The following is a 115,343-nucleotide window of genomic DNA, read 5'->3' on the forward strand; positions in this document are numbered from 1 at the left end:
AGATGATAGCACGATGAGAAATCGATTTATCACCCGGAACGGAGAGTGTGCCCTTTAATCCCTTAGAGGCAGGGTGTAATTTTACGTGTGTCATTTAAAAGTGCCTCCTACTGTTCAGTCATTACTTCATAGCCTCTGCTGGCTAAAAGATCATAACTCGTCTTTTGTTCCTGGCTGGTCGTAAAGCTGATTCGTAACACACCAGTGATTCCCTCGCGAATCTCCAGGATTTCGATGTTTTTAATACTAATATCAGCTTCAGCCAACTGCTGAATCACTTTATAAATCGCACCAGGCTGATCATGAATGTCTACGTATAAATCATAGAAAGCAGGGATGGCTCCTTTTTCTTTAACAGGCAGCCCGTCACGGTATTGCTTTGCTTGCTGCAAATAGTCGTAAGTAGTTTGTGCCTCCTGCTCATGAAGTAAAGTTTGAAGCTCATGCATTTCTTCGATCCAGTCACCAAGCATTTGAATAAGCAGGGTCCGGTTTTGAAAAAAGATATCCTGCCATAATGCAGGATTACTGGAAGCAATTCTAGTTATGTCTCTAAAACCACCCGCAGCCAGGTGTTCCAAATAAGGATGTGTCTTCTGCCACTCTTTCGCCTGGTGAACGAGAGACGATGCAATTAAGTGCGGAAAATGCGAAATCACAGCTGTCATTTCATCGTGCTCTTTCGTCGTCAGCGTTAAGAATCTGGCATTCGTTTCTGAAAACAATTCCTCGAGCCGCCTTGCCTGTTGCCCATTTGATTTTTTACTTGGCGTTAATACGTAGATCGCATTTTCAAATAAATGGGGTTTGGCTGCGGAATACCCTTGCTTATGGGAGCCTGCCATGGGATGTCCGCCTACAAATGTAACTTTATCATTTGACAGCTTATTCGCAGCCTCTAGTACATTATTTTTAACAGAAGAGACGTCGGTAACAAGAAGCGGCTTTTGTAACGTACATTCATTTAATTGGTTTAAATAATCAATTGTAACAGAGATAGGAGTGGCTAAGATCAAGATATCCGCTTGAAGGCAGCCAGCAGTAAAATCTTCAGCCTCTTCATAGATGACTCCTTGTATTTTTGCCATATCAATTGTTTTTGGATCAGGGTCAAGTGCAATAACTTTATAGTCTTCTTTCTTGGCTACATTCATCGCGAGTGAGCCTCCGATGAGACCCAGACCTACGATAAAAACGGTCTGCTTCATTTAGAAATCCCTATTAGTCTCTCTTTTATTTCTGATTGCACCTCAGCCATATCTTCCTGGCTCCCTATCGTTAAACGTATTGAATTGGGCAGACCTAGTGCTTCACCTGAACGGACGATATAACCTTTGCTGAGCAAGTGTTCAAACATCTCATCTCCACTTACAGGTAAATGAACTAAGACGAAATTTGCTTCAGATGGAAAATAACCCAGCCCTTCTTGATCAAGAAACTCCATGAGTTTTCTTTTATTTACAGCATTTTCTTTCACTGTCTCAGAGATAAATTGCTGATCATCCAGAGCTAGAATTGCTGCAGCCTGAGCGATGGTGGACGTATTAAATGGTTCTCTTGCAGGTTCTAACGTTGAAATAATTTCTGAGCTCCCTACACCGTAACCAATTCGCAATCCAGCTAAGCCATAGGCTTTAGAAAACGTACGTAATACCATTAGATTATCAAACTGACTTAGAGCGGCAACTGAATCTAAAGCATCCTCTGCTTCCATATATTCATAGTAGGCTTCATCCAGTACTACCAGTACAGAAGGAGGGCAATCGTTTAATACCTTCTTAATCTCTTCAGCAGACAGATGAACACCAGTCGGGTTGTTGGGGGTACACAGCCATAGCACCCTGGTATTTTCATCTACCTGGTCAAGCATGGTCTTAAGATCATGCCGGCCGTCAACAAGGGGCACTTCTCTCACTTCGGCGCCTTCAATTAACGCATTATGCTTATACTGTGGAAAGGTGGGCGCTGCCATAATTGTGTTGGCTCCGGGTTCTAAGAAAGTGCGGCAGATAATTTGCACCACTTCATCAGATCCATTGCCAAAAATTAACTGCTCCTCATTCACCTTTAAAAAAGCGGCAACTTTTTTACGAAGGGCGGCAGCGTAACCATCTGGATACTTCTCCAATTGTTCTATTAACTTGGGCAGCTGTTTCTTTACCTGTGGTGAGAAACCAAATGGGTTTTCATTTGAGGCTAATTTTACAATCTTATCCAGCCCGTATTCTTTTTTCACCTCTTCAATTTGTTTACCGGGCTTATAAGGACTCATTCCTTTAAGTATTTCTTTAGCTTTCATGATGATCACTCCTTACTTGCTCTAAGTCAGGCCGAAGCGCTTTAGCACCGTAATGGTAGACATGCTGTATATTTTTTTGGGAGGCAGCAGAATTCACCGTCATCATTACCCGAACACACTTTTCCAGACTGTCAGGGACCGGAATTTCCTGCATACACATTACAGGGACATAAGTCCATCCGCTTAGATGCCTGAGCGATCTAGCAGGAAATGCTGCATTTAAGTCCTCTGTGACACTAAATAAAACGGACGCCACATCTTCAGCTTCTATCTTGTTTTTATTTACCATCTCTAGTACAAGTTCATAAGAACGAGCGACGATTTCGTCTGCATCATTGCTCTGGACAGTTGTAGCTCCTCTAATTCCTCTCATCAATGCCGCTCACCTCTTTTATAAAATCGCTTAAATACTCTTTTATAAGCCCTTCTTCAATCTTTTGTACAACAGGGTTTCCAACAGCTTCTAAAAGAACATAATGAATCTGACTGTCTACGGTCTTTTTATCCCATTTCATCCGCTCTATTATTCGATCGGGATCTATAGTTTCTGCTAGATTTATCGGGTAGTGATTCATCTGCAGCCATTTAATATAGTTACCCACCGGTAAAGAAGCTTCAAGATATTGTTCACTCACCCTCATGGCAAACCAAATCCCGATAGCAACGGCTTCCCCGTGGGTTATGCGGCCATACCCTAGTTCGGCTTCAAGAGCATGAGCAAGAGTATGACCCAGGTTGAGATGTTTCCTAATACCCTGTTCTTTCTCATCTTCCTCTACAATTTGAGCCTTTACTTTAATCCCTTTTGCTAAATATTCATTAAGTTGTTCGGAAGATAGATGTAAGATATTCGTTTTTAAAATTTCCTCACACCATGCAGAATCACTTAAAAGTGCATGCTTTACCACTTCTCCGAAACCTGAACGTATTTCTGCAGATGGAAGGCTCGATAGAGTTTCCGTGTCATAAATAACTTGAATCGGATTATAAAAACATCCGATTAAGTTTTTACCCTGCGTGTGGTTGATCGCAACTTTACCACCCACGCTGCTGTCATGGGCTAAAATCGTCGTAGGCATTTGTAGAAAATCAATACCTCTTAAATATGTTGCCGCCGCAAACCCTGCTAAATCACCTACCATGCCCCCGCCTAATCCAACAATTAACGACTTGCGGTCAAGCTGCCTGGCAATGCACGTATCCATTAAACGGCTGTACTGTTCCATGCTCTTTGAAGCTTCACCTGCAGGCACTATATGTTCAGTTATTTCTACATGAGATGGAAACGACTGCTTAACATCTTCTAAATATAAAGGAGCAACTTCACTGTCAGTAATGACTAAAATATTTTTATAACTGCCCTCAATAATGCTTTCTAGTTGAAACCGAAGGGAAGCTCCGATTTCAACCTTATATGAATGGGTGGATGCAGCAATTTGAATCTGCTCCATTAAAAATCACGCACTTCTGCCCGGTAATCGTCTACGGCTTTCTTTAAACGAGGGAAATAGTCAGAAGGAAATTCTTCAGTAATGGCTTTAGCTAATTCAAAAGCGACAATATGTTCCATTACAACTGAAGCTGCTGGGACCGCACAAGAATCAGAACGTTCTATACTTGCTTGAAACGGCTCCTTCGTCTCAATATCTATGCTTTGCAATGGCTTGTAAAGGGTAGGGATCGGTTTCATTACCCCTTTTACAACAATTGGCATACCTGAAGTCATTCCCCCTTCAAAACCTCCAAGGTTATTAGTTCTTCGGTAATAGCCTTTTTCTGCATTCCATAAAATTTCATCATGAACCTGGCTGCCATTTCTGCGGGCCGCTTCAAAGCCGATACCAAATTCCACCCCTTTAAAGGCATTGATGCTCATTACAGCACCTGCAAGCTTGGCATCTAATTTGCGGTCGTATTGGACATATGATCCAAGTCCGGCAGGCATGCCTTCAACATAAACTTCACACACCCCGCCTATTGAATCGCCTTCTTTCTTAGCAAGGTCTATTGCTTCCATCATTTTTTGAGCAGCCTCTTCATCGAAGGTGCGGACAGGCGACTCTTCTGAAATACGAGCTCTTTCGTGAACATCCAAAGTCTCGTCAACTTTACTGACGATCCCGGCAATTTCCCTAACGTAGCCCGCTACCTCTATTCCAAGTTCTTTTAATAAAACTTTAGCAACGGCACCTGCTCCTACACGTGCAGCTGTTTCTCTCGCAGAAGAACGTTCGAGCACGTTTCTCATATCCCTGTGTCCATACTTCATACCGCCATTTAAATCAGCATGACCTGGACGCGGCCGTGAGATTGTCCGTTTTACTTCTGTATCTTCTGGTAAGGGATCTTCTCCCATAATGTTGACCCAGTGTTTAAAATCATCATTATGCACGACTAAGGAAATAGGTGAACCTAATGTATACCCATGCCGTACACCGCTGGTAATTTCGACCAAGTCTTTCTCTATCTGCATGCGACGTCCTCTGCCATACCCGCCCTGCCTTCTTATTAATGATTCATTTATTTGTTCTGGAACTAAAGGCAAGTGTGATGGAACGCCTTCAATAATTGTGGTTAACTGTTTTCCATGAGACTCACCTGCTGTTAAATAACGCATGAGTAACGGCCCCCTAGTTTTAAAAATTTATGTACTACTATATCATAAGCTTAAAGCTTTGTGTTCTTTAAATATTCAATCTATTAAAAAAACAGAGTTTGTTCGACTTTTTACGCGTTTTTCTCATAAAAGAAAGTGTCAAATAGCTTCAGGTTATATTCACCTGGAGTAAAAACCTGTTCAGTGCTCCCTACAAAAAATATTCCATTCTCCGTTAGAGATTGGCTGAACTTATGATAAATCTGCTGTTTGGCTTGTTCTGTAAAATATATAAGCACGTTTCGACAGACAATTAGGTCATAATTCTGTTCGAAGCGATCGGACAACAGGTTGTGCTTCTTAAAAATAATGTCTTTCTTCAGCTCATCACTGACCTGATAATGAAGGCCTTGTTTCTTAAAATACTTGTGGACCATTTCTTTAGGCGCTTCTCTTAAAGACCGTTCAGGGTAAACACCCATTTCTGCACGTCGCAACGCATTTTCATCGATATCTGTAGCCGTAATCTCAAACTTATTCGATGATATGTGCTTATTAAGGATCATAGCCAGCGTATAAGGCTCTTCCCCTGTTGAACATGCAGCACTCCAGACTTTGATCCTGTTTCTTGTTTTCTTTAAATGGGGGATTACTTTTTCTTCTAATACATCCCAGCGTTTTTTATTCCGATAAAATTCAGACACGTTGATGGTTAAGCGATCTAATAATTCATGAAAAAGCTCTGCATCTTTTTGCACATCGGTAAAATAACTGGAAAAATCATGATAGCCCCTTTTATCGCGTAAAGAGGTTAATCTCCTCTTCATCTGTGCTTCTTTGTAAAAAAAAAGATCAATCCCTGATTTTTTTTTAAAATTACTGACAAATGTTTCGTAATCGTTTTTCATCCTAAAAATCTCCTCACCAAACTCCCTCTTTTACAGAGTAAAGCATTAAATTGTTGATGTAAAGTTCCATTTTATAAAAAATTTAAAGGTAAAGATTCCTGCCTTTCGTTTCCAATCCACTATTACAGCTTAACCTTTTTGGCTGTGTCTGGAGAGAAATGATAGAATCCTTATCGGGAAAATAAAAAGCTATCTCGAGCGTGAACCGATTACAGTTCAACGCTGAGATAGCTGTGCCTTAATACACCCAGGATAAATTATCCTTATTGTAATCAATCATCTCATTTTTTTGGAAAAAAAGACCGATTTCCCTTTCAGCACTCTGCTGAGAATCTGATCCATGGATCACATTTTTACCTACGGTTAAACCATAATCCCCCCGGACAGTACCTGGAGACGCTTCTTGAGGATTAGTTGCCCCCATCATTTGGCGGGCTGTTGAAATGACATTTTCACCTTCCCATACCATGGCAAATACTGGACCGGAAGTTATAAAATTAACTAATTCCTCAAAAAAAGGCTTGCCTTTATGCTCTCCATAATGCTCCTCTGCAAGGGCACGGTCTATGGTCATTAACTTAGCGCCAGCCAGTTTAAAACCTTTATTTTCGAACTTTGTGGTTACTTCTCCTATTAAATTACGCTGAACTCCATCTGGTTTAATCATTAAAAATGTTTTTTCCATGGTTAAGCACCTCAGTTTTTTATGTAGTGTGGAACCGCTTTAACAGCGCCACAAAAAGATTTTACCAGACTTTATACAAGCTGGCAAACCTTTTATGCCCTTCTTTTTCCAATGTATTTCGCAATTCCTTTAAGCGTCTGCTTGGCACGGCTGTTCGGTAGATGTTCCAGGGCTTGATGCGCTTTCTTTAAGTAACGGTCACTTAACTCTAAAGACTTTTCAATGGAACCGTTATCTCTAATTTCACTGATGACTTCAGCGAAATCTTCAGACGAAGGATCTTCCTTTAGAAAAATACTTACAAGATCCGACTTAAGTTCCTCATTCTTTAAAGAGTATAGAACAGGCAAGGTAATATTGCCCTGAATTAAATCACTTCCTGCTGGTTTTCCCAGTTCTTTCTCCGAAGCAGTAAAATCTAAGACATCATCTATTATTTGATAAGACATTCCAACATAATAACCATACCGATGTAAAGCCTTTTCCTCCGCTTTCGTCACATTAGCAGCAATAGCACCCATCCGGCAGCTTGCAGCAATTAAAATAGCTGTCTTCCTTTTTATTCTTCTCAAATACTGTCGGACATTTTGTTCCAGGTTATATTTATCTTTAATTTGTTCGATCTCACCTAAACAAAGCTCGACCATAGTTTCAGCCAATACTTGATGGGCTAATGGATTTTCAATTTTTGTGAGATTTTCCAATGAACGAGCGAATATGTAATCACCAGTATACATGGCAATACGGTTATCCCATTTTGACTTGATCGTGGGCTCTCCTCTTCTTAATTCAGCTTCATCAATTACATCGTCATGAACAAGAGAAGCAGTATGAATGAGTTCAAGAGAAACTGCAACAGCCTTCATCCGGTCCAGTTGGTAGTCTCCAAATTTACCTGCCAGAAGTACAAACACGGGTCGAATTCTTTTGCCGCCTGCGTTCAATAGTTGACTTGAAGCTTCTCGCAGGACGGGATTATCAGATTTAATCGTTTCGTTGACCTCTTCTTCAATTGCTGCTAAATCTTGTTTTAGAAAGGAATAAATCATTGCCAGTTTCATTGTCTTCATCCTCAATTACGATGGTTTCTCGCCCATGTGCATAGCTGCTGCACCGCCTGTGTAAGATTTTACTTGTATGTTAACCAGTCCTGCTTGCTTAAAGAGATCAGTTAGTTCACCTTTTCCGGGAAAGTCTTTAGCCGATTCATGAAGCCAGCTGTACTCGTTATAACTACGAGCAAAAAGTTTACCAAATACAGGCATTACATATTTGAAATAAAAATAATAAAGCCGTTTGAATACCGGGTTTGTAGGCTGAGAGGTCTCTAAGCAGACTACTTTCCCGCCTGGTTTAACAACCCGTTGCATTTCTTCTAATACTTGTAGATAATCAGGTACGTTTCTTAATCCAAATCCAATCGTCACATAATCGAATTCGTTGTCTTCAAAAGGGAGACTCATTGCGTTCCCTTGCTGAAATTCGACATGCTTTAAACCTGAACCCAGCTTCTTTTTTATAGCAACAGACAACATGTTCACGCTAAAATCAATTCCGATCACCCTGCCTGTGGCCCCTGTCTGATTCGCTAATGACATTGTCCAGTCTCCGGTCCCGCAGCATACATCCAGGGTGGAGGAGCCTTTTTTTACCTCCATACGTTTCATAACGTCATTTCTCCACAGCCTGTGCTGCTGGAAAGATATAATTGAATTCATTGTGTCGTAACGATTGTAAATCTTCTCAAATACATGATGTACACGTTCCTCTTTAGACTGTTGCTGCATTTCTTACCCTTCCTCTGCCAGATGTGTTTTGTAAAACCGCTGATAAATGGCTGTATCGATATAATTCTTTAACCAGTTGAAATGGATTGGCAGATGAGAAGCTGTAACTTCTAATTTAGTAATCTGCTTATGGATTAACTGTTCTATACTGTTTAGAAGCTGTCCACTCGCATCGAAAAATTCAGGCTGGCGGATTAAAGACTCTATGACCGGTGAGAAACGCCCTTCTTCGTAACTGGCTTTCTCCTCCAGCAGCCTTTTAGCAAACAACCATTCTCCAGCCATGTCATTAATCGCAGGCTTCTGAACGTGCTGTGCGACACGCTGTATAAGCAGTGACTCAATTTTCTTTAACGAAGTGAAAAACTCGTGAAAAGATTCTACATCCTTATAATACAAATCCATCTTTAGTTCATTGATTTCTTTTATAGCTCCAGCCAGTACTCTCACCATAGGAATGTCATTTAACTGAGCCAACACAAAATAGTACAAACCGCTGTAGTAGTCACCAGCAAGCACTGTCAGCTGTCTTGTCCGCACCGTTTCGTGCTCATCATCTTCATCTGATAAAGTAACGAGATCATGCGTGTCAAGGGCGATTTGCACCAGCATAGTCGTAACTATATACTTTTCTTTTTTGAATGCAGGAAGAGCAGTGTGATCCATTAAAGATATCAATATAGCCAGCTTGTCTTCATCGATAACAGGCTCTGCTATATATTTAGCCAAAAAAGGATGGCGAACCTTAGCAGCTATTGTAGCTTTTATTTGATCAATATGCATATCTGATGGATTCACCTTTCATCACCTAATCCCTTTCCTCCGCACATCTAAAATACAATTATTATAGCATAAAGCCTGGCATTATGCTGCTTATGTAATCGGCAGAGATGCTTACTCTGCTTCATTCTTCATTTCACCATGACTCGTTTGAATCACAGCTTTACCTCTTACTTTAACAGCAGAGGTATGTTCAGTAAACTGGGCAATCATCACTTCATTTCGGTCCAGCTTTTCTGAATGATGAAAACGGGTATCGGTACCGCGTGTAAGCCCGATTACATTTACTCCGTCTTCAAGAGCCTTAATCACAAAAAAATCATTATCTGAAGCAGCCATTTACAGAACTCCTTTCCATTACCTTTACTATCTCTTATACATTTTATTATGTCAAAAATTCTAATTATTTACCATTGAAAAAGGGGTGCTTTTAAAAGCACCCCTTTTTAGCCCTATGTAGCTATTATTTAACAGCATCTTTAAGGGCTTTACCAGGTTTGAAAGCAGGAACTTTGCTCGCAGAGATTTCGATCTCTTCACCTGTTTGTGGGTTACGGCCTTTACGTGCCGCACGTTCACGTACTTCAAAGTTACCGAATCCAATCAATTGTACTTTTTCACCATCTTTTAGTGAATCCATGATAGATTCGAATACAGAATCAACCGCTTGTGTTGCGTCTTTTTTAGAAAGCTCAGCTTTCTCAGAAACTGCATTGATCAGGTCTGTCTTGTTCATGACATTCACCTCCTTCCGAGAAGGTTGGTCTTTTAAGTGATGCTTCATTCACTTAAAGTGCCTCATATAAGCCATCAACATGTGATGACAAGCCTTATATTAAACGACTTTGATACTAAATTCAATAGAGAATACTTATAGAATGCCTATTTCTAGCCATTCTTCCCCGTTTTCGGAAGTTATAACCTCATTTTAGCAGAAAATTTTCATATTAGATTAAAAGCGCCAAAACCTTGATATATCAACGTTTTGGCGCTTTTAATAAATATTTTCTTCATTTTACTTGTTTACATAAATATATGAGAAAAAAATTTCTAGTATTTTTTATAAAAAAAATTAAAACGGCCCGATTAGGAGCCGTTATAAAATGATTGCAATCATTCCGCCTGAACCTTCATTAATGATTCTTTCTAATGTTTCTTTTAATTTATAGCGGGCATTTTCCGGCATAAGTGACAGTTTGGCCTGAATACCTTCTCTTACGATGGAACTAAGTGAACGGCCAAATATGTCTGAGTTCCAAATAGACAGCGGGTCTTCTTCAAAATCCTGCATTAAATAACGCACTAATTCCTCACTTTGTTTTTCGGTCCCTATAATAGGTGAAAATTCCGACTGAACATCCACTTTTACCATGTGGATTGAAGGTGCTACAGCCTTTAACCTTACTCCAAACCTGGAGCCCTGGCGGATAATCTCAGGTTCATCAAGCGCCATATCTTCAAGCGATGGTGCAGCAATCCCATAACCTGTTTGTTTCACCATCTGTAAAGCATCCGCTACCTGGTCATACTCTCTTTTCGCATGTGAAAAATCCTGCATTATTTCCAGAAGATGATCCTTCCCTCTGATTTCTTCCCCTACGATCTCTTTTAATACGTGGTCATATAAATAATCCGGAGCCTGTAAATCAATCTCCGCAATTCCTTCCCCTAAATCCATTCCTGAAATGTGTGCTCCATTGATATGTTCATACTGATCAAAGTTTCCGATTACCTGGTCTACATCACGTAAACGTTTAATATCCTGAACTGTTTCTTCTATGGCTGTTTGTAAGTGTTTTCGCAGCCAGTGCCGTGAATCCAGAACCATAACCCAGCTAGGGAGGTTCACATTAACTTCAAGTACAGGAAACTCAAACAATGCTTCTCTCAAAACATTGTGAACGTCCTGCTCCCTCATACTTTCTACAGATAACGCAAGGACAGGTATATCGTATTTTTCCTGAAGCTGCGATCTTAAATTTTCAGTTCGATCACTATGAGGCTGAGCCGAATTCACTACCATTATAAACGGCTTTCCAACTTCTCTCAGCTCTTCAACAACTTTTTCTTCTGCTTCAACATAATCTTCACGTGATATTTCACCAATGGTTCCATCAGTCGTTACTACAATGCCAATTGTAGAATGTTCCTGTATAACCTTTTGTGTGCCGATTTCAGCAGCTTCATGAAAAGGAATAGCCTCTTCATACCATGGTGTATGAATCATCCTCGGACCGCTTTCATCCTCATATCCTACAGCGCCGTTCACAGCATATCCTACACAATCGACCATCCGCACACGTACATCTAAATGTTCATCAAATTGAATTGTGGCCGCCTGGTTTGGTACAAACTTTGGTTCCGTGGTCATAATGGTTTTGCCAGCCGCACTTTGAGGCAGCTCATCCATAGCTCTTTCTCTTTCGGAATCATCCTCCATATTTGGAATAACAACTAATTCCATGAACTTTTTTATAAATGTAGATTTTCCAGTCCGAACCGCACCCACGACTCCCAGATAAATATCTCCGTTCGTTCTCTTGGAGATATCACTGAAAATATCAACCTTTTCCAAAAGATCCCCTCCCAGATAAAATTCACAAATTACAAGCTTGGACACTCTCATTCTATGTCATCACCCCTTACAAATATGCTTGAATTCATCAAGTTCTAAAAACTTCGCAGGGAGCGGACAAGAAAAATCCCTTTATCCAGTTAAGGATAAAGGGAGATAACATTTAAGATTCTGCTTCCATAAAAACAGGTTCTCCGTCTTCTATTGTGTAAGCAGGAGAGTATGCGGGAGCAAAAGGTGTATAGTCAGTCAGGAGGTAGCGGATATCATCCCCTTCTTCATAGGAGTGTTCCTCCTCCTCCAATAATCTGTAGAGTTCTTTACGATAATCCACAAGCAGCTCTCCCCGTTCGTTAATATACACAGGGAGCTGTTGTTCTGAATAAGGGCTGTCTATGGTAGGAGCACTTTCCAGCCCCATTTCTTCATACTTTAAATCGTACACCCCTTTTGCTACTTTATTATTTAAGGGCGGGTATTCATTTTCATTCTCATAAAAGTCTACTTTCAACTGCAGGGAACGCAAAGCTTCCGTAGTCCTCAAATCGACTACTTTCACTTCTGCTTCCTCATCAGGATTAATAATTATATATTGATAATGGCCCCCATTTTCAAAGGAGTTTCCCGGTGCTTCTCCCATCAGACCACTTTCCCTAAGTTTTGAGAAATCCAGAGGGTACTTCAGGAATGGAGGAGTGTCTTCGTCTTTTGTTTTAATGGGGAGTAAACCCGATTCCTGTTCCTGATATTGGGAGACAGAAGCTTGTACTGATTTTAACTGTTCTTGATTTGTTGGGTTGTTTTTCTTCATTTCTGACTGGGGATAAAGACAGCCGCTTAATATAAACAGGAGTATTGGCACACTTAACAATTTTAATATTCTCATGCTGATCCTCCTTCTAACCTGTTGGCCCGCTAAATACGATATACAATATAATCAGGCCCCCAAAGATCATAAATAAATACGCAAATACCGCAGTGATAATAGATAGCAAACCTGATAGCTTAAAACGGCTCAGGTAGATTAACCCTGTGGCGAGAAATAAAGAAATAATACCTGCAAAGGATATGTACATTTTTAACATCGCTACTGACATAAAAAACTTCCTCTCTCCTATGATCCCATTCAACACGTTGGTATTATACCACAGGTGATTAGTCTTAAGAAGCCAAAAAAAATCCGGAGCCATTATGCTCCGGTCGACTAAATAATTCCCGTTCACAGCTCATACGTATTAATTGCTACGGATTATAGTATGCGCAATTTTGGAGGACTGTCTCCTTAAAACGCCTACATATGCTTAACCTTTAAAGTATTTACTTAACGTATTCATATCCATAGGTAAATTTTGGTTTACGATTGCCTCAACAATTTTATCCTCTTTTTGCTTGGAAACCGGCTTGTTAGCCACACGAGCTAATTGTCTTACTAAACGTCTTACCACTTTTTCATCGCTGAAATCGGCATTTTTCACTGAGTCAGCTACTTTATACACGTCATCGGGATTAATATTTGCTTTATTCTGCAAATGATCAAAAATATTTTTTTGAAAATTACTCACTGCTATTGACCTCCTCGTGCAATTTGTTCTTGGTAGTATATGCACGAGAAGATTAATGTGTTAGTTGTTCATTTGATCATCCAGTATATTTGTTAAGTCTTCCATTTCATGACGCCGGATACGGGTCATTAGCTGAGTGACTACGTCTCTTGGATCTGCATCTTCAAATAAAATACGGTAAATTCCTGAGGTAATCGGCATGTCCACTTGCTGCTTTTTAGACAATTGATAAGCGGCCTTAGTTGTTCTTACTCCTTCTACAACCATTCCCATTTCTTCGAGCACCTGATTTAAATCGGCTCCTTTGCCGAGTTTATTACCGGCTCTCCAATTACGGCTGTGAGGACTGGTACACGTAACAATCAAGTCCCCAATTCCTGTTAAACCTGAAAAAGTCAGCGGGTTTGCTCCCATGGAAGTGCCAAGTCTGGCGATTTCAGCCAAGCCTCTTGTAATCAAAGCGGCTTTTGCATTATCCCCAAAACCCAAACCATCTGATATTCCCGCACCGAGTGCTATAATATTTTTCAGTGCTCCTCCCAGCTCCACTCCTACTAAGTCAGGTGACGTATATACCCGGAATTTCTCGTTAATAAAAAGATCCTGTACAGTAGCAGCGACATTGAGGTCCTTCGAGGACACAGTTACGGTCGTAGGATGCTTTAAACTGACTTCCTCAGCATGGCTAGGACCTGAAAGCACAACAATATCCTTATAGAATTTGTCCGGTATTTCTTCGGCTATAATTTCAGAAACGCGCTTATAAGTTTCTGGTTCAATCCCTTTTGCAGCATGGGTAATCGTGACTTTCTGATTTAAATAACCTACTAATTCCTTACACACTTCACGAACAGCCTTGGTAGGTACTACGAGCACAATGTGATCCGCTTCAGCTGTGACGCTTTTCATATCTGAGCTCGCGTGGATTGAAGAGGGTATTTCTATTCCTTTTAGATATCTTTCATTTGTATGGTTTTCGTTAATTTCAGCTGCATGCTGTTCACGATGAGACCATAAGTAAACATCGTTTCCATTATCAGCCAACACAATCGCCAGGGCAGTTCCCCAGCTCCCAGCACCTAAAACCGCTACTTTTCCCATGTCCAATTCTCCTCTCACTCTAACTTCGTTTTCTTGCAATAATCTTAATTGGAGTCCCTTCAAAGCCAAATGCTTCCCGTATCCGGTTCTCAAGAAAGCGTTCGTAAGTAAAATGCATAAGTTCGGGTTCATTAACAAATACCACAAAAGCCGGTGGTTTAACCGCGACTTGAGTAGCATAAAATATTTTCAGTTTCTGCCCTTTAATGGATGGGGCAGGATTCATAGCAAGCGCATCCATAATTACTTCGTTTAAAATATTAGTTTGTACTCTTCTTGCGTGATTCTCACTTGCTTCAATTACCTTTGGAAGCAGAGTATGTGTCCGCTTTTTAGTTTTTGCAGATAAGAATGCAATGGGAGCGTAGTCTAAGAAGCGGAAATTTGAGCGCACGTCATCTTCAAACTCTTTCATAGCTTTCTCACTTGATGCCACAGTATCCCATTTATTCACAACAATTATCACTGCTTTACCTGCTTCATGAGCGTAACCAGCTATTTTTTTATCTTGTTCCTGTATGCCTGTTTCAGCGTCAATTAAGCTTAATACGACATCAGAGCGCTCAATCGCTTTTAATGCTCTCATAATGCTGTATTTCTCTGTCGCTTCATAAACTTTTCCTCTTTTACGCATCCCTGCAGTATCGATAATAATAAAATCCCGGTCATCCTTGGAAAAAGGAGTATCAATCGCATCTCTTGTCGTACCGGCGATATCGCTTACAATTACTCTCTCCTGTCCCAAAATACTGTTCACAAGTGAAGATTTTCCTACGTTGGGTCTGCCTATTAAGCTGAACCGAATAATATCATCATCCACTTCCTCTACATCACGCTCAGGAAAATGCTTGACTACTTCATCAAGCAAATCCCCAAGTCCTAATCCGTGAGTTCCGGAGATCGGATGAGGTTCACCGAATCCTAATGCATAAAATTCGTAAATATCTTCTCTCATTTCAGGATTATCTACTTTATTTACAGCAAGTACAACCGGCTTATTTGACCTAAATAGAATTTTAGAAACTTCTTCGTCTGCTCCGGTAATCCCATCTCTGCCGTTTACCATAAATACAATAACGTCGGCTTCATCTATAGCCACTTGCGCCTGAGCCCGCATTTGTACTAATAGAGGTTCATCCCCAAGTTCAATACCACCTGTATCAATTAAATTAAACGTTGTATTTAACCATTCTGCTTCTGCATAAATACGATCTCTTGTTACTCCAGGTGTATCTTCAACTATGGAGATACGATCACCTACGAGCCGGTTAAATATAGTGGACTTGCCAACATTGGGCCGCCCTACTATAGCAACTATTGATTTTCGCATGAAAGGATCATCCTTCCCCTGTCTATTTACTCAGTCATCTGTCGATTTATTTTGAATATAAAAAAATACTGCTTTTCCATGGAATGGCTAGTCCAAGCATTCTTCCATAAGAACAGCAGAAATGACCTAACTTTATTATATTAGCAAATTCCTTGACATTATACAATCGGTTTTTGATGAAGTACCGCCCTACGCGAATAATCTCTTTTTCCGTTTTAATTTTAGAGAGGATTTCCTAAGGTGGGCGATACCATTTATAATTAAAATGACTATGATTCCTTTTAACATTACTTTCTGTTCGTATATATAATCAGGCATATAATCCAAGAACAAGGCCCAGCTTACAAGCTTAGCGGCAAACCCTCCGAGGACATTCATAAGAAGCCAGAGACCCAGTTGACTGTTCAGGGAGAAATTTAAATAATTAACCAATATTAAAACACCAATAATCGCGACCTGAACTCCCGGGAATAAATACCACACAGGGTTACTTAGGAGAAATAACTGAAAAACCGCCCAAAAGCATGTGAACAACACCGGCCAAATGTGCTGTAACATGGGACGGGGTTCTGCCCACAAATAAATACCGAACAAAGCTTGAATTGAGAAAGAAAGCCAAAAAAGACTATCAATCTGTAAATACGTGGTAAGTATCATTTGAATTAATACATATATAAGTAAAGCCAGCTTTTTGTTTTTTTTAGAAGATAGGAAGAATGAAACAAGAATGACAACGATCCATGCATACCAATAGTAAACAGCCATAAATAATCTCTCCTTAATCACATTATGGCTGCTTAGGGATCATTATAAACCTATGATTATCTCTTTCGCTGTTCGATCCATTCTTTAGTTTCTCCGTGCAGTGTGAAAGGACAGTGCCTTAGTTCTGATATTTCCGTGGAATTTGTCAACATCATTACCATCTTCACTTCTTTTTTCACATGCTCTATTTGTTCAATGAGGCCGTCATACCCGTCTTCTATTAAAACCTTCAGCAAGCTGCCGGCCATCCCAAAAGCTTCTGCCCCAAGAACGAGTGATTTGGCCCCGTCCACGCCATTTCGGATGCCTCCTGAACCCAATATATGAAGATCCTCATCAAGGCGCCGCCCTTCGAGTAGTGACATCGGAGTAGGGATCCCCCAATTATTAAATGAAGCAAACGGCTTCTCTCTCCTCATATTTTCAACTTTTGAGAAGTTAGTTCCTCCTCTTCCAGCTACATCAATATAGCGAATCCCTGCGCCTATCAGGACGTTCATTGTTTCTGTAGACATTCCATAGCCAACTTCTTTTACTATAACAGGAACATCCACAATTTCAGCAATTGTTCCTATATTATGTAAGCGGCTGGAAAAATCCCGGTCACCTTCAGGCATAATCAATTCCTGAAGAGTGTTTAAGTGGATTTGCAGGGCATCGGCCTCAATCATATCAATTGCTGTCTTAGCCTGATCTAATGAAGCCTCGCTTCCTACATTTGCAAATATTGTTCCTTCTCTATTTTCTTTACGCACCACCTGGTAACTGGGGCGTTCTGATGAATCTTTAATAGCAGACATTTGAGACCCAACAGCCATCCCGATACCGGTTTCTGCTGCTGCTCTAGCTAAATCCCGGTTAATTCTTAATGTCCGATCTCCTCCGCCGCCGGTCATGGCATTTACAAAAATAGGAGAACTTAATGTAAGTTCTCCTACGTTTGTACCTAAATGAAGTTGATCAAAGTTTAAGTCGGTTAAACTTTGATGGATGATATTTATATCATCAAAGTGACTATAAATATCATGCTCGTGACCTAAAGCGTGGCGGATATGATCGAGTTTACGTTTAGCCCTCGACAAATCCATCACCGCCTGTTACTTCTTATACTTGTCTAACTGGTCCCCAATCATGTCACTAAGAGAGAAACCCGCGTTATCTTCTTCTTTTTCGTATTGTTTCACTTCATCTCTAGCTTGTTCACGTTCAAGCTCTTTCATACTTAGAGAGAGTCTTTTCGCATCTTCATCCACATCCAGCACTTTTACATTAACTGTCTGTCCCTCTTCCAGCACTTCGCCAGGGGTACCGATATGACGATTAGAGATTTGTGAAATATGAACAAGCCCTTCCACTCCAGGAAAAACCTCAACGAATGCCCCAAAGCTCACAAGACGGCGGACTGTTCCTTCGACCACTTCTCCTGACTGCACGCGACCGGCAATATCATGCCAGGGGCCAGGCTGCGTAGCTTTAAGAGACAGTGAAATTCTCTCATTATCACGATCTACTGAAAGTACCTTCACTTGGATTGTTTGACCTTCTTCTACCACATCTGACGCTTTCTCAACGTGTTCGTGAGAAAGCTGAGAGATATGTACAAGACCGTCTATACCTCCAAGGTTTACAAAGGCACCAAAATCCGTCAGTCTTTGTACAGTTCCTTCAATGACTTGTCCTTCTTCAAGTGATTGCAGAACTTCCTGCTTTTTAGAAGATTCTTCAGCCTCTACCACAGCGCGGTGTGAAAGAATGACGCGGTTTTGATCACGGTCCAGCTCCACAACTTTTAAGCTGAGTTCTTTACCTTTGTAATTTTCAAAATCTTCAACATAATAAGTTTCGACTAAGGAAGCTGGAATGAAGCCACGCAGACCAATATCAACCACAAGACCGCCTTTTACAACGTCTTTTACTTCAGCAGTAAAAGTTTCACCGCTTTCAAATTTATCTTCAAGATCCTGCCAGGCTTTATCAGCATCTACTGCCCTTTTAGACAGGACAATTTCGTCATCTTCCACCTTTTTCACTTGAAGTTTTAGTTCGTCACCTTCATTAACGACGTCTGAGGCTTTTTCTACATGCAGACTGGATAATTCACTAATAGGAACAATTCCTTCTACTTTATATCCTACATCTACAAGGACTTGTTTTTCTTCAATTTTCACGACTTTACCAGTCACGATATCCCCTGCAGAAAATTCTTTCATTCCTGATACTTCATGGTTCATTTCATCCATGCCAAGCTACCTCCTTCAATTTCCGACACAACCTAATTACAGAAATGCCCTTTTGTCTAACTTCTAATATTTGAAGCGGTTTGTCAAGTATTTACCCTTTTTTGCTATGAATTTTATGCAATTGTCTGATTTCTTCCATAATAAGGTCTGTGACGACCTTTGCAGACGCTTTTTCATCGCGGTAAGGCTGCAGATCAATTGGTTTACCGTATGCTACTTTTATCGGCTTAAACTTACGGTAAGGTCCAATGATTGCACACGGGACAATAGCCGCTTCTGAACGGAGGGCAAAGAATCCGGCTCCTGCCAGACCTTCACCTATTTCTCCATTCCTTTGTCTACTACCCTCTGGGAACAATCCTAAAGCATGATTTTGCTTAAGAATATCCAATCCTTTTCGCAGAGCATTACGGTCTCTCATTCCTCTTTTGATTGGAAAAGCGTGGACTCTTTTCAAAATTCCCCCAATCAGCTTGTTTTTAAACAATTCTTCTTTTGCCAAGAAGTAAATATTTCGATTATTTGTTATACCAACCACAGGAGGATCCAGGTTTGATATATGATTGCTGCATATAATTACAGGCCCTTGCTTCGGGATATTTTCACGACCCACTACTTTAATTCTGTAAAGCGGATATAAAATAATTGCACACAGAGTCTTCCCGAGTTTATATAAATTCACGCTTTACACCCTCCCGGATTTTACATTGCTGACTACGTCTATAATCCGTTCAACTACTTCTTCAATTGTCAGAGATGTGGTATCAACTTCAATTGCATCGTCTGCTTTAACTAGAGGAGCCGTTTCTCTTTGCGAATCTATTTCATCTCTTTTTCGAATATCCTCTATTAGCTCGTTTAAATCAGACGGAAATCCATTTTCAATATTCTCTTTATGACGCCGCTCCGCTCTTTCCTTTACGGAGGCGATCATGAAGATTTTTACTTCCGCATCAGGAATCACATGAGTCCCGATATCCCGGCCGTCCATCACCACGCCTCTCTGCTCAACTAATTTTTGCTGCCTGGCAACCATTTCTTCTCTAACTTTAGGATGTTTAGCAACATAGGAAACATTGGCTGTTACCTCATTTGTGCGGATCTCTTTGGTGACATCGATTGAGTTTATTATTACATGCTGCCCGTCAGTTTCCTGTACTAATTCAATTGTTGTTTCTTTAAGCAGTTTCTCAAGTGCAGATTCGTTATTAAGATCAATATGTTCTTGCAGAGCCTTTAAAGTTAGTGCACGGTACATAGCTCCGGTATCTATATATATATAGGATAATTGATTTGCTACTTCTTTTGCTACTGTGCTTTTACCTGCTGCGGCCGGACCGTCAATAGCTATGGCAAGTTTACGTGTCATCGTTCTTCCTCCAATTTACAATGCTACATACGAAAACGCACCTGATAAGAAAGCGCGTTTTTAAGTTACACGACTGATGCTTTGTCGTCTTTATGTACACCGTTATATTATATACTCGTAAAGAATAACATAAAAGATTATTTAATATCTATATAAACGTTATAGTCTTTTTCTTTTACGCATTTGCATCTGTTGCTCAAAACAATATTGAATAATAAGCTGCCTTCGTTTTTCGTTAATATTTATAAACTCTACGGAAACTGAATGGTTTCGGCTCCCTTTGACGGGAGCAGACCTCACAACTATTCCTGTCACTTCTACATAATGATACTTACCGGTACTCATAGGCAGAACCAGCATAAGGTTTACCTGCTGCTCCGGAAAAAGATTGATGTCGGGCGGTTCATAAATGGCCAGTCCTCCTCCGCTTAGATCTCTGGTAACCGACGTAAAGTGAATTTCCTTATCCTGAACTGCCACATCAATTGCTGTATCAACTCTGACAAACTGTCTTCTCTGAATACGGATCAGTTCTTCTTCTCCTGGAAACCTAAGCATCAGCACAGGAATTTTGCTCTTCCGCCTGGCCACCACTTCGGTTTCAAACCAATAAACAGACCCATCCTCCCCAAGAAAACTCGCTTGAAACTGCGTTCCTTCTAGAAAGAAGGCTGTTTTCTGAGTGTTCAGCTTTACAGGGTAATCAATATAAATATGATCCTGTGAATGATCAATTATTTTGCATTTAAATTTTTCCGCTTCTTCTCGTTTACTTTTAGATAATTCCAATGTTATAGAAGCACCAACTTTGAACAAGGGCATCCCTACTTTCCAACTCCATTTTTTCCAACAGGATAAGTTTTATTTTATTATCTCAAAAAATAGATAGGAACAAAAGACTGCGCCTATATAACCATACACTATAATCAAATTTTCGGTGTTAAAATAGCTTACAGGTAAAGAAATCTATTAACAAATGCGGGAGAAAGTAATGGGACTGGGACATAAGTAAAGCAGTGATGTCAAAAACGAACATTCGTATAAACGCAGATCATTAGCGTAGTCAAAATATGCAGACTCCTGTGGGAATAGCGCGAGCCGAAGATCCTGCAGGAAAGCGCTTTTTGCTTTCCGGGGAAGCTTAAGGACGTGCCCACTTAAAAGCGAAGTATTTTGACGGAGCGATGGTGTGAATTCTCTTTAACATAAAATAATCCGAACTGATCCCTACAGAATCATTCGGATTATTTTATGATTTATTCAGTTTTGTCCATCCTGATACCCACTTTATTAAGATACATCAACATCATATCTTGCTTCTTTTGTTTTTAAGGTTTCTACCTTTTCTTCATGTCCATTATCCGCATTAATAAATATACGATAGGTCTCATCATCTTTTGTGGTCAGGAATTCATAGCAGAGAATTGTTTCTTGTTCCTCATCTTCAATGACAGCCAAATGATTTTCCTGTACATCGAGGTTTGGATTAATCATTTCTTTAGCTTCATCCTCACTTAAGCCCGGCTCTTCCTCAATCGTTTCGTTTGGACGGCTGTAGTATTGAAGTGCATCTAAACCGAGCATTTCACCATTGTCTAATGCTACTTTTACTTGTACAGCACCTGGATAATACCTTACACCATCTTTTTTATAGACGAATTTAAATACACCTTCATTATCGTATTGATTACTTTCTACCATTTCCATGTCTTTTAATTCCAATTTATCTACATAAGTCTTCGCTTTTTCTGAGGCTTCATTTAAGCTTATTTTTGAATCTTCAACGTCTCTGCTTACCATTATGGTCAAAGGATACCCGCCCTGTTTGGTCATGTCCATATACCCGTTTCTTTCTTCATTATGGAAAGAGGCTGTGACTGTTGGGATATCGGCACCTTTTCCCGAGTTTGTAACGGTAAACTCATCGGGCTCCACTTTTCCAAACCAGTTTTGGGCAGACTTAATGGCTTCTTTCTTGGTAATTTCGTCTCCTTTTAAATGAGAAAGATCGTTTTCATCTGGTCTTGCACTTATACCTGTTTCCGCGTTCGTCTGCTGAAAGCCATCCATCGATTTTTCAACAGTTTCAAAGCCATTTATAATTGTATTATCGCCGGTCTCCTCGTTCGTGGCCAGCGCTAGTTCTACGTCCATCCACCTTAAATTATCCCTTAATACCATATTTTGAACTTTTCTCAATTCATTTTTTACGTCGCCTGACTGTTTATACAGCTCTTCTAACCCTGCGATTTCTTGATCTGACAGAGGTTCTTTATCAAGGTCTCTAATTGCAGTATCGTAAGCAAAATCTCCTATATCATACAAGAATTCTTCCGTTTTATTAAAAGGCATCAAGGTTAATGGCAGCTGTCCTACGTCAGAGCTCGCCTCCGATGTAAGTCTCCAAATCTCAGCCATTTGAGGAGAAAGCTGTTTACGTGAATTCATCGCCAGAGTCGCACCGATCTTATCATGAAGCGTATCTACGTCTGATGTTAATTCATGAAAAGCACGCTGATAACTATTCTCTGCCTGTATTAAAATCGCATTTTTATCCTGATGTTCTTTATATCCAAAAACAGCAAGCCCTACAATCGTAACAGTTAATAGTGTAATCGTAATCCATCGAAACATAATTCCACCTCCTATTTACAAAAGATATGTTTGCCAATTTTTTTAATTTGCGGCCGGGACCATATCCAGCCGGATGTTGCCGTGTTTGGATTAAAGTAATACGTAGCATTTCCAGATGGATCCATTCCGTTCAGGGCATCTCTTACAGCTCTTTCAGCGGTATCGTTTGGCTCAAGCCAGATTTGTCCGTCCGCTACAGCTGTAAACGCTCTTGGTTCAAAAATTACACCGGAAATTGAATTAGGAAAAGTAGCACTTTCTACTCGATTTAGAATCACAGCTGCTACTGCTACCTGCCCTTCATAAGGTTCCCCTCTTGCCTCACCATACACAGCATTTGCCATTAGCTTGATATCATTTTGTGAATACCCTCCAGGTACATTGACCGCAGTAGGTTCCGAAGGTGCTGCTTGTTCTCCTCCACCGCCTTGACCCTGCTGCTGACCTCCACCCTGTCCCTGGCCGGCTTGCTGACCGCCTCCACCTTCATTTGAAGGGAGATATTGTTCATAGCCTTTTGAAGCTTTCACCAGCTTTTCTTTCATCTGCGGTCCTGCTAAACCGTCAATATCCATGCCAAACTCATATTGAAAATTCCTTACCGCCCAATAGGTACTCCAGCCAAATACTCCATCCACTTCTTTGCTGTAAAATCCCAGATGTTTTAGTCTCGCTTGAAGCTCTATTACATCCTGACCTACAGCACCTTGTTGGATAACCTGATTCGTAAAAGCGTGAACTTTCCTGCCATCATTTATTTCAGGCACAGGTATTATAAGAAGCGATAATAGTAAAGCAAACATTACAATATTCTTCCAAGCCATATGTTCTACACCCCTGACGCATCTTTTTGTTTATAGAGGTAGTTTTGTTCAAATAGATAACAATATACATAAAGATATAAAAAAAGCTGCCCTTCATAAAGGCAGCTAGCGTTCAAAATTTGAAGTTAGTAAGTCGTCGTGGTGCTTATTGGCTAATTTAATTTTACGTACACCAATCCACCACAAGATAATCATAAAAGGAATGACAAGATACAGCCATATTGAGGTCACAATAAAGTAATCATATAAACTATGTAAAATGAAAGGAATGATTAGTGCTAATGAGATGGACAGCTGCTTAGATTGAGGAGAGAACTTAGCTTTTCCCATGTAATACCCCATGATCAGCCCAAATAAAGCGTGTGAGGACACAGGAAATACAGCTCTCAGCAGGGCAATTTCAATTCCATTGGCAAATAAATAAAGGATATTTTCAACTGTTGCGAAGCCAAGACTTATGGCAACTCCATAGATAATTCCATCATAATGATGATCGAAATCAGCATGTCGATAGGCTACAAATAATAAGAAAAACCATTTAAAAAATTCTTCCAGTAATCCAGCTAAAATGGTTGACTTCATCAACGGTGACTGGAATATACCTTCACTTTCAAAAGCATATTGAATAAACATGAGAGGGAAGACTAATATAGCTCCTAATATAAACATCCTAATGATTAAAGGAAGAGGCTCAAGCTCTATCCTTTTACTTAAATATATAAAAGTCATTAGAGCAACCGCTGGTGCGACAGCGGCCGTCAAGATTGCCAATATTGATTCCCCCCTCTCTTTCTTTCCGCTAAAATTCATCGTATCATGGAAAGGGAAGAAAAGGAATATTTGAACGTACAGGAGGACAATATGAAAACGATTTTAATTATACATACCGGCGGTACAATTTCAATGAAAGAGAACAAAGAAACAGGGGAAGTTAATACCAGTGGCCAGCATCCGATGAGGGAAATCTCAACTTTCTTAACCCAAAGCACGAAAGTTGAAGAGGAAATTCTCTTTTATCTACCATCGCCACATATCCGTCCTGACCATATGCTTACGTTGGGTCAGTATATTCATGAAAAACTAGCTGTACGTCAATACGACGGCATTGTAGTTACTCACGGTACAGATACCCTTGAAGAGACAGCTTACTTCTTAGATTTATTTTTGCAAACAAGAAAACCAGTGATTGTAACAGGGGCTATGAGATCGAGCAATGAAATTGGTGCAGATGGGCTTTACAATTTAATGAGCAGTATAAAAGTAGCCAGTTGTGATGAAGCCCAGGACAAAGGCGTGCTGGTAGTAATGAATGATGAAATTCATACTGCTCGTAATGTGACGAAAACATCTACTAGTAATGTAGCTACATTCCAAAGCCCTCAGTACGGACCAGTAGGTATTACAACAAAAAGGGACGTGTTTTTTCATCATAAGACGACCAGTTTCGATTCATACCCCATTCAGCAGCTGACAAAAAAAGTAGCTCTGATTAAAGCTTATGCAGGAATGGATGGCACGATTATTGAAGCCGTGTGCGAAAGCGGAACTGATGGAATAGTGATAGAAGCTTTAGGACAAGGTAATCTTCCTCCAGAAACGATTCCCGCTTTAAAAGAAACGATTGATAAGGGGATTCCTGTTGTCCTTGTTTCAAGATGTTATCAAGGAGTGGTCCAGGATACTTATGCCTATGAGGGAGGCGGGAGAAAACTTAAAGAAATGGGGGTAATCTTTGCTAACGGCCTCACCGGCCCTAAAGCAAGAATTAAACTGATGGTTGTTCTTGAAATGACGAATAATCCGATAGAGCTGAGCCCGATGTTCAGTTATTAATTAAAAAGTATAGTACTCTGCTTCTTGAGCTTGTAGAGTAATCCGCGGTTTACTGGAAGTTTTTTAATATAAGTATTGGCAAGGTCCTTGCTCCCCTGTAGTTGCTTAGTTAATAAAAGAGTCTCCTGTACCTGGCTCACTTTGGCCAGATACAGGAGACTCTTCTTCGTTCCAGTAAACGAGCCATCAATAATGATTGAGCAACAGCCACCGAAGATGGTCTTGTATCATAAAAATTTTATTGTTTTTTGTTTTTGTTCACATTGCTGCTACTTATGTCCCTGCTTCTTCTTTTTCCTTGATAGACCGAGCGATCTGTCCTCCGTGGAATCTTCCGTTCTCTATAAATATCTCATTATTGTTATAACCAGCTGCGATAACTCCAGCGATATAAATATGCTCAATATTAGTTTCCATAGTATTGTCATCAAAAGCAGGCCGACCAGTTTTCTGGTCCATTTCCACTCCCATAGAAGTCAAAAATTGATGATTAGGCCGGTACCCCGTCATAGCAAATACAAAATCATTCTTTACGGTTCTCTGCTCACCCTGACAAGTATAAATAACTTCATTCTCCGTAATTTCCTTAATATGAGCGCAAAATTCCATAGAAACTATTTCTTTTCTTACTAACGCTTCAAATTGCGGAAGGATCCAGGGCTTAATACTCTTGGAATAGTCTTCTCCTCTGTACAGTACAGTAACGTTTGCTCCTGCTTTAACCAATTCCAGAGTCGCGTCAGCTGCTGAATTTTTACCGCCGATCACAACTACATTTTTATTAAAATAAGGATGAGCTTCCTTAAAGTAATGCATGACTTTATCTAAATTCTCACCTTTAACATTCAGAGGATTCGGCTGATCGTAATAGCCTGTTGCAGCCACTACGTACTTAGCTGAATACAAACTTTCGATCTTGCCGTTTTTTAAGGTGCGAACGATAAAACGGTCACCTTCTCTCCTGACATCAGTTACTTCCTCAAAAGAATGTATACGCAAGGTTTCTCTCTCTGCCACAGCACGGTAATAAGCTAAAGCTTCATTGCGAACCGGCTTTTGTCGTTCTGTTATAAAAGGTATCCCACCTACTTCTAGTTTCTCACTTGAACTAAAAAAAGTTTGATGGGTAGGGTAATGATAGATCGAATTAACCACGTTCCCCTTTTCTATAATTAATGCATGAATACCTAATTTCTTAAGCTCGATCGCTGCACTCATTCCGCATGGACCTGAGCCGATAATAATAACTTGTTCTTCTTGCACCTTTGTCACTCCTCTTAGTTACGACACTAACTTGTATAGACAATATAAAATCTCCTACCATTTAAATGATAGGAGATCTTATGTGGAGAATCAACCTATATCCATCCTCTAAACCTGGATGCTTCTGCCATTTTCCGTACCCCAACCATGTACGCCGCCAGCCTCATATCTACACGGCGGTTCTGTGCTGTTCTATAAACGTTATCAAAGCCTTTAACGATCACTTTGTGTAATTTTTCTTCAACTTCCTCTTCTGTCCAATAATACCCTTGATTGTTTTGCACCCATTCAAAATAGGAAACTGTAACTCCGCCAGCAGAGGCTAATACATCAGGAACGAGAAGAATTCCCCTGTCAGATAAAATTTTGGTAGCTTCTAAAGTAGTTGGTCCGTTTGCAGCTTCTACGACGATATCAGCCTTTATTTTCCCTGCATTTTCTTCAGTAATCTGGTTTTCGATAGCTGCCGGAACAAGAATGTCACAATCCAGTTCTAGAAGTTCCTGGTTAGTAATGGTGTTTTTAAACAGGTTGGTGACTGTACCAAAGCTGTCTCTGCGATCAAGCAAGTAATCGATATCGAGACCGTCAGGGTCATATAGTCCACCATGAGCATCAGAGATCCCTACTACGTTTGCCCCTTTATCATGCATGAACTTCGCCAGGAAACTCCCTGCATTACCAAATCCCTGGACTACTACCCTGGCACCTTCAATCTGAATCCCCTTCTTCTTCGCTGCTTCATCTATACATATAGTTACACCTTTGGCTGTCGCTGATTCACGACCGTGGGATCCGCCGAGCACTAAAGGTTTTCCTGTAATAAAACCAGGATTATTAAATTCGTCGATACGGCTGTACTCATCCATCATCCAAGCCATAATTTGTGAGTTTGTAAACACATCTGGAGCTGGTATATCCTTTGTTGGACCAACGATCTGGCTGATCGCTCTCACGTAGCCCCTGCTTACCCCTTCCAACTCTCTAAACGACATGTCCCTTGGGTCACAAACGATACCACCCTTGCCGCCGCCATAGGGAAGATCAACAATTCCTGCTTTTAAGCTCATCCAAATAGAAAGGGCTTTTACTTCCTTTTCAGAAACGTTAGGGTGGAAACGAACTCCGCCTTTTGTCGGTCCTACTGCATCGTTGTGCTGAGCTCTGAAACCCGTGAAAATTTTTATGGAATCATCATCCATTCTAACAGGAATTCTTACCGTCATCATTCGGACAGGTTCTTTTAACAGGTCGTATACTTCATTAGGATATCCTAATTTGTCGAGCGCCTTTTTTACCACCTTTTGAGTGGATTTTAAAACATCCAACTTACCATTTTGATCATTTGCATTGACGTCAGCTTTGTCGGCTACCATCGATTTACCTCCTATGTGAAACCATTCGCTTAGGGTGTTCTTTCAGTCAATAGTATACACGTAACGCACAGTTATGCAAAGCGAATTCACACCTTTATTTCCTATTTCATTCAAAAAATGAAAGCGATTACAATCACTTACTTTTATCTGGTAGTGATAAGGACACAAACCGCTCAACTAAATCATCATAACTCAACCCGACAACTTGTGCCGAATCCGGGAAGAGGCTCGTAGGTGTCATCCCAGGGAGTGTATTCACTTCTAATATAATAGGTATATTATTCTCATTAATAATAAAATCTACTCGAGAATAAACAGTGCAGCCTAATAATTGGTGGGCTAGAACTGCATAGCTTTGCAGCTGTTCTGTTAGTTCATCAGAGACTTTAGCAGGAACAATGTGCTCACTGCCTCCTGGCTTGTATTTTGAATCAAAATCATAATACTCACTTTTCGGAATAATCTCTATTACAGGTAAGGCTTCTTCTTCTCCCTCTTTTCCGACAACTGGAACAGTTACTTCTCTTCCCCCGACATACTCTTCTACTAATATAACAGAATCCGATGCAGAGGCGATTTCTATAGCTTTATCAATCTGCTTCTCTTCTTTAACAATCGTAAGACCCAGTGTAGAACCTTCCTGATTCGGCTTAACAACAAAAGGCGTAGAAAATTTTTCTTTCACTTTTCTTGCAATATGTGAATAATCGTTATACCTGCTTACTTCATAGGATTCACTAACAGCCGTAGGTATATTGTTCGCGGCAAAAATTTGTTTAGATTTCGCTTTATCCATAGCCAGTGCTGAAGAAAGCACCCCAGAACCGACGTAAGGAATATCAAGCATGTCTAGTAATCCTTGTATCCTGCCGTCTTCTCCAAAGCGGCCATGTAAGCCTATAAATACAAGATCCACTTTCAATCGGGTTAACTGATCAATCTTGCTAGGGTCAAAATCAATCCCGGTTACCTCATGACCTTTATTTTTAAGTGCTTGAATAATTCCTTTTCCCGTAGATAAGGATACTTCTCTCTCGCCGGAAACTCCTCCGTATAATACAGCAATTTTCAATGCAGACACTCCATTTCTCAGTCCAAAGTTTCACTTTATTTTAACACGTAATCAGGGCACCTTCTAATTTAATCAAATAAAAAGAACGAAAGCTGTTGCTTCGTTCCGGTTTTGTAAGATTATGGTGAAAAGTGCTCTTTTATCGTTTTCATAGCATTTTTCTTCATAATAGGTTGACCATATTCTATTAATCGGTGAGATGTCACCGCTGTTGCTGATGAGAATTCTGAGAGCAGTGCAATTACCTGTTCTGCATCTAAATGAAAAATGGCTTCATCATCCAGGACCATATAGTAATGCTCATTATAGAGGTAGACATCTCCTTCCTCTACATTCAAAGCATATAAGTGAAGGCCTGCCTGTATAATATCTTCAAACTCCTCGAAGGCAAAAATCATCTCTTTGCTTTCATCTAAAGTTACTTTCATTTCAATATACCCATCATCTTCATCAATTTCTTCTTTGGATTTGGTAACGACCACAAGCATTCCCTGTGCCTGTAGCAGATATACCTGGACGAGCAGCATTCCATTAAGTTCCACTCCAAGTTCAACTCCGGCGTCATACATCATATCACTAAACACACGGTGTACTCTCGGCAGATCGCTCCATAACTCTTCTTTTGTCAAGCCTCTGTCTAACAAATCATCAAAGGTTAAAAAGATTTTAAATTTCTCGTTAGACATTCTTTCGACTCGCATGTATACGCCCCCCTTTTGTATTAAGGATATCTGTTATCTATATCTTATGATGACCGCTCTAATTATGGCACTTTTTTTAGAATTATATCCACTATTCTCATTAGGGGCAATCTATTCTTAATTATTTATAAACTTTCCTTCAGCCATTGCTCCCATTCTTTTTTTGAATTTCCAACAAGATAAGGCTGCAGGCATTTTCTCTCTTCCTCTCGAAATGCTCTATAAATATCCCCACCAATTCCAATCTTAAGCTCCGGATGTTTCTCCTTTAATGATTCAACCAGACGAATACTCTTCGGAGTATTTATTTTGCTTGTACAGGATAAGAAAACAAAGGCCGGGTTAATTTCATCAATTACTCGTTCAATATCCCGCCAGGTAGTGGTTTGCCCTACATAAACGATTTCATAGCCTCGACTTTTTAAGGCGAACGCAAAGAAAAGCAGCCCTAATGTATGTTTTTCATCGGGACCGGGTAGGAGCAAAGCTTTAGACTTAAACCCTTCAACAGGCATGCTTAACAGCAACATTCCTATGCGGGATCTTAAAAAATTAACGGCAAAATGCTCATGCATACTTGTAATCTCTTTATTCTCCCGCATCGTCTCCACTTGTATAAGAAGTGGGCCAATTATGTCTATGAGTACCGTTTCTAATGTAAATAACCTTAAAGCTTCGTCAAGTTTACCCTGTGCCGTTCTCTCATCAAATGTCAGCAGGCATTGAAGGAACTTCTCCTTTGTGGTACTCAAGTGATTTCTTTTTTCTTTAGATTGTGGAGAAGAGGATACGTCTTCACTATCTTCCAGCAGGGAAACGGCCTGAGAGATTGTAAACCCTTCATTAACTTTGTCAACTAACCATTTTAGCGTTTGCAGGTGTTCGTCGGTGTACAGCCTGTGGCCCGCTTCATTGCGTGCAGGTCTGATAATTTGATACCTTCGCTCCCAAGCTCTCAGCGTACCGGCTGGAATTCCGAGCAGAGTTGATACAGCTTTAATATTGTACTTAGGTTTCGCATTTTGCATCAGATTTCCTCCACGATAAAGTGCTAGCTTAATTATAGTGTTTGATTAATTGCAGTGTAAAGTTTATATAGTCTTTGTACAAAAGGTACCTTAATTCTATTCCCATTCGAATAAGACAAACTGTTCAAACATATGGTGGAGGTATGACCATATAGAAAGGTGATGAGTATGTACACCCCTATTAAATGGTATCACCCTTATGCAAGTACAGCCGACCCATGTCCGCCTATTGAATGGAAGTATTATCAAACGCCTCCCAACCTTTATTTAGGGTTTCAGCCAACCGGCCTCCCCCAATTCCCTTTAAAAGAGGCCCTCTATAAAGGAACATTATGGCCGGTATTATTTGATCCTTATCCTGCTCCGATTCGAGGTGATGAACATTGAAGCCAAGTCAAGAGCAAATAGACCAGATGGAACAAATTCAGCAGGTGGATTTTGCAATAGTGGAACTTCAGCTTTATTTGGACACTCATCCCCAAGATTATAATGCTATCCAACAGTTTAATCAGCTGGCGGCTCAAAGTAAACAGTTAAAAGCACAATATGAACAACAGTTTGGCCCATTGACTCAATTTGGAGGCAGTTTCTCGTCTTATCCATGGAGCTGGAACGAGGCACCCTGGCCATGGCAAATGTAAATAACTTTATTAAGGAGGTGAAGCCGCATGTGGACGTATGAAAAGAAATTACAATATCCAGTAAAAGTCTCTGAATGTAATCCGAGATTGGCAAAATTTCTAATTGAACAGTACGGCGGCGCAGATGGTGAACTGTCAGCAGCTCTTAGATACCTAAATCAAAGATATTCCATTCCCGATAAAGTTATTGGTTTGTTGACGGATATAGGGACTGAAGAATTTGCTCATTTAGAAATGATTGCGGCAATGGTTTACAAGCTTACGAAAGATGCTACTCCTGAACAGCTAAAAGAAGCAGGATTAGGAGCTCACTATGCTAACCATGATAAAGCTTTGTTTTACCACAACGCTGCAGGCGCCCCATGGACGGCGACTTACATTCAGGCAAAAGGTGACCCTATTGCCGACTTATATGAAGACATCGCTGCAGAAGAAAAAGCAAGGGCGACCTATCAATGGATCATAAATATGTCAGATGACCCTTGCTTAAATGACAGTCTTAAGTTCTTAAGAGAAAGAGAAATTGTACATTCCCAGCGTTTTCGGGAGGCTGTTGAAATACTTAAACAGGAACAAAACAAAAAACAATTTTACTAAACAAATCAAGCTCCCCATAGCCGGGAGCTATTATTATATTACTTAATAGAAATTTCTTCTATGTATGAAGCCGGGTCTTCCGTTATTAAGTCATGATCCAACAGACCGCTCCAATAAGGATGAGTGAAGACCACTAATATGATGAGGATAAATAAACCAAGTAAAAAGTTAAACCAAATGAAACTTAGTTTCTGCCTGTAGGCGGCTTTCTTATTACGGTGGACTGACACTCGAGAAGGCAGGTTTAGGACATCTTTCTCTTCGGGATTCTTTTTTGTTTCCTGAGATCGGCCCTCATTCATATCTTAACCTCCTGTAACGCTTCGAAATCCAAACCCCTAATATAAAATCAATGAGAAAATGAGCAGTAATAGTTACTAATAAATTGCTTGTGATCTCAAACATATAACCGAGAAAATAACTTACAAACAGAACTGAAATGAATAAAACAATCTTTCTTAAATACCTGAAATGAATAATAGCAAATAATGTGCTTGCTGCCAAATAACCAAACGACGTTTGAATGATTCCTCTAAATAGAACTTCTTCACAAATTGCGATAAGCAGCGTTAACAAAAAAATATGAAGAATTGTCTGATGTTGAAAAACCTTTTGATTAATTCCACCGTCATCATAAAAACGCTCAGGGAGGACAGTCATTAACAAAAAATCGATGGAAAGTATAACAACAGCCGGGAAGACACCGAACCAAATGATATCAGGAGATAAACTAACTAATGAAACCCAGGTTGAAATAGTTGGATTAAACAGGAACACACTTGCTGCAACTGCTGTAACGAGTAACAATAGTTGAGTTATAATTAAGTGTTTTGTAATTTCTTTTGTTGACATTTGATTGATGAGTTCTTGCTGAGTCATTTTATCCATTTATGGACTCCTGAAGAAATACAGCGTCCAGCCTGTCTTTCCATGAGCTGAAGTTCTCTGAATCATTACAGCTGTCCTTTTGAATATCTAAGTCATCTATAGAGAAACCACAATAATCACAACATTCAACCACCGGCTTTGCAGTTCCTTTTTGAAATGGCATATATAAACGATCTCTTCTACAGCCTTTATGAAGCACCCAGTCAAGCATTTGCTTATATTTCTGATTTTTATATTTCCACCTTTTATTTAACCTTTTTACTATTTCTGGTCGAAAAGCTTCCAGCTTATCCTCCTGTCTCACTTCCCCATTTATTATTATTTGAACATGCTCCAAATGAAATTTTAAAAAATTCCACTGCGATTCCGATAAATTCATTTTTTCAAGCATTTCTTCGTCAGAAGGTAACTTTGAATTTTGACTAAGCCAGGAAAAAACGCGCCTTACGTCTTCCTCCCTGGGAACTTCTTTTTCCAACAACAATTGAGGAAGAACTTGATCATTGGGAGTATGTAATACAAGACTCGCGCACGGCTGGCAGTCACGACCGGCTCTGCCAATCTCCTGTATGAACGATTCAATTTGCGCAGGGAAGTGATAATGAATCACTCTGCGAATATTGGGTTTATCCACTCCCATACCAAATGCACTTGTACAGCAAATAATATCGAGTTCATCCTTCATAAATTGCTGTTGGACAAGCAGCCGGTCCATATTCTCCATGCCTCCATGATAAAAAGCCACGCGTTGTTCTAAAGCATTGGTCAACTCTTCAGCTAATTGTTCTGCGGCTGAGCGGCTGGAAAAATAAATCATCGTAGGCGTTCTCTTTTGATGCGCAATGGAAATGATTCTTTTTGCTTTATCTTCGGGGTATAAAAACTGCTCAACGGAAAAACTCATATTCGGCTTATCCATTTGATTAATATGAGAAGTCATGTCAGGTTTGTCTAATTGCTGTTTAATATCCTTTTGGACTTCAGGAGTAGCTGTGGCACTTAAAGCAAGCACTGGTGGATTGCCCAATTCAGCTATTTTTTGACTTAATTTTAAGTAGTCTGTTCTAAATTCATGTCCCCACTGCGAAATACAATGAGCCTCGTCGACAACAAACAACTGCACGTGTAATTTTTTTAACTCCAATGTAACCCTGGGATTTTGCAGCAATTCCGGTGAAAGGTAAATTAGTCTGTACTTATCCAGCTGCTTTAATTCTTTACTGCGTTCCTTTAGATCCATAAAGCTGTTTAATGCAATAACGGCTTTAAAACCTTTCGCTTTTAATTGTTTAACTTGATCCACCATCAAAGAAATCAAAGGGGAAATGACAATAGTCACCCCTTTGTTAAGCAGAGCAGGAAGCTGAAAGCAAAGTGACTTCCCTACCCCTGTAGGTAAGATACCAAGGACGTCCCTGCCATTCATTACATCCTGAATGATCTCCTGCTGTCCGCTTCTGAAATAGGCATGTCCAAAATATTTTCTTAATTGATTAAGAAGCTCATCAGTAGCCATGTACTTTTCTCCCTTGTTTCTTACTATTGGCACGCGCTAATACCAGTCGTAGTTCAAAATAGTTAAATTGACCGTGAAGTGCCTCATACAAGCTTTTTAACTTATTAGAATTCATTGCATTTAATGTATGAATAATCTCTGTTTGGTGTTCGAGAGATACAAACGGAATAATATCAAAAGAGGGAAGAACTAAAGCAGCTTCAACCATATGATCCTGAATTGTGCTGAGCTTTAAGCGTCTCTGTTGACATATTTGCTGCAGGCTGTAGCCTTGGATAAACAATTGATAGGTTTGTTTAGCAGATTCCGTTATTAAACTTGAAATTTCTAAACCGTCCATACATAAAGAAAGACCTTTGTATGTTTCTCCTGCAGTTGTCACAGTATGAAACAAATAATAAAACGTATGACGCAAATAAAGATCTACGTTTTCTATGGAGATCTGTTGTGAAAGAGCGAGCTGTTCCCTCGTTCTCCCCGTGAAGCTGCCACCTGTTAAACGGCCTGTAAACAGTTCAGCTTCCACCTCACTTACATTATGAAGCAGCACGAGTAAATCCTGGTGCAATGAGAGCATTAAACCTTCATTGTGATGGGATTTATATATTTTTTTTACCCAGTTCTGGATCTCTGCATCGTCTTCCACAGGAATAAAAGCCAGGTCATTCATATAACTGTGTGTTAAAGTTTGGATTAGTAGTCGCAGTCTTTTTTCAAAAGTAGCAACGTGTTTATGATAAAGGAGCCCGTTAAAGAAGTGACCGTCTCTTTCTAACGATGATGCTCTTAGCATTTCACAACCTTTAGCTGAGATAACCGGCAGCTCATCCTCTTTAATCTTTATAGCATTTTCTTTCGCTAACTGCCTGACAGCATCGTTCAATCTTTCTTTTTCCAGTTCAGGATAAATTCCGAAAAAACAGTCGATCTCATATATTTTAGCGTCCTGGAGTGTTTGGGATGAGCGCTTTCCTTGCAAAAGGTGAAAAATTCCTGACACGGATCGTTCGCCATTTAACGATTGAATACACTTCAGTAAAATAGTTCTAAACATTCACAGGCCTCTTTTCCAAATGTATTGAAATGTGATGATTACCAATTTACAATAACATTAGAGTTTTGATCCTCTCTATCAGGTTAAAAATAAAGGAGGTTCTTAAAAGTTGGCTAAGTACACGATAGTTGATCAAGATACTTGTATAGCATGCGGTGCCTGTGGTGCGGCCGCTCCTGATATATTTGATTATGACGATGAAGGCCTTGCCTATGTCGTGCTTGATGATAATAAGGGGAAGGAACAAGTTCCCGATTATCTGGAGGATGATATGGAAGACGCCTTCGAAGGTTGTCCTACGGATTCTATTAAAGTGGAGGAAACCCCCTTTGACGGAGATCCTTTAAAATTTGAATAAAATTATCCCTCTTTTAAATAAGAGGGCTTTTTTATTCTCTCTTTTAATCAACGGCTGCCCGGTTTACGACCTCAAGTGGATTCCCATCTAGCGCAGAATTTAAGACCTGGCTTTCTGAAAATAGAGCGCATACGGCAACAGCCGCAGTCCACCCTGTAACCAGCCGTCCTTTTTCTATCTGGACTAAGGTTTTCTTCGAAATACCGATCATATGCGACATTTGCTCTTGAGTAAAACCTGCTTCTACACGTACAAGCTTAAGCTTTTGCGATACTAACTTTTTTAACTCGTAGCGATTCATTCCCAACTTCTCCTTCTTAACTCCTTCCCATTCTATCAAATTAATTTGTATTATTCTATGTAATCGATCCACATCCTCTTTCATATTAACTTGGTATTTCCTTAAATTAAAGAGCTGTAGACCCAGGCTGTCGCGAAGTCCTGGTCTGAGACCATCAAGCGTGAATTTGCAGGAAGTTCGGGCGTACACCCCTGATAGCAGTTTGATGAGATGCAAGAAAGAAGCTTGCAGATAACACCAGTTGGTTATCTACAAGCTGAAACTGCTGTAGTTCTTTAATTTAATACATGTCTTTTTTGGTAACGAGTAAACAACGTGCCTAACACAGGTGAGAGTAAAAAGATAAATACGGTATTTGCTATGGCATGGTTAATATCCATTGGGAGCCCCGCTGCATAGTAGCCCCAAAAAGGCTGTCCAGCAGTATACATTGTAATAGAGATCATTAAGCCAAATAATATCCCGCTTAAGAAGCCATAGCAAGCTAAGCCCCATAAAGGGATGGAAGGCCAGTACTTACCTATTAAACCGGCAACCAGACCGATGACTGACCACGATACAATCTGCCAGATGGACCAGATCCCCATACCTAAGATTACATTTGATAAAAACGTAGTTAAAAAAGCCATAAATACTGCTGCCAAAGGGCCCAGCCAAAACCCTGTCATAATTACGATTGCAGTCACAGGCTGTATATTAGGTAAATGCCCCATTGCTATTCTACCCGTTACTGCAAGGGCCGCAAGCATAGCAATAAGGGTAAGTTTATATGTTTTCATTTATATCATTCCCAGGATTGAAAATCGAAGTTAATCTCGTCCCCTTCTTCTACCTCGTATTCATTAGCTCCTACACTTGCATCTTCACCATTAATAGTATACATCCACGCTTTTTCTTCTCCATCTTCAGCACGAATTCCTTCAATACTATTGATAAAGCCTTCCTCTTCTTCTATCTCATAATTGTCTTCCATTACATCCATTAGCACCGAACCTTCTTCTACAGAATGTTCTTCAGTGGAAATCACTTCTTCCCCTTCATTCTCTGAGATTTCAACTTCAATAGTTATTTCCTGCTCTTGATCGGCCTCCTGAGATCCTTCTTCTTCCTGGCCTCCCTCTGATTGGCAGCCTGCCAGCAAAGCGGCCGCAAGCAATGAAATGAATAAGGTGTGAATTTTTTTCTTCATCGTAATCTCCCTTCCTTTTCGTATACTTCTAAAGCCCTGCGGAAATTTCAAGGAATAAATAAAACCTGTCCTTCCTAAGGAAGAACAGGTTAAAGACAAACCAAAAGGACATGTTTATTTAAAAAAGACCACTCGGCTGCCTCAAACACTCAATCCCCGAAGCTTTGAAACGTTTAATATTGGCAGGTCTACTGACTCGTGCATCCTTCTACTAAGAAACCTTCCCATAATTAAGAATTACAGTGGTTATTTCTTTTCGTCTGCACTTACAGTTGCGAGGACAGTTCCGGCCTTACACCGGATTCCCTTTTCAGCCTTAGAATCACCAAAATTATAATCTAAATTTTATGAAGTTCTTCGTTAAGATTACACGATCGACGTAAGAATATCAATCTAAAAAAAACGTTCCTGATCAGGAATAGCAACTGTAAAGGTTGTACCTTCATCTAATTTGCTGTGTACGGAAATTCTACCTTTGTGAGCTTCAACGATATTTTTAGCAATGGCAAGCCCGAGCCCTGTTCCCTTTTGAGAAGATTCTCGTTTTCTTGACTTGTCAGCTTTATAAAACCGTTCAAATATAAACGGCAGGTCCTCTTGAGGTATACCATAACCGGAATCCGAAACCTCAATGAGTAATTCACCAGATGCCTTCACAGAAAGTGATACAACTCCTTCTTCACTCGTATGCCGGATAGCATTATCTATGAGATTAGTTAAGACTTGTTCTATTCTGTCTGCATCAATGGTCATTGCTGATTGATCGATATTAATATTCGAAGTCAGCTGTACATTTTTCTCTTCTGCTAATCCCTTAAATTTACGGAGTATTTTTTCAATCAATGGCTCGATCTCTACCTCCTCTAAATGAAGCGAAATATGACCCGCTTCCATTCGGGCAAGGTCCAGCAATTCATTAACAAGTCTGCCGATTCGTAAAGACTCATCATGTATGATTTTAGCCAATTCATTTTTATCCTCGCGGGTTTCGGCTATGTCATCGACAATAGCTTCACTATATCCCTGCAGCATCGAAATAGGAGTTCTAAGTTCATGGGATACATTCGCGATAAAGTCTTTTCTCAGCTTATCCAGTCTTCTTTCATCGGTCATATCCCGGAGAACAGCTACAGCCCCTCTAACGTACTCCTGATCATAGAGAGGTGTCATGATAATAACCCAGGATCTTCCTTGAACAGTGACCTCAGTCATCTGTTCCTGTTCACTTTCAATGACCTTGTCAAAAATCTCCTTCATAGGGGAAGGAAGCTCTTTTCGAGAGGCTCCGTTATTTTTAAGCTTTTCGTTATTTTCAAAAGTCCAGGCGTCCAGGTATTGATCAGAAGGAGGATTGGAAACTAGAATGTCGCCCTGTCTATTCATTGTCAAAACTCCATCTGCCATAGACCGTAATATTCCTGACAACTGTTCTTTTTCATGGTTTAGGGCATCGATATGGAACTTCAATTGACGTCCCATACGATTAAAAGCCATTGCCAGTTCTCCGATTTCATCGTGAGTTCGAATCGGGATTTTAGTATTAAATTCGCCTTTTGTTAACTCTAGTGCTCCTTTCCGCATTTTGATCAGCGGAGAAGTAATACGAGTAGAAAGGAAAAAAGCAAATATGGTGGTTAGTATAATGGCAATTCCCGCGCCAAGAAAAATAATTTTAGTTGTTTGTTCAGACGTCTCTTCAATAGTATCAAGTGACTGATAAACAAATACAGCCCCTTCCTCATCCTTAAGAGGCGTGCCTACTACAAGTAAACCCAGCTCAGATGTTCCTAGATCTGCGACTTTCATTACTTCTTGACGATCGCTTATTACAGAAGCCAGTTCCGGATCATTCATAAACCAGTTAAAATCTAACCCTGGTAATTCACTCCCGTCCGATTCAGAGATTAATCTATTCTCTGAATCATCCGTTACTACTATTTGACTGGAAGGGTCTTTGATTAAATCGGTCATTGAAAGAATTAAGTCTTCTTCTTCGTATTCAGATACCACATCAGCTACTTTAGCAGCGTCCTGAAGTAATTCTTTTTCTGCCTCCAGGACATGATAATTTTCGAAAAACTCCAGAAGCAATATCGTCAAAATAAATAACACAAAACAAACGAGGAGAAGAATAGTGAACCAGAGCTTGCCTACAACACTTCTCCAGAACATCAGTCTCCGCTAACCTCAAATTTGTAGCCTACACCCCACACTGTAACGATCATCCCTGCTGCTTTTGATGAAACTTTACTTAATTTTTCCCGCAAGCGTTTCACATGTGTATCAACAGTACGAAGATCGCCAAAGAACTCATACTGCCATACTTCCTTGAGAAGCTGTTCCCTGTCAAAAACTTTATCCGGTGACTGGGCCATGTAATTGAGCAGCTCATATTCTTTAGGTGTTAAAGCCACTTCAGTCCCATCAGCTGTCACTCTATGCGCATCGTTATCAATGGTCATATGTGGAAAAACGAGAACGTTTCTAGCTGCTGTATCGGTTTCAAGAAATTTGGTGGAAGATGCTCTGCGCAAAAGCGCTTTCACTCGTAATACCACTTCTCTTGGACTAAAAGGTTTTACAATATAGTCATCTGTCCCTACTTCAAAACCCTGAACTCTGTTAGCTTCTTCACCTTTTGCTGTTAACATAATAACAGGCGTAGCTTTTTTCTCCCGAAGTTCCTTGCAAACCTCAACCCCGTCTTTCCCCGGCATCATAATATCAAGTAAAATCACATCATAATCTTCATTCAGTGCTTTGTTGAGGGCTTCATGACCATCTTCTGCTTCGTCAATTACATAATTCTCTCGTTCTAAATACATCTTAATCAGCCTGCGGATACGATCTTCGTCATCCACGACTAGTATTTTGGCTTCTCTATCCATTTATTAGCCCCCTAGAATAAACTTGTTCTCACTTATTATAATAAACGGCAGGCAGGATAAACAAATCCTACCTGCCTGTATGGTCTTCAAGCATAAGAGTGTAAGCCTGAAATAATTAAATTGACTGCCAGTAAATTAAACATAATAATGGCAAATCCTCCTACAGCTAACCAGGCAGATTTCGTGCCCTGCCATCCTCTTGAAAGACGTAAATGCAGATAAGCAGCATAAAAGAAAAAAGTAATTAAAGCCCATACTTCTTTCGGATCCCATCCCCAAAAACGATCCCATGCCTGCTGAGCCCAGATCATTGCAAAGATCAGCGCTCCTAATGTAAATACAGGAAAACCGATCGCCACTGCACGATAGCCGACTTCGTCAATAATTTCAGGATTTGCTTTTTTAAGTAATGGCTGCAATGCAGAACCAATTCGCTTTCTAAAAAGCAGGCGAAGTAATCCATATAGAATGAGTCCTCCGAGAAGTGACCAAATCATTGTATTAAACTTAATAGCGGCGTCTACACCCCGCATCCATTCCGGTGCTTGAATTAAAGGACTCATTACATCTGCTGTTAACAATTCCCCATTATAAGGACCTGCAATGGCAGGCATTTCATAAGTAACTTCAGCAGTCTGGCCTTCTACAGGAGCTTCGAAATTCGCCTCATAGTTAAAAGCGCTAAATGCAGAAGATATAATGATAAAGGCCAGGGTTGTCGTTACCATATAGAGAACAAACTCCAGCCAAAACGTCTGCTTTGATTTTTTTGTTTGATCAATCTGACGAATCAAAAAGATCAGCCCTGCAACAAAACTTATTGACAGAATAGCCTGTCCCAATGCAGCAGTAGTAACATGAATGTATAACCAGTGAGATTGCAGGGAAGGCACCAATGGTGAAATCTCACGAGGAAACATGCTTGCAAATGCAATAATTAATAATGCTATTGGTAAAGCAATTAAGCCTAGAATATTCAATCTATAAATGAAATACATAACGATAAAAGCAAATACGAGCATCATGCCAAAGAAAGTAGTGAATTCAAACAAGTTACTAACCGGAGCATGTCCAGCTGCTCCCCACCTTGTGAAAAAGTAGCCCAACTGTGTTAAAAAACCAATGATGGTAATCGTAATTGCTATTTTACCTGCTATTCCTGTTTTAGTGCTGCTTTTATCGCGAATCGTTCCAGCGAAAAAAAACGTAGCTAATAAGTAAATGAAGAAAGCGGCATAAAGCAGATTGCTGCTCAATGAACTTAAATCACCCATAGTCCTTTCCTCCTTATGTGCCTTTAAAGGCTAGCCTTTTAATTCCTGTTGATCGGAGGGCGGATTCACTCCTGTATCTTCGATCACTTTATCTATTTCTCGTTTAAGCGCTACCCAGTTTTTGTTGGTATGACCGGCGATCCAAACACCATTACCTTTTGGCTTAATCCAGATTCTGCGGTGATTCCAGTACATCCCCTGGATAACCCCAATCATGAAAATAGCCCCTCCAAGAGCAATAAACGGAAGAGTATAATCTTTTCTCACTGTAAGTCCGGTTACATCACGGACGTCAAAATCAACTAAACCAACTTTATAGTCATTCTCACCGGAACCGTCCACATTGGCACCAATACCAGCAAAGCTTACTTCAGGTTCAGACTCATCTGGCGGATACACGTTAAATACAAATGCGGGGTTTTTCGGATATTTAGATTTGGAGACAGGCTTACCATCGTCCATTTCATATTCAGGAAAATAAGAATCGAGCACCACCCGGTATCCATCTTCTAATTCGTACTCTGATTGAGGATCCGTTAAATCTACCGTAAATTCACCGTATGTTGTATCTTCATCATCCATATCATGTAATTTAAAAGTCATGTCTTTAAATTCATTTTGCTGATAACTAGCCTGGTAAAGGGTGAAATTATCAAATTTAATCGGATGGTTAACTCTGGCTTCAGTCTGCTTAACTTCTTCTAATTCAGGATCCGTTCCAACTACGACATCATCTGTTCTTTCATAAATTGTAGCATTGGTCTGATATGTTTTAGGAACAGGCTGACCATTTCTTTGAATAGCTTCTTGAAAGCGTTCATCATTCTCATCATAAGTTTCCAGTAAAAATTCATCATTTTTAATGTAATATTGACCATCTGTCCCATTTATAACTTTTGTTTCTCCTTCCCGCACCCAGATAAACTCATCTACGTACAATGCAGGAACAAACCTAAGTAAAGTTCCAAGTAAGAAGATAATAAGACCAATATGATTTACGTATGGCCCCCATCTTGAAAAACGGTTTTTCTCAGCTAATATACTCCCGTCTTCCTCTCTTACTTTAAAACGGTGTTTCTTTAAATTCTTCTTAATAAGTTCCAAATCTACTTCTGCATCTTCAGTTGTTCCAAAGATTCTCTGTTTTTTTAAAAACAAGTCGTGACGTTTAGGCTTTTGAGTTTTCAATGACTTATAAAGCGGAATAAATCGGTCTAAGCTTGCAATAACAATTGATATTGCGATCATAGCAAGCAATACCATATACCACCATGAAGTAAATAAATTATGAAAACCGAGCTGATAATAAATTTGTCCTGCCAGCCCATATTGATCACGATAATGAGTTGCAGCATTAGAACCCGGCGGAATGTACATCTCCTGAGGGAAAATTGTACCTACAGCAGAAGCAATTAACGTAATAACAATTAACCAGACTCCTACTTTAACAGAGGAAAAAAAGTTCCATACTTTATCAATAACCGTCCGGTTATAAGTCTGGGAACGCCGCGCACTGCCGTCATACCTCATATTGAGTAATTTTTGCCCATCATTTCCATTAAGGTGCTGGTTATCGGCTACGGGTTTACCGCACGATTCACATAACACCGTCCCCTCAGGGTTTACATGTCCGCATTCACATGTAATGTTATTCATAGTAAAACCTCACAATTTCATACGAACTTAACTCTCCGGTGTAATTTCATTAAGATAACCTTCCAGATTATCTAACGTTAAAGGTCCGACCACCTTTTCCTCAACCTCGCCTTCAGGATTTATGAATAAAGTAGATGGCAATTGTCCTACATCATACTCATCCATTACCTGACCATCTTTGTCATGTAAAATCGGAAAACTTAAACCATAGTTATCAAGAAAGCGCTGTACAACAAGATTGGTAGAATCAAGGTTTACCGCGAGTATTTCCACTCCTTGATCTTTATATTCATCGTAGAGCTCTTCCATATAAGGCATTTCCTCTTTACAAGGCTCACAATAAGTTGCCCAGAAATTAATCATGACCCCTTGTCCTTCATAGTCACTTAAGGAAACGGTTTCCTCTGTGCCGAATTTTTTTAACTTAAAGTCAGGGGGTTCCTCTCCTTTAGCTACAACACTTTTATCCTCGTTATGGTTTGAAATCAAAGCAAAAACAACGAGGCCAACCATTCCAGCCAGCATAATTGTCCTGAAAACGAGTCGTTTCTTTTTCTTTTTTAATGTGCTTTCCTTCATAGCTTTCACTCCCAGACCATTATATCATTGTTGAGCTATGGATTTTTTGAAAATTATTTAACATTTTCTTCAGCTGATTGACGGAGCTGCTTAATTTCATGAGGTTTTAAAGGACGATAATCACCAGCATTCATTCCCTGAAGAGTAATAGAGCCGTATCGTTCTCTCTTCAGCTTATCTACAGGATACCCTAACGCATCGAACATTCTACGTACCTGCCGATTTTTCCCCTCATGAAGAATAATTTGAACTATGGCAGTATTTTTCTTTGCATCCGTTGAAACTATTTTTGAATGCACTGCTTTCATATATTCTCCTTCAACAGTAACTCCTTTCTTTAAGCTTTTTAATTCTTCAATACTCGGGATCCCCTTGGTTTTAGCAATATATACTTTGTCAATTTCGTGGCTGGGGTGCATAAGTAAATTGGCGAATTCACCATCATTTGTGAGCAAAAGCACTCCCGAAGTATCATAATCCAGACGGCCAACAGGAAATATTCTTTCTTCTACCTCAGGCAGAAAATCGGTAACTACTTTCCTTCCTTTATCGTCCTTGACACTGGAAATCACGCCTCTTGGTTTATATAGTAAATAATAGACAGGTACTTCTTTAACCAGTGGTACCCCTTCGACTTCTACTTCGTCATTAGAAGTGACTTTCGTACCGAGTTCTTTTACCACTTTACCGTTTACTTTTACTTTTCCTTGTTTAATCATCTCTTCTGCTTTTCTTCGCGACGCAACTCCTGCATGAGCAATCACTTTTTGCAGACGTTCCATTTTTACCATTGGATCGTCCTCCTATTTCAAAATATCGTAAAACATCAGGAAACCACGCTAGGCAAATCCAGCGTGGCTTAATCTCTTCACTATTATACATACTTTATCACAATTTGAACAAATTATTGTTTTTTCAGCTAAATAAAATAATAACTATAATTATCGATGCTATTATACCAACTAAATCTGCTAGAAGTCCAACCTTTAAAGCGTCTCCCATTTTTCGAATTCCTACGGCTCCAAAATAAACAGTTATAATATACAGGGTAGTATCTGTACTCCCCTGCATAACAGACGCCATTTGACCAATTAATGAATCAGGTCCAAATATGCGAATCAATTCTGTTGTCATGCTTAATGCAGCTGTACCTGAAATTGGACGAATCATAGCAAGAGGAAGAATTTGTTCTGGAATTCCAAACGCTGTCATTATAGGTTTGAAAATGGTTAAAACAGCATCCATTGCTCCAGAAGCCTGAAATATAGCGATAGAAACCATCATTCCCAGGAGAAAGGGCAAAAGGCTGACAGCTAGTTGTATGCCTTCTTTACTTCCCTCTACAAAAACTTCATAAGCAGGAACCCGTTTCAATGTAGCAGTTACTAAAACAATTAAAATGATAGCCGGAATTAACCATACACTCATCATACTCGTCCCAGCCTTTGCCGCCGATAGTAAAAGTATCGATCAATTAACAACGCAGCCACTGTTGAGACTGCAGTAGCCAAAATGGTAGCCCCTATAATACTCGTAGGGTCAGCTGATTCATATTTCATCCTGATCGCAATCACTGTAGTGGGTACTATGGTTAACGAAGAAGTATTAATAGCTAACAGAGTGATCATTGAACGGCTTGCTTCATTATTACCACTCAGCCGCTTAAGCTCTTTCATAGCTTTAAGCCCCATAGGTGTGGCAGCATTCCCTAAACCAAATATATTTGCCGTCATATTCGATAAGATATAGCCGATGGCTGGATCATTCTGAGGGATATCCGGAAAAATCTTTCTAACCAATGGTTTAAATAACTTTGCCAGCCCTCTTAACAACCCTGCTTCTTCTGCAATTTTCATTAGCCCTAACCAGAAGACAAGCACTCCGAGCAGGCTGAGGGCTATCATCACACTTTCTTCTACAGCGTCGAAAATCGCTTTGTTAACCTCGTCCATTGTCCCATTGATTCCAGCATACAGAATTCCGCTGACTGCAAGTAACACCCATATTAAGTTGACCATGGGCCCACCCCCGCCATCCGCTTTAAGAAAGATAAACTGCTTGTGAACCAGGGTTGAGAAGGTCTCTTGTCTAAGACGAAAGATTCTGCGACCCGTTCGTTATTTAAATGATAAGTTCGAACTCCTTCATAGGAAGGATCAGTTTTATTTGGTTCAAAACTTGCTGTAATATTCTTTTTTTCACTTTCTCTCAGCGGAAATATAATATCCTTTGGAAAATAATAAAGCTGTCCGTGAGCTTCTCTGTACCCCTCCTCCTGCAGTCTATAAGTCTCAAAATTATCAAATCCCCACTCATACATGCGTTCGTGATCATTCCAATCACTAGGGGCGTTTAACGTTACAGCTACTAATTCCATCCCGTCCTTTTCTGCACTTGAAACTAATGTCCTCCCCGCTCTTTTCGTAAACCCTGTTTTTCCTCCAGTAGTGTGATCATATAACATTGTCAGTAATTTATTTTTATTCTGCCAAGAATATGTACGATTCTCGGATTTGTAAGATGAACTGCCCGTTACTTCTCTAAACGTATCGTTTTTCATCGAGTAAGCCATGAGCAAAGCTAAGTCATACGCGCTTGATACGTGGTTTTCACCATCCAGCCCATGGGGGTTCTCAAAGTTGGAGGACTCCATCCCTAACCATGCAGCTTTTTCATTCATTAAATAAGTAAACCCTTCTAGGCTGCCGCCTACGTGCTCAGCAATAGCTACGGCGGAATCGTTTCCTGAACGGAGCATTAGTCCATATACTAAGTCCTTGAGTGGAATCTTTTCTCCCTCAGTTAAATAGATGGAGGATCCTTCAGTACGAATAGCTCTATCGCTAACTACTACTTTTTCATCCATTTTACCCGATTCAATTGCAATAATGGCGGTTAAAATTTTTGTCGTACTGGCAATTAATGAAGGTGTATAACTATCTTTCTCAAATAATACGCGCCCGGACTCAGCATCCATAAGGACAGCATGTTCTGCGGAGACAGATAAGGATGGTTCAGAATAAACAGGACCAGGTTTTATCCAGCATACGCCAGCTAATACGATAACGATCATATAGATCATCGTCTTCAAGAGCAATCTTCCTCCAATCTTCTTCACTTGCTTAACTTTATGCACAAAAGTACAAGCATATGAAAAGAACAGACTATTAGTCATGACGTCCTGCGGGATTTATGTGAAAAACTGGATACATTGACAATGCAGTTTACTAACCATAGAAAAAAGCTGCGGGCACTTCCGCAGCTTTAAACATCCTAGTAACCGTAAACTACTGAAAATAAACCAACGTAGAATCCAGTTCAACCCATCCTGTTTCATTTATATTCCGATAGAGCTTCTGGATTAAATCCAGATTCAATTCCTCAAAAACGAGTAATATTTCCTCCTTATTTAAAAAAATACTCGTTCTATGTTTATATTCCGGATACTTAATGATGCAGGCAAGAGAAATAATATGGACAATATTGTTTATAGGTAAAGAAAATCGGGATGCGACTTCTTTCTGACAACTTGCAGGGTACCTGATTTCAAGAGAATGTTCACTTCCTTTATCTTCATATATTACTACCGAACTGCAAACAGAAACATCACTTTCATTGCATTCTCCATAAACCTCAGTAATTTTCAATATTCCGATTCCTCCGCTCCATGTAGAGTTCAGCTTTCCTCATCAGAGAATTTTTCAAAAAACAAATCAGCTTCATCTTCTACGTTATCCTGTTCATTAAATTCTTCAATCGGCGGCAGTTCCTTGATCGAAGAAAGACCAAAATAAGTTAGAAAAGCAGTAGACGTTCCAAATAGAACCGGTTTGCCCACCGCTTCTTTTCTGCCTCTTTCTTCAATTAACCCCCGATTAACCAGAGTTTGTACAGCACGGTCACTCTTAACCCCTCGAAGATCATCGATTTCAATTCTAGTAATCGGCTGCCGGTATGCTATAATAGCAAGAACTTCCAGGGCTGCCTGCGAAAGTCGGGTGGAGCCTTTGGTACTTAGCAGGTTCTCATAATATGAAGCGTGCTCAGGCTTTGTCGTTAGATGCAGGGTTCCATTTGATTCCATAATTTTTATTCCCCGATCCTCCCGGGCATAATCATTATAGAGTTCTTCTAGAATCTCCTTTAACTCTCCATTTGTACAATCTATGAGTTGAGTCAATTTGTTTTTTGATAGTCCTTCATCTCCAGATGCGAACAACAAACCTTCTGTAAGGGCTTTTTTTTCAACCTTATTCATCATGTTCCTCCATCCATACAACATAAAACCTATATGCTGTGTAGTTACACGTCATGGTTGTCCAGTAAACGATAGACCATTAACTCTTCGAAATGGTTGGACTGAGTACAGACTATTTCATTACTTTTCATTAACTCTAATATCGCAATAAACGAAACAACTACGTGAGACCTTGTACGTTCTTCAAACAAATCATAAAACCTGGTCCCCCCTGTTGAAACCGTAATTTTGTTTAGAATATCTTCCATTCTTAATTGAATAGAAACTTCATCACGTTTTATTTTGGTTTCATTTGCGGGTTTTTGTTTATTAGATCTAAGTAATTGCTGCACGGCAGCGACCATTTCAAATACAGACGCTTCCCCGGCTTTAACTTCAGGTTCTTCCTGAGTTTCTTCATGGATCATCTGCGGGCGTGTATAAATACGGTTCTCTTCTAATTCTTTATTTTTTAAATCTTCGGCTGCTTTTTTATATTTTTTATATTCAACAAGCCTGCTGATTAACTCTTCCCTGGGGTCTTCTTCTTGTTCTTCAAATTCATCATCAAGAGAGGGAGCAGGGAGCAGCATTTGACTTTTAATTGCTACTAAGGTTGCAGCCATTACAAGATACTCACTTGCAATGTTTAATTCCAACTCCTGCATGGTGTGAATGTAATTCATGTATTGCTCTGTTATAGTAGAAACGGGAATATCATATATATCAATTTCATAGCGGTTAATTAAATGTAGCAGAAGATCCAAAGGACCTTCAAATTGTTCAAGTTTAACTTGATAACGATCTGTCATAGCATTCTTCCCTTTTTTATTTTACTAGTTTGCTTACTGCAATCATCGTACCAGAAATTAATCCACCCGTTAATATTATATTATGAAGGGAGATCTGTTAAATGTATCCTTATCCTTATATTGAGTTTCTAGCTCATTTTCATGGCACACGTGATTATTTTGAATGTCACGAAGTACTCGAAGACCACTGGAAAGAAGTAGCACCGGGTCAGAGAAACTCGGTATGGGTGCTGCTTATTCAATTGGCCGTCACTCTCTATCACCATAGAAGAGGGAACTGGAAAGGGGCAGAAATTCTTATTAATAAGACGATAGAGAAACTGCCGGCTAATCGGGAACATTTGTCCTCCCTAGGGATAAACGTAAACGATTTTCAGGAGTTGTTACTATTAGAAAAGGATACGATAGAGAAAAGGAACACTTATCAAAGCCTGTCTATTCCTATCTATGATCCAGCGTTAAAAGAGGAAGTGGTTTCATTATGTAACAAATGGGAGGTGTCCTATGGTCTTCCCAGTGATTTAAACGATGAACGATTGATTCATCGTCATCAAAGAAAATTTAGAACATAAAAAGAAGACGCCCTCCTTTAGGCGTCTTCTATTATACCTTTGAAGATGAATTTTCCACATCACATTTTTCAAAAAAAGCTTCCGTCGCTTCATCAGGTTTTACTTGATAATTCTTCTCAAATTGCTCCTGTGCAGCGATTACCATTTTCTTTCCTATTCCTAAATTGCGATGAGAAGGGTTTACGGACACGTGCTGAATATATGCCGTTCCTTCTTCCGTCCGCACTCCTACAGTCCCAAGAATGTCTTCCTCTTTCCAAAGAAAAAGGTGCCAATCCGGGTTCTGTTCATACTCTTGTATAATACCCTGAAGCTTGCGGACTTCTTTGCATTCAGGCATAAAAGAAAGAAGCCCCATTGCAATTTTTTCAAATGATTTTTTAAATCGTATTAGCATAATAACCCCTCGTATTGCTCATTAAATTTTTTGAAGCCAGAAATACGCTAGCGATTACATGACGAGTTTGAACCAATAATAGATACCCCATGATAAGCTTAATGTTAATAATAGTGTAAAAAGGATCCAGTTTTTCTTTTTCATTGTTATCTCCCATACTTCAAGTCACTTCTACGCAAAAGGATACTTTAAAACTATTTAATATTCAACCCGCCTGGCGAGTAAATTTTCAAAAATTAAATAGCCGTCTGATTTGCGCCTTCCTATCCGAAATGGGAGGAGGTTGCTGATGGCAAGATACAGGTTAAACAACAAAAACAGGTCCATCCATCCTGCCCTCTCACTATTAGTATAAATAAGCAGGGTGCACACGACAGCATTTGCTGCAGGTCCTCCCATGCTGATTAGAACTTTTTGAAATCGGGTAAAACCCGGATTCTTAATATTTGCGGAATGCCCTCCCCAGAAATATAAGCTACCTATAATTATGTGCAATTTCTGGAATTTAATACGTATTATAGAACTTCCGGCTCCTATGGTCAATACCGAATATTCCGCTCTACAAAGGGCTCCTCCGAGTATATGGCCAAGCTCATGAATCACTAGACCGATTGGGGCAATTACGAATAGCAGTAAAAGTAATAATCCAATCATATTGATTGAGCGTAATTAGTCTTCTACTCTAACACGCTGCATTACGTCTCCCGGGCGTACCCGATCGACTGTATCTACACCTTCAATCACCTTCCCAAAAACCGTATGTCTGCCATCGAGGTGAGGCTGGGGAGAGTGGCAGATAAAGAATTGGCTGCCGCCTGTATCTTTTCCGGCATGGGCCATGGATAAAGTGCCACGTTCATGCTTGTGCGGATTTCCTTCAGTTTCACATTTAATTGTGTATCCAGGTCCGCCAGTACCATTTCCATTCGGGTCTCCGCCCTGAATGACGAAATCCGGAATAACGCGGTGAAATGTTAATCCATCGTAAAATTCACTGTTCGCCAGCTTTTCGAAGTTTTCTACGGTATTCGGTGCTGCATCATTATAAAGCTCAATTTTCAATTCTTCTCCATTTTCAAATTTAATCGTTGCTTGTTTCATAGTTTAATTCCTCCTGGTTAGTATAAGATAAGTCCAGTCTTGTTATTTCTTCGAAGTTTTCTCTCCGTACTACAAGCTGGTGCTTTCCATTTTCTACAAAAACCACTGCTGCTTTACCGAAACGGTTATAATTGTTGGCCATTGAATACCCGTAGGCTCCAGTGCTGAACACAGCCATTAAGTCATGAGGCTCCACAGCAGGCAGTTTCACATCCCATAATAGCATATCTCCCGATTCGCAGCACTTACCAGCAATAGCATATTCCTTTTCAGCCGGTTCGTGCATTTTGTTTGCTAATACTGCGTTATACTTTGCTTGATACAATGCCGGCCGGATATTGTCGGTCATACCTCCATCTACGGAAGCGTAAGTTCTCACGCCGGGAATTTCTTTAATCGACCCCATGGTATATAAAGTTACGCCAGCATCGCCTACAATTGCTCTTCCAGGCTCAATCCATATTTCCGGCATAGGGTAATTTAATTTTTCAGACTGGAGCTTAACTTCATCTATTAGAGCTAATGCATATTGATCAAGATCGAGCGGATCATCATCATCAGTGTACTGTATACCGAACCCTCCCCCTAAATTTAACACCTCTGCATTAAAGGAGAAGCGTTCCCGCCATTCTTTCATCGTTTCAAATAACTTCTGTGTGGCTAATGTAAATCCACTCGTCTCAAAGATTTGTGAACCGATATGACAATGAAGACCCTTTATTTTTACATGGTCGTTGGCTTGTAAAAGTTCAAATGCCTTTTCTGCCTGCCCGCTGGATAAATCAAAACCAAATTTAGAGTCCTCCTGCCCTGTCAGTATATAATCATGAGTGTGGGCTTCAATCCCTGGGGTTACACGTAAGAGAACGTCTACAGACTTTTGTTTGTCCTCCAACACATCAGTTAGCAGAGCAATTTCGTAAAAATTATCTACGACAATGCAGCCTATATTGTTATCAACCGCCATTTCAAGTTCGGTAAAACTTTTATTATTACCGTGCATATGAATTTTCTCAGCTGGAAAACCTGCTTTCAAAGCTGTATGAAGTTCGCCTTCAGACACAACATCTAAACTTAGTCCTTCCTGGTTTGCAACTTCCAGCATAGCAATGGAAGAAAACGCTTTACTCGCATATGCTACCTGAGCCGGAATGTTATGGTTTTTAAATGTCTGTACGAACGCTCTTGCGTTATGTCGAATTCTTTCCACGTCGTACACATAAACAGGAGTTCCGTACGTTTCCGCAATTTCAGCTGCAGGAATCCCCCCGATCAGCAGTTGTCCTTGTCTATTGATATTGTGCCTCATACTGCTCCGCCTTTCTATCTAAATGTTAAGTATTCTCAAGATGCCTCAGTCGTATCCGTAATCCAAAAAGAAAATGCCCCTTTTAACCAAAGGAACATTTAAAATTATATTTAATTTATCATAAGTTGTACTAACGGGCAATCATCTTTGTCTGTGATTGTTCTGCGGGTGAACAATACTTGGTCTTATTTTCGCTAAAGGTACAGACATTCTTACTATAATCTGGGCAAATGCTTTAGCATTAAAAGGCAGGAATGGCCAGAGATAAGGTGTATTAAGTGACTTTGTGCGTGCCAGTAACAGAATATAGAGAGTGATCCCTATAACAAACCCATACAATCCAAATAAAGCGGCCGAAGCCAGTATTATTAAACGGGACATTTTGTTTGCAACAGAAAGTTCATAGCTTGGGGTAGAATAAGAGCCTATGGCACTGACAGCCACATAAAGGATGACTTCCGGTACGAACAAACCAACATCAATGGCAATCTGCCCAATAAGAACAGCCGCAATCAAACCCATCGCAGTCGAAAGAGGCGTTGGTGTATGAATAGAAGCAATCCTCAGCATCTCTATACCCAAATCAGCAATTAAAAGCTGTACGATAACTGGTATGGTGCTTTCTTCGTTGGGACCGATAAAATCCAGGGCTTCTGGTAAGAGATCCGGTTGAATAACGAACAGCATCCATAATGGCAATAGAAATACTGAAGCAAATAACCCGAAGAACCTCACCCATCTGACAAAAGATCCTACAGCCGGGGACTGTCTGTATTCTTCAGCGTGCTGCACGTGATGAAAATAGGTTGTAGGTGTAATAATCATACTTGGAGACGTATCCACCATTACAATGACATGACCTTCTAACAAATGAGCAGATGCGATATCAGGACGCTCGGTATACCTCACCAGCGGGAATGGATTGAATCCCTGTTTAACTAAAAATTCTTCAACAGCTTTATCTGCCATGGACAGGCCATCGATATTAATGCTTTCTAGCTCATCTTTAATCAGTTGAATGAGCCCCGGATCAGCTACATCTTGAATGTAGGAAATACAAATATCTGTTTTCGAGCGCTGGCCCACCTGAATAAGCTCGTTTCGCAGGCGATCATCTCTAATTCTGCGTCTCGTAAGAGCCGTGTTTTCAATAATATTTTCCGTATACCCGTCTCTTGAACCGCGCACGACTTTTTCTGTATCCGGTTCTTCAGGCGTTCTACCAGGATATGCACGAACATCCACAATAATCGCTTCTGCTTCACCTTCAACGAAAATAGCGATCAAACCTGAAAGCACCTGGGTTACACTTTTTTCAATGGTATCTTCCAGCTCTACCTGCTGGTGAGCAAGATCATTATAAATGTGCTTAAATGCCGATTTATCATCCCGGGTGCCTTCATTCAATTGAAACAATTGCCTTAATAAATTAACTATCACCGGCGATTCACATAAACCATTGACATAATAAAGGTCTACTTCATGCCCCAGAATATTCATGGTACGGCATCCAACGTCAAAAGACTTGCCTATGCCTAATTTTTCATACATAATGGAGCGGTTTTGATCTATTTTCATTACAATTGGTGTTTTCTTTTGTTCCGGCATTGAAGGCGCTCCTTTCTATTGTCTATCCTTTTGGTTTAAAAACGACAGCTACGATAAAACCAAATAGAATGGCCGAAGCGATCCCCGCAGAAGTTAATTCAAAAATTCCTATGGCAATCCCTATAAATCCATGTTCATCGGCCTGTTCCATAGCTCCATGTAAAAGAGAATGACCGAAGCTGGTAATCGGTACGGTAGCACCCGCCCCTGCAAATTCAATTAAATTGTCATAAAGATCAAAAGCATCGAGTACAGCCCCCGCAACGACAAATGATGACATGACATGAGCCGGAGTCAACTTTGCAAAATCCAATAAAAACTGACCAATCACACATATAGCCCCGCCAACCAGAAATGCCCATAAAAAACTCATTCGGATTCCTCCCCTTTGGCTAGAACGACTGCATGAGCAATCCCAGGTATGGATTCCTTCTGCTGAATCATAGTAGGACTCATAAGCGCGCCAGTAGCCACTACAAGAATTCGTTTGTATGTTCCGTCTTTAATCCCATTAATAAGTTTTCCATACGTAACTACAGCTGAACAAGCACAGCCGCTTCCACCACTGAAAACAGGCTGCTCACTATGATAAATAAGTAAGCCACAATCTTTATGCACCTCTGCAATGTGATATCCGTCGTCCTTTAACATATCTTTTAAAATAGGAGTGCCTACAGAGGAAAGATCACCTGTAACAATTAAATCGTAATCGGTTGGTACTCTTCCCATATCTTCTAAGTGAGTCTTTATCGTATCCCTCGCGGCAGGTGCCATTGCCGAACCCATGTCAAAGGCGTCAGTGATGCCGTAATCCACAACCTTGCCGATTGTAGCGGCCTCTACTTTAACTGGAGAGGGATTTGAGGATAACAAGGCTGCACCGCTTCCGGTAACTGTATAGGTTGCTGTATTCGGCTTTTGTCCACCATATTCAGTTGGATACCTGAATTGTCTTTCTGCCGTAGCATTATGGGAGCTGACCGCAGCAATCGCCTGCTTCGCATATCCGCTTTCAATTAATGCTGCGCCGGTAGCTAACGTTTCCATAGAGGTGGAACAGGCGCCAAACATTCCTATAAGCGGAATGCCAAGCTGGCGGGCCACATAGTTGCCTGTGACATTCTGATTCAGTAAGTCTCCAGCTAAAAATAAGTCAATATTACTTTTGTCTACACCAGCCTTTTGAAGACACTGATAAACAGCATCCAACATTAACCGCCGTTCAGCCAGTTCCCAGTTATCTTCATTACAATGCAGTTCGTTATATACTTTATCAAACGTATCTTTTAACGGCCCTTGACCTTCGAGTGGTCCGACAGCTGTGCCTGTTGATTGAATATAGACTGATTTATTAAAGCTCCACGTCTGTTTCCCTGTTTTAGTCACAATGTTCCCCCCTTAAAATAACGCCTGCCATGTAAACCGGATGACTCCAAGCACATAAGCAGCTACTACTCCGAATACGATCACAGAACCCGCTAGCTTAAATAAATTTGTCGCTACGCCCAGTACTAGTCCTTCACTCTTATGCTCAAGTGCGGCAGAAGTTATTGAATTTGCAAAACCGGTTACAGGTACGGCTGACCCAGCGCCTGCAAACTGTCCCAGGCGATCATAGACTCCAAACCCTGTAGCTAAGGCTGATAATAGAATTAAAGTAGCTACCGTAGGGTCACCGGCATTTTTTTCTTTAAACCCAAACCAGTGGATATACATTTCGGATATCAGCTCTCCTAATACGCAAATAAGCCCTCCCACTATAAAGGCCTTTAAAGCATTGATAAAATAAGCAGGTTTGGGCTGATACCCCTGACTTGTCTTTTTATATTCTTTAGAATTGAAATCAGACATTCCTCATTCTCCTTTATCTAACGAATAGTACCCATTGAAACAATGAACCGGCGATCTTTCCTAAAGAAAGCGCCATTAATAAGGTAAATAAATAACTTTCAATTCCAATCCTTTTAAATAATAGCGGAAATACGTTCAACACTTCAGTTAAAGCTGCCGCTAACATTCCTACAAAAATACCATGGAGCAGTCCCCAGAGCATTAACCCGATGACAGGAATATTTACGGCATAATCTCCAAACGACAAGTAAATTCCGCAAAATACTCCTAGTATTATGGCGATCTCATAATAGATGATTTTAGATTCCGAGTGGCTTAGCTGCATCAGTCTCGGGACAATTCCAAGAACGGTTATAAAAGCTACGAAACCCGTCCCTACCGCTATCCCTGAAGCCAGTCCTATGATTGCTTCAATGATCCTCATCCTGCTGCTCCACCTTATTTTCATGAATGGCTACGTAATGATCCAAGTCTTCCTGGTATTTAAATACTTCCACTTCCATTGGGTTCGGTTCTTCATTGAACTTCTTAGAAAACCAGTGATTAAAGAACAAGATCATTCCAATTCCCAATCCCAACGAGTACGGAATTTGGATCCATAATGGATGTTCCACTTCTTTTCCAGTGAGCATGTAATGAAGTTTCTGCTGCACAGATTCCATAGCGACGTCATAATGAAAATTCATAATGGCCATCGCCGCACCAATAAATAATAATAACCAAATAAAAGCAACCACATAAAATACAGGCTTCTTTTTTTCATGCTCGATATGCACAACACATTGATTCGGCCCTATGATCTCCACTTCTCTTTCTGGAAAGCGGTGCAAAATATACTCCACAATTGCATAACTGTCGATAACTATAATATTTTTGTCTTCTTTCTTTATTCGGTGGAGAACCATGTTTTCAATCGTATGTTTGTTTATGTTCGTCCCTGTAACTTTTGCTATATCGAACAGCCGGATTTCCTCCTTGACCGGGATGCGGATTGCTTGCTTCATTCTAATGTATATAGGGGCTGACATGACATCGCCTCCCTTTAGAGAACTCACAGTTAGTATGTGATACATTTACAGTTTCATACAAAAGAAAAAACTACGCATTATGGCGTAGTTTTCTTTAGGAGGAGTCACTCATCGACTCTTTCATCTGCTCTAATATTTTCTTTTCAAGCCTTGAGACCTGGACCTGGGAGATTCCAATTCTCTCCGCGACTTCTGATTGGGTTTGATCTTTAAAATATCTCAGGTAAATTATTAATCGTTCTCGTTTATCTAACGTGTTCATAACTTCATGAAGAGTTAAATGTTCAAACCAGCGTGAATCTTCTTCGGCGATTTGATCTACAAGTGTAATGGGATCTCCTTCACTTTCATACACGGTCTCATAAATGGATTGAGGAGACCTGCCGGCATCTTCTGCCTGTATAACTTCTTCAGTCGAAAGCTCCAGCGCATCCGCAAGTTCGTTGATTGTAGGAGAACGGCCGTGTTCTTTTAGAAGCTCTTCTTTTTTTACACGTATTTTGTGATACGTCTCTTTTAAACTGCGGCTCACTTTAACGCTGCCATCATCTCGAATAAAACGCTGAATTTCTCCAATAATCATCGGTACGGCATAGGTTGAAAACTTCACATCAAAGCTTAGATCAAATTTATCCACTGATTTTAACAATCCAATACAGCCGATTTGATATAAATCATCAGGATCGTAACCACGCCTTAAATACCTTTGAACGACTGACCATACGAGGCGGGTGTTTTTCTCTACCAGGAAATGACGTGCATCCTGATCACCTGACTGACTGCGCTTAATTAACTGACGAACTTCCTTGTCGGATAATCGCTCTTCTTTTTTTTCCGCTTTTATATTCATGATGGCAGCCCTAATTATAAATTGCCTTTGTCGAAGTCAACTGCTTAGATAACGTTATCCGGGTTCCTTCATTCTCCTTAGACTTGATCTCCACATGATCCATGAAATTCTCCATAATTGTAAAACCCATCCCGGAGCGTTCCCATTCTGGTTTAGAAGTATAGAGAGGTTCTCTGGCTGCTTCTACATCTTCTATCCCTTTTCCGGTGTCCTCGATCACAATTTCAATCTGTGCCTGGTCAATTGAACACTCAAGAATGACTTTTTCCTCAGCTTTTTCTTCATATCCATGAATAATCGCATTCGTTACTGCTTCAGACACCACCGTTTTAATATCAGTCAACTCATCTACTGTAGGATTGAGCGGACTGATAAATGAGGCTACAGCAATTCTGGCTAAAGATTCATTTTGACTGACACTGGAAAATTCGATCTTCATATAATTTTTCATGACGCTACCCCCAGCATTTGCAAAGCGAAGTCTTCATTGTCAGCAAGCTTCACAATCTTAAACATTCCTGAAAGATCAAACAAGCGCCTTACTTCCGGAGAAACAGAGCAAATAATCATTTCCCATCCAGCTGCTTCTATTTCTTTATAACGTCCAAGCATGACTCCAAGACCTGAACTATCCATGAAAGTAAGCTTCTCTAAATTAACAATAACGTTCCCTACATTGTTCTGAGCGAGCTGGGTCTGCCATTCCTCTCTTAAATTCGTTGCTTCATGATGGTCGAGTTCTCCTTCTAATCGAACAAGTAATACAGATTCTTTTACAGTAAAGTTAACGGAAAGACTCAAGTGTAGTTCCTCCTTATCAAATAGAGTCACTTAGTCTTTTCGTATAAATCAGGTTGATTTCCTGCTCGAAAACAAAACTAGTGGCAAATCGCTAAAACTTCTCAAATCCTGATAAATTTCTAAATGAACGCTCCCATAGATCGATCAGGTTAGCTTTATTCATTGTTTCCGCAGCTTCAAGACGCACTTTAGACACTTCTTCTTTTCCGTTACTAACGGTGAGCCACCCAAGATGATCACCCTTCTTAACCGGAAGTTCAGCTGCCTCGTTCATGGTCACTTCAGTAGTATAATTCACTTTGGGTTCATTTTTACGTTTTAACACCACTACATCCTTTTCTGGCTTTAACGGCAAAGTACTCGGTGTTCCTCTTGGGTTTGTCATTTTCTCAATAATTTCGTCTTGGGAATGGAGTAGTTGACCTTCATACTGACCAAAACCAAAATCCAGAAGGCTTGTTACTGCTTCATTCCTCTCTTTTGGTTTTTCAGCGCCCATAACGACAGCAATCATATGGAGGTCACCCTTTTTAGCGGTGGCTGTAAGACAGTATTTTGCTTTTTTTGTAAATCCTGTTTTTAAACCATCCATTCCAGGGTACGACTTGATCAGCTTATTAGTATTGACGAGCCAAAATTCATTTTTCTCGCCTTTTCTTAAGTAATCTTCGTAAATAGTCGTATAATCAGTAATATCTTCATGCAAGAGCAGTTCCCTAGCCATAACAGCCATGTCGCGGGCTGTACTGTAATGATTATCGGCAGGAAGACCTGTCGGGTTTTCGAAGTGAGTGTTTTTTAACCCTATTTCCTTTGCTTTCTTATTCATCATCTTAACGAATTCTTCTTCACTTCCTGATATTCTCTCTGCTAAAGCAACACTGGCATCGTTGCCTGAAGCCACAGCTACCCCTTTTAATAAATCCTGAACAGACATTTCTTCTCCAGCTTCGAGAAAGATTTGAGATCCTCCCATAGAAGCCGCATGCTCACTGATTCTGACAGTTTCGTCAAGTGAGAGAGTACCTTTCTGCAATTCTTCCATGATCAGCAGCATAGTCATCACTTTTGTCATACTTGCCGGCGGAAGCTTTTTGTCTGCTTCCTTGTCAAACAGGGTCATACCACTATTTTTCTCCATTAAAACAGCCGAGGGTGCAGTATGAGCAATGGAGTTGTTGTTATCTTCAGCTTTCACGTAGGTCGGGGACAACATAGAAGCTATAATACTAAGGGTTAATAGTAGGCTTGTATACCTATACATAAAAATACCTCCTGCATCTTAAGTGCTCCTATTTTCCCCTTAACCTTGCGTTCTATACTCTACATTTTTTTATACAAAAAAAGAAACCCGGCAACAGGGTTCCTTTATAATGACCAACTATTTAATTACTTTGTGGATTAAAGTAGGGCTGCTGACTTTTTCATCTGTAATGTGATAGGCTTCCTCTACCTTATTCACAGATTGCTGCGCATTTTCGGTGTCACTGTGCAAGGTCACCAGGGGTTCTCCTTTACTTACACGATCCCCGATTTTTTTATTTAAGGTTATGCCTACTCCGTGATTAATAACGTCGTCTTTAGTCGCACGGCCAGCCCCTAAGTACATCGCAGCCACTCCGATCGATTCCGCATCAATCTCTGCTACATAACCATCTTTAGAAGCTTGCACCTCTATATCAAATGCTGCTTTAGGTAACAAACTGAGATCGTCAATCATGGCTGTATCTCCATGCTGAGCTTCAATGAAAGTCCGAAAAGCTTCAAAAGCTTTTCCATTTTCCAGGTTTTGCTCAAGCTTTTTATATGCTTCCTCATAGTTCGTAAAGGCGTCTGCTAAAACAGTCATATGAGAAGCAATTTCAAGTGAAAGTTCACGTAAATCTTCAACTTTTTTTCCTTTTAGAATTTCAGCTGCTTCTCTAATTTCATTGGCGTTACCTACTTCATAGCCAAGCGGTTGATTCATATCACTAATAACAGCTACAGTATTCCGTCCTAAATTATTTCCGATATTCACCATCTCACGGGCCAGGGCTTCGGAATCTTTGAGGGTTTTCATGAAAGCCCCACTGCCTGTTTTCACATCTAACACTATACTATCTGCGCCTGATGCTAGTTTCTTACTCATTATCGATCCTGCAATTAATGGCAGAGAATTAACAGTCCCGGTAACATCCCGAAGAGCATATAACTTTTTGTCGGCAGGAGCTAAGTTTCCAGTCTGACCAGCAACTGCTAATTTATGGTTATTTACGTTTTCAATAAAATTATCTTTAGTCATTTCAATTTGCAGTCCTTTAACTGCCTCAAGCTTGTCTAATGTACCCCCTGTATGGCCAAGACCGCGCCCTGACATTTTAGCTACGGGCACCCCTGCAGAAGCTACTAATGGTCCAACGATAAAAGTTACTTTATCTCCCACACCCCCGGTGGAATGCTTGTCTACTATATGTCCGTGTATAGCCGACAAATCAATGGTCTCACCTGAGTCAACCATGGCTTGTGTAAGTGTAGCTGTTTCTTCTTGAGTCATTCCTTTAAAATAGATCGCCATAGTTAATGCTGAAGCTTGGTAATCCGGGATCTCGCCTTTCGTATATCCGTCTACAAAAAACTTTATTTCTTCTTTCGTTAGTTCCCCGCCATCTCTCTTTTTAACGATTATATCTACCATTCTCATATGGTAAGCCCCCTTTGTTTATGCAGGTAAAGTTTTTAACAGCTCTTTGACAAATCCTAGAAAATCCTCCCTGACTCTGGCTGTTGTTTCAATCACCTCGTCATGGGTAAGAGGCTGGTCCAAAATACCTGCAGCCATATTGGAAATACAGGAAATGCCAAGCACGCGCATCCCGGCATGATTAGCAGCAATAACCTCCGGAACTGTTGACATCCCCACAGCATCGCCGCCTAAAATGCGCAGCATCCGAATTTCCGCTCCTGTCTCATATGCCGGTCCAGTGTTCCCCACATAGACCCCTTTTCTTAACTGCAGGTTCAGACGTTCTGCACTTTGTTCTGCATGTTGAATAAGAGTACGATCATAAGCTTCAGACATATCAGGAAAGCGTGGACCCCAATCATCATCATTTGCTCCCATTAAAGGATTATTTCCCATATTATTAATATGGTCTGTGATCACCATAAGATTACCAGGGTCAAAATCTTTGTTGATCCCTCCTGCAGCATTCGTAACAAATAAAGTCTCCACCCCTATTTCCTTCATCACCCGTACCGGGAAAGTTACCTGCTTCATATCATATCCTTCATAGTAATGAAAACGACCCTGCATGGCTAAAACTTGTCTCCCTTGTAACTGCCCAACTACCAGCTGTCCTTTGTGGCCGGAAACCGTAGACTCAGGAAAATGCGGGATTTCGTTATAAGGAATAGTAACAGGGTTTTCAATCTCATCAGCCAATACCCCAAGCCCTGAACCTAATATTAAACCTACTGTTGGCTCTATATTTATTTTCCCTTGAATAAATGAAGCTGCTTCTTTACTTTGTTTTGTCATCACAATCTCCCCTTACTTAATATCTTTTAGAAAACTGATCCCATGTTCAGGCATTTTCGCTGAAAAGTTTTCTGAAATCGTAGCTCCTACATCCGCAAAAGTTTTGCGCTGCTCTAACTCTTTTCCTTTCTCAATACTGTTATGGTAAACAATAAGTGGAACTAACTCTCTTGTATGATCTGTTCCGTGATGAATCGGGTCGTTCCCGTGATCTGCAGTTATGATCAGCAAATCGTCGACTTTTAACTTCTGCAGCACTTCAGGTAACCGCTTATCAAAAGCTTCAAGTGCTTCCCCATAACCTTGCGGATCCCTTCTGTGTCCAAATTTAGCGTCAAAATCCACAAGGTTCAGGAAATTTAAACCTTTAAATGACTTATCCATAGAGGCAACAAGCTGATCCATACCATCCATGTTATCAGATGTCCTGATTGCCTCTGTAACCCCTTCCCCATCATAAATATCAGATATTTTTCCTAGAGCGATCACATCCAAATTCTCGTCTTTTAAATGATTCATAACGGTTTCACCGAACGGCTTTAATGCATAATCATGGCGGTTTGAAGTGCGTTCAAAGGCTCCGGGTTTCCCCGTAAAAGGCCGGGCAATTACTCGTCCTACCATATATTTTTCATCAAGTGTTAACTCCCTTGCATACTCGCAGATTTCATACAGCTCCTCAACCGGAACAACATCCTCATGAGCCGCAATCTGCAGCACAGAGTCAGCAGAAGTATATACGATTAAGTCACCAGTTTGAACATGATGCTCTCCTAACTCTACAAGGATTTCAGTACCTGATGCCGGCTTGTTCCCAACAACTCCCCGTCCTGTTTTCTCTTTTATTTGATCAAGAATTTCATCCGGAAATCCATCGGGAAATGTCCGAAATGGCTGTTGGATATTCAAACCCATTATTTCCCAGTGGCCCGTCATTGTATCTTTTCCATTTGAGGCTTCCATCATCGTCGTATAATGAGCCCCCGGGTCGTCAGATGGTTCGATCCCCTTAATCGGGCGGATATTTCCAAGACCCAGTTTTGCCATATTTGGCATTTGAATCCCTTGCATATGTTCGGCTATGTGTCCAAGGGTATTGGCTCCCTTATCATTAAATTTCTCAGCATCGGGTGCTTCTCCAATTCCAACTGAGTCCATAACGATTAAAAACACTCGATTAAATGTTTGCATAACGATACCTCCTAATGTTTACTTTCCCTAAGCTTGGAAATTATAGTCTAAAATTATTAGATGTAGGATGTCAGACAACTAAAGAGTGAAAAAAAAGAGATCTACGCCCTTGGATGATACGAGCGATAGACATCTTTAAGCCTTGTTTTGGTTACATGGGTATAAATTTGGGTAGTTGAAATATCAGCATGACCCAGCATCTCTTGAACCGCCCTTAAATCGGCTCCGTTCTCTAGTAAATGTGTTGCGAATGAGTGCCTTAACGTATGAGGGGTTATTTCTTTCGTTACTCCTGCCTGCTTGGCAACCGCTTTCAATATCTTCCAAAACCCTTGTCGTGACAACCGTGATCCATGTTGATTTACAAATAGCTCTTCTGTCTGTTTATGTTTAACAAGCTGCCCTCTCGGTCCATTTAAGTAACTTTCCAAAGCTTCTTTCGCCAGGTCACCAAGAGGAATAATCCTTTCTTTTGAGCCTTTTCCCATACAGCGGACGAATCCCATCGTCAAATGGAGATCACTAACCTTAAGGGTTATCAGTTCTGTCACACGAAGACCGGTGGCGTATAAAATTTCCAGCATAGCTTTGTTACGGTAAGTTAATGGATCCACCGCCGGTAAGTTCAGCAGCTTATCTACATCATCAGAGGATAATATTTTTGGTAATCTTCGTTCTTTTTTAGGTGTTTCAATATGTAGACTCGGATCCTGATTCGTAATTTTTTCACGAACTAAAAATTGATGAAAAAGCCGAATTGAAGATAAAAACCGGGCAATCGTAGCCGACGAGCGTCCTTTATCATTTAGCTCATGTAAATACTTCATTATTTGAGTGCGTGACACTTGATCCCAATCCTCAATATTTATATCCTGCAAAAATGTGTGATACTGGTTTAAATCTCGTTTATATGAATGAATGGTATTCTGGGATAAGCCCCTTTCTACTGTTAAATAATGAAAAAAATCTTCTAGGGCAAATTTCATTCTGTCTACTCTCCTAATTGAAAGAAAATCGATAAGCGATTGGACCATTCAGACCCCACCGGATTCATCACCTTAACCGCTGCCCCCTCAGGAGGGTCATAACGATGGCTCCTTTCATGTTGATCATGAATAATGCGCAGAGCTGCGTAAAACAAGCTTGTACATATAGTAAATATAATGAGAACCTTTATAATTTCATGAAATTGCTTATTCTTAGACATAGGCTCCTCCATAAAGTTTATTTATACAGGATATGTCCAAAAAACTAGCGATTATACATACAAATTACATTCTAAAATTAACGTACACGATTTTAATGAATTTGTAAATAGAAACCTGTAAACTAACAAAACCGCTATGAATACTAGATTCATAACGGTTCACCTGTTTTCAATGGTTAATTGGATTCATTTGTTACAGCGGCCTTCTGGCAAACTTTACAAACCCCGTGAAAAGTCAAACGGTGGTCTTTCACTTCAAATCCCCACTGTTTTTCAACTAATTTCTCAACATCGCCTAATAAATCTTCTTCAATTTCTTCTACAGAGCCGCATTCAGTACACACAAGGTGGTGATGAAAGTGTTCGGCACCTTCCTTGCGCAAATCATAACGTGATACTCCATCTCCAAAGTTAATCTTGTCAACGACTTTAAGCTCTGATAATAATTCTAATGTGCGATAAACTGTTGCGAGTCCAATTTCGGGTGCTTTCTCTTTTACGAGGAGGTAAACATCTTCGGCACTCAAGTGGTCTGCCTCATTTTCCAAAAGAACTCTTACCGTAGCTTCACGCTGTGGAGTCAATTTATAACTTTGGGAATGTAACTGTTTTTTTATCCGTTCCAAGCGATGTTCCATCTCGTCGTCCCTCCCTCGTAATTCCAATTTAATTATAATCAGAGAAGGAAAGAGTGTCAAATTAAAATTATTATAAACTATTAATGATAATCATTATTATTAAATTTTCATTATTTATAAACCCATTTTACTGCCAACTCTAATAATGGATGAGCAATAAACACTTCAATTAAAGAAGCCGAGATAAGAATGAGCAGCAGGAATCCGAATAACAGACTATATTTTGCAAAGGCCTGTAATATCGGCTGATGGACTCTTTTAATAAACAGCTGCTTGCATAATGTTAAGGAAAATAACAGGGCCAGGGCCCCGGCAAACAGGTAAACAGGAATGATTACCAGGTTTTGCGGTGCTATAGAAGCTGAAGACAACAGCAGTCCGTACCAGCCCATTTGATTAACTAAAAAGCCAACAGAGAAGCCTACTACCAGGCCTTTTATAAATAATAAGACGGTAATAATCGGCATTCCAACGATTGAAATGCCAAGAAGGAAAAGGAGCAGCATATATTTAAGATGATAAAGTATACTATCTTTCAACAACCCAGTTCGATCAGGACCGCTTCGATCAACCATCTGTTCAAAGAATTGTTTTAAATAAAAAAACAAATCCTCTTTCTGAACAAAATTCATACTGTTCACAATAATTGCACCAAATACCATCCCCATAATAAACAACACAAATATAAAAGCGAAGATGCTTATATGGTTGTTGAAATCGCTTTTTACCATTCTTACGCCACGCTGCATCTACCTTCATCCTTTCTCATACGATCTATAACCAATCTATGAGAGCGAAGTAAAAAGTAGACCAAATAAGAGAGATTATTTTAAACCTCTTAATTTCAGGTAGAGTAAAGCATAAGAAGTCTTGGCATCATGAATACGCTGCTCTTTCTCTAATTGTTCAGCCTCTTCTAAAGTAAGCTCTATTAATTCCACAAACTCATCTTCATCGCCAGCAATGTTTGTTTCCAGCCTTGAAAGCTGATTCGTATAGTACACGTTGACTAGTTCATCAGCGAAACCCGGAGAAGTATAAAACGAGTTAATTAGCTCGAGGTGGCTTGACGTATACCCTGTTTCTTCTTCCAGTTCTCTTCGCGCCGTGACCTTCGGATCTTCTCCTTCTTCTAATTTTCCCGCAGGAATCTCAATGATACTCTTCTCTAATGCTTTCCGGTATTGTTCCACAAATATAATTCTGCCATCATCCTTTTGAGCAATTACAGCAACAGCTCCAGGGTGCTTAATAATCTCCCGTTTAGATGTATTTCCATCGGGTAAAGTAACTGTGTCCACATTCAAGTGAACGATTTTACCTTTATAAATTTCTTGTGAATCTGTTGTCACTTCTTCAAATTTACGCATGAGCAAACATCCTCTCTTTTTATCTAACGATAGTTTATCATAGAGAGTGTTATTAATAGAATAAAGGATACTTATTGTAAAGGAGATTTATTATGAATAAGAGACAATTAGGCAGCAGTGATATTTATTTATCTGAATTAAGTCTTGGCTGCATGTCTTTAGGCAGAGACCCAAAGATCGCGAAGTCCATTATCGATCGAGCCTTAAATGCAGGAGTTAACTATTTGGATACAGCTGATCTCTATGATTTTGGGGAAAACGAACGGATTGTGGGAGAAGCTATCAAAGGACGACGCGAAGACTTAATCATCGGTACAAAAGCTGGAAACAAATTTACACCGGGAGAACAAGGATGGACATGGGACCCTTCGAAGTCACATATCAAAAGTGCTGTAAAAGACAGCCTCCAGCGCCTCGGAATTGACTACATCGATCTTTACCAGCTTCATGGCGGAACGATAGACGATCCTATTGATGAGACTATTGAAGCATTTGAAGAATTGAAACAGGATGGTTTAATAAGAGAGTATGGAATCTCCTCCATCCGGCCAAACGTAATTAAAGAGTTTGTGAAAAAATCAAATATCGTCAGCGTGATGATGCAATATAACGCACTGGACCGCAGACCTGAAGAAGAAATTCTAGAGCTGTTAAATAAAAATTCGATTAGTGTTTTAGCCAGAGGTCCTATGGCCAAAGGAATGCTTTCCTCCCAGGCACAGCAGAAAATAAATCAAAAAGGACAGGAAGGTTTTCTTGATTATAGTTTTGAAGAATTAAAAGCTGTAATTGATAAATGGATGGATTATGAAAGCGGAGAACGGACGCTTGAAGCGTTGGCTCTGCAGTATATTCTTCACCAGGAACCTGTTGCCACTGCAGTATTTGGCGCCAGTTCTGTTAAACAAGTGGAAGAGAATCTCAGCTATCTGGAAGCTTCACCTTTGACTGAACAAATTTTTGGTGAAATTCAAGCGATGACAAAACAGCTGACCTATAAAAAACACCGTTAAAAAACGCCCGTTTAGATGGGCGTTAAGCAGGCTGGGACAAAACTGAATAAATCATAAAATAATCCGAATGATTCTGTAGGGATCAGTTCGGATTATTTATGTTAAAGAGAATTCCCACCATCGCTCCGTCAAAATACTTCGCTTTTAAGTGGGCACGGCCTTAAGCTTCCCCGGAAAGCAAAGAGCGCTTTCCTGCGGGATCTTCGGCTCGCGCTATTCCCACAGGAGTCGCCGTATTTTGACTACGCTAATGAGCTGCGTTTATACGAAGTTCGTTTTTTGACATCACTGCTTTACTTATGTCCCAGTTCCTTTTTAAAGCTTTTTCAGTGTAAAAAAGCAAAAATAAATAACTTATTCACGAGAAATAAAAAAGCTTGCATGGCCAGCAAGGGATTACTCTACAAGCTGACTGACCACTTATATGGCGTTTAATCCTTAAATTTCTTCCAGTCCAGTGCGCTTTCATTTAACAATTCCTCAAAGCTTTTATTGGCTTCACGCTCTTTTTTCTTCTTTAAGCGTGATTGCCGCTCTTTTTCTTCTTTTTCCTGCTCCTGCTGTTTTAACTCTGTTTTCTTTTTCTGAAGCTGCTTTAAAACATCTCCATTTAAATGTTCAGTTAAGTTATTATCTTTATTACGGCTACTCATAACGGCACCTCATTTTTTAAAGTTCCTGTAGGTATAACAGGGTTTAAAATTCCTTCAGGGCTGGATAACCGAAACGTCCCTCTGACTAAATCCAGTTTCATTTCTTTTCTAAAGAAAACGGCTTGCTGTTGATCAATAATAACAGGTAAATCATCATTTTCCACCTGCTTATCAGATCTGCTGTTCATATGATTGACTAAACGTATAGTAGGCTGTCCATTAACGCCGCAGCCGAGCCCTTCCGTGTCATAATACAGCCGAAGCGTGTGGTATTCTTGATCGATCAATGGCTCCAGTTCTTGCCAGGCAGAGTTTGTTATTGTTAACCTCACATAATCACCTCTCTTACAAATATGATATAAAATCATAACCGCCGTATCAAAAACTCAGCCTATTTTTTATGGAACTGGGATTTTAATAATGATTCAAACAATGATGGGAAAACCTGATAACATTTACTTCCTATTTCCATCCAAACAGGCAGATTGATTTCGCGTTTCGGTTTAAATAGAGATTCAATAATTATACGAGCCGCCTGGTTAGGGTGAAGCATAATTCGTTCCACTGACTTTTGATATTGACCTGAAGGGTCTGCTTGTTGGAAAAAGTTTGTGCTTACGGGTCCCAGATTGACAGTCGTCACATAAACTCCTTTCTGCTCAGCCTCCATTCGAAGAGCATTAGAAAATCCTATGACAGCATGTTTTACTGCAGAATATACGGCAGATTTAGGTGTTGCTATCTTTCCAGCCTGAGACCCAATGTTAATAATATGACCGCTTTTCTGCTGAATTAAATATGGGAGAGTGGAAAGCACCGAACGAAATACAGCCTTTACATTTACATTTACCATTTGTTCGATATCCTCCCAGTCCGAATCCTCGAAATTGTTAAACTTCCCAAGGCCAGCATTGTTAATTACGGAATGAAGACAGCCGTGATTTTCGTGTATGGTCTCTAGTGTTGTTTTCCATACACTATCATCAGATAGATCAGCCTGGTAGCAGTAAACCGGTACATTATATTTAGCTTCAAGTAGTTTTTTAATGAGCATAAGTTTGTTAATGGAGCGTGATACAATTATGGGTATGCCTCCCTGCCTTGCTGCATGAATGGCCAAGTACATTCCAATTCCATTAGAGGCACCCGTTATTAATATCTTTTTATTATTTACACGATAGTTCACTTAATCACCTGTTTACATAATAATATTTCTGTTCACCCAAATAAGTATACGTTATCAATTGATTCGCTTCTAAGTAATCCAATTGGCCAACCGTTTCGGACATCGTCAACCCAAACTGAGAGTGAATATGTCTAGGAAACAATTTTTCACACACTTGATAGGCGGTTATGGATTCTTCCTTTTCGATCATAGTGAGAACCCTAGCCGCTCTGGCTTCCTGACTTTTCAACCGTTGAGTAATTAACGGTTTCACATGTTCAAAAATTTCACCGTGTCCCGGGTAGACTTTTTCTATCTCATAGTCTAACAGCTTTTTCATTGAAGCTCGATATTGAAGCAGCGGCTTTGGACGCTCCTTTTGTATGGAAACAGGGGGTTCTAGCAATGGATTTGAAGAGATATGAGCTAATAGATGGTCTCCTCCGATAAATACTTTATCACTGCTTCGATAAAATGAAATATGACTTTGAGCGTGTCCCGGCGTCTCAATTACCTCCCACTCCGGGTGTCCTGCAATAGATTTCCCTTCAGTAAGTTCTTGATCTAGAATCCCTGAAGACGTCCATTTCAGTGGTTTTCTCAAAGTATTAAGTAAATAAAAGAATTCTTCCGGAACTCCTGCCTCCACATACATCGAGCGAAAAAATCTTTCATACCTGTTAAAGAATTCTTCATCCTGTTCGTACCACGGTTTAAGTAGTGGGTGTCCAGCAACTGCCTTAACGTTGGGAAACTCTTCAACAAGCCCCATATGATCAGGATGATGATGAGTTAACACTACTTGATCTATGTCATTCGGTTTAATATTTAACCGTCTGAGCTGCGTTATTAGTTCATCCCTGGCTTCCTCCGTTTTCACACCTGCATCGATTAGAGTGAGCGTGTTTCCTTCCAGAAGATAACAATGTACATCTCCTACTGCATAAGGAGTGGGAAGTGTTATCTGATGTATCGTATCCTTCATTGTTTTCACGTAATTACCCCCAAAAGTGAATGGTCATTCATTTGTTTATATTGTAGCATGTTTTAGATCAACATCCTATTGTTTCCATATTAATATCAAAAAACCGCCCGATCAGGCGGTTTTACGAGCGAAACATCTGATGAATCGTTTGCGTCAAAATGAGAGGCAGTTTTTCAAAACTGTAAATTAATTCAAGACGCTCTGTCCATTGGTGGGGATCCTTTCCTAAAGGTCCAATATTAATAATAGGCATCGTTACAGATTCCATTAAATTTGATGGCAAATTAAACCCTCTGCCTTGAATAGGCATTTGGGCAACTAACTGTTGAATGGAAGACTTTGTGGAAACAGGTCCGATAAAACTTAAGTCCGACAAACCTGTAAAGTATTCCTGCGTCTGTAGTTCCATACTAAACTCCTGTCTGGCATAATCCGCTGCATATTGCGAAATCCCCTTAATAAATGGATCATTATGGGAGGAAACAGACGGATAGAAAGGCGGACTATAAAACAACACGATCAAAGGAGATATATCTTTACATAGAGCAGCCAAGTCCTGAACTAATGCAGTTGAAAAATCTCTATCCCCCTGATCACGTTGTTTCATTAATAGGTTCTGTCTTCTTTTCACTTCTTCTTTACCAAAACGAGCTACAGCTTCCTGGTAGAGCTGTTCATATGTTAATACAGTAACATCAGGTTTAAAAGAAGATTTCTGATCTTCTTTTAAAAAGAATGACGCTTTTTTATAGTAATGGTCTATGATATTTTTCTTCGCTCTTTCAGCAGCCAGTATTAATTTTTCATTAATTTCATCTATTGATTGCTTCATGTACAAAACATTATACATAGTTACCGCGGCCTGAGGACTCTGTACCGAATACTCTTCTTTTAAATCTCTTTGCATTAAACTGATAGGAGGCGGCGTTTTCTCTCCATCTACTTCTTCAATGAAAGCCTCATTTAATTCCAATTCTTTTGCTAAATAACTGATCATTAAGTTAGCATTTAAACCACCAAAGGGTTCTCCTGCATGAGTTTCTTTTCCATAGCAGAGGAATCCGGGAAGTGCTTTTCCAATTGAACCGGTATAAAGATAATATGCGGGATCTCCAGGGTACTTGCTGAACATGGGCTCACCATTAAGTGCAGCTTTGTAAGTAAGTCCAAACTTGTCTTTTAATTTGTCTAATACAGGCAGTGCCGCTAACATACCTTCTGAGTTAACTTCCTCGTCGGGTACCGCAATCAGCAGGAGGTTACCTTTAAACTCTCCTGACATTGCTTTTTCTAAAATTGAAAGCTGTACTGTTAAACCTGCTTTCATGTCCATCGTACCGCGCCCAAAAATCCATTGCCCTGTTTTTAAATCACGAGCTGCATCCTTTGGAAGAGAGCTTATGTTTTTTTTCAGCTCCTGTGTTAACTCTTTTGGATAGAAAGCTAAGTTTTCCCATGATCCGTAATCCTGTACCGACACAACGTCAGCATGGGAAATTAATACCACTGTTTCACTTATCTCATCCTGTTTTACTAAAGCAGATACAAATTGACGGCCGTCTTCTAATGGATGCAGCATTAAATGTTCAGGATTTTTTTGATAATATTTCTGATCGCTTAAAATATAATATAAATACTCAAATATTGCGATCTCCGCATTAGACCCTGTTATACTAGGATATTCCACTAATGAACATAATAAGTCAGTTAATTGCTCCTTTGTCTGCCACTTATCCATCACTCGCCACTTCCTTTCATTGACTTATTTTATGTAATCACCCACAATCAAAACGAAACAGCCCTAAAATTGAGGTGAAAACTGTGAAAAAAACTTTAATTTACGCTCATAGAGGGGCCAGCAAACTGGCGCCTGAAAATACAATGGCAGCTTATCAGCTGGCAAGTGAATCTGGAGCTGACGGTATAGAAATTGATGTTCAGCTCACAAAAGACCGAGTACCCGTTTTGATTCACGATGAAAACGTACGCCGCACCACGAATGGTACAGGTTTTGTACAGGAGTATACCCTAAATCATATAAAAAAACTGGATGCTGGAAGCTGGTTTTCCACAAAATATTCTGACTGTTCAATTGTAACATTGGAGGAATTTCTGTGCTGGTTTCAACCAAAAGATATGGTGTTAAACGTGGAACTTAAAACAAATGTCATTGAATACAGGGATATCGAGCAGCTTGTTTATGACGCATTGGTCCGCCACCACCTCCTTTCTAGAACCGTAATTTCTAGCTTTAATCTAAACAGCGTAAAAAAAATACACGATATTGATGCTGGAGTGCAGACTGCTTTTCTTACATCAACAAAGCGGCAGAATTTAGCTAAATTCGCCAGAGAAAACGGAGCGTCCTCTCTACACATTAAACACCGCTTACTCGATAAAAAGCTTCTTCATCAATGTCATAGAAACAATATGCCAGTACGAGTGTATACGATTAATCGACCCTCCTACATGCAGAAGTGCTATAAGCTCGGCTGTGACGGAATATTTACTGATGTACCACACGAAGCTGTAGAGTACCGAACTCGCTTCCAGGAAGAAAACCAGTAAAAAATAATTTTGAGAGAGTTTTATCCAAACAATCAGCCGGGATATGAATAAGAGAATTATCTAATGTGGAACTTCTTATTTAAAGGTGAATAAAAAGGATTATTATCCATAAATCCTGCTTATTACCCTGATACATACGATCAGAAGCAAAGGGGAAATGAAGTGTATCTACGTGTTTACGGTGGTATGATAATTAGAAAGGGGGATACATAAATGGAACTATTTTTTTTAGGTACAGGATCAGGCGTACCTTCTAAAGAACGCAATGTCTCATCTCTTGTTCTTCGTCTGCTTGAAAAAAGCGGAAGAACATGGGTATTTGACTGCGGAGAAGCGACACAACACCAAATATTAAGTACAAACATACGTCCAAGAAAAATCGAAAAAATATTTATTACACACTTACATGGCGATCACATTTATGGATTACCCGGGTTATTGAGCAGCCGTTCTTTTCAAGGCGGTGAAGCTCCAGTAACGGTTTATGGTCCCACCGGCTTAAAAGATTATATTGAAGTGAGCTTGAAAGTGAGCGGAACCCGCTTAAAATACCCTCTTTACATTGAAGAGGTGGAAGAGGGTTTTCTTTTTGAAGATGAGGCTTATGAAGTTAAAGCTATTAAACTGCAGCACGGCCTTGAAAGTTATGGGTACCTAATTAAAGAGAAAGACAAACTGGGAGAACTCCTGCCTTCCCGGCTTACTGAACTAGGAATTCAACCAGGACCCATCTATCAAAAAATCAAAGAACAGGAAACCACCACTCTTGATAATGGACAAGTAATCAATAGAGAAGACGTAATCGGTCCTCCAAAAAAAGGGAAACAAATTGCTATCCTTGGTGACACTCGTTATCTACCTAACCTGAAAGAAAAGTTAAAGAATGTGGATCTGCTTGTGCATGAAGCTACATTTGCCGGAGAAGAAGAAGCCATGGCCCATGACTACTTTCATTCAACCGTTAAACAGGCAGCCCGGCTGGCTCTGCAGGCTGATGTTAAGGAATTAATACTAACTCATATTTCTTCTCGCTATCACGGAGAGGCAGTAAAGCAATTAGAGCAGGAAGCAAAGACAATCTTTAAAAACACTACGATAGCTTTCGATTTCTATCAGCACACTGTTAAATAAATAAGGAGGTCTCTTCTATGCATCCCCTGGTAAAGTTACAAAAAGACTGGTTTAAGGAAGGTCATACAAGAAGTTATGAATTCAGGAAAGAGCAGCTTAAGAAAATTAAAAAGATGCTAGTAACTTTTGAAAAGCCAATACTGCAAGCTCTTAAATTTGATCTCGGTAAATCGGAGCACGAAGCCTACACTTCAGAGATTGCATTTTTAAAAAAAGAAATTGATGATCATATGAAGCATTTAAAGGAATGGATGGAGCCAGTCCGCGTTAAAACACCTATAACACACACCGGCTCTAAAAATTTTATTATTAAAGAACCATACGGAACTGCCCTTATTATTGCACCATGGAACTATCCCATCCAGCTTGCGCTCGCCCCTGTCATTGGAGCGGTTGCCAGCGGGAACACAGTTATTATAAAACCTTCTGAGCTCACTCCGACCGTATCGTGGGTGATCAAACGGATGATTGAACAATACTTCCCTCCTCACTATATAGCCGTTCTTGAAGGCGATAAAGAAGTCACCGAGGAGTTGATGGATCAACCCATTGATTATGTATTTTTCACAGGAAGTGTACCTGTGGGTAAAAAGATAATGGAACAGGCCAGTAGAAGACTTATCCCTGTAACATTAGAACTTGGCGGAAAGAGTCCTGCAATTGTCCATAAAGATGCAAATATTGATCTGGCTGCCAAACGTATAGCCTGGGGTAAATTCCTTAATGCAGGCCAAACATGTATTGCTCCTGATTACCTGTATATTCACCACGAAGTAAAAGAGGATTTCATAAGAGCGCTTAAAAAGTACATTATTGAATTCTATGGTGAAGAGTCTCTGCTCAATCAAGACTTCGTAAAAATAGTCAACCGTTCACACTTTGACCGGGTATCATCTTATCTTGATGAAGGTCATATTCTGATCGGCGGCCGGGTGGATTCTAGAAACCTTCGCATAGAACCAACCGTAATGGATCAAGTAACCTGGACAGATCAAGTGATGCAGGAAGAAATCTTCGGTCCAGTACTTCCTCTGCTGACATATGCCGAGTTAGATGAAGTCATTAATCAAATTAATGAAAAACCTAAACCTCTTGCCCTGTATTATTTTGGTGAAAACGAAGAACAGCAGGAAAGAGTCACTCACTCTATTTCATTTGGCGGCGGCTGTATAAATGACACCCTTTTTCATATTTTGAATTCACACCTTCCGTTTGGCGGAGTTGGGGAAAGCGGAATTGGCAGTTACCATGGAAAGGCAAGTTTTGATACATTTTCACATGAGAAAAGCATGCTGAAGCAAACGACTAAATTCGATCAAAATATTCGGTATCCCGGTTCAAAGCTGGGTCTAAAAGCTGTTAAAGCTTTAATGGGATAATACTAATGAAGCTGGGACATAAGTAAATAACTGACGTAAAAAACGAAATATAAGTATTGAATCGTCTAAGATTATTAGTCAAAATGCTTAAGACTCCTGTGGGATCAACACGACTCAAAGATCCCGCAGGAATATACGCTCTTTGCTCTCAAAGGAAGCTTAAGGCCGAGCCCAGTTTGACGAATCGGCTGAATGCTATCCTGGCGTATAAACAATCCGAGCTGATTTCAATAGAATCAATCAGATTATTTTATGCTTTAATCAGGTTTGTCCCACTCCACCCCTTCCTATTACCAATAAAATATATGCTAAATCAGCTTTGCTTTTACCTTATCCCCCCCGGTGTGTGCAGCACCGCTTATCTGGTTGAAACGTCACAAATTTGTACAATTTTCCCCTTCAGCTTTTATAATAGATATGTGAGTGTCCCAGTCGTTAATTTTAGTTTATATAGGAGGTCCCTTACCCTTATGGAAAGAAAAGAAATCGAACAGTACATAATTGAGAAATACCGTCAGGATGAGGATCAGATGATTCTCGTTTTTGCCCAATGGTGTATTAATCACAGTCTTGATCCTGTAATTCTGTATACAGAGGCTTATCCTTATCAAAGTAAAAATGAAAAGCTGTATGAAGCCATAGAAAAAACCGTTTCGAGAAGTGAATCAGAGTATATCCCTGATGAATCTATAATTGAAATTTTATCCATATTTGATAATAACGAGCTTGCTTTTATAGTAAATGAATATATTGCCCAAAGGCATACAAACGGCAATAACTAAAGCGTTTTCAATTATCATGTATTAATCCAATTCATTTGACTATCCAAAAAATTCTGATAACATAATTAAAATATGAGTCACGGTAGGTAAACCGTGGTAATCACAAAGATTATACAGGATGGTGAAAACGTGACATTACAAACAAAAAATAACGATCATACGACACCGCTTCGCCGGGACGTAAACTTACTAGGAAATATGCTAGGTGAAATTCTTGTCCATCACGGTGGAGAAGAACTGCTTAACAAAGTGGAATCAATACGAAAACTCACGAAAGATTTAAGGAAAAATCAAGAGACGGAGACTTATAACAATTTAAAACAAGAAATCTCCAGATTGGAGCCTCCTATTCGCTCTCAAGTAATCCGGGCATTCTCTATTTACTTTCATCTCGTTAATATTGCGGAACAGAACCACCGAATCCGCAGGCGCAGGGAGTACCAATTACGAGAAGATCATGGGGTTCAGCCTTATTCCTTGGAGAGCGCTGTAACCAACCTGAAAGAGAATAATGTCGACAAAGAGGTCATTCAAAATGTTTTAAACGACTTATCATTAGAGTTGATAATAACAGCGCACCCTACAGAAGCAACGAAACGAACAGTACTTGAAATTCAAAAAAGAATTGCCAACATATTAATTAAACTGGATCATCCTCAGCTGACAGAACAAGAAAGAGCCAATATTGAAGAAAGCCTCTTTAACGAAGTCACCGTTCTTTGGCAGACAGATGAGCTTAGACACCGTAAACCAACTGTTATGGATGAAGTGAGAAACGGATTATATTACTTTGATCAAACACTTTTTGATGTGCTGCCAGACATTCATCAAGAACTTGAAAACCGTTTAGAAGAAGTATATCCAGCAGAAAAATGGTCTGTACCTAATTTTCTTCACTTTGGCTCCTGGATTGGAGGAGACCGGGATGGAAATCCAAATGTGACTCCTGAAATTACATGGTCTACATTAGAAAGTCAGCGTAAGCTGGTTTTGAAAAAGTATGATGCTGTCTTAGTTGAATTAATGAAAAGATTCAGCCATTCTACTACCCGGGTAAATATTAGCGAAACTTTCCTGGAATCGGTGCAGTCAGAAGAAACGTCAATTCCAAAAGATAAACGCTGGCGCGTGGAAACTGAATTATACCGCCGTAAGTTTGCAATCATTCTTGAGCGCCTGCGACAAGTAGGCAAGTCTGATGTAGGTTACAAAACGGCTGATGAACTATTAAGTGACTTAGAGGAAGTACAAGAGAGCGTACACTATCATCACCCTACAAAGCGTGAGCTTAAAATGCTGAAGAAGCTCATCAGACAGGTAAAGCTGTTTGGCTTTCATTTAGCTACTTTAGATATTCGAAACCATAGCGGAGAACATGAAACCGCAATAACCGAACTGTTACAAAAAGTGGGCATCACAGAAAATTATTCCGCGTTAAGTGAAAGTGAAAAAGTAGATCTGCTCGAACGAGTACTAAAAGACCCACGCCCCATTTCACTATTAAATGAAGATTACTCTGAAGAGACACAAGAAATGCTTCATGTTTTCCAGTTGATTAGAGAAGCTCATAAAGAATTTGGGGAGCGGTCCATCCAAGTCTATTTAATCAGTATGACTGAATCGGCAAGTGACTTACTTGAGGTTCTTCTATTAGCTAAAGAAGCAGGTATTTATAGACTTCACGCCGACGGTAAAGTAGAAAGCAGCCTGGACGTTGCCCCATTACTCGAAACTGTAGACGATTTAAAAGCAGGTCCTGAAATATTAAAAACCCTATTCTCCATGGATGTCTATAATAAACATTTAAATGCACGAGGCAATGACCAGGAAATCATGCTCGGCTACTCAGATGGAAGTAAAGACGGAGGGACTTTAACGGCGAATTGGAGACTATACAAGGCGCAGCAGGAAATCCATGAAATGGCGAAAGAATATAATATCAGTCTAAAGTTCTTCCATGGACGGGGCGGATCTCTTGGCCGTGGAGGCGGACCATTGAATCGCAGCATAGCTTCTCAACCCGTTGAAACGCTGGGCGACGGAGTTAAAATTACTGAACAGGGAGAAGTGCTATCCTCTCGTTATTTGTTAACTGATATTGCCTACCGCAGTCTCGAGCAGGGAGTCTCTACTCTGCTTGAAGGTGCCGCTCACGTTTCAAGAGAAACTGAGCAGGCTACAAGCTGGGAAGCCCATTGGGAACAAGTAATGGAGGATGTTGCCAACACTTCTTTAGAAAAGTATCAATCTCTTGTTTTTGCAGACAAAGATTTCTTAACATATTTTAATGAAGTTACTCCTCTCCAGGAAATTAGTGAGTTAAATATCGGCTCACGTCCAATGAAGCGGAAAGACAGCACTAAATTTGAGAATCTGCGCGCGATCCCCTGGGTGTTTGCCTGGACTCAAAACCGTCAGCTCCTGCCAGCATGGTATGCAGCTGGAACCGGGCTTGCAGAGTACGCGGACCAAAGTGAAGAAAACCTCTATAATTTACAGCAAATGTATATAAACTGGCCTTTCTTCCGTTCAACGATTGATAATTTACAAATGGCGCTTACAAAAGCAGATATGCACACAGCAAAAGAATATTCCGCACTGGTAAATAGTCAGGAAATGGGTGAACGCATCTTCCAAAATATTATTGATGAATATAATACGACTAAAGAGATTCTTCTTAAGATCACAGGTGACAATGAACTGCTTGATCATCAACCTACGATACAAGAATCTGTTCGTTTGCGTAACCCTTACGTGGATCCCTTAAATTTCTTGCAGGTTGATTTGATTAAAGAACTTCGCGAGCTTGATGAAACTGATGAAGAGTTATTAACGGAAGTTTTGCTTACGATCAGCGGCATTGCAGCAGGCCTCCGAAATACTGGTTAACTTTTCACCCGGGCTTTTTAGCCCGGGTTTTTTATGTGCTTCGTATATTTATCTGCTCCTGAATCACAATAGAGAGAAATCACTTATTACAGGAGGAAATAAAATGGAACAGCAAGTACCAAACACCAATCCACAACCTTCAGAAAGTATGCCTTCCGCTGTAAGTCATGGAGGACATGAACTATTTGATGCCCATGAAGTTATATCATCCGTCATTAGCTTACTGGATCACTATCAGATCTATGAACAACATATGCAGGACTCAGAACTAAAGCAAATTGCTTCCCGCCAGTCACAGTTCTTAACAGAGCTTTATAATATTATGGTGGAATGTTTACAGACTGGAAGTAAACCTGCTCAATCGACTCACATTTATAAAATGGAACAAAACAATGACGTGGTATACGGTATGAAGCCAAGTCAGCCTAAAAAGCCGAATCAATCAATTAGTGAGATCTCCGATGAAGGTTTGTCTGCCTATATGTTAGGTCAAGCCAAAAGTTTGGCTTCTTTAATGTCTATGACAGCCCTCGAAGTAACAAATCCAGTATTACGAAGAGTGATTGCTGACAGTGTTCCTAACCTGATCGAAATGAGTTATGAAATTTTCCTATATCAGAATAAACATGGTTATTATCAGGTTCCACAGCTTGCTCCACAAGATCTTTCCCAAATGACGCACAGCTATGAATCAGCTCCAGATCAAGGAATCCATTAAAAATATGCCCCACCGGTGATTAGAAAGTAGTTAAAAATCGGTGGGGCTGTATGTTTTTTCTCTGCTTTTACGAATTAGATGCATTTGCTGCAGCAGCTGCTCCGATCATTCCTGCCATCATTGCGGCTTGCTGAGCCTGCATTATAGCCTCCATTGTTGTAAATAAACCTGTTTCGACTACACTTGAATTCTTCAATTTCTCACTCACCGTTAAATTAACAGCTGTTTTGGTATTAATATCTTTTTGCCATTTAAAATGTTTCGAACGGTCTAAATCGTTCTTTATCGACTGGATGACTTCTAACTCATTCCCTCCTTGATCTATCAGAGAGAGGAGTCCTATTTCAGGATAGAGGATGCTTTTAGGCTTTATTGAGATCTGCTTTAACTGATCATAGACTTGTACAGCCCGATTAATTAAAACATCCTGATCGTGCTGCGTATCCAGAGATAAGACGTGACTTAAAAATTGCAGGTGATTCCCTTTAGTAAATTGATTTCGACTCAACTTCCTGTAGAAATACTCCACTCTATTCACAATTTCATCTACTTCTCCGTCTAATTCAGCTAATAGGACTGCTAAAGGATAATCCTCATTTGTCGTTAAGATGGGATGCTCTTTTTTCATCTCTTTAAATATATACTTTGCTCGTTTGATTTGATCCTGCGTTGTACCTATGCGATTATCGGTGAGGATAATTAGTGCAGCAATATACGTGAAGTTCCCTTTTTTAAATCCATTTTCCACAAGTTTATCGTAGAGATTTACCAGATCATAAAATTTATCTTCTGGATCATCAAACGTAATATCCATTAATGCAGCTACCGTAAAACGTAAATTCGACTTAAGAGGAGAAAAAATACTCGCTTCTTTTTTAATAAAATCGCTCAACTCTTTAAAGCGAATGATAGAAAACGGGCGCTCGTGCATTACATAGACAGAGGCGGACATCATTAGCACCTTATTATCTGTCCATTTTAACCCTTCATCCATTTCATAAAATATGCTTTTATATTTTTCCAAATCGTTAACAGCAGACTCCATTTTTCCACATCCTTTAATGCAGTTTACTATAGATACGAGCAGTACTACTTGAACGTTTCACCATATTCAAGAAAAAAGCATATAGAGTAATGGAACTCTACATGCTTAATTTTGATTTATTTTGTTTCATTAGAGGATTCTTCCTCCTGCTTCACCGCTTCTTTACTACTGTCCCCTGATTCTTTCTCTTTGGTTGCTGAGACTTCCTCAAAGTGATTTTCATTTACTGAATTGAAGTCATTAACATTGCCTCTTGAAACATAGCTTTCAAGCATTGCTTTTAAATCCATACCGGTCGTCTCTTTTAAAGATTCTTGTATACCCAGCATCGTAGAGGTTACACTGTTTGCTATTTTTGAGGAGCCTCCCTGAGCATTGGAATCTCCCATGTCAATAACCTTCATGTCTTTAATTTGTGACAATGGTGCTGATATCTTCTCTGCATATTCAGGCAGAATACTGATCAACATTTCTACAATAGCAGCTTCTCCGTAATGTTCCATTGCTTTAGCCATTCGTTCTTTAGATTCCGCTTCTGCCATACCGCGCTGTCGGATGACTTCTGCTTCAGATTCCCCTTTAATTCGTTCTGTATCTGCTTCAGCTTCCGCCCGTTTAGTTACTTCATATGCTTCAGCATCAGCAATTGAACGACGACGTTTGTTTTCTTCTTCTTCTAATTCTACTCCTCTTTGCTTTTCTATGTATTTAACCTTGAGTTCCTCTTCTTTGATTTGTTGAGCGAGCTTCTGCCGCTCCAGCTCACCGGCTTGATTCGCATTTTCTTTGGCACGATTTGTCTCTTTTTGAAATTCTGCTTCTTTAATATCTTTTTCCTTCGTAGATTCTGCAACGGCAGTCAGACGGCGGTTTTCTTCATCCTGAGCTTCCTGGTCATTCTTAGCCTGATAGATACGTGTTTCTTTAGTAGCATCTGACTCAGCCATGTTTGCTTTCTTTTGAACCTCAGCAATATGCGGACGGCCCAGGGCGTCAATATATCCATTTTCCTGATCAACGTCTTCTACATCATTTAAAGCAAAAGACGTGATTTCAAAGCCCATTCCCTTTAAATCCGATTCGGCTATTTTTTTCACCTGTGTGTTAACTTCTTTAAAGTCATTATAAATTTTTTCAATAGGTAAAGAAGCTATGATTGAACGTAGATGACCATTTAGTACATCCTTCAATTCAGATTCTCGTTCACCTTGTTTCTTACCTAAAAACTTCTCGGCGAAATTTGCCATAATTTCGAGTTCGCTTCCTATACTAATGACTGCTGTGCTCGCTACGCGCACCGGAATTCCTTCCTTCGTATAGGCCTTTTCAGAATTAACCTGCAGCTGAAAGGAAGTCAAGTCAATCGGTGTTGCTGTCTGGAACATCCGCAAACGATAACCGCCGCCTCTAATAATTTTTACAGAACGTCCATTATCATCTTCGAAAACATTTTTCTCTTGCTCAGGATCCCCAAGCTTTGGCCCGGTAACAATTAACGCTTCATTGGAGCTGGCCGTTTTGTAGCGCAAGCGAAAAATAACGTAAGTAAGAAGCCCCCCTACAACAGCGACACCGCCGAGAACGATTAGAATAATGACAAATAAAGTACTTTCCAGCAAAGTTACATCCCCTTTTCTTTTAATTATCCATTGTCCTTATGAAAAAAATGGATTCATTATTACATAACGATTACAACCTTACAGAAGTTTCAGTAATTTTTCAATTCTCCTAAAAAAAACAGCTTGTAGAGAAACATAGATTTTCTCTACAAGCTGTTCACCTTACTATAAAAAGGAGATTTATAATGCTTCCATGTAACGCTGATAATAAGCTTCTACATTATTCAGCAGCAGAAGTTCAGTATAAATATAACTCTTCATGTTAAAATCATTAAAATCGATGTTGGTCAGCTCCTGAATTTGTTTGATTCGATAGTTCAATGTATTAGGATGGATAAATAATTGGCTTGCAGTCTGTTTGCCTTTTCCGTTATTTGCCAAATAGACCTCTAACGTTCTGAGTAGATTAGTCTGCTTTTCCGTATCATTCTGAATGAGTTTAAGAAGATCTTCACTGTAATAATCCTCTGAACTATTTTTTTCATAAAGGGCTGCCAGGTAGCGATAAATACCTAGTTTCGCAAACTCCCTCGGCATCGTTTCAGGGCGAGGAGTAATAAAGTTTGCAGTTTCAATAACCTCTAGAGCTTCAAGGAAACTCTTTCTTAAGTGATAAAGGGTTGTATACTCCTTCCCTACTCCAATAAGAAAATGATAAAATTCTTCTTCTCCTGTTTCATATTTTACCTGATCGATTAATCTTCTGGCTATTTCCCGGGAAGAAAACTCTTCATGTATAAAACCGTTGATTACAATGATAATTTGAAACTCTGTCTTTAAAAACTGCATTTGACTTCTTTCCGGGGAATGCCGAATTATTTTCTCCAGGTAATCAAGCATGTATTTATGCTTCGGAGTTGTAATTGAGAAAGCAGAAACCGAAAAACGTTCCGGCAATGCCAGCTTAGCTAGAGAGGCATCATGTCTAATTTGACTCTCGCTCCCGTATTCATGATGCAGCAGCTTCCAAATCAGTTCTTCTTTACGGCCTTCTTTCGCGTTCGCTTTCGCATACACATCATAAATTAATTTGCCGATATGAGGTGTTATTTCTTCGAGAAAGGTAAGCTCCTCGTCTTTAAGCAGCTGGTCTGACTCCTGAACCCAAACATACCCCATTGTATGCCCCAGGTGCTGAGCAGCAATTACTATTCGCTGATGAAAGCCTAATTCTTCGATTGGATGAACACGGATAGGATCAGGACGTTTTTCCAGGCGTTGAACGATCCCCTCTTTTTTTAGGCGGTCGATAATAAAAATAGGACATTTCTTAGAGAGGATGGTTTTCTGCTGTGTTTGATCAAATTCATCAAATGACGAACTGTACGAAATCAGTTCAAAGTTCTTATTTTCAATAATAACTGGTTTCTTTAATCTTGAACTGATCAGTTCAGTAGCTTTATGAACATCTTCAACTTGAAATATTAACTCTTTTACTTCCATATCAATCAATACCTTTCCAGGTTGTCAGTGTATGACTATGTAACCATTATTATATCGATTAATGATAGAAAGCAAAAGAAAAAGAGCTCCCTTTTATGGAGAGCTCTTTTGAATGTTCTATTAATACATTTCCGAAATGGTTTTAGCCTGCATGTGAAGAGCCAGATAATCAGGTCCGCCGGCTTTAGAATCAGTACCAGACATTTTGAAACCGCCAAATGGCTGATAACCTACAATTGCACCTGTACAGTTTCTATTAAAATACAGATTACCCACATGGAAATCACGTTTCGCCTTTTCTAAATGATCACGATTATCAGAGATAACCGCCCCTGTTAAACCATATTCTGTATTATTCGCAATCTCGATCGCTTCATCAAAGTTCTCAGCTTTTGTGAAACAAACGACGGGCCCGAAAATTTCTTCCTGCTGCATACGGGATTTCGGTGCCAGATCTGCGAAGACTGTTGGTTCTATAAAGTACCCTTTGGAATCGTCACCTTTACCACCTGTAATAAGGCGCCCTTCATCCTTGCCAATTTCAATATAGCTCATAACTTTATCAAACGCGCCCTGATCGACCACAGGTCCCATGTAAACATTCTCTTCAGAAGCGTTACCAACAGTTAATTTTTCCGTTCGTTCTTTTACCATTTCAAGGAGCTCATCATACACATCTTTGTGTACAACTGCTCTTGATCCTGAAGAGCACTTTTGACCTGAGAAACCAAAAGCAGACACAATTATCGCTTCAGCTGCTGTTTCAAGATTGGCTTTATTATCAACCACTACTGTATCTTTCCCGCCCATTTCAGCAATGACCTGTTTAATGTGTGTTTGACCTTCCTTTATTTCCGCTGCCCGTTTTAGGATACGGGTTCCCACATCACGTGAGCCTGTAAAAGAAATTAACGCTGTCTTTGGATGATCAACTAAATAATCACCAACTTCTCCACCGCTCCCAGGTACAAAGTTAAGAACACCCTTAGGCAGACCTGCTTCTTCTAAGACTTCAACAAACTTAGCAGCAATCACCGGACTGTTGCTGGCAGGCTTCATTACAACGGTACTTCCAGTAACGAGAGGAGCAACCGTGGTTCCTGCCATAATAGCGAAAGCCAAGTTCCAAGGTGGTATAACAACAGCTACACCGGTGGAAGTATAAATATAACGGTTTTGTTCGCCTGGACGACTTTCGATCGGCTTACCGTCCTTAAGTTCAATCATTTGACGGCCATAATATTCTAGAAAGTCAATCGCTTCAGCCGTATCCGCATCAGCTTCTTTCCATGGCTTACCTACTTCATATACGAGATAAGCAGAGAATTCATGCTTACGTCGACGAATCATACTTGCTGCCCGGAAAAGGACTTCTGCACGAGCGCGTTCATCCCATTTTCTCCAATCTTCAAACGCTGTAGAAGCTGCTTGTATTGCTTTTTCCGCAATTTCCTGATTCGCTTTTGAAACCGTACCTACTACCTCTTTCGTATTTGCCGGGTTAGTGGATACAATTTCCTGATCTGTTCGGATTCGTTCCCCATCCACCAGCAGATCATGCTTTTGCCCAAGCTCATTTTTTACTTTTTTTAACGCTTCTTCAAATGCTTTTTTATTTTCCTCGACTGTAAAATCTGTAAACGGTTCATGCTTGTATGGAGTAACCATAGTTAAATTCCCCTTTCAAATAATTATTTACTAAAAATTCCCTTTATAGCAAAGGCAATGTTTGCCGGTCTTTCCGCTAAACGTCTCATAAAATATCCATACCAATCTTCGCCATACGGTAGATAAACGCGAACCGTATACCCTTCTTTAACCAACTGCTTTTGAGTTTCATTACGCATGCCGTATAACATCTGAAATTCAAATTGGTTCCTGGATAATTTTAGTTCGTCCTCGAGTTGTTTCGTATATTCAATCATGGCATCATCATGACTTGCTACTGCCGTATAGTGGCCGTTTTCTAAATTTTTTTTAATTAAGCGCTTTAAATTTGAATCGACCATTTCCTTCTCTACGAATGCCACTTTACCTGATTCCTTATAAGCTCCTTTAACAAGTCGCAAATAAGGGTTGTACGAGTTAAGATCGTCAAGGTCTTCATCCGAACGATAAAGATAGGATTGAATCACAGTTCCTAAGTTTTTGTGTTTTTCCTTCAACGCTTTATAAATCTCTAATGTGGAACCACATCTTGATGAGTCTTCCATATCAATAGTGACTGTGATTCCTTTTGACTCAGCTTCAGTTAATATCCGCTCCATGTTTTCCATAACAAGATCCTGGCTGATATCAAGCCCTAATGATGTTAACTTCAAGGAAACCTCTGAACCTAGTTGGTGCTTATCGATTAAACGAATTGTATCTACACATTCATTTGCACGATCTTTAGCCTCTGCTTCAGATGTCACAAATTCTCCCAGATGATCAACCGTTACTTGTAATCCATCATGGTTAAGCTGCTTTATAATTGGTATTGCCTGGCTAAACGTTTCTCCTCCTACAATCTTGTCAGCTCCAAAGCTTGTTCCAAACCGCTTGGCAAAGCGATCCAATACTTTGTTATTGGAAAGGTATAAGAAAAAGTTCTTACTTATGGCTTCCAAGATCACCACACCCTTTCTTTTATACATTCAAACCATGTGGATCAATTGTAATAGATATAATTATTTGATCTATTACGAAAATTATAACGATTTATGACATACCCTGACAACGTGGCATTCCCACAAACATTATAACTTCTCATTGTGCTTCTAACACAATAGTGAATAATCACACAAAAAACCGTCACTCTACACATGACGGTTTATAACTTTTTCATATTAAATTGGGCGTTAAGCTGTCCTTGAATCATATTATCCCGGACTTCACGTTTCTTAGTCTCGTTTAACAACTCCTGCTTAATTTCATATGTTTGAACCCCTTCTTCACGCTTATCTGCAATTTCCATTAATAGTTCAATGTCAGCGAACGAGTACTTTCTCGTCCCTCTTTCTGTACGTTCCGGAAAAATTAACCCTCTTGATTCATAGTACCGAATCATACGGCAGGATAAGCCTGTGATTTCATTCACAATTCCGATTGTAATGACTTTCTTATCTTTATAAGAAGACATAATTTACTCCTTTAACCACCAAGATTATTTAACCCTACGATTGATCCATGTCAATTGATTATGTTCCGTTAAGGCTTTAAGCTGACTGACTGTTAAAGAGCATGAATGGCGGGCTGAAGGCTCTAACAGCTCAGCCTCTACCAGCTTGTTTATATAATGCTGTTTTATTTCATGCATGGCACTTCGCAGCTGATTAGGTTCTGAAACTTCCATAATCCAATTATACTCCTCATTAGTCTGATACTTTTTTGATTGTTCCATTTATATTCCTCCTTCAAATTGACCTTATGAACAGGACTACGATAAAATGGAAAACAATAGCATTCCTCCAGCCTACTGCCTCTCTTTTTCTGTGTTGTAAGTATAAGGTTAGAGGAAATTTTTAAAAATGTCAGTTGTTATGTAAGAAAATCTAACACAAAATTCTGCAAATTAAAACTTATATGTAAGGAATAGTGACATATACCTAAAAAACAACTCCCATTACAGAGGTCACTGAAAAAATTCTTTCTAATCTAGAAGAGCTTATAAAGTTTGTTGTTGCTTCTTTCGAATCGCTTGTCGGTGGATGCTAGCCGCGGGCACGGCCTCAGCTAACTTGGTCAAGAAGATCACTTGACCATGTGGATCTTCGGCTTGCGCTGTTCCCGCAGGATTGTAGCGAAGAATAGCGAGTTGAACCTAGACACGGATATGAGACTGCCTCACCTTCGGGTCTCCCGAGCATGCGTGTACACGGATCGAGGGCGATACTCACCGTTGATCTAAAGTGAATGATGAAGCTCATGGGGAATAAGAGGGGGAGTACCCTCTTAAGATCAAAAGATATAGGCGGGTTGAACGAAGAAATCGTTCAACCCGCCTACATTTTTACACATCACTTGAAATCGTGCAGTTCTTCAGTGGCCTCCACATTACATGAGTTGTTTTTTTACTGTCTTTATTGATATCCGTTAACCAGCTTGTCTAACCTTCCTGTTTCAGGATCAATAATTAAACCGTGTACAGGAATGCCTTCCGGTAACAGCGGATGGTTATGGACGGTTGCCACACTTTGTTTAACACTGTCTTCTACACTGCTAAATCCCTGTAAAAATTGATCCAACTCGACTCCAGAATAATCCAGAGTATTCAGGGTGTCATTCTGAATGCCTCGATCTCTCATTTTGCTTAAAATGCCTTCAGATTCAAGACTTGCCATCCCACAGTCATAATGTCCGACGATACACACCTCTTCAGCACCTAATTCATAGATGGCCACAAGTATACTTCTCATTATACTGCCAAACGGATGAGAAACTACGGCACCGGCCGTCTTTACAATTTTTACGTCTCCATTCCTTACGTTCATCGCCTTAGGCAGTAACTCTACTAACCGCGTATCCATACACGAAACGATCACCAGCTTTTTGTTAGGAAGCTTGCCCCGCTGATATTTCTCATACTCTTTCTTTTCAACAAACTCTTCGTTGTGAGCCATAATTTCGTCTAACAATTTCACTTCATCCACTCCTATCCATTCTATTCCTGGCTTTGTAAAAACATTAGTATTGATAATCTCTTCCTTAAGTACGGCCTCTGTCAGAGGAGGTAAAACGTAACTGCAGACTTACAGTTTTTCTATGGGCCCTCTAAAACACGCTTATATTTTTTCCTTCTCCACATCCGGGTAGTTAAATACCTTTCTTTGAAATAATCAACACCAGCTTTTACTTTAGCCATTTCTTTAATACTAGCGTTCTCTATGAAAATTGAAAAGTGTTAACTCTTGTTTTAAAGAATAAACCTTTTTTCACATAACAAATTAGGTCTTTTTCTTCGTTTTACAATAAAAAACAAGGGAATATGTATCGTAAGTGTTGCAACTATCTCAGTTACTACATAACGTTTATTCCGGCCATTCATCCTTTTAATGCACTTAATCAGAAGAATTATTATTTAAAGGAGGAATACGATGAGTAAGATCCGATTAATCCCCTATGAGGTTGATGAAATTGTTGAAGTTTCTTCCGAGACGCCCGAAGGAGTAAAGATGGTTCAAGCTCCGGAAATATGGGACCGGGCAGACAGGGGTAGCGGAAATGTAATTGCAATTATCGATACCGGCTGTCAGATCGATCACCCTGATTTAAAAGAGAGAATTATTGATGGAAGGAATTTTACCTCTGATTATGAAGGAGATAGTGGGAATTACAACGATAACAACGGACACGGAACCCATGTAGCCGGAACAGTTGCCGCTTCTTCTGCGAATGAAGATGGAATTCTGGGCGTGTCTCCAAAAGCGGATATTCTAGTCGCTAAAGTTCTGAGTGAAGATGGGAGCGGTGAATACCAGTGGATTATTGACGGCATTCACTATGCCATCGACTGGGAGGGGCCTAACGGAGAAAAAGTAAGAGCCATATCCATGTCCCTCGGCGGTCCGAGTGACGTCCCTGAACTGTATGAAGCAGTTAAGAGAGCAGTTGATGAAGGAATCCCTGTTGTATGCGCCGCAGGTAATGAAGGGGATGATCGTCACGAAACCGATGAATTCGCTTATCCCGGAGCGTACAATGAAGTGATTCAGGTAGGTGCGATTAATTTTAACAAAGAAATTGCTCCGTTTAGTAATACGAACGATGAAATTGATATAGTTGCTCCCGGGGTTAATATATTATCAACTTATCTGGACAGCAAGTATGCTAAACTCTCCGGAACTTCGATGGCTACTCCACATGTTTCCGGGGCACTTGCTTTAATTACTAAAATTGCGGAAGACCAATTTGACCGCAAATTAACCGAAGCAGAGCTTTACGCACAACTCGTAAGGCGTACAATTCCTCTTGGTTATCCTAAATCAGCAGAAGGAAACGGTCTGCTCGCCCTGGCCATCCTTGATCAATTTGAACAGTTATTTAAAGCCTTTAATACTTCTTTCAATATACCAAGACAAAAAGAAAAAGCCGGCTCGGCCAAGAAATCCTGATACAATAAACAGCCGCCTGTGGATGTTTACAGGCGGCTACTTTTTGTAATCATCAAGAAAATCTTTCTGAAAGCTGGTTGTTATTTTTGGTTCCTGAAAATCTTTTAATGAGCGGAATGTATCGTTCCCATATTTTTCTGTCAAACTTTCCATCACTTTATAAAGCTTTTCTTTACTTGCGTATTGTTCAAAACTAAAAAGGTCAAGCTGTTGGGTCGCCTCTGACTTCTCTGCTAATTCTTGTACCGTCACACCCAGCAGTCTAACAGGCTTCTGATTCCAATGCTCATCGAATAACTGCATAGCTATATAAAACAACTCATCTGACGATCCGATATATTCAAGCTGCTGTTTACTTCTTGTAATTGTTTTTCGATCATGGTAACGAATCGTAATCTGGACGTTTTTTGCGACCACACTTTTATTTCTCATTCTTAATTCTACTTTATTAGTCAGCCGCCTGAATACTCTGCGGATTTCATTATCCTCCGTAGTATCTTCCGCAAGTGTAGTAGAAGTCCCAATACTCTTAAACTCATGAACAGCATCAGGATCCACAGGACGTTCATCTATCCCATTCGCTCTATTTAGAAGTCTTTCCCCATTGACCCCGAGAAGCTGCTTTAATTCTACAGGTGAGTGACCAGCCAAATCCCCAATGGTATTGACTCTGATTTTTCTTAATTTCTCAGCAGTCTTTTCACCTACCCCATACATATTTTCAATTGGTAAAACCCATAGTCTCTCCGGCAGATCACGTTTGCGCAGGACTGTGATCCCCATTGGTTTTTTCATATCGGAAGCCATTTTGGCCAAAAATTTATTTGGTGCTATACCTATGCTGCAGGGTAAATCTAATTCGTCAATAATTCTTGACTGAATTCTTTCGGCAATTTCAAGAGGGGATCCCTGGTCTTCACATTCTGTAATATCAAGATACCCTTCATCAATGGAAACCGGCTGAACGAGGTCAGTAACATCAGCGAGTATTTTGAACATTTCTTTAGAAGCAGTACGATAACGATCAAATGTAGGTCGCCTCACAATTAAATTCGGACAGAGCCGCTTTGCTTCTCCAACCGGCATGGTTGTTTTTACACCGAATTTCCTTGCTTCATAGCTGCTGGTTACAACTATTCCTCTTCGCTCTTCAGGGTTCCCAGCAATAGCCAATGGTTTTCCTTTAAGCTCAGGGTGATATGCCATCTCAACCGAAGCATAGAAACTGTTCATATCGACGTGAAAAATAACCCGCCCATTTTTTGGATACCACTTTGACATCGTTACCCTTCCCTTTCTTCGAACGTTCGTTCTCTTATTGTAACATAAGAACAGACACGTTTACTACATGGCGTCCAGGGGTCTCGAGAACTTGATTGTTGGTCGCTGCGTGTTTAAACAGGTACAAAAAAAGCTTGCAGAGTTAACAATGGTTTCTCTGCAAGCTGAACATGACTGTGAATTACTGACTGGCAGCTTCTTCTATAATTGCGGTTACGAACTCAGCAACCTTTACTAATTCAGATACGGGTATTTTTTCATTAGTAGTATGAATTTCTTCATATCCCACTGCAAGGTTTACAGTAGGTATATCGAAACCTGCTATAATATTAGCATCACTGCCGCCGCCACTTGTTAACAGCTCGCTCTCCCGTCCTATTTTGGCTGCAGCTGCTCTTGCTACCTCTACAACCTGATCTCCTGCTTCATGCTTAAAGCCGGGATACATAACCTCGATGTTTAGATCAACTTCTCCTCCCATCTCTTCTGCAGTTTCGTTAAACGCTTTTTTCATTTTATCCACTTGCTTTTCCATTTTCTCTGGTATCAACGAGCGGGCTTCAGCAAGAATTTCCACGTAATCGCATACAATGTTTGTCTGTTTTCCGCCTTCGAACCTTCCGATGTTAGCTGTCGTTTCTTCATCGATTCGTCCAAGCGGCATTTTAGCAATCGCTTTAGAAGCAAGGGTAATCGCAGATACGCCTTTTTCAGGAGCTACCCCGGCGTGGGCAGTCTTTCCTTTCACCTTTGCTAGAATCTTTGCCTGGGTGGGAGCAGCTACAATGATGTTTCCTACCTTGCCGTCACTGTCAATAGCATAACCGTATTTCGCTTTTAAATGTTTAGATTCCAGCGCCTTCGCACCAACAAGTCCGCTTTCTTCGCCTACCGTTATAATAAACTGCAGATCGCCATGCTCGATGTTCTGCTCTTTTAGACTGCGAACAGCTTCAATTATTGCTGCAATACCAGCTTTATCATCTGCGCCTAATATCGTCGTGCCGTCCGTTATTACATATCCATCTTTAACCTCAGGTTTAATGTCGTTTCCCGGAACCACAGTATCCATATGGGAAGTAAAGTAAATAGGCTCTACATCACTTTTCGAACCTTTCAAATTACAAATTAAGTTCCCTGCACCATGGCCCGTTTTTTCCTTCGCTTCATCCTCTATAACTTCAAGACCTAATTCATTAAATTTCTTTTTAAGGACTTCTGCAATTTCAGCTTCAAATTTTGTTTCCGAATTTACTTGAACCAATTCTAGAAATTCATCCAGCAGCCGTTCTTTATTAATTGAGACCATTACCTTAACTCCTTCCTATGTAACAAACTTCACTTTGTACGTTAGCCGAACAAGGCTGGCCTGTCAATTAAAGCGGTATGTTACCATGTTTTTTATACGGACGCTCTTCTTGTTTGTTTTTCAGCATGTCCAACGCCTTTATTAACGTGATTCTCGTTTCTCGAGGATCGATGACATCATCAATCATCCCAAGGCCGGCAGCAACGTAAGGATTAGCAAACTTTTCACGGTATTCATTAATTTTGGATTGTCTTGTCTCTTCGGGTGAGTCGCTGTCGCGTATTTCTTTAGCAAAAATAATATTCGCTGCTCCTTCCGGCCCCATTACCGCAATCTCCGCATTAGGCCACGCGTACACCAGGTCAGCCCCGATTGATTTACTGTTCAATGCCACATATGCTCCACCATAAGCCTTTCTGGTGATTACTGTTAACTTAGGAACAGTTGCTTCTGAGTAGGCATATAAAATCTTAGCACCGTGTCTTATAATCCCACCATGCTCTTGTTTGATTCCAGGGAAGAAGCCTGTCACATCTTCAAAAGTAATCAGAGGAATATTAAAAGAATCACAAAAACGAATGAACCGAGCTGCCTTGTCACTTGAATCTATATCTAAACCGCCAGCCATATACTTTGGCTGGTTACAAACTAGCCCCACAGGCTGACCTTTCAATCTGCCAAAACCAACTACTATATTTCTGGCGAAGTCTTTATGGATTTCAAAAAAACTATTTTCATCCACCACTTCATCAATAATAGTTCTAACATCGTATGGACGTATCGGGTCAAATGGAATTTTGTCAGTTAAATCCGGACGGTAGTCATCCGACTCTTCTACTTCTGTTATGGGAGGCCGTTCCTTACTATTCTGAGGTAGATATTGCACTAGATTTCTTACAGTAGCTAAAGCTTCTGCTTCATTTCCTGCTTTAATATGGGCATTACCGCTTAACGTATTATGAACGTCTGCCCCTCCTAAGTCTTCAGATGATATTTTTTCGCCTGTTACGGTTTCAATTACTTTAGGACCCGTAATAAACATTTGAGAAGATTTTTCAACCATAATGACAAAATCCGTAATAGCAGGCGAATAAACAGCTCCACCTGCACAAGGGCCCATTATAACGCTGATTTGGGGTATAACACCGGAGTAGATGGAATTTCGATAAAAAACCTGGCCATAGCCATCCAGGGAGGAAACCCCTTCCTGGATCCTAGCACCGCCGGAATCATTTAAGCCAATGAATGGAGTGCCATTCTTTACTGCCAAATCCATAACTGCAGCAATTTTCTTCGCATGCATCTCTCCAAGGGCTCCCCCGAAAACTGTAAAATCCTGCGCAAATAAATAGATAGATTTGCCATGGATCTTACCGTAGCCCGTGACAACACCTTCCCCAGGAGCCTCTTTCCCATTCATCCCAAAATCCTCATGACGGTGTTCGATAAAAGGATTTAATTCTACAAAAGAGCCATCATCTACAAGATAATCAATTCTCTCTCTGGCTGTCCACTTGCCTTTTTCGTGCTGTTTCGCAATCCGTTCATCTCCCCCGCCCAATTGAACTTGACGGCGTTTATCATAAAGCTCGTTAATCTTATCGTAGATGTCCATCACTATCAGTCCTCCTGCTTTGGTTGACAAAGTTCATATAAAACTCCATTCGCTGCTTTTGGATGGAGAAAAGCGATTTGAGTTTGATGAGCTCCCTCTTTAGGGGCATCATGGATTAATGAAATGCCTTCCTCTCTATATTGTTTCAATCTTTCATGAATATCATCCACCTCTAATGCGATGTGGTGGACGCCTTCACCCTTTTTTGTAATGTACTGGTGAATCGGTGAATCGTCGCTTGTAGGCTCCAGCAACTCAATCCTCGATTCACCTATAGTAAAGAACGCCACTTTAACTTTTTCGGATTTAACTTCTTCCACAGCTTCTAAAGTCAGCCCTAGCGTGTTTTGATAGAAAGGAAGCGTCATGTCTATACTCTGTACAGCGATTCCAATATGCGCCACCTTCTTAGGCGCTGCCCTTGTTTCATGATTCATCATTTGTTTAATATAAATGGCAATTGCCTCAGTAGGAGATCCGCTTGTGAATATTTTTGCTACACCTTTTTCCTCTAAAAAAGGGATATCCTCAGCAGGAATAACACCTCCGCCAATGACAGGTATGTCTTCCGCCTGTTCAGCGGCCAGTGCTTCTACTACTTTTGGAAATAATGACTTATGGGCGCCGGATAATGAAGAGAGGCCAACTACGTCAACATCTTCCTGAACAGCGGCTCTCGCGATTTGGACAGGAGACTGTCTCAAACCAGTATATATAACTTCCATCCCATGATCTCTTAATGCCTGTGCAATAATTAACGCTCCACGGTCATGCCCGTCCAGGCCTGGCTTGGCGATTAGTACGCGTATTGGTTTCATTGTAACGTCATCCTTTCCTACATGGCCGTATATTCTCCAAATTCATCTCTAAGAATGTTTGCAATTTCCCCGACTGTCGCATAAGCTTTCACTGCTGATACAATATGAGGCATAACGTTTTCATTTGTCCTGGCTGCTATTCTTAAAGCCTTTAAGCAATCGTTTACTTTCTCCTCTTCACGGGATAATCTGACCTCTTTCGTACGTTGAATCTGGTTTTGCTCCAGCTGTTCGTCCACCTTTAATAAATCCGGATTGATTTCCTCTTCCAATTTGTACTCATTTAAGCCAACGATAATATCCTCTTTTGATTCAATACGTTTTTGGGCATCATAAGCTGTTTGATGAATTTCCCTCTGCATGTATCCTTCTTCAACGGCCTGCACAGCTCCGCCCATTTCTGAAATTCTTTGAAGATATTCATTCACCTGCTCTTCGATTTGGTCTGTTAGCGCTTCCACATAATAAGAGCCGCCTAAAGGGTCAATCGTATCCGCTACTCCGCTTTCCTGCGCAATAATCTGTTGAGTTCTTAATGCAATACGCGCTGAATCTTCAGTGGGAAGCGCGAGAGCCTCATCCCTGGAATTAGTGTGCAGGCTTTGAGTCCCACCCATTACCGCCGCCAGTGCCTGGATGGTTACTCGCACAATATTATTATCGGGCTGCTGGGCTGTCAGGGTACTTCCTCCGGTTTGAGTATGAAACCTCATCTTCCAGCTTTTCGGATTCTCAGCCTTATAATGCTCCTTCATTATTCTGGCCCAGATTCTTCTCGCCGCACGAAATTTTGCAGCCTCTTCAAAAAACTGATTGTGAGCATTAAAGAAAAAAGCCAGTCTTGGTGCAAATTGATCAACCTTCAGCCCCGCTTCGATCGCGGCGTCAACGTAAGCCATTCCATTCGCAATTGTAAAGGCTGCCTCCTGTACTGCTGTCGACCCTGCTTCTCTAATGTGGTACCCTGAAATACTAATCGTATTGAACTTCGGCAGATTTTGCTGACAATAGGCAAAAATATCTGTGATTAACCTCATGGAAGGCTTAGGTGGATAAATGTATGTACCCCTTGCAATATATTCCTTTAAAATGTCATTTTGAATCGTCCCTGTCAGTGCCTCCGCTTTCACACCCTGCTTCTCACCGACAGCAATATACATTGCAAGCAGGATCGAAGCAGGAGCATTTATCGTCATAGAGGTACTTACTTCATTTAATGGAATCTGATCAAACAGAACTTCCATATCTTTCAAAGAATCAATCGCTACCCCTACTTTTCCAACTTCGCCCTCAGCCATAGGATCATCAGAGTCATATCCTATTTGAGTGGGAAGATCAAAAGCAACAGAAAGACCAGTCTGTCCTTGATCTAACAAATAACGAAATCTTTTATTTGTCTCACTTGCAGATCCAAATCCAGCGTATTGACGCATGGTCCAGTAGCGGCTGCGATACATGGTAGGCTGGATGCCTCTAGTGTACGGATATTGGCCTGGATAGCCTAATTGCTTATCATATTGCTCTGTATTACTGTCTTCTGGTGTATATAAGGCATTAATATCAATATCGGAGCTTGTATGAAACTGTTTTTTGCGCTCAGGAAATCGCTGTGTAGTTTTTTGCACATCCCTTTCCCATTTCTCCTTCTTATGCTGTGATTTTGATGTATCACCCATCTGTCTGCCCCCTTTAGTAATCCCCTACGTTAAGCATACCAGAATTAAAGCGCTTACGTTTCAAAAAATTAGTAGAATTCATAATACTATTTTAATTCATTTCTCGCCCTTGTCCAATTGTTTAATATCATTTAAAATGTTTGTAGTAGGAGACAAAGGAGGTTATAAAACCTTGGCTAATCAAAATCAACCCACAAAAAAGAAAAAGTCTAAACGAGAAAAACGCATGAAATTTATCATTTATTTGATGATTCTGTCCATGTTTCTTTCTTCTCTTCTCGCCGGAGCTTCTTTCTTTTTATAATAATTGTTCTTTTAAGCCTGTACTGCAGGCTTTTTTATATAGCATCTGAATTAAACTACGGTACTTCTTCTGCTTTTAACTGTTCCTTCTTTTACAAACAAAAAACCGAGCATAATTTTGCCCGGCTTAAATTCCCATCCATTTATTTATGTGCTCTTTTTCCCAGTTTTCGTAAACCTTCTCGAAATCAGTATCTTCCTTCGTAATGACAATATCCGTCCCTTCTTCAACAATGGAATACAGCTTCTCTACTTGTTCATTTTCCATTCGGATGCACCCGGCTGACACTGCTTTCCCTATGGAAGAAGGATCATTTGTACCATGAACGCCGTAAATTCTTCCATCCGTACCTTTCGCGTCAAAACCAATCCAGCGGCTCCCAAGGGGATTCTCGGGGTCACCACCCGGGATATCTTTCTTTCGATAATAAGGATCAATCGCTTTCACCCTGAATGTGAATTCCCCTTCAGGAGTAAGCTCTTCTGTTCTTCCAGTAGCTACTTGCGATTGAAAGACTTTCTCTCCATACTGATAAGCAGCAAGTTCATTATTTGATTTATTAACTATCACTAAAGTTTCATCCGTGACGGCGGGAGGGATAAATAAGACTGCCAATGCAAAAAACATATTAAGGAAAAGCATCGTTTGTTCATCCTTTTTTCAAAGTATGCCTCTCCGATTTAAGGTTATACATCGCTTTTCTTAAAGGAACGTTTAATAATGAGATACTGTTCGATCTCGTTTAACAGATGAAACAGACTTGCCCTTTTCTCAAATTCTTCTCTGGTTGCCGGTAAATCGTCCTCACGGAAGTCCTCACGCATTTCCTTTAATTTCTGCAAATAAATAACGGCTGTATTGCCGGGATGAATTCCCTCCGATAACTCATCAAAAAACTTTGCAATGACTTGAGCATGCTTGTTGTCCCCCCAAAGTCTTGTAACGAGTGGCAGCATACGCTCTAACAATTCAAATTGCTTCGTCCGCATATGGAAATAATGATAATATTTGTTGTGGGTGCGCAACAAATGATTCTCCACATCGCGGAATGATAAAGACTTTGCTTCTTCTAACAGTGCTGCTGTATCCGTAAGCTCCTTACCAGCCCAACCTTCATTTCCGTCACGGAGAAATCCGGCAATTTCTTTAAGGATCGTCGAGAAGTTCTCTTCCACTTCTGTTTGATAATTTTCAAGCTTTCCTTCTAAACTCGGCATATACAAATTGAGCAGCAATGCTGTACCGATCCCAACAATTATTAATAAAAATTCATTGAGAATGATACTCCATCCGATTGGTTCCGATATAAATAAATGAAGGATAATTACCGAGCTTGTTACAATACCAGGAGTAATTTTCAGCCAGACGGTTGTTGGAATAAAGGCAAATAACATGAGTCCAATAGCTAATGGATTATATCCAATTAATTCAAAAAACAGAAAAGAAAAAACAATCGCAACCATACATGCTGAAAAGCGATGCCACGCCGATAATATCGAACGTTTTCTCGTTATTTGTATACACAATATTGTTAATATCCCTGCTGAAGCAAAATTTTCAAGCTCTAATAGCATTGCGATCCAAATCGCAACCGGCGTTCCTACTGCCGTTTTGATTGTGCGATAACCAATCTTCACCAATTCATTCCACCTTAATTTAACCATTCTACAAAAAAGAGGACCTTTGCATAACAAAGATCCCCATTTCTGGTAGTGTTACTTATACTTCTTCACAATATTCCTCAAACTGCCGTTGTAACTTTGCAATGACTTCCATCGGTTCAAATCCTTCAATATCATGTCGCTCTACCATTGTTTGAATCTTACCGTCCTTTAGTAAAGCAAAAGAAGGGGAGGAAGGAGGATATCCTTCGAAATACTCACGAGCTCTTTCTGTGGCTTCGCGATCCTGACCGGCAAACACAGTAACAAGCTGATCCGGGCGTTTATCGTAATGCACTGCATGAGAAGCAGCAGGGCGTGCCACCCCGCCAGCACAGCCACAGACTGAGTTAATCATGACCAGTGTTGTCCCATCTTTATTTAAAGCGGCATCCACTTCTTCTTTTGTAGTAAGTTCAGTGTAACCAGCCTCTGTAATTTCTTCACGGGCTTTCGTTACCACATCGTTCATAAAAATATTGAAATCCATATAGATCATGGCCCCTTTTCTTAGTACTACACACAGTTTACCAATATTTAAGCAGCCTTTCAATTCAAAGAACATAATAAAACCCCTGCATGAAGCAAGGGGTCAAAATTTTAATAGACAGAGGTATGTTCTTTAGTCATATTCTCAAGGATTTCTTTCACTCGGGCTAAGAAATTGCCTGCTACGAGGCCATCCAGAACACGGTGGTCTAAAGATAAACAAAGGTTGACCATGTCACGGGCCCCAAACATCCCATCCTGAAATACAGGTCTTTTTACAATCGATTCTACCTGCAATATCGCTGCCTGGGGAGGATTGATAACACCCATGGATTGTACTGATCCGAACGATCCTGTGTTGTTCACAGTAAAGGTTCCGCCTTCCATATCCTTGGAAGTAAGTTTACCCTGTCTAGCTTTGCCGGCCAGAGTTGTTATATCTTTCGCGATCCCTTTAATGCTTTTTTCATCAGCGTCTTTAATAACCGGCACAAAGAGCTCGTTTTCCTTCGCGACAGCGATGTTCAGATTAATCGCTTTCTTCTGAATAATCTTATCTCCGGCCCAGGTGCTGTTTAACTGTGGATACTCCTTTAAGGCTTGAGCAACAGCTTTAACAAAGAAGGCAAAAAAGGTTAGGCTGTATCCTTCCTTCTCCTTAAACTGGCTTTTTAAGGAATTTCTTAATTCTACGAGGCCGGTGACATCCACTTCCACCATCATCCAGGCGTGGGGGATTTCTGTCGTTGATTTCACCATATTTTGGGCAATTGCTTTACGCACGCCGGTAACTGGAATTTCACTATCCCCTTCATCCGTACTTATACTACCCGCAGCAGTCCCCGCACCGGCTGAATCGCTTTTCTCCGGTTTTGGTTCTTCTGGTGAAGGAGTTGGAATCTCCCCTCTTTCAATTATTTTTTCAAGGTCTTTTCTCGTAATACGTCCCCCGCGTCCAGAACCTTCTACGAGATTTAAGTCGATGTCATGTTCCTGAGCCAGTGTCATTACTGCAGGAGAGTAACGTTTCTTGCTCCCTTGTTCCTTAGTTGAAGTCTTTTGCTTGACGGGCTGTGAAGGTTGTGAGGTTTCCTTATCCTGTGTGTCCTCTTCAACAATTTCTTTTTCTACAGGGGATTCTTCTTCACTTCCAGCACCTTCAATTTCGATATAGCACATCAGCTCACCAACTTCAATTGTATCATCCTCTTGAGCGATTAATTCTTTTATCGTACCGGTATAGGATGATGGCACCTCAGCATTCACTTTATCTGTCATAACCTCTGCTATGGGATCGTACTTATTTACTTTGTCACCAGGCTGTACAAGCCAGGAACTGATCGTCCCTTCTGTAACACTTTCCCCAAGCTGAGGCATATTGATTTTTTCCAACCCCATGGGAACGCCTCCTCTACATTAAAATTCCGCTAAATCTCTCATAGCTTTTTCTACTTTATCAGGATTCATCATAAAGTATTTTTCCATCGTAGGTGCATATGGCATAGAAGGAACGTCCGGCCCTGCTAACCTTTTAACCGGAGCATCCAATTCAAATAAACAATTCTCACTAATAATTGCTGACACTTCTGAGATAATTCCGCCTTCTTTATTATCCTCAGTAACGAGCAGTACCTTGCCAGTCTTTGAAGCAGCTTCTATAATAGCTTCTTTATCAAGGGGGTACACTGTTCGCAAGTCAACTACATGGGCTTCTATCCCGTCCTCGGCCAGTTTCTCTGCTGCCTGTAAAGCGAAATGGACACACAATCCATAAGTAATCACCGTGATATCCGAACCTTCCCGTTTCACATCCGCTTTACCAATTGGGAGGGTATAATCTTCATCCGGTACTTCGCCTTTAATCAAACGATAGGCTCTTTTATGTTCGAAAAATAGAACAGGGTCATTGTCGCGGATAGAAGCTTTCAGCAATCCTTTTACGTCGTATGGTGTAGAAGGCATGACGATCTTTAACCCTGGTTGATTAGCAAATACCGCTTCTACTGACTGAGAGTGATAAAGTGCTCCATGCACTCCTCCACCATATGGTGCTCTAATCGTCATAGGCACCGACCAGTCGTTATTAGATCGATATCTTGTCTTTGCCGCTTCGGAAATAATCTGGTTTACAGCAGGCATAATAAAATCAGCGAACTGCATTTCAGCGACAGGACGCATGCCATACATCGCAGCCCCAATTCCCACACCGGCTATAGCTGATTCAGCCAACGGTGTATCTAATACCCTTGCTTCTCCAAATTCCTCATAAAGTCCATCAGTAGCGCGAAAAACACCGCCGCGTTTTCCCACATCTTCCCCAAGGACAAATACTTTCTCATCACGCTTCATTTCTTCTTTCAAAGCCTGTGTTACCGCTTGAATATAAGATATTACAGCCATAGTTTTTCCCCTCCTTACTCTTCATAGACATAGTGCAACGCAGATTCAGCTTCAGCATAAGCAGCGCTTTCTGCATAATCAGTAGCTTCATTGACAATTTGATCTAACTCTATATTGAGTTCCTCTTCCTTATCCTCGGTTAAAATCCCCTGATCTCTCAAATATTGAGCAAAGGTAAAAATAGAATCCTTCTTCTTTGCTTCATCTACTTCTCCGCGTTCACGGTACGTACGATCATCGTCGTCACTTGAATGAGGAGTCAAACGATAAGAGACTGCTTCAATCAAAGTAGGACCTTCTCCTTTTCTCCCTCGATCGGCTGCTTCCTTTACCACTTCATAAACAGCTAGCGGGTCGTTACCGTCAACGGTATGACCAGGCATGCCATACCCGATTGCACGGTCTGACACTTTTTCACAAGCTAATTGTTTAGAAACAGGAACGGAAATCGCATATTTATTATTCTCAACCATAAAAATGACAGGAAGTTTATGAACACCTGCAAAATTGGCCCCTTCGTGAAAATCACCCTGATTAGAGGAACCTTCTCCAAAGGTAACTAAAGAAACAAATTCTTTGTTCTCCATCTTTCCAGCCAGTGCTATACCGACAGCATGAGGTACCTGGGTAGTAACGGGCGATGAGCCTGTTACGATTCGGTTTTTCTTCTGCCCGAAGTGGCCTGGCATTTGTCTTCCACCTGAGTTAGGATCTTCTGCCTTTGCAAACCCCGATAACATTAAATCTTTGGCCGTCATACCGAAGGCAAGTACAACTCCCATGTCGCGATAGTATGGAAGTGCGTAATCCTTTTCCCGATCCAGAGCAAATGAAGCTCCAACTTGTGCAGCTTCCTGCCCCTGACAAGAGATGACAAACGGTATTTTGCCGGCTCTGTTTAAAAGCCACATTCTTTCATCAATTTTGCGTGCCAATAACATTGTACGGAACATATCCAGTACTTCGTCATCATTTAAACCCAGCGATTTATGACGATTTTCAGCCACAGGAATCCCTCCTTTAATAATTAACCGTGAATTTGATTTCCATCAACAGCCATGGCAGATTCACCAATTGCTTCGCTTAGTGTCGGATGAGGATGAATGGTTTCAGCAATCTCCCAGGGAGTAGCATCAAGAACTTTAGCCAGTCCCGCTTCAGTTATCATATCTGTCACATGAGGACCTACCATATGAACCCCCAGCAGGTCATCACTGTGTTTATCTGCAATAATTTTTACAAACCCTTCAGATTCTCCAAAAACAAGTGCCTTCCCATTTGCCTTAAATGGAAACCTGCCTACTTTCACCTCATACCCTTGATCTTCGGCCTGCTTTTCTGTTAAACCAACACTTGCCGCTTCTGGATTAGAGTAAATACAACTTGGTACCTGGTCATAATTAATAACGTGCGGGTTTTTATCAGCCATATGTTGCACCGCTGTAATCCCTTCATGAGAAGCAACATGTGCCAGCTGCATCCCACCGATAACGTCGCCGATAGCATAGATGTGTGATTCCTTTGTTTGATAATATTTGTTTGTTTGAATCACACCATTATCCAATTCAATATCTGTATTTTCAAGTCCGATGTTTGTTACATTCGCCGAACGGCCGACAGAAACGAGCATACGATCGGCTTCAAAAGTATACGTTTCCCCATTAGATTCACCCTGAATAACAACGTTTCCGTCTATCTTCAGGCTTTCGGATAACACACGAATATCTGTTATTACTGTAATCCCTTTTTGTTTCATATGTTTCATAATTTCCTTTGAAATATCTTCATCTTCTGTCGGCAAAATAGTTGGTAAATATTCGAGTACAGTAACTTCAACTCCAAAATCAGCCAGCATCGATGCCCATTCAATACCAATTATGCCCCCGCCGACAATAATAATCGAATCAGGGAGATCCTGCATGTTGAGTGCTTCATCTGAAGTCATAACATAACTGCCATCTACTTCAAGTCCGGGCAGCGTTCTAGGAGAAGAGCCCGTTGCTATTAATACATTTTTCGGAATAAGCATTTCATTTTCTTCTCCGTTATTCAACTCCACGGAGATTGTTCCTGCTGAAGGAGAAAAAATAGATGGTCCTAATATGCGGCCAAATCCTTCATATATATCAATTTCCCCTTTTTTCATTAAACCCTGTACACCTTTATGTAATGTATCTACTATCGCTTGCTTGCGCTCCTGAACCTTAACAAAATTGAGCACAGGAGAATTAGTTTCTACACCGAACTCTTCGGCTAGCTGGGTCTGGCGGAAGACCTCTGCACTTCTAAGCAATGCTTTAGAAGGAATGCATCCACGATGTAAGCATGTTCCTCCCATTTTCCCTTTCTCTACAACTGCAACTTTTAAACCTAGCTTGGAAGCGCGGATAGCTGCTACATATCCACCTGTACCTCCACCCAGTACAACTAAGTCATATTCTTCTGCCATTCTTCTCGACTCCTTTTTTATTCAGCAAAGTTTGGATAATGTTTAGGAAGTTCCTGTTTATTTAAAACACGCAGCGTCCCTTCATTTAACGCTTCAAGTTCATTTTCTCCAGGGTAAATAAGGACATCCGATATCCAGCTTACTCTCTTAGAAATAGCTTCAGTAAAGGCTTTTCCATAAGCAAGTCCGCCCGTTAATGCTATAGCATCCACGTTTCCTTCAAGAACCGCACTCATACTGCCGATTTCTTTAGCAATTTGATAGGACATTGCCTCATAGATTAATTTAGCTTTTTGATCACCGTGATCGATCATCTTCTCTACTTCCACTCCATCATTAGTATCGAGATAAGCCATCAACCCGCCATGACCAACCAGTTTTTTCATGATTTCTTCCCTATAGTACTGACCTGAGAAACACATGGAAACAAGATCTCCAGCCGGTACCGTTCCTGCTCTCTCCGGGGAAAAAGGACCATCTCCGTGAAGACCATTATTCACATCGATCACTTTACCGTCCGCATGGGCGCCGATTGTAATTCCTCCACCCATATGAGTGACAATGAGCCGTGATTGATTGTATGACTTACCTAAGTCTTCTGCAGTCCTCCTGGCAACAGCTTTCTGGTTTAACGCATGGAAGATACTTTTGCGCGGGATTTCCGGAACGCCTGAAATGCGGGCGATTTCTTTTAGTTCATCAACGACAACCGGGTCAACGATATAAGCTTTTACGTTTAACTCTTTAGCAATCTCATTAGCAATGATACCGCCTAAATTCGAAGCATGTTCACCATTATACCCATTTCTTAAATCCTCAAGCATGGCTTCGTTGACTTCATACGTACCCCCCTCTATCGGACGCAGTAACCCCCCGCGTCCACAGACGGCACTTAAACTGGCTATATCGATACCTGCTTGATCTAATTCACTTACTATAACATTTTTCCTAAAGTCATACTGATCGATGATTTGATTAAATTCATTAATTTCTTCAGAAGAATGACGAATCGTCTTTTCGAAAACTGCCTCAGTGTTATCAAATACACCAATTTTTGTAGACGTGGAACCAGGATTAATCACTAATATACGATGTTTCTGCAAAACCTTTACCCTCCATTGACCTATCTTCTGCTCAATATGTGATGACCGTTTTGTAAGAATTGACTGCGGGACTGGCGCATGGATTCAATTCGCTCTTCAGCCATTCGATCGGCAGCTTTATAAGTAGGGATATGATCACGTCTTGAGATTTCAAATACTCTGGTAACATTATCATAGATCGTTTCTACTCGTTTCATAGCTCTGTCTTTATTATAACCATGCAGTTCATCTGCAACATTAATGACTCCACCTGCGTTTATAACATAGTCAGGTGTGTATACAACACCTTTTTCATGTAAAAGATCGCCATGCCGCGTTTCTTTAAGTTGGTTATTGGCAGCTCCAGCTATAACTTTTGCCTTGATTTGAGGAATGGTGTCATCGTTAATTGTAGCACCTAAGGCACACGGTGCATAAATATCGCAATCGACAGCGTAAATTTCCTCCGTACCTACAGCTTCCGCCCCAAAATCATCAACCGCTTTCTGAACAGCTTCTGCATTGATATCGGTAACTATCAGCTTAGCACCTTCTTCATGAAGGTGTCGACATAAGTGGTAAGCTACATTCCCGACACCTTGTACGGCAACAGTTTTGCCCTCAAGTGAATCATTGCCGAAACCTTCCTTTGCTGCCGCTTTCATACCTCGATAAACTCCGTAGGCCGTTACTGGAGATGGATTTCCGGAAGAACCAAATGCAGGCGAGATCCCTGTAACATAGTTTGTTTCTTCATGAATTAAGTCCATGTCCTGCACAGTAGTTCCAACGTCTTCAGCTGTAATGTAGCGGCCGTTTAGTCCCTGGATGTAGCGGCCGAATGCTCGAAACATCGCTTCATTTTTATCCTCGCGCGGATTTCCGATAATTACAGTCTTTCCTCCGCCTAGATTAAGTCCAGCTGCTGCATTTTTATATGTCATGCCCTTAGCTAAACGCAAAGCGTCTTCAATGGCTTCTTCTTCACTTCCATAAGTCCACATACGGGTACCTCCAAGAGCTGGTCCCAGAGTCGTATCGTGAATAGCTATAATCGCTTTTAAACCGGATGCTTCATCGTGGCACATTACTAATTGCTCGTAATCATACTGACTCATATACTTAAATATTTCCATTTGAAATTCCTCCCGATTATTTACTTGAATGTACCGCTAATGCTAGAGAATATACTTTGCTCTCTGCCGTATCAGATCTGGATGTAAGTACCACAGGTGCACTCGCTCCGCTTATAACAGCTGCTACTTTGCCTTCAGCGAAATACATAAATGATTTATAAAGAGCGTTGGCAACTTCGATTGTCGGGACCATCAAGACATCTGCATTGCCTGCAACGTCTGACTGAATTCCTTTTTGTTTAGCTGCTTCATGATTCACTGCATTGTCAAAGGCTAATGGTCCATCTACTATGCATTCCTTAATCTGCCCTCTACGATTCATTAGAGTAAGAGACGCCGCATCTACAGTTGCCTGCATAGCCGGATTTACGACTTCAACAGCGGCCAAAGGGGCAACCTTAGGCAGTTTCCAGCCTGATTGTACAGCTACATCGACGGCATTTCGTATGATCTGTGCTTTTTCATCTAAATTTGGAGCGATATTCATTGCAGAATCAGTTAAAAAGATGAGCCGATCCTGACTGGGAACTTCAAATAAAGCTACGTGAGATAAAATATTTCCAGTCCTTAACCCATACTGTTTATTTAGTATGGATGTAAGCAGAGTTTTTGTATCAATACTCCCTTTCATTACAATTTGAGCTGCACCTTCATGGACAGATTTCACCGCAGCAGGTGAGGCTTCTTCCGTTGAGCAGTCTATCATTTGAATTTGATTCTGCTCACTTAAGTCCAGCTCAATTTCATCAGCTATATGTTGAATCTTACTTTTGCTGCCTGTAAGGATGAAAGAGGCAAGGTTAAGATCCCGAGCCTTTTTAACTGCTAGCATCACTTCTTTATCAGCTGCCTGTGCTACAGCCACTTTTTTTAATGATTTGTTCTCTAATCTGGTGATCAATTCATTTAGAGATTTCACACTTATTCCCCTTTTTTGCATACTATGAAAATCCTTGCAGATCATCTTTGTCCAGCTGATACTTTTCAAGCTTGTAATACAAGTTACGGATTGAAATTCCAAGCGCTTTTGCCGTTTTTGTTTTATTGAAATTATGAGTCCTGAAGGCATCTGTTAATAAGCTTTTTTCATATTCATCCACTGCCTCCTGAAGACTCGACCTCTGCCAGGCGGCTTCCTCGCCAGTATGTGCCGCTTCCGCTTTTATCAATGTCGGAATATGGCTTTTTCTTATCACTTCTTCTGTATGTTCCATAAATATCATTGCTCGGCTGATAACATTTTCAAGTTCTCGAACATTGCCGGGCCAATCATAATCTTCAAGCTTTTCAAAAGCTTCCCTATCTATCGATATTACGTTTCTGCCGTAGTCTTCGTTCAGCTTCTTAATTAAGTGATTAATTAAAGGCTCTAAATCTTCTTTTCTTTCCCTTAACGGCGGAATGTAGATTGGCAGGCGGTTAAGCCGGTAATACAAGTCATCTCTAAACGTTTTACGCATAATTGCTTTCTCAAGGTTTATATTGGTAGCTGCAATCACCCGCACATCTACGACGACAGGCTTTGTGCCTCCTACCCGGACGATTTCTTTTTCTTGCAGCACCCGGAGAAGCTTGGCCTGCATAGGTAAAGTAAGTTCAGCTATTTCATCTAAAAAAATGCTTCCATGATTAGCTTCTTCAAAATACCCTTTCTTGCCTCCCTGCTTTGCTCCTTCAAAGGCACCATCCTCGTAACCGAACAACTCGCTTTCAAGTTGAGATTCTGCAATGGAAGCGCAATTTACCCGTATGAATTTATTGTGGCTTCGATTACTTTCATTATGAATCGCGTGGGCAAACAGCTCTTTCCCCGTACCAGACTCCCCTCGAAGAAGGACGGTAGCAGGTGTTTTCGCACCAACTCTTGCTTGTTCCAATGCTATAGTAAGCTCCTGGGAATCCCCGGTAATATCCGCAAATGTATATTTAGCTTCTAAACTTCTAATAATCTCTCTTGCTCTTTTTAATTCACTTGTTAACGACTGAATCTCTGTGACATCATGTAAAACTCCGACACTGCCTTTTACTTTTCCATCTACAATTACAGGAGCTACATTTACTAAGACATCCTTTTTGGACGGCCCTACCTTCATACGTACCCCTCGTACCGGACGTCTTGTATTTAAAACTTTCATGTGCATACTTTCGCCTTCAGAAATATCAACCGTCGCCGGCTTACCGATGACTTCATCTTCCTCAAGACCGGTGATTCGTGTGTAAGCAGGATTAATCATTAAACCGCTTCCATTTTCATCTACTACCGAAATTGCTTCATCGGAGGAATAAATAATCGCTTCCAGCATCGTTTTAACTTCTTTTAAATCCGTGATCTCTTCGGCAAGTTCAACAACTTCGGTAATATCTTTAAACACCGCATAAGCTCCAATTGGTTCCTGATCAGTACCGATTAAAGGAATACGGGTCGTAATAACTTTCTTGCCGTTTTCAATTTTCAGTTCTTGATTAATTTCTTTCGTTTTTGTCTCTAATAATTGGGGAAGGCCTGAAGCTGGAATAACATCTCTAACTTCCCTTCCTATAACTGTTTCCCGCGGTTTTCCTAGAATTTGCTCTCCGCTTTTATTTAAAAAGGAGACCTTTTCATCTCTATCAATTACAATCATTCCATCGTGAATACTATTTAAAATCATTTCCTGATTATTCGTCTGCTGTTTCAATTCCTTAAGAAGCGTTTCTTTCTCTTCTAACAGTTCGGAAGTAATATAAGCGACAGCACCTGGAATTACCACCGTATGCGCAGGACGAGCTGAACGGATTTGTTCAAAAACTTTTTCTTTTCCTGTTGCTTCAATAACAATATCAATACCTTTATGTAAAAATGCTCTCCAGTCTTCCCCGGTCGGTATTCCTAACGACTTCGCTTTATCTAAGCCAATGGCGTGCGGGTTTACATCTGTTATGGCGGCAACAGTCAGTTTCCCTGTTTCCCTTAACAATTTTAAGAGCGCTGTACCACCTTTTCCTGCTCCAACTATTAATACTTTTTTCATTGATTTCACACCCTGCAATTTTTTGCGCAATTTAATCGTACATTATTATGCACATTTTAGCAATAGTCAACTCTATTTTCAGTTATTCCCCGTTCTGATATACTAATGAAGGATTGAATCGAAAAAGGAGTATATGACATGCGGTTAATTGCTTTATTGCTACTTGTAACTCCCGGAATCATCGCGGTAATTGGGATTAAATTAATACGGGATTCTTTATTTAATGTCTTCCACCCGATATTTTTTCATGTCGTTATCCAGGGCATATTCGGCCTCTTGTGTGTGGTAGGCGGTATTGCATTTATCGGAGGATTTATTTTACATCGAGACAGAAAGAGAAATTTAACAAAAGGACGCTTTAAGAAAAAGTAGAGTCACTGTACTCTGCTTTTTTTAGAGATTTGCAAAGGAGGAAACAGCTTTGTCATTTTCTTTGGATTTTTACCGATCGCAATATCCATTTGACCTTCTCTCAGACCGGGAATTTAAAGAAATTTTCAACCATGCCGAAGTGAAAGAGTTCGGCGGCAATGAATTCATTATTCATGAAGATCAGGATGATGATACCATTGATATCCACTTTTTATTATCAGGTTTGGCTAAAAATATTATGCACCGTTCAAACGGCCGTCAGCTGTCTGTGAGATTTTACTATCCTGGTGATTTGGTTGGGATAATGATTTTGTTAACGAGTGGGGAGATGAGATTTTCTGTACAAGCATTAGAACCTGTGAAGACCCTTTGTTTTAAAAGGGAACCGTTTCTGAAGATTATGTCCAATAATACTCAGTTTTCAAAAGTGGTTATGGACGGGGTCAGCCACTTAATGAAAAGCTTATACGATGAAGTGAAATTTAAAAGTTCTTCTACCGACGAGGAGGATGACAAAGAATTATATAAAAAGCGAGCAGGGGCCTATATGGAACAGCCTACTTTTATCCATCCGCAGGAAACGGTTGAAAAGGCTGCACGAATGCTTCAACAGCAGAAGGTAGAGGCCTTACTCGTCAGTGAAGACCGTCAGACCTTACTCGGTATGATTGGCTACGGAGATTTGTTAAAAGCTTATTTTGAAAACAACCATAGAGACTCTGTGTATCTCCATATGTCTGAAGAACCCTACTCTATAAGTGACCAAGAATTTATCTATGACGCTTTAAGCTATTTAAAGCATCATCCAACTGAGATTATACCTGTTCACCATAAAGATAAAATTGTAGGAATCCTGCGCCAGTCTTCCTTCTTTACAATCAGTAATTCCGTATATTTTGATTTAACGTATAGAATCTCTAATGCATCGACTCTCAACGAACTAAAAGACCTGTCCCCGATTTATAATAAACGGTTTCAAGACTTCGTTTCCAGTCTAATTGATGAGAGAATGATGGCTTATGATATTGCTGAATTGATTACGAACTACAACGACCGTATTCATAAACAGGTCGTTCAGATTGCAGAGGAAGAAATGATTTCTTCAGGATTGGGAGCGCCGCCGATCAACTATTGCTTCCTCGTAATGGGTAGTGAAGGGCGGAAAGAGCAAGCATTTTCAACCGACCAGGACAACGGGATGATATTAGCTGATTACGAAAATATCCGTAATAAAGATCAAATCGATGACTACTTTAAGCTACTTGCAGAAAAAATCAATACGATGTTAAACGAATGCGGCTTTCCTTATTGCTCAGGAGGTATTATGGCCAAAGAAGATAAATGGCGTCAGCAGAAAAATCAGTGGCAGCAAAGCATTGACGAATGGATACGCAAAATGGATGCGGAAGAAATACGCGATTTTACGATCTTTATGGATTTCCGGCCCATTTTCGGGGATTTTTCTCTGGCTTACGACCTAAAAAAACATGTGACAGCACGTGTCCAACGTTCTCTTGGTCTTCATCAGCTTTTGATGAAGGATACATTAAGATTCCGTGTCCCTGTTCAGCCGTTCGGCCGGATTTCAGGTGTAGGAAAAAGGAAGAACTTAAACTTAAAAAAATCAGCCATTATGCAGATTGTAAATGCCATCCGAATCTACAGCATGAAATATGGAATTGAGAATATTAACACTGTCAGCAGATTGAATGCTTTGTCTGAACAAGAAAGATTTCACCCAAGGGATGCCGAAAATGCAAAGCTTTCTCTCCATCGATTAATGACTTTAAGGATAAAAGAAAATTTAGAACAGCTTAAGAATAATGAGCCTCTATCGAACGAGTTAAAGCTGGCAAAATTAAACAGGGAAGAAAGAAAATCTCTCAAAGAAGCTTTGACAATAGCCAAACGATTACAACAGGTTCTCGAGCTGAGCTATAATCGGAATCGGGTGATGTAATGCTTCCCATTGACTTACAAATTTTAAAATATATTTTCTTTGAAAAACCGATCTATTATTATAAGATACGCCCTTATTTAAATAGTGATATTCATAAGGAATTGAATTTACTCATCCAGAAATATGAGAAACCAAATATCAAAAACGAAAGCCTGCTTGACATGGATTACACCATTTTCGACCTAGAAACAACAGGTTTTATACCAGAAATCGGACATGAAGTGATTTCCATCGGAGCAATAAGAATGAAGGGAAAAGATACACTGCACAGCACGACTTTCTACAAACTCGTACAACCAATCCGGCCAGTCGGGCGCCAAACATTAAAATTGACTGGTTTGAAAAAAGATCAGTTAAACCAGTCAGAATCGTTTCTAGACGTTTTTAAGGAGTTTCTCCACTTTAGTGAAGGCTCTGTGCTGGTGGCCCACCCAGCTAAATTCGATATGCGTTTTGTGCAAACAATGCTTAAACGCTGGAAACTCCCTGAACTAGATACACCGGTGATTGACTCCCAAAAGCTTGCAAAGTTTCTGTTTCCTGATGAGAAGCCGCAGCTTGACCCGCTGTTGAAAAAATTTAATATTACTAAACGCACCAGACATCATGCCCTTAACGATGCAGTTATGACCTCGGAATTGTTCGGGTACTTCCTACAGGAGCTAACCCTCAAACAAGATCGTACTTTTGAAGAGCTGAAGCACCTACTATATCAACATCAAAAAGCGAGAAACACTTAGGTTTCTCGCCAGCTTGTAGAGAAACCCCGTGTTTTTCAGCAAGCTTTTTTGTGTTCATGGGCAGGCGAATACCCACTCACTTTCCGCGGACGACCGCCCGAGGCTCCTCGTGAAACCCACACTGCGGGGTCTCGGATCGCTCGTTTTTCCGCAGGAGTCTCGCAGTATTCGCCCGCCCGTAACTGAAAAAGACTCTCCTTTACCTAGCTTACCCTGTCTCGGTGAAGGACAATCTTTTTCATGGTCTGACAGGCAGCTGTCAGTAATACCTGTTCCCGGACATTTTCTTTTCAACGCAAACGACAATAACGCAGCCCGTGAAGTTCTTTGGAATCTGCGAAGCTACGCTCAATTTTCTCTTTTTTCATTCGATAAATCCATTTGCCCTCATTAGATAATGCTTTTTATTTTGGGTACATGTCGCAAGATGGGGGCATTCCTTAGAGTGAAACATGACTAACACCGCCTTAGAGAGTTCTTACCTATAGTGTACGAAATTAACGCAGTGAAAAATGGAAGTTCCATAAAAAAATAAAGACTGCCGAGACTTTCTCGACAGTCTGAGCGAGAAACACTTAGGTTTATCGCCTTAGTTTAATTAGAAAAATGCACGATATAATGATTGTACGGCCCGATTTAAATCATCATCTTTAATCCCAAACATCATAGAAACTTCAGAAGACCCCTGGTTAATCATATCGATATTAACGCCAGCATCCTTAAATGCTGTTGAAGCTTTACTGGCTACGCCTATTGCTTCATTCATACCTTCACCAACGATCATTATCATGGCCATATTTCTTTCAATAGAAATGGTATCTACGTTTAATTCTGTTAAGATTCGCTTTTTAACTATTTCTTCCTTCTCTTCAGAAAGCTGATGATCTCTAATAATCACAGACATATCATCAATTCCTGATGGTGCATGCTCAAACGAAATGCCTTCCTCTTCAAGTATTTGAAGTAATTTACGGCCAAATCCAACTTCCCGGTTCATTAAATACTTACTTACGTATAAATTTAAAAACCCTGAGTCACTTGCGATTCCAGCCACATGTCCTTCTCTTTCAGGAAGTTCTGCAACAATCATAGTGCCTTCGCCGTCCGGATTATTCGTATTTTTAATACACACAGGAATCTTTTCTTTAAAAGCCGGTATTAAGGCTTCATCGTGAAAAACAGAGAAACCGGCATAAGATAGTTCTCTCATTTCACGGTATGTTAGAGATTTTAACTCTTTAGGCTGTTCAACAATCATCGGATTAACGCAGAATACAGAGTCAACGTCTGTAAAGTTCTCATAAAGATCTGCTTTCATGCCTGCCGCAACAATTGAGCCGGTAATATCAGAACCTCCGCGTGAAAAGGTAACTAAATCCCCGTCCAGCGTAAATCCAAAGAAACCAGGTATAACGAGTACACCGGCTTTGTCTCTTAATTTAAATAAATGCTCAAAACTTTCATCAAGCACAAGGGCGCCGCCTGGTTCATCACTTACAAATATACCGGCATCTTTCGGATTAACATAAGAAGATTCCAGTTCCCTTGCGTTTAAGTAAGCACTTAATATCAATGCCGTGCCGTCTTCGCCACAAGACTTAAGAGCATCCATACCACGTTTTACATCTGTTTCTAAAATTTCACAAGCATCATCAATACGTTTCTGAATGGTGTTGATAATAGAATGGTCTAATTCCAGTTCTCTAATAATAGATGCAAAGCGTTCAATCACCTGATCATAAATGGCTTTATTTTTTACTTTCACTTGCACAGATTCTCCAAGGGCAATAAGAAGATCGGTTGTTTTCGTATCCTTGGAGTGCCTTTTACCAGGAGCAGAAACGACAATTGCCTTCCTCTGGGGATCTGCTTTAATAATTTCTGAAACTTTTCTTAATTGATTCGCATCGGCAACTGAGCTGCCGCCGAATTTTACTACTTTCATTTGTACAACTCCCTGTTATGATGAACTAAAGTGTCTAATAATTAAGAATTGTACCATAATCTGTCGAGAAGATGAAATACAAATTCATCATATTTTTACTCAATCATAATTAAGACGGTCTCTCTATATAACTTTTTTAATTTAATTTCTTCTAAATTAAAAACAGTGTCCGCTACTAATTAAATAATTGTGTACGTGGAAGGTTTTAATGAAATTTCGTTAAAAAGTATTCTTAAATAACAATTTTGAATTGCACGGAAGTACTTTACAAATAAAGACGGTGGTTGATGATTCACATATTTCATTTAGGAATTAAAATTTTCCACAAAAAAACCTCCTATAAATTGAGTGGGGTTTCCAAATCTTCTCAATGAATAAGAGATTAAAAACTGTTGGAATAACACTGGTGTTTTATCGGTTTAAAATAATTTTTATTATTCACCAGTGACAACATATTAATCAATCATGAGTTCTATGAATTAAGACGCTTTGTGCTCTAATCTTAAGCGGTCAGCTACCATCGCTATAAATTCGCTGTTTGTCGGTTTTGCTTTTGTAGAGGAGATTGTATAGCCAAATAAAGATGAAATTGCTTCAATATTTCCTCGGTTCCACGCCACTTCTATGGCATGACGGATAGCTCGTTCTACCCTCGAAGCCGTAGTATTATAAGTTTAAAACCCGTCTATTCATCGGGTAATTTATTGGTATGATTTTAGATGTTTATTGGTCACTTGCGTAACCTATTTATAGAATAGACTATATTGTAGTAACTTGCAATAACTAATAGACTAATAAAAATACGCTATATAATAAGGAAGAAACACAAAAAACTAGTCAAGAATTGAGTAGTTACTTTGATACTCTCTCATTTACTTTATCTTTTATGATCGTTAGAAGTTTTATCACTTCAGCAAAACCTATAATCAATAAGCCAGATACCAATGTAGGAAGAAACCAAATTAAGAATATATTCCAATCAACTACATAAGTTATATCTGCCATATACAAAGCAACTATAATACCTAACGCAATTTCTAATCCTCCAACCCAGAACAATACCTGTGAAATACTACTGGGGTTTGGTTCTTGTATTCCAAAATGCGGCTCTACTGCCTCTTCGTTTCTTTCTTCCATATGTGTCACTCTCCCCATTCCTTATTTTGTTAATTATTCACTCTATTCTAAGGAAAGAAAGGGTATTCCTTCATTATTCTTATTTTATCAATCAATTTTTAATTTGTTATTACAATCATTCCCCCATAAAGGAATACTCCAATGACCCCTAATTTAGCTAAACCTTTGCTAACCATATTCAGAAATGCATATACTCCTATTGATACACCCACCAAGAGAGGGGATACTGTAATATACTCCGCCAAGAGATCAGTCATTCCCTCTTTTGCCCTTCCAACAATCCACTCCGTTACAATACCCATCTTCATTAAGACA

At 40.2% G+C, this 115,343-nt stretch carries 125 protein-coding genes, 2 pseudogenes and 1 riboswitch (2 of these 128 cut by a window edge); of the genes and pseudogenes, 18 read left to right on the top strand and 109 right to left on the bottom strand.

Going from position 1 to position 115,343, the window contains the following annotated elements; all coding sequences use genetic code 11:
• The 28 genes from aroA to prsW form a co-directional block, all read right to left on the bottom strand.
• Positions 1–94, bottom strand: partial view of a 3-phosphoshikimate 1-carboxyvinyltransferase gene (aroA, locus tag C1A12_RS11855; protein WP_101844085.1) — the beginning only. Its footprint begins 1,196 nt before the window's first position; 94 of the gene's 1,290 nt are visible here — the first part of the coding sequence; it begins with the start codon at positions 92–94; its stop codon lies beyond the left edge, outside the window.
• 13 nt (positions 95–107) lie between these two features.
• Positions 108–1,208 (bottom strand): prephenate dehydrogenase, encoded by a 1,101-nt coding sequence (locus C1A12_RS11860; RefSeq protein WP_101844086.1) that lies wholly within the window; start codon positions 1,206–1,208, stop codon positions 108–110.
• Positions 1,205–2,299 (bottom strand): histidinol-phosphate transaminase, encoded by a 1,095-nt coding sequence (hisC, locus tag C1A12_RS11865; protein WP_101844087.1) that lies wholly within the window; start codon positions 2,297–2,299, stop codon positions 1,205–1,207. Before hisC ends, C1A12_RS11860 begins: the two co-directional genes overlap by 4 nt.
• Positions 2,289–2,675: a chorismate mutase gene (gene aroH / locus C1A12_RS11870; protein WP_101844088.1), complete on the bottom strand. Its 387-nt coding sequence runs from the start codon at positions 2,673–2,675 to the stop codon at positions 2,289–2,291. Before aroH ends, hisC begins: the two co-directional genes overlap by 11 nt.
• A complete protein-coding gene (gene aroB, locus C1A12_RS11875) occupies positions 2,659–3,750 on the bottom strand; it encodes a 3-dehydroquinate synthase (protein WP_101844089.1) in 1,092 nt (363 codons plus the stop codon). The genes aroH and aroB overlap by 17 nt, the downstream gene beginning before the upstream one ends.
• Positions 3,750–4,916, bottom strand: a complete 1,167-nt coding sequence (gene aroC / locus C1A12_RS11880) for a chorismate synthase (protein ID WP_101844090.1) — start codon at positions 4,914–4,916, stop codon at positions 3,750–3,752. Before aroC ends, aroB begins: the two co-directional genes overlap by 1 nt.
• A gap of 110 nt (positions 4,917–5,026) precedes the next feature.
• Positions 5,027–5,803: a protein-glutamate O-methyltransferase CheR gene (locus C1A12_RS11885; protein WP_101844091.1), complete on the bottom strand. Its 777-nt coding sequence runs from the start codon at positions 5,801–5,803 to the stop codon at positions 5,027–5,029.
• A 238-nt stretch (positions 5,804–6,041) separates the two neighbouring features.
• Entirely contained in the window at positions 6,042–6,488 is a 447-nt protein-coding gene (gene ndk / locus C1A12_RS11890; RefSeq protein WP_101844092.1) for a nucleoside-diphosphate kinase, read from the bottom strand.
• Positions 6,489–6,580: 92 nt separating this feature from the next.
• Complete coding sequence (gene hepT / locus C1A12_RS11895) at positions 6,581–7,549, bottom strand: heptaprenyl diphosphate synthase component II (RefSeq protein WP_101844093.1); 969 nt, start codon at positions 7,547–7,549, stop codon at positions 6,581–6,583.
• A gap of 15 nt (positions 7,550–7,564) precedes the next feature.
• A complete protein-coding gene (locus C1A12_RS11900) occupies positions 7,565–8,275 on the bottom strand; it encodes a demethylmenaquinone methyltransferase (RefSeq protein ID WP_101844094.1) in 711 nt (236 codons plus the stop codon).
• Positions 8,276–8,278: 3 nt separating this feature from the next.
• Positions 8,279–9,073, bottom strand: coding sequence for a heptaprenyl diphosphate synthase component 1 (locus tag C1A12_RS11905; RefSeq protein ID WP_235001590.1), 795 nt, complete (start codon positions 9,071–9,073; stop codon positions 8,279–8,281).
• A 96-nt stretch (positions 9,074–9,169) separates the two neighbouring features.
• On the bottom strand, positions 9,170–9,394 hold the full coding sequence (gene mtrB, locus C1A12_RS11910; RefSeq protein WP_101844095.1) for a trp RNA-binding attenuation protein MtrB: 225 nt from the start codon (positions 9,392–9,394) through the stop codon (positions 9,170–9,172).
• 124 nt (positions 9,395–9,518) lie between these two features.
• The gene (locus tag C1A12_RS11915; protein ID WP_082233987.1) at positions 9,519–9,791 is read right to left on the bottom strand and encodes an HU family DNA-binding protein; all 273 of its coding nucleotides are present in this window, start codon (positions 9,789–9,791) and stop codon (positions 9,519–9,521) included.
• 360 nt (positions 9,792–10,151) lie between these two features.
• The gene (gene spoIVA / locus C1A12_RS11920) at positions 10,152–11,630 is read right to left on the bottom strand and encodes a stage IV sporulation protein A (protein ID WP_101844883.1); all 1,479 of its coding nucleotides are present in this window, start codon (positions 11,628–11,630) and stop codon (positions 10,152–10,154) included.
• Positions 11,631–11,793: 163 nt separating this feature from the next.
• Positions 11,794–12,516, bottom strand: coding sequence for a hypothetical protein (locus tag C1A12_RS11925; protein WP_101844096.1), 723 nt, complete (start codon positions 12,514–12,516; stop codon positions 11,794–11,796).
• Positions 12,517–12,529: 13 nt separating this feature from the next.
• The gene (locus tag C1A12_RS11930) at positions 12,530–12,727 is read right to left on the bottom strand and encodes a DUF2768 domain-containing protein (protein WP_101844097.1); all 198 of its coding nucleotides are present in this window, start codon (positions 12,725–12,727) and stop codon (positions 12,530–12,532) included.
• A gap of 204 nt (positions 12,728–12,931) precedes the next feature.
• Positions 12,932–13,192 carry a stage VI sporulation protein F gene (locus C1A12_RS11935; RefSeq protein WP_101844098.1) on the bottom strand — a complete coding sequence of 87 codons (261 nt, stop codon included), beginning with the start codon at positions 13,190–13,192 and terminating at the stop codon, positions 12,932–12,934.
• A 60-nt stretch (positions 13,193–13,252) separates the two neighbouring features.
• Positions 13,253–14,293 carry an NAD(P)H-dependent glycerol-3-phosphate dehydrogenase gene (locus C1A12_RS11940; RefSeq protein ID WP_101844099.1) on the bottom strand — a complete coding sequence of 347 codons (1,041 nt, stop codon included), beginning with the start codon at positions 14,291–14,293 and terminating at the stop codon, positions 13,253–13,255.
• Positions 14,294–14,312: 19 nt separating this feature from the next.
• The gene (der, locus tag C1A12_RS11945; protein ID WP_101844100.1) at positions 14,313–15,623 is read right to left on the bottom strand and encodes a ribosome biogenesis GTPase Der; all 1,311 of its coding nucleotides are present in this window, start codon (positions 15,621–15,623) and stop codon (positions 14,313–14,315) included.
• Positions 15,624–15,812: 189 nt separating this feature from the next.
• The gene (locus C1A12_RS11950; protein WP_101844101.1) at positions 15,813–16,388 is read right to left on the bottom strand and encodes a hypothetical protein; all 576 of its coding nucleotides are present in this window, start codon (positions 16,386–16,388) and stop codon (positions 15,813–15,815) included.
• Between the two features lie 56 nt (positions 16,389–16,444).
• Entirely contained in the window at positions 16,445–17,476 is a 1,032-nt protein-coding gene (gene fni / locus C1A12_RS11955) for a type 2 isopentenyl-diphosphate Delta-isomerase (RefSeq protein ID WP_306417012.1), read from the bottom strand.
• A gap of 9 nt (positions 17,477–17,485) precedes the next feature.
• Complete coding sequence (gene rpsA / locus C1A12_RS11960) at positions 17,486–18,628, bottom strand: 30S ribosomal protein S1 (protein WP_101844103.1); 1,143 nt, start codon at positions 18,626–18,628, stop codon at positions 17,486–17,488.
• Between the two features lie 91 nt (positions 18,629–18,719).
• Complete coding sequence (locus C1A12_RS11965) at positions 18,720–19,310, bottom strand: 1-acyl-sn-glycerol-3-phosphate acyltransferase (RefSeq protein WP_101844104.1); 591 nt, start codon at positions 19,308–19,310, stop codon at positions 18,720–18,722.
• Positions 19,311–19,313: 3 nt separating this feature from the next.
• Positions 19,314–19,997, bottom strand: a complete 684-nt coding sequence (cmk, locus tag C1A12_RS11970) for a (d)CMP kinase (RefSeq protein WP_101844105.1) — start codon at positions 19,995–19,997, stop codon at positions 19,314–19,316.
• A 159-nt stretch (positions 19,998–20,156) separates the two neighbouring features.
• Positions 20,157–20,813, bottom strand: coding sequence for a flagellar brake protein (locus tag C1A12_RS11975; protein ID WP_159462188.1), 657 nt, complete (start codon positions 20,811–20,813; stop codon positions 20,157–20,159).
• Between the two features lie 474 nt (positions 20,814–21,287).
• On the bottom strand, positions 21,288–22,631 hold the full coding sequence (ypeB, locus tag C1A12_RS11980; RefSeq protein ID WP_101844107.1) for a germination protein YpeB: 1,344 nt from the start codon (positions 22,629–22,631) through the stop codon (positions 21,288–21,290).
• A gap of 11 nt (positions 22,632–22,642) precedes the next feature.
• Entirely contained in the window at positions 22,643–23,434 is a 792-nt protein-coding gene (sleB, locus tag C1A12_RS11985; protein WP_373420468.1) for a spore cortex-lytic enzyme, read from the bottom strand.
• A gap of 126 nt (positions 23,435–23,560) precedes the next feature.
• On the bottom strand, positions 23,561–24,229 hold the full coding sequence (gene prsW, locus C1A12_RS11990; RefSeq protein ID WP_101844885.1) for a glutamic-type intramembrane protease PrsW: 669 nt from the start codon (positions 24,227–24,229) through the stop codon (positions 23,561–23,563).
• 87 nt (positions 24,230–24,316) lie between these two features.
• On the opposite strand from prsW, the gene C1A12_RS11995 reads away from it, so the two are divergent.
• The gene (locus C1A12_RS11995) at positions 24,317–25,288 is read left to right on the top strand and encodes an asparaginase (protein WP_101844109.1); all 972 of its coding nucleotides are present in this window, start codon (positions 24,317–24,319) and stop codon (positions 25,286–25,288) included.
• A gap of 273 nt (positions 25,289–25,561) precedes the next feature.
• Here C1A12_RS11995 and C1A12_RS12000 read toward each other — a convergent pair whose 3' ends face one another.
• From C1A12_RS12000 to C1A12_RS12020, 5 genes are all read right to left on the bottom strand, one after another.
• Positions 25,562–26,551, bottom strand: coding sequence for a YpdA family putative bacillithiol disulfide reductase (locus C1A12_RS12000; RefSeq protein ID WP_101844110.1), 990 nt, complete (start codon positions 26,549–26,551; stop codon positions 25,562–25,564).
• Positions 26,552–26,646: 95 nt separating this feature from the next.
• Positions 26,647–27,927 (bottom strand): Glu/Leu/Phe/Val dehydrogenase, encoded by a 1,281-nt coding sequence (locus C1A12_RS12005; RefSeq protein ID WP_101844111.1) that lies wholly within the window; start codon positions 27,925–27,927, stop codon positions 26,647–26,649.
• 133 nt (positions 27,928–28,060) lie between these two features.
• Complete coding sequence (locus C1A12_RS12010; protein WP_101844112.1) at positions 28,061–28,999, bottom strand: D-alanine--D-alanine ligase; 939 nt, start codon at positions 28,997–28,999, stop codon at positions 28,061–28,063.
• A gap of 119 nt (positions 29,000–29,118) precedes the next feature.
• Entirely contained in the window at positions 29,119–29,700 is a 582-nt protein-coding gene (locus C1A12_RS12015; protein WP_101844113.1) for a genetic competence negative regulator, read from the bottom strand.
• A gap of 125 nt (positions 29,701–29,825) precedes the next feature.
• The gene (locus tag C1A12_RS12020; protein ID WP_101844114.1) at positions 29,826–30,728 is read right to left on the bottom strand and encodes a MerR family transcriptional regulator; all 903 of its coding nucleotides are present in this window, start codon (positions 30,726–30,728) and stop codon (positions 29,826–29,828) included.
• 168 nt (positions 30,729–30,896) lie between these two features.
• Between C1A12_RS12020 and C1A12_RS12025 the strand changes: the two genes are divergently transcribed.
• From C1A12_RS12025 to C1A12_RS12035, 3 genes are read left to right on the top strand one after another with little or no spacing between them, the layout of a single operon-like run.
• The gene (locus tag C1A12_RS12025; RefSeq protein WP_101844115.1) at positions 30,897–31,115 is read left to right on the top strand and encodes a spore coat associated protein CotJA; all 219 of its coding nucleotides are present in this window, start codon (positions 30,897–30,899) and stop codon (positions 31,113–31,115) included.
• Between the two features lie 26 nt (positions 31,116–31,141).
• Entirely contained in the window at positions 31,142–31,369 is a 228-nt protein-coding gene (locus tag C1A12_RS12030; protein ID WP_101844887.1) for a spore coat protein CotJB, read from the top strand.
• 27 nt (positions 31,370–31,396) lie between these two features.
• Positions 31,397–31,966 carry a manganese catalase family protein gene (locus C1A12_RS12035; protein WP_101844116.1) on the top strand — a complete coding sequence of 190 codons (570 nt, stop codon included), beginning with the start codon at positions 31,397–31,399 and terminating at the stop codon, positions 31,964–31,966.
• 38 nt (positions 31,967–32,004) lie between these two features.
• Here the strand turns inward: C1A12_RS12035 and C1A12_RS12040 are convergent, their stop codons facing one another.
• The 4 genes from C1A12_RS12040 to C1A12_RS12055 are packed head-to-tail and all read right to left on the bottom strand — an operon-like array spanning position 32,005 to position 35,424.
• Entirely contained in the window at positions 32,005–32,268 is a 264-nt protein-coding gene (locus tag C1A12_RS12040; RefSeq protein ID WP_101844117.1) for a hypothetical protein, read from the bottom strand.
• Complete coding sequence (locus tag C1A12_RS12045) at positions 32,261–32,854, bottom strand: CPBP family intramembrane glutamic endopeptidase (RefSeq protein WP_101844118.1); 594 nt, start codon at positions 32,852–32,854, stop codon at positions 32,261–32,263. Before C1A12_RS12045 ends, C1A12_RS12040 begins: the two co-directional genes overlap by 8 nt.
• Positions 32,847–34,370, bottom strand: coding sequence for an ATP-dependent DNA helicase RecQ (locus tag C1A12_RS12050; RefSeq protein ID WP_101844119.1), 1,524 nt, complete (start codon positions 34,368–34,370; stop codon positions 32,847–32,849). Before C1A12_RS12050 ends, C1A12_RS12045 begins: the two co-directional genes overlap by 8 nt.
• Positions 34,360–35,424 (bottom strand): helix-turn-helix domain-containing protein, encoded by a 1,065-nt coding sequence (locus C1A12_RS12055; protein ID WP_101844120.1) that lies wholly within the window; start codon positions 35,422–35,424, stop codon positions 34,360–34,362. Before C1A12_RS12055 ends, C1A12_RS12050 begins: the two co-directional genes overlap by 11 nt.
• A gap of 109 nt (positions 35,425–35,533) precedes the next feature.
• Here C1A12_RS12055 and C1A12_RS12060 point away from each other — a divergent pair, with 109 nt between their 5' ends.
• Positions 35,534–35,782 (top strand): ferredoxin, encoded by a 249-nt coding sequence (locus tag C1A12_RS12060; RefSeq protein ID WP_101844121.1) that lies wholly within the window; start codon positions 35,534–35,536, stop codon positions 35,780–35,782.
• A 43-nt stretch (positions 35,783–35,825) separates the two neighbouring features.
• On the opposite strand, the gene C1A12_RS12065 is transcribed toward C1A12_RS12060, so the two are convergent.
• The 15 genes from C1A12_RS12065 to C1A12_RS12135 all read right to left on the bottom strand — a co-directional run bounded on the left by C1A12_RS12065 (position 35,826) and on the right by C1A12_RS12135 (position 48,718).
• Complete coding sequence (locus C1A12_RS12065) at positions 35,826–36,083, bottom strand: helix-turn-helix transcriptional regulator (protein ID WP_101844891.1); 258 nt, start codon at positions 36,081–36,083, stop codon at positions 35,826–35,828.
• A gap of 275 nt (positions 36,084–36,358) precedes the next feature.
• On the bottom strand, positions 36,359–36,862 hold the full coding sequence (locus tag C1A12_RS12070; RefSeq protein WP_101844122.1) for an ECF transporter S component: 504 nt from the start codon (positions 36,860–36,862) through the stop codon (positions 36,359–36,361).
• A 5-nt stretch (positions 36,863–36,867) separates the two neighbouring features.
• Positions 36,868–37,272: a DUF4430 domain-containing protein gene (locus C1A12_RS12075; protein ID WP_101844123.1), complete on the bottom strand. Its 405-nt coding sequence runs from the start codon at positions 37,270–37,272 to the stop codon at positions 36,868–36,870.
• 163 nt (positions 37,273–37,435) lie between these two features.
• Positions 37,436–37,617, bottom strand: a riboswitch (cobalamin riboswitch).
• A 48-nt stretch (positions 37,618–37,665) separates the two neighbouring features.
• Positions 37,666–39,444, bottom strand: coding sequence for an ATP-binding protein (locus C1A12_RS12080; protein ID WP_200816588.1), 1,779 nt, complete (start codon positions 39,442–39,444; stop codon positions 37,666–37,668).
• Positions 39,444–40,160, bottom strand: coding sequence for a response regulator transcription factor (locus tag C1A12_RS12085; protein WP_101844125.1), 717 nt, complete (start codon positions 40,158–40,160; stop codon positions 39,444–39,446). Before C1A12_RS12085 ends, C1A12_RS12080 begins: the two co-directional genes overlap by 1 nt.
• An 86-nt stretch (positions 40,161–40,246) precedes the next feature.
• On the bottom strand, positions 40,247–41,434 hold the full coding sequence (ccsB, locus tag C1A12_RS12090) for a c-type cytochrome biogenesis protein CcsB (RefSeq protein WP_101844126.1): 1,188 nt from the start codon (positions 41,432–41,434) through the stop codon (positions 40,247–40,249).
• A gap of 30 nt (positions 41,435–41,464) precedes the next feature.
• The gene (locus C1A12_RS12095; RefSeq protein WP_101844127.1) at positions 41,465–43,090 is read right to left on the bottom strand and encodes a cytochrome c biogenesis protein ResB; all 1,626 of its coding nucleotides are present in this window, start codon (positions 43,088–43,090) and stop codon (positions 41,465–41,467) included.
• Positions 43,091–43,117: 27 nt separating this feature from the next.
• Entirely contained in the window at positions 43,118–43,669 is a 552-nt protein-coding gene (gene resA / locus C1A12_RS12100) for a thiol-disulfide oxidoreductase ResA (protein ID WP_101844128.1), read from the bottom strand.
• Between the two features lie 53 nt (positions 43,670–43,722).
• Entirely contained in the window at positions 43,723–44,451 is a 729-nt protein-coding gene (locus tag C1A12_RS12105) for a pseudouridine synthase (RefSeq protein WP_101844893.1), read from the bottom strand.
• Positions 44,452–44,584: 133 nt separating this feature from the next.
• On the bottom strand, positions 44,585–45,100 hold the full coding sequence (locus C1A12_RS12110; RefSeq protein ID WP_101844129.1) for a spore maturation protein: 516 nt from the start codon (positions 45,098–45,100) through the stop codon (positions 44,585–44,587).
• Complete coding sequence (locus C1A12_RS12115) at positions 45,097–45,687, bottom strand: nucleoside recognition domain-containing protein (protein ID WP_101844130.1); 591 nt, start codon at positions 45,685–45,687, stop codon at positions 45,097–45,099. The genes C1A12_RS12110 and C1A12_RS12115 overlap by 4 nt, the downstream gene beginning before the upstream one ends.
• Positions 45,675–46,751 (bottom strand): D-alanyl-D-alanine carboxypeptidase family protein, encoded by a 1,077-nt coding sequence (locus C1A12_RS12120; RefSeq protein WP_235001614.1) that lies wholly within the window; start codon positions 46,749–46,751, stop codon positions 45,675–45,677. Before C1A12_RS12120 ends, C1A12_RS12115 begins: the two co-directional genes overlap by 13 nt.
• A 205-nt stretch (positions 46,752–46,956) precedes the next feature.
• Entirely contained in the window at positions 46,957–47,316 is a 360-nt protein-coding gene (locus tag C1A12_RS12125) for a hypothetical protein (RefSeq protein WP_101844131.1), read from the bottom strand.
• A gap of 29 nt (positions 47,317–47,345) precedes the next feature.
• Positions 47,346–47,927 (bottom strand): SMC-Scp complex subunit ScpB, encoded by a 582-nt coding sequence (gene scpB, locus C1A12_RS12130; protein ID WP_101844132.1) that lies wholly within the window; start codon positions 47,925–47,927, stop codon positions 47,346–47,348.
• Positions 47,928–47,971: 44 nt separating this feature from the next.
• Positions 47,972–48,718: a segregation/condensation protein A gene (locus tag C1A12_RS12135; RefSeq protein WP_101844133.1), complete on the bottom strand. Its 747-nt coding sequence runs from the start codon at positions 48,716–48,718 to the stop codon at positions 47,972–47,974.
• A 101-nt stretch (positions 48,719–48,819) separates the two neighbouring features.
• Between C1A12_RS12135 and C1A12_RS12140 the strand changes: the two genes are divergently transcribed.
• Positions 48,820–49,290: a DUF309 domain-containing protein gene (locus C1A12_RS12140; RefSeq protein ID WP_101844134.1), complete on the top strand. Its 471-nt coding sequence runs from the start codon at positions 48,820–48,822 to the stop codon at positions 49,288–49,290.
• A 31-nt stretch (positions 49,291–49,321) separates the two neighbouring features.
• Here C1A12_RS12140 and C1A12_RS12145 read toward each other — a convergent pair whose 3' ends face one another.
• From C1A12_RS12145 to C1A12_RS12250, 22 genes are all read right to left on the bottom strand, one after another.
• The gene (locus C1A12_RS12145; protein ID WP_101844135.1) at positions 49,322–49,687 is read right to left on the bottom strand and encodes a GNAT family N-acetyltransferase; all 366 of its coding nucleotides are present in this window, start codon (positions 49,685–49,687) and stop codon (positions 49,322–49,324) included.
• A gap of 198 nt (positions 49,688–49,885) precedes the next feature.
• Positions 49,886–50,341, bottom strand: a complete 456-nt coding sequence (locus C1A12_RS21680) for a site-2 protease family protein (protein WP_101844136.1) — start codon at positions 50,339–50,341, stop codon at positions 49,886–49,888.
• Positions 50,342–50,356: 15 nt separating this feature from the next.
• A complete protein-coding gene (locus tag C1A12_RS12155) occupies positions 50,357–50,788 on the bottom strand; it encodes a peptidylprolyl isomerase (RefSeq protein WP_101844137.1) in 432 nt (143 codons plus the stop codon).
• On the bottom strand, positions 50,769–52,097 hold the full coding sequence (gene lysA, locus C1A12_RS12160; RefSeq protein ID WP_101844138.1) for a diaminopimelate decarboxylase: 1,329 nt from the start codon (positions 52,095–52,097) through the stop codon (positions 50,769–50,771). The genes C1A12_RS12155 and lysA overlap by 20 nt, the downstream gene beginning before the upstream one ends.
• Before the next feature lie 141 nt (positions 52,098–52,238).
• Positions 52,239–53,705: a spore germination protein gene (locus tag C1A12_RS12165; RefSeq protein ID WP_101844139.1), complete on the bottom strand. Its 1,467-nt coding sequence runs from the start codon at positions 53,703–53,705 to the stop codon at positions 52,239–52,241.
• 22 nt (positions 53,706–53,727) lie between these two features.
• Complete coding sequence (gene spoVAE / locus C1A12_RS12170) at positions 53,728–54,078, bottom strand: stage V sporulation protein AE (protein ID WP_101844140.1); 351 nt, start codon at positions 54,076–54,078, stop codon at positions 53,728–53,730.
• Positions 54,075–55,091, bottom strand: a complete 1,017-nt coding sequence (gene spoVAD, locus C1A12_RS12175) for a stage V sporulation protein AD (RefSeq protein ID WP_101844141.1) — start codon at positions 55,089–55,091, stop codon at positions 54,075–54,077. The genes spoVAE and spoVAD overlap by 4 nt, the downstream gene beginning before the upstream one ends.
• A gap of 12 nt (positions 55,092–55,103) precedes the next feature.
• Complete coding sequence (gene spoVAC / locus C1A12_RS12180; RefSeq protein ID WP_101844142.1) at positions 55,104–55,556, bottom strand: stage V sporulation protein AC; 453 nt, start codon at positions 55,554–55,556, stop codon at positions 55,104–55,106.
• 13 nt (positions 55,557–55,569) lie between these two features.
• Positions 55,570–55,980 carry a stage V sporulation protein AB gene (locus C1A12_RS12185; RefSeq protein ID WP_101844143.1) on the bottom strand — a complete coding sequence of 137 codons (411 nt, stop codon included), beginning with the start codon at positions 55,978–55,980 and terminating at the stop codon, positions 55,570–55,572.
• Entirely contained in the window at positions 55,967–56,584 is a 618-nt protein-coding gene (locus tag C1A12_RS12190) for a stage V sporulation protein AA (RefSeq protein ID WP_101844144.1), read from the bottom strand. The genes C1A12_RS12185 and C1A12_RS12190 overlap by 14 nt, the downstream gene beginning before the upstream one ends.
• 94 nt (positions 56,585–56,678) lie before the next feature.
• A complete protein-coding gene (gene sigF, locus C1A12_RS12195; RefSeq protein ID WP_101844145.1) occupies positions 56,679–57,434 on the bottom strand; it encodes an RNA polymerase sporulation sigma factor SigF in 756 nt (251 codons plus the stop codon).
• A gap of 10 nt (positions 57,435–57,444) precedes the next feature.
• The gene (gene spoIIAB / locus C1A12_RS12200; RefSeq protein ID WP_101844146.1) at positions 57,445–57,885 is read right to left on the bottom strand and encodes an anti-sigma F factor; all 441 of its coding nucleotides are present in this window, start codon (positions 57,883–57,885) and stop codon (positions 57,445–57,447) included.
• Positions 57,882–58,235, bottom strand: a complete 354-nt coding sequence (gene spoIIAA, locus C1A12_RS12205) for an anti-sigma F factor antagonist (protein ID WP_101844147.1) — start codon at positions 58,233–58,235, stop codon at positions 57,882–57,884. The genes spoIIAB and spoIIAA overlap by 4 nt, the downstream gene beginning before the upstream one ends.
• 91 nt (positions 58,236–58,326) lie before the next feature.
• Positions 58,327–59,499 carry a D-alanyl-D-alanine carboxypeptidase family protein gene (locus C1A12_RS12210; RefSeq protein WP_101844148.1) on the bottom strand — a complete coding sequence of 391 codons (1,173 nt, stop codon included), beginning with the start codon at positions 59,497–59,499 and terminating at the stop codon, positions 58,327–58,329.
• 117 nt (positions 59,500–59,616) lie between these two features.
• On the bottom strand, positions 59,617–60,918 hold the full coding sequence (locus tag C1A12_RS12215) for a pyrimidine-nucleoside phosphorylase (protein WP_101844149.1): 1,302 nt from the start codon (positions 60,916–60,918) through the stop codon (positions 59,617–59,619).
• A gap of 18 nt (positions 60,919–60,936) precedes the next feature.
• A complete protein-coding gene (locus C1A12_RS12220) occupies positions 60,937–61,755 on the bottom strand; it encodes a purine-nucleoside phosphorylase (protein WP_101844150.1) in 819 nt (272 codons plus the stop codon).
• 12 nt (positions 61,756–61,767) lie between these two features.
• A complete protein-coding gene (deoB, locus tag C1A12_RS12225) occupies positions 61,768–62,946 on the bottom strand; it encodes a phosphopentomutase (protein ID WP_101844151.1) in 1,179 nt (392 codons plus the stop codon).
• 101 nt (positions 62,947–63,047) lie between these two features.
• Positions 63,048–63,932 (bottom strand): site-specific tyrosine recombinase XerD, encoded by an 885-nt coding sequence (gene xerD / locus C1A12_RS12230; protein ID WP_101844152.1) that lies wholly within the window; start codon positions 63,930–63,932, stop codon positions 63,048–63,050.
• Positions 63,933–63,937: 5 nt separating this feature from the next.
• Complete coding sequence (locus C1A12_RS12235) at positions 63,938–64,153, bottom strand: YqzK family protein (protein WP_101844153.1); 216 nt, start codon at positions 64,151–64,153, stop codon at positions 63,938–63,940.
• A 176-nt stretch (positions 64,154–64,329) separates the two neighbouring features.
• A complete protein-coding gene (locus tag C1A12_RS12240; protein ID WP_101844154.1) occupies positions 64,330–64,791 on the bottom strand; it encodes a Fur family transcriptional regulator in 462 nt (153 codons plus the stop codon).
• A 110-nt stretch (positions 64,792–64,901) separates the two neighbouring features.
• A complete protein-coding gene (gene spoIIM / locus C1A12_RS12245) occupies positions 64,902–65,540 on the bottom strand; it encodes a stage II sporulation protein M (protein ID WP_101844155.1) in 639 nt (212 codons plus the stop codon).
• Between the two features lie 75 nt (positions 65,541–65,615).
• On the bottom strand, positions 65,616–66,161 hold the full coding sequence (locus tag C1A12_RS12250) for an NUDIX domain-containing protein (RefSeq protein ID WP_101844156.1): 546 nt from the start codon (positions 66,159–66,161) through the stop codon (positions 65,616–65,618).
• 92 nt (positions 66,162–66,253) lie between these two features.
• Between C1A12_RS12250 and C1A12_RS12255 the strand changes: the two genes are divergently transcribed.
• Positions 66,254–67,174, top strand: coding sequence for an aldo/keto reductase (locus C1A12_RS12255; protein ID WP_101844157.1), 921 nt, complete (start codon positions 66,254–66,256; stop codon positions 67,172–67,174).
• Positions 67,175–67,605: 431 nt separating this feature from the next.
• On the opposite strand, the gene C1A12_RS12260 is transcribed toward C1A12_RS12255, so the two are convergent.
• The 5 genes from C1A12_RS12260 to C1A12_RS12280 all read right to left on the bottom strand — a co-directional run bounded on the left by C1A12_RS12260 (position 67,606) and on the right by C1A12_RS12280 (position 71,715).
• The gene (locus C1A12_RS12260) at positions 67,606–67,827 is read right to left on the bottom strand and encodes a YqkE family protein (RefSeq protein WP_101844158.1); all 222 of its coding nucleotides are present in this window, start codon (positions 67,825–67,827) and stop codon (positions 67,606–67,608) included.
• Entirely contained in the window at positions 67,824–68,159 is a 336-nt protein-coding gene (locus tag C1A12_RS12265) for an iron-sulfur cluster biosynthesis family protein (RefSeq protein WP_101844159.1), read from the bottom strand. Before C1A12_RS12265 ends, C1A12_RS12260 begins: the two co-directional genes overlap by 4 nt.
• A 59-nt stretch (positions 68,160–68,218) precedes the next feature.
• Positions 68,219–69,013, bottom strand: coding sequence for an SDR family oxidoreductase (locus C1A12_RS12270; protein ID WP_101844160.1), 795 nt, complete (start codon positions 69,011–69,013; stop codon positions 68,219–68,221).
• A gap of 4 nt (positions 69,014–69,017) precedes the next feature.
• Positions 69,018–69,977, bottom strand: a complete 960-nt coding sequence (locus tag C1A12_RS12275) for an MBL fold metallo-hydrolase (protein WP_306417013.1) — start codon at positions 69,975–69,977, stop codon at positions 69,018–69,020.
• 121 nt (positions 69,978–70,098) lie between these two features.
• Positions 70,099–71,715: a M20/M25/M40 family metallo-hydrolase gene (locus tag C1A12_RS12280; RefSeq protein ID WP_101844162.1), complete on the bottom strand. Its 1,617-nt coding sequence runs from the start codon at positions 71,713–71,715 to the stop codon at positions 70,099–70,101.
• Between the two features lie 83 nt (positions 71,716–71,798).
• Here C1A12_RS12280 and C1A12_RS12285 point away from each other — a divergent pair, with 83 nt between their 5' ends.
• The 6 genes from C1A12_RS12285 to C1A12_RS12310 all read left to right on the top strand — a co-directional run bounded on the left by C1A12_RS12285 (position 71,799) and on the right by C1A12_RS12310 (position 79,444).
• Entirely contained in the window at positions 71,799–72,545 is a 747-nt protein-coding gene (locus C1A12_RS12285; protein ID WP_101844163.1) for a glycerophosphodiester phosphodiesterase, read from the top strand.
• 213 nt (positions 72,546–72,758) lie between these two features.
• The gene (rnz, locus tag C1A12_RS12290) at positions 72,759–73,676 is read left to right on the top strand and encodes a ribonuclease Z (protein WP_101844164.1); all 918 of its coding nucleotides are present in this window, start codon (positions 72,759–72,761) and stop codon (positions 73,674–73,676) included.
• Between the two features lie 17 nt (positions 73,677–73,693).
• Positions 73,694–75,055: an aldehyde dehydrogenase gene (locus C1A12_RS12295; protein ID WP_101844165.1), complete on the top strand. Its 1,362-nt coding sequence runs from the start codon at positions 73,694–73,696 to the stop codon at positions 75,053–75,055.
• 470 nt (positions 75,056–75,525) lie between these two features.
• Entirely contained in the window at positions 75,526–75,837 is a 312-nt protein-coding gene (locus tag C1A12_RS12300) for a hypothetical protein (protein WP_101844166.1), read from the top strand.
• 129 nt (positions 75,838–75,966) lie between these two features.
• Entirely contained in the window at positions 75,967–78,726 is a 2,760-nt protein-coding gene (gene ppc / locus C1A12_RS12305; protein WP_101844167.1) for a phosphoenolpyruvate carboxylase, read from the top strand.
• A 103-nt stretch (positions 78,727–78,829) separates the two neighbouring features.
• Positions 78,830–79,444 carry a spore coat protein gene (locus C1A12_RS12310; RefSeq protein ID WP_101844168.1) on the top strand — a complete coding sequence of 205 codons (615 nt, stop codon included), beginning with the start codon at positions 78,830–78,832 and terminating at the stop codon, positions 79,442–79,444.
• 67 nt (positions 79,445–79,511) lie between these two features.
• On the opposite strand, the gene C1A12_RS12315 is transcribed toward C1A12_RS12310, so the two are convergent.
• The 8 genes from C1A12_RS12315 to C1A12_RS12350 form a co-directional block, all read right to left on the bottom strand.
• Positions 79,512–80,489 (bottom strand): DUF4003 family protein, encoded by a 978-nt coding sequence (locus tag C1A12_RS12315; RefSeq protein ID WP_101844169.1) that lies wholly within the window; start codon positions 80,487–80,489, stop codon positions 79,512–79,514.
• A gap of 116 nt (positions 80,490–80,605) precedes the next feature.
• Complete coding sequence (locus tag C1A12_RS12320; RefSeq protein ID WP_101844170.1) at positions 80,606–82,108, bottom strand: flotillin family protein; 1,503 nt, start codon at positions 82,106–82,108, stop codon at positions 80,606–80,608.
• A gap of 180 nt (positions 82,109–82,288) precedes the next feature.
• Positions 82,289–83,551, bottom strand: coding sequence for a CdaR family transcriptional regulator (locus tag C1A12_RS12325; protein ID WP_101844171.1), 1,263 nt, complete (start codon positions 83,549–83,551; stop codon positions 82,289–82,291).
• A 120-nt stretch (positions 83,552–83,671) separates the two neighbouring features.
• Positions 83,672–85,219 carry an L-glutamate gamma-semialdehyde dehydrogenase gene (gene pruA / locus C1A12_RS12330; RefSeq protein ID WP_101844172.1) on the bottom strand — a complete coding sequence of 516 codons (1,548 nt, stop codon included), beginning with the start codon at positions 85,217–85,219 and terminating at the stop codon, positions 83,672–83,674.
• A gap of 23 nt (positions 85,220–85,242) precedes the next feature.
• Positions 85,243–86,160 carry a proline dehydrogenase family protein gene (locus C1A12_RS12335; RefSeq protein WP_101844173.1) on the bottom strand — a complete coding sequence of 306 codons (918 nt, stop codon included), beginning with the start codon at positions 86,158–86,160 and terminating at the stop codon, positions 85,243–85,245.
• A 203-nt stretch (positions 86,161–86,363) separates the two neighbouring features.
• Positions 86,364–86,672 (bottom strand): MerR family transcriptional regulator, encoded by a 309-nt coding sequence (locus C1A12_RS12340; RefSeq protein WP_101844174.1) that lies wholly within the window; start codon positions 86,670–86,672, stop codon positions 86,364–86,366.
• A gap of 24 nt (positions 86,673–86,696) precedes the next feature.
• Positions 86,697–86,933, bottom strand: a complete 237-nt coding sequence (locus C1A12_RS12345; protein WP_101844175.1) for a hypothetical protein — start codon at positions 86,931–86,933, stop codon at positions 86,697–86,699.
• A gap of 679 nt (positions 86,934–87,612) precedes the next feature.
• Positions 87,613–88,173 carry a carbonic anhydrase gene (locus C1A12_RS12350; RefSeq protein ID WP_101844176.1) on the bottom strand — a complete coding sequence of 187 codons (561 nt, stop codon included), beginning with the start codon at positions 88,171–88,173 and terminating at the stop codon, positions 87,613–87,615.
• Between the two features lie 453 nt (positions 88,174–88,626).
• Here C1A12_RS12350 and C1A12_RS12355 point away from each other — a divergent pair, with 453 nt between their 5' ends.
• Positions 88,627–89,643 (top strand): S8 family peptidase, encoded by a 1,017-nt coding sequence (locus C1A12_RS12355; protein WP_101844177.1) that lies wholly within the window; start codon positions 88,627–88,629, stop codon positions 89,641–89,643.
• Positions 89,644–89,679: 36 nt separating this feature from the next.
• On the opposite strand, the gene C1A12_RS12360 is transcribed toward C1A12_RS12355, so the two are convergent.
• The 5 genes from C1A12_RS12360 to C1A12_RS12380 all read right to left on the bottom strand — a co-directional run bounded on the left by C1A12_RS12360 (position 89,680) and on the right by C1A12_RS12380 (position 96,342).
• Complete coding sequence (locus C1A12_RS12360) at positions 89,680–90,924, bottom strand: DNA polymerase IV (RefSeq protein ID WP_101844178.1); 1,245 nt, start codon at positions 90,922–90,924, stop codon at positions 89,680–89,682.
• Between the two features lie 181 nt (positions 90,925–91,105).
• Positions 91,106–92,233: a M20/M25/M40 family metallo-hydrolase gene (locus tag C1A12_RS12365; RefSeq protein WP_101844179.1), complete on the bottom strand. Its 1,128-nt coding sequence runs from the start codon at positions 92,231–92,233 to the stop codon at positions 91,106–91,108.
• Between the two features lie 67 nt (positions 92,234–92,300).
• Positions 92,301–93,848: an acyl-CoA carboxylase subunit beta gene (locus tag C1A12_RS12370; protein WP_101844897.1), complete on the bottom strand. Its 1,548-nt coding sequence runs from the start codon at positions 93,846–93,848 to the stop codon at positions 92,301–92,303.
• Positions 93,849–93,853: 5 nt separating this feature from the next.
• A complete protein-coding gene (mce, locus tag C1A12_RS12375) occupies positions 93,854–94,666 on the bottom strand; it encodes a methylmalonyl-CoA epimerase (RefSeq protein WP_101844180.1) in 813 nt (270 codons plus the stop codon).
• A 17-nt stretch (positions 94,667–94,683) separates the two neighbouring features.
• Positions 94,684–96,342 (bottom strand): methylmalonyl-CoA mutase, encoded by a 1,659-nt coding sequence (locus tag C1A12_RS12380; RefSeq protein WP_101844181.1) that lies wholly within the window; start codon positions 96,340–96,342, stop codon positions 94,684–94,686.
• Between the two features lie 172 nt (positions 96,343–96,514).
• Here C1A12_RS12380 and prli42 point away from each other — a divergent pair, with 172 nt between their 5' ends.
• Positions 96,515–96,646, top strand: a complete 132-nt coding sequence (gene prli42, locus C1A12_RS12385; protein WP_235001591.1) for a stressosome-associated protein Prli42 — start codon at positions 96,515–96,517, stop codon at positions 96,644–96,646.
• 126 nt (positions 96,647–96,772) lie between these two features.
• On the opposite strand, the gene C1A12_RS12390 is transcribed toward prli42, so the two are convergent.
• The 11 genes from C1A12_RS12390 to C1A12_RS12440 form a co-directional block, all read right to left on the bottom strand.
• Entirely contained in the window at positions 96,773–97,273 is a 501-nt protein-coding gene (locus C1A12_RS12390) for a L,D-transpeptidase (protein ID WP_235001617.1), read from the bottom strand.
• A gap of 59 nt (positions 97,274–97,332) precedes the next feature.
• A complete protein-coding gene (locus C1A12_RS12395; RefSeq protein ID WP_101844184.1) occupies positions 97,333–98,286 on the bottom strand; it encodes an aromatic acid exporter family protein in 954 nt (317 codons plus the stop codon).
• Positions 98,287–98,365: 79 nt separating this feature from the next.
• A complete protein-coding gene (locus tag C1A12_RS12400; protein ID WP_101844899.1) occupies positions 98,366–98,803 on the bottom strand; it encodes a BrxA/BrxB family bacilliredoxin in 438 nt (145 codons plus the stop codon).
• 104 nt (positions 98,804–98,907) lie between these two features.
• Positions 98,908–100,194: a dihydrolipoamide acetyltransferase family protein gene (locus C1A12_RS12405; protein WP_101844185.1), complete on the bottom strand. Its 1,287-nt coding sequence runs from the start codon at positions 100,192–100,194 to the stop codon at positions 98,908–98,910.
• Between the two features lie 18 nt (positions 100,195–100,212).
• Positions 100,213–101,196, bottom strand: coding sequence for an alpha-ketoacid dehydrogenase subunit beta (locus C1A12_RS12410; protein ID WP_101844186.1), 984 nt, complete (start codon positions 101,194–101,196; stop codon positions 100,213–100,215).
• Between the two features lie 14 nt (positions 101,197–101,210).
• The gene (locus tag C1A12_RS12415) at positions 101,211–102,149 is read right to left on the bottom strand and encodes a thiamine pyrophosphate-dependent dehydrogenase E1 component subunit alpha (RefSeq protein ID WP_101844901.1); all 939 of its coding nucleotides are present in this window, start codon (positions 102,147–102,149) and stop codon (positions 101,211–101,213) included.
• A gap of 74 nt (positions 102,150–102,223) precedes the next feature.
• Positions 102,224–103,645: a dihydrolipoyl dehydrogenase gene (gene lpdA / locus C1A12_RS12420; protein WP_101844187.1), complete on the bottom strand. Its 1,422-nt coding sequence runs from the start codon at positions 103,643–103,645 to the stop codon at positions 102,224–102,226.
• Positions 103,646–103,662: 17 nt separating this feature from the next.
• The gene (gene buk / locus C1A12_RS12425; RefSeq protein WP_101844188.1) at positions 103,663–104,748 is read right to left on the bottom strand and encodes a butyrate kinase; all 1,086 of its coding nucleotides are present in this window, start codon (positions 104,746–104,748) and stop codon (positions 103,663–103,665) included.
• A gap of 20 nt (positions 104,749–104,768) precedes the next feature.
• Positions 104,769–105,863: a branched-chain amino acid dehydrogenase gene (gene bcd, locus C1A12_RS12430; protein WP_101844189.1), complete on the bottom strand. Its 1,095-nt coding sequence runs from the start codon at positions 105,861–105,863 to the stop codon at positions 104,769–104,771.
• Between the two features lie 16 nt (positions 105,864–105,879).
• Entirely contained in the window at positions 105,880–106,803 is a 924-nt protein-coding gene (gene yqiS / locus C1A12_RS12435; RefSeq protein ID WP_101844190.1) for a phosphate butyryltransferase, read from the bottom strand.
• A 1-nt stretch (position 106,804) separates the two neighbouring features.
• Positions 106,805–108,874 (bottom strand): sigma 54-interacting transcriptional regulator, encoded by a 2,070-nt coding sequence (locus tag C1A12_RS12440; protein ID WP_101844191.1) that lies wholly within the window; start codon positions 108,872–108,874, stop codon positions 106,805–106,807.
• Positions 108,875–109,012: 138 nt separating this feature from the next.
• On the opposite strand from C1A12_RS12440, the gene C1A12_RS12445 reads away from it, so the two are divergent.
• Genes C1A12_RS12445 through C1A12_RS12455 form a run of 3 tightly spaced genes read left to right on the top strand, consistent with a single transcriptional unit; the run spans position 109,013 to position 111,946 of the window.
• Positions 109,013–109,246 carry a DUF2627 domain-containing protein gene (locus tag C1A12_RS12445; RefSeq protein ID WP_101844192.1) on the top strand — a complete coding sequence of 78 codons (234 nt, stop codon included), beginning with the start codon at positions 109,013–109,015 and terminating at the stop codon, positions 109,244–109,246.
• Positions 109,247–109,295: 49 nt separating this feature from the next.
• Positions 109,296–111,206, top strand: coding sequence for a DUF294 nucleotidyltransferase-like domain-containing protein (locus C1A12_RS12450; protein ID WP_101844193.1), 1,911 nt, complete (start codon positions 109,296–109,298; stop codon positions 111,204–111,206).
• The gene (locus C1A12_RS12455) at positions 111,206–111,946 is read left to right on the top strand and encodes a PolC-type DNA polymerase III (RefSeq protein WP_101844194.1); all 741 of its coding nucleotides are present in this window, start codon (positions 111,206–111,208) and stop codon (positions 111,944–111,946) included. The genes C1A12_RS12450 and C1A12_RS12455 overlap by 1 nt, the downstream gene beginning before the upstream one ends.
• A gap of 203 nt (positions 111,947–112,149) precedes the next feature.
• On the opposite strand, the pseudogene C1A12_RS12460 reads toward C1A12_RS12455, so the two are convergent.
• The 6 genes and pseudogenes from C1A12_RS12460 to C1A12_RS12485 form a co-directional block, all read right to left on the bottom strand.
• Positions 112,150–112,344: pseudogene (locus tag C1A12_RS12460) on the bottom strand (transposase); the annotation flags it as partial.
• Between the two features lie 200 nt (positions 112,345–112,544).
• Positions 112,545–113,891, bottom strand: a complete 1,347-nt coding sequence (locus C1A12_RS12465; protein WP_101844195.1) for an aspartate kinase — start codon at positions 113,889–113,891, stop codon at positions 112,545–112,547.
• A gap of 479 nt (positions 113,892–114,370) precedes the next feature.
• Positions 114,371–114,562, bottom strand: a pseudogene (locus tag C1A12_RS12470) (sporulation initiation factor Spo0A C-terminal domain-containing protein); the annotation flags it as partial.
• A gap of 181 nt (positions 114,563–114,743) precedes the next feature.
• A complete protein-coding gene (locus C1A12_RS12475; protein ID WP_101844196.1) occupies positions 114,744–115,028 on the bottom strand; it encodes a hypothetical protein in 285 nt (94 codons plus the stop codon).
• 98 nt (positions 115,029–115,126) lie between these two features.
• Positions 115,127–115,336 carry a hypothetical protein gene (locus C1A12_RS12480; RefSeq protein ID WP_101844197.1) on the bottom strand — a complete coding sequence of 70 codons (210 nt, stop codon included), beginning with the start codon at positions 115,334–115,336 and terminating at the stop codon, positions 115,127–115,129.
• Positions 115,336–115,343: the end of a TrbC/VirB2 family protein gene (locus C1A12_RS12485; protein ID WP_101844198.1), read on the bottom strand. 364 nt of this gene lie beyond the right edge of the window; the window shows 8 of its 372 coding nt (coding positions 365–372); its start codon lies beyond the right edge, outside the window; it ends in the stop codon at positions 115,336–115,338. Before C1A12_RS12485 ends, C1A12_RS12480 begins: the two co-directional genes overlap by 1 nt.

It is taken from the genome of Halobacillus sp. Marseille-P3879, from assembly GCF_900240285.1.
Taxonomy (GTDB): domain Bacteria; phylum Bacillota; class Bacilli; order Bacillales; family Halobacillaceae; genus Halobacillus_A.

Bases quoted from the DNA above. Each gene is read 5' to 3' on its own strand.
- C1A12_RS11860 (WP_101844086.1), bottom strand. From the start codon at position 1,208: ATGAAGCAGACCGTTTTTATCGTAGGTCTGGGTCTCATCGGAGGCTCA.
- hisC (WP_101844087.1), bottom strand. From the start codon at position 2,299: ATGAAAGCTAAAGAAATACTTAAAGGAATGAGTCCTTATAAGCCCGGT.
- aroB (WP_101844089.1), bottom strand. From the start codon at position 3,750: ATGGAGCAGATTCAAATTGCTGCATCCACCCATTCATATAAGGTTGAA.
- aroC (WP_101844090.1), bottom strand. From the start codon at position 4,916: ATGCGTTATTTAACAGCAGGTGAGTCTCATGGAAAACAGTTAACCACA.
- C1A12_RS11885 (WP_101844091.1), bottom strand. From the start codon at position 5,803: ATGAAAAACGATTACGAAACATTTGTCAGTAATTTTAAAAAAAAATCA.
- ndk (WP_101844092.1), bottom strand. From the start codon at position 6,488: ATGGAAAAAACATTTTTAATGATTAAACCAGATGGAGTTCAGCGTAAT.
- hepT (WP_101844093.1), bottom strand. From the start codon at position 7,549: ATGAAACTGGCAATGATTTATTCCTTTCTAAAACAAGATTTAGCAGCA.
- C1A12_RS11900 (WP_101844094.1), bottom strand. From the start codon at position 8,275: ATGCAGCAACAGTCTAAAGAGGAACGTGTACATCATGTATTTGAGAAG.
- mtrB (WP_101844095.1), bottom strand. From the start codon at position 9,394: ATGGCTGCTTCAGATAATGATTTTTTTGTGATTAAGGCTCTTGAAGAC.
- C1A12_RS11915 (WP_082233987.1), bottom strand. From the start codon at position 9,791: ATGAACAAGACAGACCTGATCAATGCAGTTTCTGAGAAAGCTGAGCTT.
- C1A12_RS11925 (WP_101844096.1), bottom strand. From the start codon at position 12,516: ATGAGAATATTAAAATTGTTAAGTGTGCCAATACTCCTGTTTATATTA.
- C1A12_RS11930 (WP_101844097.1), bottom strand. From the start codon at position 12,727: ATGTCAGTAGCGATGTTAAAAATGTACATATCCTTTGCAGGTATTATT.
- C1A12_RS11940 (WP_101844099.1), bottom strand. From the start codon at position 14,293: ATGGGAAAAGTAGCGGTTTTAGGTGCTGGGAGCTGGGGAACTGCCCTG.
- der (WP_101844100.1), bottom strand. From the start codon at position 15,623: ATGCGAAAATCAATAGTTGCTATAGTAGGGCGGCCCAATGTTGGCAAG.
- C1A12_RS11950 (WP_101844101.1), bottom strand. From the start codon at position 16,388: ATGGCTGTTTACTATTGGTATGCATGGATCGTTGTCATTCTTGTTTCA.
- fni (WP_306417012.1), bottom strand. From the start codon at position 17,476: ATGGATTTGTCGAGGGCTAAACGTAAACTCGATCATATCCGCCACGCT.
- rpsA (WP_101844103.1), bottom strand. From the start codon at position 18,628: ATGGATGAAATGAACCATGAAGTATCAGGAATGAAAGAATTTTCTGCA.
- cmk (WP_101844105.1), bottom strand. From the start codon at position 19,997: ATGACACGTAAACTTGCCATAGCTATTGACGGTCCGGCCGCAGCAGGT.
- ypeB (WP_101844107.1), bottom strand. From the start codon at position 22,631: ATGTTTCGATGGATTACGATTACACTATTAACTGTTACGATTGTAGGG.
- sleB (WP_373420468.1), bottom strand. From the start codon at position 23,434: ATGTTTGCTTTACTATTATCGCTTCTTATAATACCTGTGCCTGAAATA.
- C1A12_RS11995 (WP_101844109.1), top strand. From the start codon at position 24,317: ATGAAAACGATTTTAATTATACATACCGGCGGTACAATTTCAATGAAA.
- C1A12_RS12005 (WP_101844111.1), bottom strand. From the start codon at position 27,927: ATGGTAGCCGACAAAGCTGACGTCAATGCAAATGATCAAAATGGTAAG.
- C1A12_RS12015 (WP_101844113.1), bottom strand. From the start codon at position 29,700: ATGCGAGTCGAAAGAATGTCTAACGAGAAATTTAAAATCTTTTTAACC.
- C1A12_RS12020 (WP_101844114.1), bottom strand. From the start codon at position 30,728: ATGCAAAATGCGAAACCTAAGTACAATATTAAAGCTGTATCAACTCTG.
- C1A12_RS12025 (WP_101844115.1), top strand. From the start codon at position 30,897: ATGTACACCCCTATTAAATGGTATCACCCTTATGCAAGTACAGCCGAC.
- C1A12_RS12030 (WP_101844887.1), top strand. From the start codon at position 31,142: ATGGAACAAATTCAGCAGGTGGATTTTGCAATAGTGGAACTTCAGCTT.
- C1A12_RS12035 (WP_101844116.1), top strand. From the start codon at position 31,397: ATGTGGACGTATGAAAAGAAATTACAATATCCAGTAAAAGTCTCTGAA.
- C1A12_RS12040 (WP_101844117.1), bottom strand. From the start codon at position 32,268: ATGAATGAGGGCCGATCTCAGGAAACAAAAAAGAATCCCGAAGAGAAA.
- C1A12_RS12045 (WP_101844118.1), bottom strand. From the start codon at position 32,854: ATGGATAAAATGACTCAGCAAGAACTCATCAATCAAATGTCAACAAAA.
- C1A12_RS12050 (WP_101844119.1), bottom strand. From the start codon at position 34,370: ATGGCTACTGATGAGCTTCTTAATCAATTAAGAAAATATTTTGGACAT.
- C1A12_RS12055 (WP_101844120.1), bottom strand. From the start codon at position 35,424: ATGTTTAGAACTATTTTACTGAAGTGTATTCAATCGTTAAATGGCGAA.
- C1A12_RS12065 (WP_101844891.1), bottom strand. From the start codon at position 36,083: ATGAATCGCTACGAGTTAAAAAAGTTAGTATCGCAAAAGCTTAAGCTT.
- C1A12_RS12070 (WP_101844122.1), bottom strand. From the start codon at position 36,862: ATGAAAACATATAAACTTACCCTTATTGCTATGCTTGCGGCCCTTGCA.
- C1A12_RS12075 (WP_101844123.1), bottom strand. From the start codon at position 37,272: ATGAAGAAAAAAATTCACACCTTATTCATTTCATTGCTTGCGGCCGCT.
- C1A12_RS12080 (WP_200816588.1), bottom strand. From the start codon at position 39,444: ATGTTCTGGAGAAGTGTTGTAGGCAAGCTCTGGTTCACTATTCTTCTC.
- C1A12_RS12085 (WP_101844125.1), bottom strand. From the start codon at position 40,160: ATGGATAGAGAAGCCAAAATACTAGTCGTGGATGACGAAGATCGTATC.
- ccsB (WP_101844126.1), bottom strand. From the start codon at position 41,434: ATGGGTGATTTAAGTTCATTGAGCAGCAATCTGCTTTATGCCGCTTTC.
- C1A12_RS12095 (WP_101844127.1), bottom strand. From the start codon at position 43,090: ATGAATAACATTACATGTGAATGCGGACATGTAAACCCTGAGGGGACG.
- resA (WP_101844128.1), bottom strand. From the start codon at position 43,669: ATGAAGGAAAGCACATTAAAAAAGAAAAAGAAACGACTCGTTTTCAGG.
- C1A12_RS12105 (WP_101844893.1), bottom strand. From the start codon at position 44,451: ATGGAACGTCTGCAAAAAGTGATTGCTCATGCAGGAGTTGCGTCGCGA.
- C1A12_RS12110 (WP_101844129.1), bottom strand. From the start codon at position 45,100: ATGATGAGTGTATGGTTAATTCCGGCTATCATTTTAATTGTTTTAGTA.
- C1A12_RS12115 (WP_101844130.1), bottom strand. From the start codon at position 45,687: ATGGTCAACTTAATATGGGTGTTACTTGCAGTCAGCGGAATTCTGTAT.
- C1A12_RS12120 (WP_235001614.1), bottom strand. From the start codon at position 46,751: ATGATCTATATGATCGTTATCGTATTAGCTGGCGTATGCTGGATAAAA.
- scpB (WP_101844132.1), bottom strand. From the start codon at position 47,927: ATGAATAAGGTTGAAAAAAAAGCCCTTACAGAAGGTTTGTTGTTCGCA.
- C1A12_RS12135 (WP_101844133.1), bottom strand. From the start codon at position 48,718: ATGACAGATCGTTATCAAGTTAAACTTGAACAATTTGAAGGTCCTTTG.
- C1A12_RS12140 (WP_101844134.1), top strand. From the start codon at position 48,820: ATGTATCCTTATCCTTATATTGAGTTTCTAGCTCATTTTCATGGCACA.
- C1A12_RS12145 (WP_101844135.1), bottom strand. From the start codon at position 49,687: ATGCTAATACGATTTAAAAAATCATTTGAAAAAATTGCAATGGGGCTT.
- C1A12_RS21680 (WP_101844136.1), bottom strand. From the start codon at position 50,341: ATGATTGGATTATTACTTTTACTGCTATTCGTAATTGCCCCAATCGGT.
- C1A12_RS12155 (WP_101844137.1), bottom strand. From the start codon at position 50,788: ATGAAACAAGCAACGATTAAATTTGAAAATGGAGAAGAATTGAAAATT.
- lysA (WP_101844138.1), bottom strand. From the start codon at position 52,097: ATGAGGCACAATATCAATAGACAAGGACAACTGCTGATCGGGGGGATT.
- C1A12_RS12165 (WP_101844139.1), bottom strand. From the start codon at position 53,705: ATGCCGGAACAAAAGAAAACACCAATTGTAATGAAAATAGATCAAAAC.
- spoVAE (WP_101844140.1), bottom strand. From the start codon at position 54,078: ATGAGTTTTTTATGGGCATTTCTGGTTGGCGGGGCTATATGTGTGATT.
- spoVAC (WP_101844142.1), bottom strand. From the start codon at position 55,556: ATGTCTGATTTCAATTCTAAAGAATATAAAAAGACAAGTCAGGGGTAT.
- C1A12_RS12185 (WP_101844143.1), bottom strand. From the start codon at position 55,980: ATGAGGATCATTGAAGCAATCATAGGACTGGCTTCAGGGATAGCGGTA.
- C1A12_RS12190 (WP_101844144.1), bottom strand. From the start codon at position 56,584: ATGTCAGCCCCTATATACATTAGAATGAAGCAAGCAATCCGCATCCCG.
- sigF (WP_101844145.1), bottom strand. From the start codon at position 57,434: ATGAATATAAAAGCGGAAAAAAAAGAAGAGCGATTATCCGACAAGGAA.
- spoIIAB (WP_101844146.1), bottom strand. From the start codon at position 57,885: ATGAAAAATTATATGAAGATCGAATTTTCCAGTGTCAGTCAAAATGAA.
- C1A12_RS12210 (WP_101844148.1), bottom strand. From the start codon at position 59,499: ATGTATAGGTATACAAGCCTACTATTAACCCTTAGTATTATAGCTTCT.
- C1A12_RS12215 (WP_101844149.1), bottom strand. From the start codon at position 60,918: ATGAGAATGGTAGATATAATCGTTAAAAAGAGAGATGGCGGGGAACTA.
- C1A12_RS12220 (WP_101844150.1), bottom strand. From the start codon at position 61,755: ATGACAAAACAAAGTAAAGAAGCAGCTTCATTTATTCAAGGGAAAATA.
- deoB (WP_101844151.1), bottom strand. From the start codon at position 62,946: ATGCAAACATTTAATCGAGTGTTTTTAATCGTTATGGACTCAGTTGGA.
- xerD (WP_101844152.1), bottom strand. From the start codon at position 63,932: ATGAAATTTGCCCTAGAAGATTTTTTTCATTATTTAACAGTAGAAAGG.
- C1A12_RS12235 (WP_101844153.1), bottom strand. From the start codon at position 64,153: ATGTCTAAGAATAAGCAATTTCATGAAATTATAAAGGTTCTCATTATA.
- C1A12_RS12240 (WP_101844154.1), bottom strand. From the start codon at position 64,791: ATGGAACATCGCTTGGAACGGATAAAAAAACAGTTACATTCCCAAAGT.
- spoIIM (WP_101844155.1), bottom strand. From the start codon at position 65,540: ATGCAGCGTGGCGTAAGAATGGTAAAAAGCGATTTCAACAACCATATA.
- C1A12_RS12250 (WP_101844156.1), bottom strand. From the start codon at position 66,161: ATGCGTAAATTTGAAGAAGTGACAACAGATTCACAAGAAATTTATAAA.
- C1A12_RS12255 (WP_101844157.1), top strand. From the start codon at position 66,254: ATGAATAAGAGACAATTAGGCAGCAGTGATATTTATTTATCTGAATTA.
- C1A12_RS12260 (WP_101844158.1), bottom strand. From the start codon at position 67,827: ATGAGTAGCCGTAATAAAGATAATAACTTAACTGAACATTTAAATGGA.
- C1A12_RS12275 (WP_306417013.1), bottom strand. From the start codon at position 69,977: ATGAAGGATACGATACATCAGATAACACTTCCCACTCCTTATGCAGTA.
- C1A12_RS12280 (WP_101844162.1), bottom strand. From the start codon at position 71,715: ATGGATAAGTGGCAGACAAAGGAGCAATTAACTGACTTATTATGTTCA.
- rnz (WP_101844164.1), top strand. From the start codon at position 72,759: ATGGAACTATTTTTTTTAGGTACAGGATCAGGCGTACCTTCTAAAGAA.
- C1A12_RS12295 (WP_101844165.1), top strand. From the start codon at position 73,694: ATGCATCCCCTGGTAAAGTTACAAAAAGACTGGTTTAAGGAAGGTCAT.
- C1A12_RS12300 (WP_101844166.1), top strand. From the start codon at position 75,526: ATGGAAAGAAAAGAAATCGAACAGTACATAATTGAGAAATACCGTCAG.
- C1A12_RS12310 (WP_101844168.1), top strand. From the start codon at position 78,830: ATGGAACAGCAAGTACCAAACACCAATCCACAACCTTCAGAAAGTATG.
- C1A12_RS12315 (WP_101844169.1), bottom strand. From the start codon at position 80,489: ATGGAGTCTGCTGTTAACGATTTGGAAAAATATAAAAGCATATTTTAT.
- C1A12_RS12325 (WP_101844171.1), bottom strand. From the start codon at position 83,551: ATGGAAGTAAAAGAGTTAATATTTCAAGTTGAAGATGTTCATAAAGCT.
- pruA (WP_101844172.1), bottom strand. From the start codon at position 85,219: ATGGTTACTCCATACAAGCATGAACCGTTTACAGATTTTACAGTCGAG.
- C1A12_RS12340 (WP_101844174.1), bottom strand. From the start codon at position 86,672: ATGTCTTCTTATAAAGATAAGAAAGTCATTACAATCGGAATTGTGAAT.
- C1A12_RS12345 (WP_101844175.1), bottom strand. From the start codon at position 86,933: ATGGAACAATCAAAAAAGTATCAGACTAATGAGGAGTATAATTGGATT.
- C1A12_RS12355 (WP_101844177.1), top strand. From the start codon at position 88,627: ATGAGTAAGATCCGATTAATCCCCTATGAGGTTGATGAAATTGTTGAA.
- C1A12_RS12360 (WP_101844178.1), bottom strand. From the start codon at position 90,924: ATGTCAAAGTGGTATCCAAAAAATGGGCGGGTTATTTTTCACGTCGAT.
- C1A12_RS12365 (WP_101844179.1), bottom strand. From the start codon at position 92,233: ATGGTCTCAATTAATAAAGAACGGCTGCTGGATGAATTTCTAGAATTG.
- C1A12_RS12370 (WP_101844897.1), bottom strand. From the start codon at position 93,848: ATGGACATCTACGATAAGATTAACGAGCTTTATGATAAACGCCGTCAA.
- mce (WP_101844180.1), bottom strand. From the start codon at position 94,666: ATGAAACCAATACGCGTACTAATCGCCAAGCCAGGCCTGGACGGGCAT.
- C1A12_RS12380 (WP_101844181.1), bottom strand. From the start codon at position 96,342: ATGGGTGATACATCAAAATCACAGCATAAGAAGGAGAAATGGGAAAGG.
- C1A12_RS12390 (WP_235001617.1), bottom strand. From the start codon at position 97,273: ATGTTTTTTGCATTGGCAGTCTTATTTATCCCTCCCGCCGTCACGGAT.
- C1A12_RS12405 (WP_101844185.1), bottom strand. From the start codon at position 100,194: ATGGGGTTGGAAAAAATCAATATGCCTCAGCTTGGGGAAAGTGTTACA.
- C1A12_RS12410 (WP_101844186.1), bottom strand. From the start codon at position 101,196: ATGGCTGTAATATCTTATATTCAAGCGGTAACACAGGCTTTGAAAGAA.
- C1A12_RS12415 (WP_101844901.1), bottom strand. From the start codon at position 102,149: ATGTTCCGTACAATGTTATTGGCACGCAAAATTGATGAAAGAATGTGG.
- lpdA (WP_101844187.1), bottom strand. From the start codon at position 103,645: ATGGCAGAAGAATATGACTTAGTTGTACTGGGTGGAGGTACAGGTGGA.
- bcd (WP_101844189.1), bottom strand. From the start codon at position 105,863: ATGGAAATATTTAAGTATATGAGTCAGTATGATTACGAGCAATTAGTA.
- yqiS (WP_101844190.1), bottom strand. From the start codon at position 106,803: ATGCAAAAAAGGGGAATAAGTGTGAAATCTCTAAATGAATTGATCACC.
- C1A12_RS12440 (WP_101844191.1), bottom strand. From the start codon at position 108,874: ATGAAAAAAGTATTAATAGTTGGAGCAGGAAAAGGTGGTACAGCGCTC.
- C1A12_RS12445 (WP_101844192.1), top strand. From the start codon at position 109,013: ATGCGGTTAATTGCTTTATTGCTACTTGTAACTCCCGGAATCATCGCG.
- C1A12_RS12455 (WP_101844194.1), top strand. From the start codon at position 111,206: ATGCTTCCCATTGACTTACAAATTTTAAAATATATTTTCTTTGAAAAA.
- C1A12_RS12465 (WP_101844195.1), bottom strand. From the start codon at position 113,891: ATGAAAGTAGTAAAATTCGGCGGCAGCTCAGTTGCCGATGCGAATCAA.
- C1A12_RS12475 (WP_101844196.1), bottom strand. From the start codon at position 115,028: ATGGAAGAAAGAAACGAAGAGGCAGTAGAGCCGCATTTTGGAATACAA.
- C1A12_RS12480 (WP_101844197.1), bottom strand. From the start codon at position 115,336: ATGAAGATGGGTATTGTAACGGAGTGGATTGTTGGAAGGGCAAAAGAG.